Origin of the sequence: Micromonospora sp. NPDC000089, assembly GCF_042899365.1 — a bacterium.
In the GTDB taxonomy this organism is placed as follows: domain Bacteria; phylum Actinomycetota; class Actinomycetes; order Mycobacteriales; family Micromonosporaceae; genus Micromonospora.
On the sequence record NZ_JBIAZT010000010.1, the window covers coordinates 55,395 to 167,680 of the forward strand.

Consider the following 112,286-nt stretch of genomic DNA (forward strand, 5'->3'; position numbering starts at 1 on the left):
GGCGCCGGCCCAGGACACCTCCGTGCCGCCCATCGTCATGCTGCTGCGCTGCCGTTGCAGGTGGGTGTTGTGCGCGAAGACCAGGGTGGGCCCGCGGTGCGCCTCTACCGACCGGATGGCCAGTAGGTTTTCCGCCATCAGCGCGTCCCGGACGGCGGCCAGCCGGGCGAAGCGCTCCGGCGGCGCCAGCGGCGCGGCGGCCGCCGCGTGGTAGCGCAGCACCGCGACCGCGGAGGTGGCCCACACGTACGCCGCCGGCCAGCCCTCGGCGCGGCCGGGCGCCCGCAGGTACAGCTCGGTCAGCAGGTCGTCGGCGAGCACCCGCAGCCGCTGCGCGTCGGCCGATTCCCCGACCGACCGGCCGGGCTCCCAGATCGCGGCCGAGTCGCTCCATCGCGCCTCGTCGCCGACCAGGTCGTCGATCTCCGCCGACCGGTCCAGGCCGAGGAAGTCGCAGACCCGCAGCAGGTACCGCCGGGGGCTCGGGGCACCCTCGATCTCCAGCGGGGCGTCGAAGCCGTGGAACGTCAGCCGCTCGGGCGCCGGCCGCCCGGCGTTCCACTCCCGCATCCGCAGCAGCAGGTCCCGGTTGGCCGGGGAGGCGCCCCACCCGTGGCTGAACCCCTCGCCGAGCGCGCGGTCGAGGGTGACGGCGGTGCAGCCCTGGACGAACTCGTCGGCGAGCAGCCCGGCGGCGCGGTCGCTCTCCACCGCGATCGACCGGTAGCCGTGTTCGGCCAGCGACAGGAGGGTGTCGTTGCGGAGCTGGAGGAAGGCGGATTCGCCGTGCGTGGGCTCGCCGAGCGCGAGCAGGGTGGGCGACCCGGCGAGCAGGTCGAGAACGGTCGTCATTGCATCAACCGTATCGTTGAACCTGCGATTGAGACTTTGCCGCTAGGGAGCACGGTGAGCACTGCGAAACCCTCAAACCCGGGGGTACGCCGGCCGGTCGACCTCGCGCGCCGGCACGGCCTCTCCGCGCAGGCCGTACGCAACTACGAGCGGGCCGGCGTGCTGCCGCCGGCCGACCGCAGCCCGACCGGCTACCGCCGGTTCACCGAGGCGCACGCCACCGCGCTGAGCGCCTACCTCGCGCTGGTGGCGGCCCACGGCTACCCGGTCGCCACCGAGGTGATGCGGGCGGTCGTCCGGGGCGAGCTCGACGCGGCGCTGCGCGCGATCGACCGAAGCCACGCCCTGCTGCTGCGGGACCGGGAGACCCTGGACGCGGTGCAGGAGGCGGTCGCCGTGCTCACCGCCGCGCCGCCACCGGCACCGAGCGGGACGCCGCTGTCGATCGGCGCGCTGGCGCACCGACTCGGCGTACGCCCGGCGACCCTGCGCAAGTGGGAGCGGGCCGGGATCCTGCGACCGGTGCGTGACCCGACGACCCGTTACCGCGTCTACTCCCCGCACGACGTCCGGGACGCCGAGCTCGCCCACCTGCTGCGCCGCGGCGGATACCGGCTCGACCACATCGCTGGCGTGCTGCGTCGGGTACGCGAGGCCGGCGGCGCCGACGCGCTCGCCGCGTCCCTGCGTCAGTGGCGGGACCGGCTCACCGCCCGCGGCCGGGCCATGCTCACCGGGGCGGCCCGGCTCACCGAGCACCTCGACGCCGACCCCACCGGACGACCGCGCTGAGGGCCGCGGGTGGGAACGCGAAGGGCCCCCTCCCGACCACGCTGTCGGAAGGGGACCCGGTCCCGCGACGGACCGCCTCAGCGGCGGGTCACTGCTTGACGTACGCGTTGACGAACGACGGGTAGCCGAACACGCTGGAGATGAAGACCCCGCCGGCCTTCGAGCCGTGCACGTGGTAAGCGACGTCGACGAAGAGCGGCACCACCGGGGCGTGCTCGGTCATGATCCGCTTGTCGAGCTTGGCCCACTCCGGGCCCTGGTCGGCCGCCGGCAGGGCCTGGATGCGGTCCATCTCGGCGTTGATCGCCGGGTCGTTGAAGTACGACTGGTTGCTGTTGCCCGTCGCCTTGATGGTGCGGCCGTCGTAGAGCACGGGCAGGATGGACGCCCCGCTCGGCCAGTCCGCCGCCCAGTTGCCGATGTAGAGGTCCCAGGGGTTGTCCCGCTTCTTGATCTCGTCGAGCTTCGCGTCGTCCGAGATGTTGCGCAGGGTGATCTTGAAGCCGGCCCGCTCCAGGTTCGCCTTGAGCTGGGCGCCCTGCTGCTGCTCGGTCGAGTTGTCCGCGACGCCGAGGACCAGCGCGGGGGTCTGCCCGCCGAGCAGCTCCTTGGCCTTGTCCGGGTTGCCGTTGGCGCCGGCCGGGTACGCGTCGTACGCCTGGTAGCCGATGGTCGACGGCGGCATCAGCGTGGTCATCGGCGCGGCGACGGTCTGCCCGCCCATCGCCTTGATCAGGCCCTCCCGGTCGATGGCGTAGTTGAGCGCCTGCCGGACCTTGAGGTCCTTGACCCGCTGGACGTTGATGACCAGCTGGTTCGCGCTCGGCGTCGGCGAGAGGATCGTGCGGTCCTTCAGCGCGGCGTCCCCGGCGACCTTGGCGACCAGCGAGGCGGGCACGGTGTTGAAGGCCAGCGCGCTCTGGTCGGCGCCGTTGTCGGCGATCACCCGGTTGTTGGCGGCGTCGGCGGTCGGGCCGAAGGTCCACACGAACTGGTCCGGGTACTGGTGGCGGACCGGGTCGGTCTTCGGGTCCCAGTTGGGGTTGCGGTCCAGGGTGAGCTGCACGCCGACCTGGTTCTTGGCGATCTTGTACGGCCCGGAGGAGAACGGCTTGGTGTCCAGGTTGACGCCGGTGTCCTTGGCCGGCGGCAGCGGCGCGGCGGTCGGCAGCGAGGCCGCGAACGGCAGGTCGCAGCGGGGCTTGGCGAACTCGAACCGCAGGGTCTTGGCGTCCGGCGTGGTCAGGCCGGGCGGCAGTGAGGTCTTGTTCTTCTTGAAGTCCCACTTGGTGTCGAACTGCGGGCTGTCGGCCAGCCACTCCTGCAGGTAGGTCGGGCCACCGGACAGGTCGGGGTCGAACGAGCGGGCGATCCCGTACGCGATCTCCTTGGATGTGATCGGGCTGCCGTCCTCGAACTTCACCCCGTCCTTGACGGTGAACTCCCAGACCTTGCAGTCGTTGTTCACGTTCTTGCCCGGCGTCTCGGCCAGGTCGCCGACCAGGACCAGGCCGCCCTTGCCGTCGTCCTTCCAGGTGGTCAGATAGCGGGCGAAGAGCGGGTTGGTCATCAGACCCGCGAACGAGTACGTCCGCTGCGGGTCGAGGTGGGAGATCGGCGACTCGCGGATGATGGTGAAGGTGCCGCCCTTCTGGGCGCCCGCCACCTCGGCCGCCGGACCCTGCGAGTCCTTGGGGTCGGTGGCGATGACCCCGGTCTGCTGCCGCTCGGTGTCGACAGTGGTGCCCTCGCCCGTGTTCTTCGTGCACGCACCCAGCGCCACCACCAGGGCGAGCGCGCCGCCTGCGGCAGCCACCACGCGTGGTCTCATGAAGTACCTCCTCGAATGGTCGGAATGTCGAACGACCCGGCTCAGCGCAGCCGGACCCGCGGATCGATGGCCGCGTAGAGCAGATCCACCAGTACGTTCGCCAGCACCACGAAGACCGCCGCGATCAGCACGGTGGCCATGATCGTCGGCAGGTCGCCGGAACGGACCGCGTCCACCGCGGTACGCCCCAGCCCCTGGATGCCGAAGGTGGTCTCGGTGATCACCGTGCCGCCGAGCGCCCCGCCCACGTCCAGACCCGCGATGGTCACCACCGGGGTGATCGCCGCGCGCAGCGCGTGCCGCCCGTACACCTGGGGTTTGGTCAGGCCCTTGGCCCGTGCGGTGCGGACGAAGTCCTCCGACAGCGTCTCCAGCATCTGCGCCCGGGACAGCCGGGCGTAGATGGCGGAGAACAGGAAGGCCAGCGAGAGCCAGGCCAGCACCAGGCCGGCGGCCCACTTGATCGGATCGTCGAGGAGCGGCGTGTAGCTGGGCACCGGCAGCCAGCGCAGCTGGTAGACGAAGACCAGCAGGAGCACCGCGCCGACGAAGTAGAGCTGCAACGAGGCCCCGGTCAGCGAGAAGCCGATGGCGACCCGGTCCAGCCAGGTGCCCCGGCGCAGCGCGGAGACCATGCCGAGGCCCACCCCGAGCAGCAACCAGAGCACGGCCGCCGGGAGCACGATGCTCAGCGTCACCGGCAGCACCCGGGCGATGGTGTCCGACACCGCCTCGTTGGTCACGTACGACCAGCCCAGGCAGGGCGCGTCGCACCGGCCGCCCTGGGCGCTGCCCAGGTCCCGACCGGCGACGATGCCCTTCATGTAGCCGGCGTACTGGCTGACCAGCGGGTCGTTCAGGCCCAGCTCGTCGCGGATCCGCTCCAGCCGCTCCGGGCTGCAGTTCTTGGGGCAGATGCCGCTGACCGGGTCGCGCGGCAGCGCGAAGAACATCAGGAACGTCAACACGCTCACCGCGAACAGGGTCAGCGCGGCCGAGCAGAACCGTTTGATCAGGAAACGCGCCATGACGGACCCCTACCGGGACGACTTCGGGTCGAGCGCGTCACGCAGCGCGTCGCCGAAGAGGTTGAAGGCGAACACCAACGCGAAGATCGTGATGCCCGGGAAGAACACGTACGCCGGGTCGGTCTGGAGGAAGTCCAGGCTGCGGTAGATCATCCGACCGAAGCTCGGGGTCTCGTCGCTGAGCCCGACGCCGATGAACGACAGCGCCGCCTCGCTGGTGATGAACTGCGGCACCGCCAACGAGAACGAGACCAGGATCGGCGCCCAGATGTTCGGCAGCAGCTCCCGGAAGAGCATGTGCCCCAGACCGGCGCCGCTGGCCCGGGCGGCCTCGACGAACTCGCGCTCGCGCAACGCGATCACCTGCCCGCGCACCAGCCGGGCCGTGCCGGTCCAGCCGAAGACGGCGAAGACGGCGATCAGCACGCCGACCCCGAAGGCGGACGACACCTGCCCCCGCTCGCCGTAGAAGCGCAGGGTGAGGGTCGGGGTCAGGGCCAGCGCGATGATCAGGAACGGCATGGCCAGGGTCAGGTCGGTAATCCAGGTGATCACCGCGTCCAGCCAGCCGCCCAGGTAGCCGGCGAGCGCGCCGAGCACGATGCCGATGGCCGCGGTGATCAGCGCGGCGGCGATCGCGATGAACAGCGAGGTCCGCAGCCCGTAGACCAGCCGGATGAAGATGTCCCGGCCCAGCCCCGGCTCCAGCCCGAACCAGTGGCTCCCGCTGACCCCGCCGGCGTAGCCCAACGGCATGCCGAACCCGTCCAGCAGCTGCTGGAACTGCTCGCGCGGGCCGACGCCGTACGCCAACTCGATCAGCGGCGCGGCGAGCCCGAGCAGCATGAAGAAGACCAGCAGCACGCCGCTGACCGTCGCCGTCCGGTCGCGGCGCAGCCGCAGCCAGGCGAGCTGCCCTGGTGAGCGCCCGACGACACCCCTGCCCGTCGGCCCGTCCGGGTTCGCGCCGGCTTCGATCTCGGCGAGCGCCACCCCCTCGACCGGCGACACGCTCATCCGGACACCTCCTCGACGCTCGCGCCCGGCGCGGCGACGAGCCCGCCGTCCTCCGGGAAGTGGCAGGCCACCGCCTGGGCGCTGCCGTCGCGGGGCACCAGGGCGGGTTCGTCGGTGGCGCAGACCTCGCGGGCCTTCGGGCAGCGGGTCCGGAACCGGCAGCCGGACGGCGGGTCGAGCGGGGTGGGCACGTCGCCGGCCAGCCGGATCCGCGGGCCGCGGCCGGCCAGGTCGGGCACCGCCGACAGCAACGCCCGGGTGTACGGGTGCCGGGGCCGCTCGTAGATGTCGGCCCGGTCGCCGATCTCCACGATCTTCCCGAGGTACATCACCGCGACCCGTTGCGAGAAGTGCCGCACCACGGCCAGGTCGTGGGCGATGAACACGAACGCCAGGTCCAGGTCGCGTTGCAGCCGGCGCAGCAGGTTCACCACCTGCGCCTGGATGGACACGTCCAACGCCGACACCGGCTCGTCCGCGACGATCAACTTCGGTCGCAGGGCCAGGGCGCGGGCGATGCCGATCCGCTGCCGCTGCCCGCCGGAGAACTCGTGTGGATACCGGTTGTAGTGCTCCGGGTTCAACCCGACCAGCTCCAGCAACTCCCGCACCCGGGCCTTCACCCCGCCCGGCGGGTCGATCCCGTTGACCCGCAACGGCATCGCCACGATCCGCCCGACGGTGTGCCGGGGGTTCAACGACGCGTACGGGTCCTGGAAGATGATCTGCAGCTCCTGCCGCAGCGGCCGCAGCTCGCGCCGGCCCAGCCGGGTGATGTCCCGCCCGGCGAACTCGACGCTCCCGGCGGTGGGCTCCAACAGCCGCACCAGCATCCGCCCGGTGGTCGACTTCCCGCAGCCGGACTCCCCCACCAGCCCCAGCGCCTCCCCCGGCCGCACGTCGAAGTCCAGCCCGTCGACCGCCCGCACCAGACCCCCGCTACGGAAGCCGGTGCGCACCGGGAAGTGCTTGCTCAGCCCGCGCACCCGCAGCAGCGGCGTGCTCTCCTCGCTCACCGGACCACCTCCACCTGGGCCGCACCCTCGGCGCGCAGCAGCGTCCGCTGGTCGGCGGAGAGGTGGCAGGCGACCAGGTGACCGGCGGCGCCGGCCGGCCGCAGCTCGGGGACCTCGGTGCGGGAGCGGTCGCCGTTGCGACCGGCGTACCGGCAACGCGGGTGGAACGCGCAGCCCGACGGCAGGTCGATCAGCGACGGCGGGTTGCCGGGCACGGGCACCAGGTCCGCGTCGGCGTCGCCGTGCAGCGACGGCACGCTGGCCAACAACCCCCAGGTGTACGGATGCTGCGGCCGCCGCAGCACCTGCTCCACGCTGCCGCGCTCGACGGCCCGCCCGCCGTACATCACCAGCACGTCGTCGGCCACCTGGGACACCACCCCGAGGTCGTGGGTGATCAGCACGATCGCCGAGCGGAACTCCGCCTGCAGGTCGGCGAGCAGGTCCAGGATCTGCGCCTGCACGGTCACGTCCAGCGCGGTCGTAGGCTCGTCCGCGATCAGCAGGTCCGGGTCGTTGACCAGCGCCATCGCGATCATCACCCGCTGCCGCATCCCGCCGGAGAACTCGTGCGGGTACTGGTCGTACCGCCGCGCCGGCTGCGGGATGCCGACCCGGCCGAGCATGTCCACCGCCCGCCCGCGCGCCTCCCGCCGGCCCGCCTTCGGATGGTGCGCCCGGTACGCCTCGGTGATCTGCCGCCCCACCGTGTAGTACGGGTGCAGCGCGGACAGCGGGTCCTGGAAGATCATCGCCATGTCCCGGCCGCGCAGCCGGCGTACCTCCTCCTCCGGCAGGCCGACCAGCTGGCGGCCGCCGACGGAGATCTCGCCGGTGACGGTGGCGCGCTTCGGGTCGTGCAGGCCGAGGACGGCCAGCGAGGTGACGCTCTTTCCCGAGCCGGACTCGCCCACGATGCCGAGGGTGCGGCCACGCTCCACGGTGAACGAGACGCCGTCGACCGCGCGGACCTCACCGTCCTCGGTCCGGAACCGCACCCGCAGGTCCTCCACCCGCAGGTAAGGCCCGTCGTTCGGACTGTCCACGGCCACCTCCCCTGAGCCGTAGAGAACCTACAACAGAATCAAGGAGGTGAAAATAAGCTACAGCTGCCGGAGCTGCCGCGGCACAGCCTAGCGGCTCGACACCGCCACCGATGCCCGCCCGCCGTCGCCCGGTCGTAACCTCGTCGTCACACCGGGAGTGCGACCATGGCAGTGGCGACCGCGTGAGAATGCCCAGCGACACGAGGTGGAGGTGACCATGAGCGCGGCAGTGTTCGACAGCCACGTCGGCCCGTGGACCGAGGAGGAGTACCTCGCCCTCGGCGAGACGTCCCACCGCGTCGAGCTGTTCGACGGGAGCCTGCACATGACCCCAGCCCCCACCCCACGCCACCAGCGGATCTCCCGCAAACTCGGCAACATCCTGGAAGCGGCGACCGAGCCGGTCGATCTGGAGCTGCTGGAAGGGGTGAACGTCCGGCTCAATCCCGGTCGCATCGCGATTCCCGACCTCGTCGTCACCGAACCGGTGGACCTCGACAAGCTGATGATCGACGCCCCCGCCGTCCGGCTCGCCTGCGAGATCATCTCGCCGAGCAACGCCGCCACGGACAAGGTGCTCAAGATGCACTACTACGCGGCCGCCGGGATCGAGTGGTACCTGCTGGTCGAGCAGGAGACCGGCGCCATGCGGCTGTTCCGCCGGCGAGGCCGGAACTACGCCGAGCACGCGGCCGTGAAGCGCGGTGAGACCCTGGAGTTGACCGAGCCGGTGCGCGCGACGATCCGGCCCGAGGATCTCGTCCCCTGACAGATGTCGGTGGGCTCGCCTAGGGTCGGGCCCATGAGTGACCCCAGGCGAACGACCCGTCACCGTGGACCCGTGCCGGCATGAGCGAGTTCGATGCGGCGTCCGCCGCCGTGCAGGCCGCGCTGGACGCCGGGGCCCGCTACGCCGACGCCCGGGTGATGCACCGCCGCTACGAGTCGATGTCGGCCCGCAACGGGGCGATCGAGGAGCTGACCCAGGACGAGAGCGTCGGGCTGGGCGTCCGGGCGCTGGTCGGGTCGAGCTGGGGCTTCCACGCCGTACCGGAGCTGTCGGACGCCGCGGCCCGCGACGCCGGCCGGCGCGCCGCGGTGATCGCCGCCGCGAGCGCGCGGGTGCCGGGCCCGCCGATCGACCTGGTGCCGTCGGCGCCGACGGTGGCCAGCTGGGCGTCCGGCTGCGAGATCGACCCGCTCGGGGTGGCCCTGTCCGACAAGGGCGACCTGCTGGTCCGGGCCACCGAGACGATCCGGCAGCACGGCGCCGACCTGGCCGAGGGGCTCTACCAGATCTGGGACACCGCCAAGTGGTTCGTCTCCAGCGAGGGGCACCGGATCGACCAGCGGATCCGCGAGTGCGGCGGCGGCATCTCGGCCACCTCGATCGGCGACGGCGAGACCCAGCGCCGGTCCTGGCCCAGCTACCGCGGCCAGTACGGCACCACCGGGTGGGAGCTGGTCGAGTCGCTGGAGCTGACCGAGCACGCGGCCCGGATCGCCGAGGAGTCCCGCGCGCTGCTCACCGCGCCCGAGTGCCCGACCGGCGAGACCGACCTCATCCTGGGCGGCGAGCAGCTGGCCCTGCAGATCCACGAGTCGGTCGGGCACGCCATCGAGCTGGATCGCATCCTCGGCTGGGAGGCCGCCTTCGCCGGCACGTCCTGGCTCGACCTGGCCCAGCTCGGCTCGCTGCGCTACGGCTCGGAGCTGATGAACGTGACCATCGACCCGACCATCCCCGGCGCGCTGGGCAGCTTCGGCTTCGACGACGAGGGGTCCCCGGCGGTCGCCCGGGACGCGGTCCGCGAGGGCCGCTGGGTGGGCGTGCTCGCCGGCCGGGACTCGGCCGCCGTCGCCGGCCTGGACTACGGCGGCAGCGTACGGTCCGACGGCTGGGCCCGGCTACCGATGGTGCGGATGACCAACGTCGGCCTGGAGCCGGGCCCGCACACCCTCGACGAGATCATCGCCGCCACCGACGACGGGGTGCTGATGGACATCAACCGGTCCTGGTCGATCGACGACAAGCGACTGAACTTCCAGTTCGGCTGCGAGATCGGCTGGGAGGTCAAGCGGGGTCGGCGCGGCCGGATGCTGCGCAACCCCACCTACACCGGCATCGGCCCGCTCTTCTGGCGCTCGATGGACATGCTCTCCTCCGAGATCACCCCCTGGGGCACGCCGAACTGCGGCAAGGGCCAGCCCGGCCAGACCGGGCACACCGGCCACCCCGCCGCGCCGGCGCGCTTCCGGGGCGTCCGGGTGGGGGTGCGGGCATGACCGAGCTGGACATCGCCGCGCAGGTGGTGGAGCTGGTGCGCCGGCTCGCCGGGCCGCACGCACAGGCGGAGGTCGAGGCCGTCCGGCACGACCTGGCGCTGACCCGGTTCGCCAACTCGGCCATCCACCAGAACGTCGCCGAGTCCGGCGTCGCGGTGCGGCTGCGGCTGCACGTCGACGGCCGGACCGCGGCGGGCGGCGGCAGCCTGGTCGACCCGGACGGGCTGCGCGCCCTGGTCGAGCGCACCCTGGCCGCCGCCCGGCTCTGCCCACCCGACCCGGCCTGGCCGGGGCTCACCCCGCCCACGCCGGTGCTCTCCAGCGGCGTGCTCGACGAGGCCACCGCGCACGCCGAGCCGGACGCCCGGGCCGAGCGGGTACGCGCCTTCGTGGACGCGGTGGGTGGCCTGGAGGCGGCCGGCTACTGCCGCACGTCGTACCGCTCCGGCGCGTTCGCCAACTCGGCCGGCCACTCGGCGCACGGCCGGGCGGTCGAGGCGGCGATGGACGGGATCGCCCGGGCCGGCGGCGCGGACGGGGTGGCCCGGCTCTGCGCCGACCGGCTGGCCGACCTGGACGGTGTCGCGCTCGGTGCCCGAGCTGCGGCCAAGGCCCGCGCCGCGGCCGAGCCGGTCGAGCTGCCGCCGGGCCGCTACCAGGTGGTGCTGGAGCCGGCCGCCGTCGCCGACCTGCTGCACAACCTCGCCTGGTACGGCTTCAACGGCAAGCGGTACGCCGAGCGGCAGAGCTTCGCCGAGCTCGGCGCCGCCCAGTTCGACCCGGCGGTGACCCTGGTCGACGACCCGCTGCACGGCGCCGTCCTGCCGTACGACCTGGAGGGTGTCCCGCGCCGGGCGCTGACCCTGGTCGAGGCGGGCCGCACCGCGGCGGTGGCGCACGACCGGCGCAGCGGCGCCGAGGCGGGCACCGGCTCCACCGGGCACGGCACGGCGGGCGCCGCCACCTTCGGCCCGATCCCGCAGAACCTGCGCCTCCTCCCCGCCACCGAGGCGAGCACCGGCACCGACCGCCCCACGACCGGCGGCACCGCAGGGCCCGACGCGGCCGGCGGCACGGCCGTCGACGCCGGAGGGCCCGGCGCGGGTGCGGCGGGCGCGGTGGCCGATCCGGACACCGCCGCCCTGGTCGCCGGCGTGGAACGCGGCCTGCTGGTCAGCGACTTCTGGTACACCCGGGTGCTTGATCCGAAGAGCCTGGTCATCACCGGGCTGACCCGCAACGGGGTGTGGCTGGTGGAGGACGGGGTGCCGACCCGGGCGGTGCGGGACTTCCGCTTCACCGAGTCGTACCCCCGGGCAATGGGACCGGGGGCGGTCACGGGCATCGGCCGGCGGGCGGTCCGCCAGCCGGACCGGATGCCCGGCGCCTGGTGGGACGCGCCGCCGCTGCGACTCGCGGCGTGGAACTTCACCGGCGGCGCGTCCGGCTGACCGCCGCCGACGGCCCGACCGGGACCCGTCCACATATTGATCATGGCGGAGGTCTTTCCAACCTGCGGGACACACGGGACACTGCGTTGCGCGGCCCCGGCCGTGGAGATCGGCGTAACGTGTGTCACTTAGCTGCGCCGATCTCTCGGTGCGGTCGTTGGTGCGCACAGACGTGGCAGTGGACCCGTGTCCCCACCGGTCCGCTGGCCGACCGGAACGTGATCCGCCGCCCGCGAGGGCCCCGTCAGGGAGACGACGCGAATGACATCAACGGCAACGAGGCCGCGGGGAGCGCGGGCGCGCGCCGCGATCGCGGCGAAGACGTTGCGGACGGACCGGTGGTGGTTCGCCCCGCTGATCACCGTCATCGGGCTCAGCGCCTGGGTGGCGTACGCGACGGTCCGGGTCTTCATGCACAGGTGGTACTGGGTGGACCAGTACCACTACCTGACGCCGTTCTACTCCCCCTGCGTCACCGAGCGGTGCGTCGAGGGCTCCTCGCACTTCGGCAGCTTCCTGCCCGGCTGGTGGATCATCCCGGACGCGGCCCTGACCCTGCCGTTCCTGCTGCTGTTCCGGCTGACCTGCTACTACTACCGCAAGGCGTACTACCGGTCGTTCTGGCTCTCGCCGCCGGCCTGCGCGGTGCCGGACGGGCACCAGTCCTACAGCGGTGAGACCCGGTTCCCGCTGCTCGGTCAGAACCTGCACCGCTACTTCTTCTACGCCGCCGCGATCATCTCCCTGATCAACACCTGGGACGCGATCTACGCGTTCCACTCGCCGAAGGGCTTCGGCTTCGGGCTGGGCAACATCGTCCTGCTGGTCAACGTGGTGATGCTCTGGGCGTACACCATCTCCTGCCACTCCTGCCGGCACATCATCGGCGGCCGGCTGAAGCACTTCTCGAAGCACCCGATGCGCTACAAGGCGTGGACGGGTGTCTCCTGGCTGAACGTCCGGCACATGCAGCTCGCCTGGATCACCCTCGGCACCCTGGCCCTCACCGACTTCTACGTGATGGCCGTGGCCGCCGGCTGGTTCAACGACCTGCGGTTCATCAACTAGAGGGCGCGGCGGACATGACCACTACCACTCGGATCGAACGACACCACTACGACGTCGTCGTGATCGGGGCCGGCGGCGCCGGCCTGCGCGCGGCGATCGAGGCCCGGCTGGCCGGCAAGAAGACCGCGATCATCTCCAAGTCGCTGTTCGGCAAGGCGCACACGGTGATGGCCGAGGGCGGCGCGGCCGCCGCCATGGGGAACGTGAACAGCCGGGACAACTGGCAGGTGCACTTCCGCGACACCATGCGCGGCGGCAAGTTCCTGAACAACTTCCGGATGGCCGAGCTGCACGCGAAGGAGTCGCCGCAGCGGATCTGGGAGCTGGAGACGTACGGCGCGCTCTTCGACCGGACGAAGGACGGCAAGATCTCGCAGCGCAACTTCGGCGGCCACGAGTACCCGCGGCTCGCGCACGTCGGCGACCGGACCGGCCTGGAGCTGATCCGCACCCTCCAGCAGAAGATCGTCTCCCTCCAGCAGGAGGACAAGCGCGACCTGGGCGACTACGAGGCCCGGATCAAGGTCTTCGCCGAGACCACGATCACCGAGCTGCTGCTCGACGGCGACCGGGTCGCCGGGGCGTTCGGCTACTACCGGGAGTCCGGCGAGTTCGTCCTGTTCGAGGCGCCGGCCGTGGTGCTGGCCACCGGGGGCGTCGGCCGGTCCTACAAGGTCACCTCGAACTCGTGGGAGTACACCGGGGACGGGCACGCGCTGGCGCTGCGCGCCGGGGCGACGCTGATCAACATGGAGTTCCTCCAGTTCCACCCGACCGGCATGGTCTGGCCGCCCTCGGTGAAGGGCATCCTGGTCACCGAGTCGGTCCGGGGCGACGGCGGCGTCCTGAAGAACTCCGACGGCAAGCGGTTCATGTTCGACTACGTCCCCGACGTCTTCCGCAAGCAGTACGCGGAGACCGAGGAGGAGGCGGACCGCTGGTACACCGACCCGGACAACAACCGGCGCCCGCCGGAGCTGCTCCCCCGCGACGAGGTCGCCCGCGCGATCAACAGCGAGGTCAAGGACGGCCGGGGTACGCCCGCCGGCGGCGTCTACCTGGACATCGCCTCGCGCCGTTCGGCCGAGGAGATCCGTCGCCGACTGCCGTCGATGTACCACCAGTTCAAGGAGCTGGCCGACGTCGACATCACCGCCGAGCCGATGGAGGTCGGGCCGACCTGCCACTACGTGATGGGCGGCGTAGAGGTGGACCCGGACTCGGGCGCCGCCTTCGGCCACGTCCGCGGGCTGTTCGCCGCCGGTGAGGTCTCCGGCGGCATGCACGGCTCCAACCGGTTGGGTGGCAACTCGCTGTCCGACCTGCTGGTCTTCGGCAAGCGGGCCGGCGGCCACGCCGCGTCGTACGCCGATCAGTTGACCTCGCGCCCGCGGGTGCCGGTCGACGCGGTGGAGACCGCGGTGGAGACGGCGCTGGCGCCGCTGCAGCGGGACACCGGCGAGAGCCCGTACACCCTCCAGCAGGACCTCCAGGCGGTGATGGGCGACCTGGTCGGCATCATCCGGCGCGAGGGTGAGCTGGTCGACGCGCTGAGCCGGCTGGCCGAGCTGCGCGAGCGGGTGGCCAAGGTGAGCGCGGCCGGCGGTCGGCGCTACAACCCGGGCTGGCACCTGGCGCTGGACCTGCGCAACATGCTGGTGGTCTCGGAGTGCACCGCCAGGGCGGCGCTGGAGCGGCAGGAGTCGCGCGGCGGGCACACCCGGGAGGACCACCCGGCGATGGACCCGAAGTGGCGCCGGGTGAACCTGGTCTGCTCGCTGGACGGCGACACCGTACGCCTGGAGCACAAGCCGCTGCCGAAGATGCGCGCCGAGCTGATCGGGCTGTTCGACCGCGCCGAGCTTTCCAAGTACCTGACCGACGAGGAGCTCGCGGAGTTCGACGCCCTCGCTGAGGAGGCGAGCAACTGATGGGGACCAAACGGGAGTTCCGCGTCTGGCGCGGCGACGAGACCGGCGGCGACCTGCGGGACTACACGGTCGAGGTGAACGAGGGCGAGGTGGTCCTCGACGTGATCCACCGCTTGCAGGCCACCGAGGCCCCGGATCTAGCCTGCCGGTGGAACTGCAAGGCCGGCAAGTGCGGCTCCTGCTCGATGGAGATCAACGGCAAGCCGCGGCTGAGCTGCATGACCCGGATGTCGACCTTCGAGGAGACCGAGACCGTCACGGTCACGCCGCTGCGCACCTTCCCGGTGATCCGGGACCTGGTCACCGACGTCTCGTTCAACTACACCAAGGCCCGGGAGACCCCGGCGTTCGCGCCGCCGCCGGAGCTGGCCCCGGGCGACTACCGGATGCAGCAGGTCGACGTGGAGCGCTCGCAGGAGTTCCGCAAGTGCATCGAGTGCTTCCTGTGCCAGAACGTGTGCCACGTGATCCGCGACCACGAGGAGAACAAGCAGGCGTTCTCCGGCCCGCGGTTCTTCATCCGCGCGGCCGAGCTGGACATGCACCCGCTGGACGTGAAGACCGACCGCAAGGAGTACGCGCAGCAGGAGCAGGGCCTGGGATTCTGCAACATCACCAAGTGCTGCACGGAGGTCTGCCCCGAGCACATCAAGATCACCGACAACGGGATCATCCCCATGAAGGAGCGGGTCGTCGACCGCAGATATGATCCCCTCGTGTGGCTTGGTAACAAGATCTTCCGACGGGGTGACACGCCCCAGAGCACCGCGGGCAGCGCGGGGAAGGAGTCCGTGGTGCACAGCAGCGCTCACAAGGCTGGGAGTCACCCGCACAGCGGCGGTTCGCACAACGTCGCCGCCGAGGTGGAGGTCCAGAAGGGCGTGAACTGGCAGCGCGAGGTGCCGCACCCGACCGCCCCGGCGGTCGACGACAGCGGCAAGCTGCCCCTGACGGAGCTCACCTTCGACCGGGCGGCGGCCCCGTCCCCGTTCGGCGACGACGTCACCTTCCCGATCCCTCCGGAGCACCTGAACTTCGCCCACCCGAGCCAGGACGACCGGCACTGAGCACCACGACGACAACGACGACGGGGGCCGCGGCGAAAGCCGCCGGCCCCCGTCCCGTTTTCGCCTCAGGATCCGGTTCCGCGAACGCGGGTCAGCGCAGCAGTGGGCGCAGCGCGGCGACGATCGGGGCGTCGGCGGGCAGCCAGGTGACCGAGTCCAGCTCCGCTGCGGGCAGCCAGCGCAGCGCCTGGTGCTCCAGGGCGCGCGGCTGGTCGCCGTGCAGCAGCCTGGCGGCGTACACCTTCAGCACCGAGCGGCCGTGGGCCATCCGTACGTCCCGGCCGATCCGGTCGCCGATCTCCACCCGTACGGCGAGCTCCTCGGCGCACTCGCGGATCAGCGCGGCGACCTCGTCCTCGCCCGGCTCGACCTTGCCGCCGGGAAACTCGAACATGCCGGCCACCTCGGGCGGCGCGGACCTGGCGCAGGCCAGCACCCGCCCGCCGGAGATGATGGCCGCGCCGACGACGACCTTCGGGGCACGCCGCTCGGCCTGCCCGCTCTCAGTAACCCGTTCGGTCCGCACGGGCGTCCAGCGTGCCAGATCAATCGTCGGTTCGGGTACCTGACCCGGCCATCAGGTCAGGAAGACCCGGAAGTGTGGGCGTGGACACACAGCCCGTCCGCCGGGAAGACTGTATAACACCACGAGGACACGGGACGGCGACGATTTGGCCACGAGCCGGGAACGACGCCTGGGAGGTGCGGTTATGCGCGTGCTGTTCAGCAGCCGAGCCAAGCACGACTACCTCAGTGACGCGCTCACGCTGCTCACGGGCTGGACCCGCGAGGGCGAGCAGATCCGACGCACCCTGGTCATCGACGACACCCAGCACGCGGCGCTGACCGAGCGGGTCAAGGTGGTCGCGGACGCGCTCCGGCTACGGCCCGAGATCAGCCGCCGCGACTCGGAGACCCAGATCCGGGTCGGCCACGGCCACGGCGAGCCGCTGAGCGACGGCGAGGTGCTGCTGGCCGCCCGCATCGAGGACGCGTACCGCGCGGTCGCTGAGAGCTGAGACCAGCCGCCCGGGCGGGTACGTCGAGCCGTCATCGTCGACCCCCGTCCGTCCGTGCGCGCCGCGTGGCGTCACCCCAGCCTAGGGCCGCGCGTGGCCCGGGACGCTCCCCGGATCGTCCGGTCTCCCCCGGTCCGACCGGTCATGGCACCGGCTCGCCGGTCGGTTCAGCGGACCGGGTCGCCCGGCACGACGGGCAGCCCCAGGGCCCGGCGTACGGCCTGCTCGGTCGCCGGGGTCGGGTGCCGTTGGGCCTGCGTCACCACCGGCAGCACCTGCGCCGGGGCGGTCGCCCGGTCGGCGTCCCGCCAGGCCGGCTCGGACTTCTCCATCTCGCTCACCAGCGCCGCCATCGCCGGTCGTGCCGGCTCCGGCCAGGTTCGGCCGCTCAGCCGCAGCCACATCCGGGTGTGCGCGGCCTCCGTCCGGCGGACCGCCTCCCGCAGGGCCTCCAGCGAGGCGGTCGGCGCCTGGGCGACCAGGGCGTCCCGCTGCGCGACGTACTCCCGAGTGGCGTCGAGGTAGGCGAGCTGCTCGGGGCGCAGCACGGTGGCGTCGGCGCGCAACGGGCGGGTGAGCGGGGTCGCGCCGCCGGTGAAGTAGCAGGTGATCGTCGGTGAGTCGGCCCACCGGAGCCGCGACGGCAGGTACCAGCGCAGCCGCGCCTCGGCCGGCAACGCCAACGGGTCGAGCACGTAACTGGACTGCCGGGGCTGGCACCGGTCGGCCGCCCGCCGGGACAGCTCCGCCGCCCCCGGGTATGCCTCGTCGGCGTACCGGTCGTAGGCCGGGAGGTGGTCGACCAGCTCGCCGTCGTGCGGCTCGGTGCAGGCGACCCGGCTGATCCGCGCGGGCGCGGTCTGCGCGCCGGACGGGTCGCCGCCGCGGAAGCACTCGCCCACCCGCAGCGCGTCGACCCCGGCGTCCGGCTCGGACCGCAGCGCCGGCACGACGAGCGCCAGCACCGCCACCAGCACCCAGACCCCGAACAGCACCAGCCCGGCCACGGCCAACCGCCGACCACGGTCGCCGGTGCGGCGGATCCGACGCAGCGCGACCACCGCGACGGGCGGCGCGAGCAACCCGCCGAGCAGCCCGAGGACGAACGCGGCGAGGGCGGTACGGCTCAGCCGCCCGCGCACCGGCTCCGGGCGGGACCACGGCTCCCATCCCTCGTCGGCGACCTCCAGCAGACCGGCGGCCGGTCGCCGTGGCGCTCGCTCGTCCTCGGCCGGCCGGGAGCCGGCGCCGTCCGTGGTCATCTCTGCCTCCCCCGCGTGCCCGTGCGCCGAGCAGGGTAGCCCACTCGGCTGACACCCGGGGCGTCTCTCCATCGTGACCGGTGGTGGCGACGGCCGCGAGCGGCGGGCCGGTTGGCGCCGCCCACCTACCGTGGACCGCATGACGCAGCCGACGTATGACCGCAAGGAACAGTTCCAGCAGATCCAGAGCGGCCTGCTCGACGGGGAACAGATCATCGCCGTCTACGACGCCGTCGGCACCGGCACCGGTTTCATCGGCCTCACCGACCGGCGGGTCATCATCCAGGACCGCTCCTTCGTCGGAAAGCGGTACGCGATCACCAGCATCCCGTACTCGAAGGTCACCAGCGTGAGCGTGGTCAGCAACAAGTCGTGGGGCGGGTCGTTCTTCTCCACCGGGTCGATCGCGATCCACGTCGGCGCGCACACCTACGAGGTGGAGTTCCGCGGCGCGCAGAAGAGCCACCACGTGCACAACGTGATCCTGCACCACATCTCCTGAGCGGGTAATCCGGTTGCCGGGTCGCCGGTACGCCGGTTGGCTGGCTCGTAGCCGAGCGGAGGGAGCGCCGAGATGCCTCACCCATCGATGTCCATTCAGGTCGGAACCACCATCCACCCCATGGAATCGAGGCACTGTGAGCACGTCGAACACCCCCGCCGGGAAGCGCCCCGGCACTGACCGGTCCGTCCTGGACGACCCCGGCCTGTTCGGCCGGCTCTGGGCGGAGGACTACGACGGGCCGGGCAATCCCGACCCGACCGACGCGGTGGACTTCCTCGCCGAGCGGGCCCGGGGCGGGCCGGTGCTGGAGCTGGCCGTCGGCACCGGGCGGGTGGCGCTGCCGCTGGCGGCGCGTGGCCTGACCGTCGAGGGCGTGGAGGCGTCACCGGAGATGGTGGCGAAGCTGCGGGCCAAGCCCGGCGGCGACCGGATCCGGGTGGCGATCGGTGACATGGCCGACGTGCCGGTCGACGGCCCGTACCGGCTGGCGTACCTGGTCTTCAACACGCTGTTCAACCTGGTCCGGGCGGAGCGGCAGCAGGACTGCTTCCGCAACGTGGCCCGGGTGCTGGCGCCGGGCGGCGAGTTCGTGATCGAGACGTTCGTGCCGGACCCGGCCGACTTCGACCGGAACGAGCAGGTGCAGATGCGGTCGGTGACGGAGGATTCGGCCACCATCCGCCTGCACCAGTACGACCGGGCGGCGCAGACCTTCGTCCGGCAGCTGATCACGTTCGACGCCGAGGGCGTGCACCTCAAGCCCTTCGCGATGCGGTACGCCTGGCCGGAGCAGATCGACGAGATGGCCGCGGCGGCCGGGCTGCGGCTCGTCGACCGGTACGCCGACTGGCACCGGCGGCCGTTCGAGGCGACCAGCCCGTCGCACATCTCGGTCTACCGGAGGTGAGCGGGTGGTCTCCGGCGGCGGGCGACCGCCGCCGGAGACCACCGTCCCGCCGGCGCACCGGGTCGTAGGTCTGCTGGGACGCTGTGGAGCTGATGACGTGAACGATTCAGCGAACGGGTCGACGGGCATGAACCTCCCATGAGACGGATGCGCAGGAGCAGCCTGATTCTCCTCACCGTGGCGGTCGTGCTGCTGGTGGGCGGCGTGGTGCTGAAGGCGACCGGCGACGGCGTCGCCCAGACCATCGGTGGGATCGCGCTCGTCGTGGCCCCGGTCTGCGGCATCGTCGGACGATCCTGAACTCCTTCGAATCCCGCCGCTGACACCCGGTGCTGGGGCAGCGGCGGACGGTACGGGGCACGTAGCCTCGGTGGATGGAGCTGATGCCGCTGATCGCCGCCGAGCGGCGCCGAATGGCCGATCTGGTCGACACGCTGACCCCCGAGCAGCTGGCCGCACCGAGTCTCTGTACGCAGTGGACGGTCCGCGAGGTGATCGGGCACGTGCTCGCACCGCTGGTCACCAGGCCGCTGTCGACCCTGCCGCTGCTGGCGCGCAGCGGCTTCCGACTGCACCGGTTCAACGCGGAGCTGGGCCGCCTGGTCGGCGACCGGCCGCCCGGCGAGCTGGCCGCCGCGCTGCGGGCCCAGGCGGAGAACCCGTTCGCGCCGCCGGTCGTCGGCCACTTCGGTCAGCTCACCGACCTGCAGGTGCACCGACAGGACATCAGGCGTCCGCTCGGCCTGCCGGCCGATCTGCTCCCCGAGCCGCTGAGGGTCTCGCTGGGCTTCGTGATGAGCCGGCGCGCGGTCGGCTTCACCGATCGCCGTCGGGTGGCCGGCCTGCGCTTCGAGGCCGCCGACCTGGACTGGGCGCACGGCACGGGCCCGACGGTGCGCGGCACCGGTGAGGCCCTGCTGATGGCGCTGACCGGCCGGCCCGTCGCGCTGACCGATCTCGGTGGTGACGGGGCGGCCGTCCTCCGGGGCCGGGTGGCCCGCTGACCGTCCCGGCTCGCGGGGATCAGGCGTTCTCCTGCAGCCAGAAGACGGAGACGGCGAGGAACTGGTCGGGCCCGTCGTTGCGGACCTGGTGCGGCACCATGGTCTCGAACGCCGTGACATCGCCGGCGTGCAACACCGCCGTCCGATCCGCGCAGGTGAGGGTGCCGGTCCCGGCGATCACGACCCACACCTCGCGGGACCGGTGGACGTCCAGGTCGTTGGCGGTCCCCGGGGCCACCGCCCAGCGCGCGACCTCGAACGGCGCCGGCGCGCTCGCCGGAAACGGCAGCAGCGCCCGGTGCACCGGACCGCCCTCGGTGAAGTCGTACCAGTGCTCGAACGCCACGCGACCAGTTGTCACAGGTGTCTCGGTAGGCATGCCGTCCAGTTTGCCGGCCGTACCGCCTCGGGTCTGGCGGCCATCGGACCTGGCGTTGTGTCAACGACCCGGGCGGCGGGCGCACGGCCCGTCGTGGTCGGCCGGCAGCGGGCAGCGCCGGCCGTCGGGCATGCGGCGGTCACAGAACGCGCGATGGCGTACGCCCTGCTCGTCCTCGGCCGACACGGTGGTCTCCCCCGGGTCGGCGCAGCCGAGCACGTTCGCCCACCGGGCCACCACCCGGGCCAGGCGCACCGCGCCGGGCAGGTCGGCGGCGAACACCGGCAGGTGCACCACGTACCGCTCCCGGCCGGTCATCAGCGCCGCTCCGCGGCGGCCCGCTCGGCCTGCTCGCTCTGCCACCGGCGCAACGCGTCCCGGATCCGCGCGGCCTCCGCGCGGCTGGCGCGCAGCGCCCGGTAGGCGTCGTCGAGGTCACCGGCCGCCCGGTCCAGGAAGGCGTGCACCTCCGCCGGGTCCAAGCCACGCCGGACCAGCCGGAACCGCCGTTCCCGCAGCTGCCAGGGCAGCAGCGGCACGTACGCCGAGGAGCGGTAGTTGCCCGCCGGGCCGGCAGGCCGGGTCGGTCGCTGGTTGCGGTCGGAACGCCGGAACAGGGCACGCACCGCCTGACCCCCTTCGGGTACGGGTTGGAAGGGGTGGCCGCACCCGCCCGCCGCGCACGGGCCGGCCACCCCGCCCTGCCACCGCAGCTTCCGATCAGCGGTACGACAGCAGGGCCGCGCGGCGCAGTCGAGCGATCCGAGCGTTTCCGCCCGAGCACCGACTGCCACTGCGACGATACGACGAAAGCAACATTGGCACAAGGCCTTATGGCCATATGGCCACGAGGCGTGAGGGCCATCAGGCCACGAATTGTTGAGCCATGACGATCGATCCGCGTTCCCACACGCCCGTCTACGTGCAGCTGGCCGACCTGCTGCGCGGTCGGATCGAGTCCGGTGAGCTCGCGGCGGGCGCGCCGGTCGGGAGCGAGACCCGATTGGTGCAGGAATACGGCATCGGCCGGGACGCAGTCCGGATGGCGATCTCGATCCTGCGCTCGGAAGGACTGGTCACCACCAGTCGCAGCCAGGGCACGAGGGTTCGCGAGACTCCGGAGCGGCGGCAGGTCGAGTTGGCGCCGGGGGCATCGGTGGTGGCGCGGATGCCCAGCGGCACCGAACGACGCACGATGCAGCTCGACGAGGGCGTACCCGTGCTGGAGGTGCGCGACGCGCACGGTGAGGTCGAGGTGCTGCCCGGCGACGAGGTCGAACTGACCCGCCCGCCGGCGTGACCTGACCCGCTAGAGCAGCTTGCGCATCTGCATGCGGGTGACCTCGTAGCCCATCTCCTCGTAGAGGGCGCGGGCGCCGAGGTTGTCGCCGAAGACGGCCAGGCCGATCGACACCACCCCGCGCTCGCGGCAGATCTGCTCGGCGGCCCGCATGATCGTCCGGCCGTACCCCTTGCGGCGCAGCTCGGGGAGCACCTCGAAGTCGTACCCGAAGGCGTGCGGGCCGTCGGACTTCTCCTCGAAGTGCAGCCAGACCATGCCGACCTCGTCGTCACCGTCGTACGCGGTCCACAGCTGGTGGCCCTCGCTGGCCAGGCCGTCCGGCAGCAGCCGCTGGTAGTCCTCGCGGGCCTTGTCCCGCGCCTCCGCCGGCGGCATGCTGCCGGAGTCGGTGAGGTTCTGCGCGTAGTCGGCCTCCGCACTCTCGCGGTAGCGCTGGTACTGCTGCTCGGTCATCGGTACGAGTCTCAGCGTCGACACCGCCTCACCGTACGTCCGGTCGGTCGTCCTGCGCCGCCCCCGCGAGGCGAAACCGGGGCGAACCGGTTGGCGGGCGGCCGGCGCCGACGCCGGGCGGTCGGGGCAGAGCCGGACCGCGCCCAGGGCGTACCGTCGCTGGATGGAGCTGATGCCGCTGATCGCGGCGCTGCGGGCCCAGGCTGAGAACCCGTTCGCTCCCCCGGTCGTCGGCGGCCCTGCTGATGGCGCTCACCGGCCGGCTCGTCGCGCTGACCGACCTCGACGGTGACGGGGCGGCCGTCCTCCGCGAACGCTCGGTCGGCTGACCGCGGACGGTCAGGCCACCCGGCGTCGCGAGCGGAGGGCCGCCACCAGGGCGACGCCGACGACCGCCAGCACGAACTGGACCAGCAGCTCCAGCCAGTCGACACCCTGGGTGTCGCCAATGCCGACCAGGTTGGCCAAAAGCGAGCCCAGCACCATGGCCGCCATCCCGATCAGGGGCGCGGCCCAGATCGGCACGTTCCGACGGCCGGGCACGACGAGGTACGCCAGTCGGGTGACCGGATCAGCGCCGGACCCACCGCCGGGTGTCAGAGCGCGAGCATCGCCTCGGCGACCTCGCCCACCGCCGCATCGGGGATCGACGTGGCGGCATTCTCAAGGACCAGCAGGCGCGCCCCGCGGATCTCACGCGCGATCGCCTCGCCGTTGCCGACCGGGAAGAACCGGTCGCGGCGGCCGTGCACGACGAGGGTGGGGAGGGCGATCTCGGGCAGGCGCTCCCGCCAGCGCGGGGTGCAGTCGAGCCTGGCGAACACCGTGCCCAACTGGTTGGCCAGCTGGACCGGGCCCGCGGTGCCGGGCGTCCGGTCCCAGATGCGCCCGGCGGTGACGCGCGCGGCGGCGGGATCGTCGCCGCGGATCTCCGCGCCGGCGGCGGCGAACTCGGCGACCGCCGCGCGGTCGGCCCAGTCGGGCATCGGGCGCGCGAACAGCCGAGCCATCGTCGCCCCGTCGTGGTCGGGGAGGTCGTCGTCGGGCGGGCCGGGGGCGATCGGGCGGGTGCCGACCAGGGTCAGCGCGGAGAACGAACCCGGGTGGTCGAGCGCGGCGACCTGGGCGACCATGCCGCCGACGCCGATGCCCGCGAGGTGCGCGGGCACGCCGCCGAGGGCGTCGGCGAGGGCCGCCGCATCGGCGGCGAGGCTGCGCAGGGTGTACGAGGGTGCCTCCGGATCGGTCATCGTCGACTCCCCGCTGTCGCGCAGGTCGTAGCGCACCACCCGGCGCCCACCGGCGGCGAGGCGCGCGCAGAGCGCGTCGGGCCAGGAGAGCATCGTCGTGCCGCCCACGAGCAGGACCAGTGGCGCGGTGTCGGCACCGAACGACTCGACGCCCAGGGCGATTCCATTGATCCTGACAGTGCTCACCGGACCACCGCCGAACGTCGTGGGTCAGGTGCGTCGGTGTCGGGGTTGATTCGCGTCATGCCGGGCAGACCCGATCCACCGCCCGGACTCATCGCTCGGTTCCGCCGAAAGCGCGCGGGCGATTCCGCGGCTAGGCTGCTCAGCCATGGGTGATCTTGGCGGCACCGTGGCGACCGCGGTCGGCCTCTTCGCCGGCACCAACGTCGACGACATCATCGTGCTGACGGTGCTCTTCCTCTCCGCCCGGGCCGCGGGGCGCCCGCGTCCGTGGCAGATCTGGGTGGGGCAGTACGCCGGGATCGCCGTGCTCGTGGCGGTCTCCGTGGTCGCCGCCCTCGGGCTGACCGTCGTACCGGATCGCTGGGTGGGTCTCCTCGGCCTGGTGCCGTTCGCCCTCGGCGTGCGTGGCCTGGTCCGCGCCGTTCGGGCCCGCCACGACGCCGAGCCGCCCGCGCCCGCGGTGGCGACCGGCGTCCTGTCGGTCGCCGGGGTGACCGTCGCCAACGGCGCCGACAACCTCTCGGTCTACTCACCGGTGTTCCGCACCATCGGCCCGGCCGGCAGCCTCGCCACCATCGCCGTGTTCGCCGTCGGCGTCGCCGTGTGGTGCCTCGCCGGGGCCTGGCTGGGCTCGCACCGCCGGGTGATCGAGGTGGTCGAGCGCTGGGGGCACTGGATCGTACCCGTGGTCTTCATGACCATCGGCGCCGTGATCGTGGCCGGCGCCGGCCGCTGAGCCGGCGCCGGCCCTGCCGCCCCTGGACCTGACACGGCCGCCCCCGGGCCGGCCGGATGAGGGGCGGCCGCTCACGGCCCGGCCTCGTCATTCGCAGGCGACTCCGTCGCCGTCCCGATCCAGCTTGCGCGAGTAGCCCGGCTCGCCGCGGTGGATCGGGGCGGCGCCGGCCGCCCGTACCGCCGAGCAGTTCGCGTAGTAGACGTCGCCGACCGGCGCGGGGCCGGTGTCACCGTTGCCGCCGGCCGACTCGCAGGCCTCACCGTCGCCGTCCCGATCGAGAGCCGGCCGGAACCCCGGGTCGCCCACGTGCAACGGGGCCTTGCCGGCGGCCCGCACCGCGTCACAGTTGCGGTAGTAGGGCGCCTTCGGCTTCGGCGCGGTGGTGGCCGGCTTCGGCTTCGCGGTGGCCGGCTTCGGCGCGGGCACCGCGGTCGTCGTGGACGGCGCGACCACGACGCTCGGAGCCGCGCTGACCACCGCCGGCGGCTCCGCGATTGAGACCTTGGCGGGTGGCGCGGCCGACGGGCTCGACGATGCGCCGGCCTCGGGCTTGTCGTCTCCGACGAGAGCGCCGAGCCCGGCGAAGCCACAACACGCCAATAGAACGCCACCCACGACGATCGCCGCGATCCCCTTGGGCCCCGGCTTCTTCCTCGCCTGCGTCAGCGGGTAGGTCGGCACCTGCGTCGTGACGGACGGGTCGGGTCGTGATGCGGCCCACGGGTCCTGGGGCGGGACGGCGTTCATGATCGAGAGTCTGCCGAGGCAGTCCCGTGAGCCGTACCGGCTGATCGGAGGATCTTGTGTCGGCAAGCCGACTTCGCAGGTCAGTACCCTTGCGCTGTGTCACGCAATCGGGACACGTGGCGACGAAGCGCCGGAGTCGCGCGGATAATCCGGGTGCTCGGGACGCCCCTCGCCGGCACACTCGGCTGGTCTTCGACTTCGGCGTCTCGGGCGGTCGGCCCGGTGGAGAGGGAGCCACGGTGACTGGTCACGAGTTCCGCGATCGGCAGGTGAGGTCTCCGGACGGCACCCGCCTGGTGGTCCGCCGCACGGGCGCCGGTGACCCGGTGGTGCTGGTGCACGGGTCGGGAGGCGGACTGGATTCCTGGGCCACGGTCGCCCCCCGACTCGCCCCGCACCACGAGGTGTGGATGCCGGCCCGGCGCGGATACGGCCCCAGCGACGTGCCGCCGGGAATCAAGACGTTCGCGGACGAGACGGCCGACCTGACCGCGGTCATCCGAGCGGCGTACGAGTCATCGGGTACGCCGGTGCATCTCGTCGGCGCCTCCTACGGCGCGATCCTGGCGCTGCACACGGCGGTGACGCGGCCGCCCGGCCTGCGCTCCCTCGCCGTCTTCGAGCCCCCGCTCTTCGCCGCCGGATCGGCGACCGTACCCCTGGTCGACCGGTACCGGGCCGCCTTCGAGCGGGACGACGCCCGAGCGATGGCCGCGGTCCTGAACGAGGTGACGCGGGTTCCGGCGGAGATCGTCGCCGCGCTCGCCGCGACGGCAGGCGACCGAACGCCCGACCTGGTCGAGGCCCGGCGCTCGGCGATCGGCTGGCTGCACGACCTCGAAGCGCTCGCCCGGGACGACACGGACGTCGACCGCTGGGCCGCCGTCACCGTGCCGACCCTGCTGATGCAGGGCGCCGACACCTGGGAACCGATGCCGAGCACGATGGACGCCCTCGCGGCGTCACTGCCCGGGGTACGCCGGGTCAGCTGGCAGGGGCAGTCGCACTTCGTCACCATGACGGCCCCCGGCCTGTTCGTGGACGCCCTGCGCGAGTTCTTCGCCGACGTCACGGGGCAGCACGGCCGTTGAGGGACAATCGCCGCTCCCACGTCCTCCGCCAGCCAGGGCGCCGCCGGTGGCCAGGGCGACGCCGGTGGCCAGGGCGGCGCCGGTGGCCAGGGCGGCGCCGACGGCGAGGATGACAGTGGGCTGCCCGTGACTGGCACCGATACCGCGACCGTGGCCGGCGTCGGTGGGGCGCTCCTCCTCCTCGGCGGCGCGGGCTTCCTGATCGGACGCCGACGCCGTTCCCGCTTCCTGGCACAGCTCCCTCGACGCGCCCGACCCGATGCTTCGTCGGTGCCGGGCGCGTTCGGCCCTGTGCTCGGCGAGGTTCGTCGCGGCCCCCACTCGCCGACGCGCTCCGTGCAGGGCGCAGTGTCAGACGTTGAAGCGGAACTCCACCACGTCGCCGTCCTGCATGACGTACTCCTTGCCCTCGATCCGGACCTTGCCGGCGGCCTTGGCCGCCGCCATCGATCCGGCCGCGACCAGGTCGTCGTAGGAGACCACCTCGGCCTTGATGAAGCCGCGCTGGAAGTCGCTGTGGATCACGCCCGCGGCCTCCGGCGCGGTCGCGCCGACCGGGACGGTCCAGGCCCGCGACTCCTTGGGGCCGGCCGTGAGGTACGTCTGGAGGCCGAGGGTGCGGAAGCCGACCCGGACGAGCTGGTTCAGGCCGGGCTCGTTCTGCCCGATCGACTCCAGCAGCTCGCGGGCCTCCTCCTCGGGCAGGTCGACCAGCTCGGATTCGATCTTCGCGTCCATGAAGACCGCCTCGGCGGGGGCGACCAGGGCGCGCAGCTCGTCGAGGAACTCGGCGTTGGCCAGCTCGGCCTCGTCGACGTTGAAGACGTAGAGGAACGGCTTGGTGGTGAGCAGGTGCAGCTCCCGCAGGTGCTCCAGCTCGATCTTGGCGGCGGCCGCCCCGGAGTACAGGGTGGTGCCGCCGTCGAGGACCTCGATCGCCTTCTTCGCGGCCTCCACCGCGGCGGCTCGGTCCTTGCGGAGCTTGGCCTCCTTCTCCAACCGGGGCAGCGCCTTGTCCAGCGTCTGCAGGTCGGCGAGGATCAGCTCGGTGTTGATCGTCTCGATGTCGTCGGACGGCGAGATCTTGCCGTCGACGTGCACCACGTTCGGGTCGGAGAAGGCGCGCACCACCTGGCAGATCGCCGAGGCGTCGCGGATGTTCGCCAGGAACGCGTTGCCCCGGCCCTGCCCCTTGGACGCGCCGCGCACCAGGCCGGCGATGTCGACGAACGACACCGGCGCGGGCAGCACCTTCTGCGAGTCGAAGATCTCGGCCAGCTTGCCCAGCCGGTCGTCCGGCAGCCCGACCACGCCGACGTTGGGCTCGATGGTGGCGAACGGGTAGTTCGCCGCCAGCACGTCGTTCTTGGTCAGCGCGTTGAACAGGGTGCTCTTGCCGACGTTGGGCAGGCCGACGATGCCGATGGTGAGACTCACGACGAGCCAGCTTACGCGCCCCGCCGCCGGCCCCGGGAGGCCGGCCGGGAAAAGCGACATCCGGTACGCCGGGGGCGCCCCTCGGGCCGGTTCAGGCGGGTCGGGCGGCCGGCAGCAGCCGGGGCTCGATCCGGGTTTCCCGGACCGTGCCGTCCTCGGCGCGGCGCACCTCGTACGCCGCCACACCCGGCCGGTCGGCGACCGCCTCGACCAGCTGGGTCCCCCGGTAGACCAGGCCCACCCCGTCGTCGGTGCAGTGGCTGACCGGCAGGGTGCCGTCGCCGACCAACCGGTGCATCAGCGGTCGGCGCTGCTCCTCGCTGTCGTAGTGCACCCCGTTGCCGTACGGCAGCCAGCCCAGCCCGTCGGTGTAGGCGCGCAATGTCGGCCCGAAGCTGTCGGTGGCGCCCCCGGTGTGCCAGCAGATCGACCCGGCGGAGACCCCGCCGAGCACCACGCCGGCCTCCCAGCACTCGCGGAGGATGTCCGTCAGGCCGTGCGCCCGCCACACCGCGCAGAGGTTCGCCACGCTGCCGCCGCCGACCCAGATCACGTCCTGGGCCAGCAGGTGCGCCCGCACGTCGTCGACGTTCGGCATCGGGAACAGCGCCAGGTGCGACGCCCGGAACCGGGTGCCGGCGAACGCGCCGTAGAAGCCGGCCAGCGAGGTGGGTTGGTCGCCGACCGCCTGGTTGAGGTAGCAGATCCGGGGCACGTCGGCCTCCGCCAACTCGGCCATCAGGTCGAACACCGGGCCGGGTCGGGCGTCCCAGGGGCCGTGCCCGCGGGAGAGGAAGCCCATGCTGGTGGCCACGATCGTCGGTTCGCTGGCGGGCACGCCGAGGTCCTCTCGTCGGGTGGTCAGGGCTGCGGCTGCGCCGCGGCGAGGAGCGTACGCCGCGGGCCGCGGCTCAGCCGGCCAGGCGCCAGCCCGACCCGGCCGCCGAGCCGTCGGGCCGCGGCCCGGCCGCCGGGTCATCGGACGGCTTCTCGGCGGGCCCCGCGTCCGCGGGCGGCGCCGGTGGTACGTCGGCGGGCAGCGCGTCGGGGGGCAGGCCGGCGGCGGCGGCCACCGGCAGCGTGAGCCGGCCCGGCGTCCCGGCGCCCACCCGGGCGGACTCGCCGAGCATCCAGCGCACCTCGTCGGCCGTCCAGCCCAGCCCGCCCAGGGCGGCGACCTCCCGCACCAGCCGCAGGCCGACCCGGGTGTCGTCGTCGTAGTGCCGCATCACCCAGTGGTGCGCCCACATGCCCAGGGCGCGCAGCCCGGCCCGGTCGAGGGAGGCGGCCAGCCGGCCGCAGGCGGTGTCGGCGAACGGCCGGGCCGCGTCGTCGGCCCGGTCGCGCTCGAGCGCGCCGAACGCGGCCGGCGCCACCCGCCGCATCCGGTCGTAGAGGCCCTGCGCCACCGCGCGATCGACCCCGGCCCACTCCGCCCGGGAGGCACCTCGCCCCGCCATCGCCGCCACCCCTTCCGCCATTGGGTGCGGACGTTACCCACCACTACCGACACTTTTTCACGTCCGACCGCCCGATCGTCCGGTACGGCCAGGTCCGATTCCCGCGAGCCACCGGCCCTGAGCTGCGGGCATCATCGACGGCGTGGAGTTGGACTTCGAACGGTGCTACCGGGCCGTGGACAGCCGCGACCAGCGCTTCGACGGCTGGTTCTACACCGGCGTCACGTCGACCGGGATCTACTGCCGGCCGTCCTGCCCGGCGATGACGCCGAAGCGGCAGAACGTGCGGTTCTTCCCGTCCGCGGCCGCCGCCCAGGGGGCCGGGTTGCGGGCCTGCCGACGCTGCCGGCCGGACGCCTCGCCGGGCTCGCCGGAGTGGGACGTCCGGGCCGACGTGGTGGGCCGGGCCATGCGGCTGATCGCCGACGGGGTGGTCGACCGGGACGGCGTGCCGGGGCTGGCCATCCGGCTCGGTTACACCGAGCGGCACCTGCACCGGATGCTCCGCGCGGAGCTCGGGGCCGGGCCGTTGGCGCTGGCCCGGGCGCAGCGCGCGCAGACCGCCCGGACGCTGATCGAGACCACCTCGCTGGGGCTGGCCGAGATCGCGTTCGCGGCCGGGTTCGGCAGCGTCCGGCAGTTCAACGACACGGTCCGCGAGGTGTACGGGGTCGCGCCGTCGCAGCTGCGGTCGGCGCGGCGAGCGCCGGCGGCGGGCGGGGCGGGGACGATCACGCTGCGCCTGGCGTACCGGCCGCCGCTGCACGCCGACGCGCTGCTGGACTTCCTGGCGGTGCGCGCGCTGCCCGGCGTGGAGGAGGTGCGCGACGGGACGTACCGCCGGGGGTTGCGGCTGCCGCACGGTGCCGCCGAGGTGGCGCTGACCCCGGCGGACGGCCACGTCAGCGCCACGCTGCGGCTGGCCGACATGCGCGACCTGGCCCCCGCGGTGGCCCGCTGCCGCCGCGTCTTCGACCTGGACGCCGACCCGGAGGCGATCGACCAGACCCTGGCCGAGGATCACGCGCTGGCCCCCCTGGTGGCGAAGGAACCCGGCATTCGCCTCCCCCGAGCGGCCGACGGCTTCGAAACCGCCCTCCGCGCCCTCATCGGCCAACAGATCTCCCTGGCTGCCGCCCGTACCACCCTCACCCACCTCCTCACCGCCGCCACACCCGCAAGAACTGTTGATCAAGGAGTTTGCGTCCGGGAGAGCGCTTCCGCCAGACGCAAACTCCTTGATCAACGACAGCAGCCGGGCGGCGACGCCCCGGCCGGGGGTGGGGGGTTGCGGGGGTTTCCTCGGGCGGAGGAGGTTCTGGGGTTGCCGGATTCGGCGTTTCGGATGCCGGGGGCGCGGCGGGAGGCGGTGCGGGGGGCGGCGCGGGCCGTCGCCGCCGGGGAGGTCGATCTGGAGCCGGGTGGGGATCGGGAGGAGACCGTGCGGCGGCTGGTCGCGCTGCCGGGGGTGGGGACGTGGACGGCTGGTTACGTGGCCATGCGCGCGCTCGGCGACCCGGACGTCCTGCTCGCCACCGACCTCGCGGTCCGCCGGGGCGCCGCCGCGCTCGGCCTGCCCGCCGACCCGAAGACCCTGCACGCGTACGCCGACCGCTGGCGGCCCTGGCGGTCGTACGCGGTGATTCGACTCTGGAGAGCAGCATGAGCATCGACAGCACCCTCGTCGACACCCCCGCCGGCCCGCTGAGCATCCTGGCCGGCCCGGACGGGGCGGTCCGCGCGGCCGGCTTCACCGCCGACCCGAGCAGCCTCCTGCCCCTGATCCACCCCAGCCTGCGCGGCGCGCCGCGACATCGGGCCGACCTCGGGCCGATCACTCTGGCCGTGCGGTCCTACCTCGACGGTGAGCTGGACGCGATCGACGCGGTGCCGGTGACCCAGCACAGCGGCGGCCCGTTCATGAGGCACGCCTGGGCGGTGCTGCGCGAGGTGAAGCCGGGCGAGCCGGTGACGTACACCGGGTTCGCCGGGCTGGCCGGGCGGCCCCTCGCCGTGCGCGCCGCGGCCGCCGCGTGCGCGCGCAACGCCGCCGCCCTCTTCGTGCCCTGTCACCGGGTGCTGCGCACCGACGGCGGTCTCGGCGGGTACCGGTGGGGGCTGCCGGTCAAGACGTGGCTGCTCGATCACGAGCGGCAAGTGACGGCAAGCTGACAGCGGCAGTACTCCCATTTGACGCTACCGTCGGGTAGTGCCTGGGCAGAGCGACGGCGACCCCGCCACACCGGCGAGCGTCCCGCGGCACCCGCTGGGCAATCTGTGGCGGCTGCGGCACTACCTGCGCCCGTACACGGCGGAGTTCTGCTGGCTGTTCCTCGCCGGCTTCGCGGCGACCGCGGCGGGCCTGGCGGTGCCGCTGGTGGCGCAGCGGGTGGTCGACGGGCCGGTCGCCCGGCACGACGCGGGCGGCCTGCTGCGCCTCGGCGGCCTGGCGTTGCTGCTCGGCCTGGCCGAGGGCGTGCTGATCTTCATCCGGCGGTGGACCCAGTCGTCCTCCTCGGTCGCCATGGAGGCGGCCATCCGGGCCGACCTGTACGCCCACCTGCAGGCGCTGCCGGCCGGCTTCCACGATCGCTGGCAGTCCGGCCAGCTGCTCTCCCGGGCCGTCACCGACCTCTCGGCGATCCGCCGGTTCCTCACCTTCGGGCTGTTCTTCCTGGTGCTCAACGTGGTCACCTACCTGGCCGTGGTGGTGCTGCTGATCCGGCTGCACGGGCCGCTGGGGGTGCTCGTCGCGGTCAGCGCCGTGCCGCTGTTCCTGATCAGCCGGCGGTTCGCCCGGCAGTACCATGCGGCCTCCCGGCGGATGCGCGACCAGCAGGGCGACGTGGCGACGCTGGTCGAGGAGACCGCGCAGGGCCTGCGCACCATGAAGGCGTACGGGCGGGGGCCGCAACTGGCCGAGCGGTTCGCCGCCCGGGCGCGGGCGCTGCACGACACCGGGGTGGGCAAGGCGCGGCTGCTGGCCCGCACCTCGGCGCTGTTCGACCTGGTGCCGAACCTGACCCTCGGCGTGGTGCTGGTCTGCGGGGCGACCCTGGTCGCCCGGGACACGCTGACCATCGGCCAACTGGTCGCCTTCGTCAGCCTGCAGCTGATGCTGACCTGGCCGGTGCAGTCGCTCGGCTGGATCATCGCCAACGGCCAGGAGGCGGCCACCGCGGCCGACCGGATCCACGAGGTGCTGGACACTCCGCCGTCCATCGTGGACGCACCGGACGCGGTGTCGCCGGCCCGGGGCAGCGTACGCGGCCGGTTGGGCTTCGAGGGGGTCTCGTTCCGCTACCCCGGCACGGCGGCCCCGGTGCTGCGGGACGTCGAGCTGACCGTCGAGCCGGGCGAGACGCTGGCCCTGGTCGGCGCCACCGGCAGCGGCAAGAGCACGCTGCTGTCGCTGGTGCCCCGGCTGCACGAGGTGACCGCCGGGCGGATCACCCTCGACGGGCGGGACCTGCGGGACCTGCGGCTCGGCTCGCTGCGCCGGCTGGTCGGGGTGGCCTTCGAGGAGCCCACGCTGTTCTCCATGTCGGTCTGGGAGAACCTCACCCTGGGCCGCCCGGAGGCCGACGAGGACGAGGTGCGCGCCGCGCTCGCGCTGGCCCAGGCCGACTTCGCGTACGACCTGCCGTGGGGGCTGGCCACCCGGGTCGGCGAGCAGGGGCTGTCGCTCTCCGGTGGGCAGCGGCAGCGGCTCGCGCTGGCCCGCGCGGTGCTCGGCCGGCCGGCCCTGCTGGTGCTGGACGACCCGCTCTCCGCGCTGGACGTGCACACCGAGGCGCTGGTCGAGGCGGCGCTGCGGCGGGTGCTGCGGGACAGCACCGCGCTGCTGGTGGTGCACCGGCCGTCGACGGTGGCGCTGGCCGACCGGGTGGCGCTGCTCGAGGACGGCCGGATCACCGCCGTCGGGCGGCACTCCGACCTGCTCGCCACCGTGCCCGCGTACCGGGCGGTGCTCTCCGCCGAGCCGGCCAGCCCGGACCGCGGCCTGGTGCGTTCGTGACACCGCGGCTCCCCCGTCCGCGCCGGGCCGCGGGCGGGCAGCCGGACCCGGACGCGCTGCCGAATCTGGCCCGCTGGCGCGGGGTGGCGACCGACCCGGACGCCGACCGGAGCCGGGCCGAGGACACCTCCGCCGAGGCGGTGGCCCGGCTGCGCGGGCGCAGTCGCGCGCTGCTGGCCGACCTGCTGCGCCCGCACCGCCGCCGGCTCGGGCTGGCCGTCGCCCTGCTGCTGGCGCAGAACGCCGCGGCGATGTCCGGGCCGTACCTGGTCATGGTGGGCATCGACCGGGCGATCGGGCCGCTGCGGGCCGGCGACGCCCGGCCGTTGGCGGCCGTCGCCGCCGCCTTCGCCACGGCCGCCACCATCGAGTACGCGACCCGGCGCGGCTTCCTCAACCTCGCCGCCCGGATCGGCCAGGCCGTCCTGCTGGAGCTGCGCCAGCGGGTGTACGGCCACTTCCTCAGCCTGTCGGTCGGCTTCCACGAGCGCTACACCTCCGGTCGGGTGATCTCCCGGCTCACCAGCGACCTGGACTCGATCGCCGAGCTGGTCGACGGCGGCATCGACAGCCTGGTGGTCGCCGCGCTCTCGGTGCTCTCGGTGGCCGGCATCCTGCTCTGGCTGGACCTGCCGCTGGCCGCGGTCACCCTGCTGGCCTTTCCCTTCCTCTACTGGCTGTCCCGCTGGTTCGCCCGGGCCTCGGCCGACGCGTACCGGCGCGGCCGGGAGGCGGTGGCGCTGGTGATCGTCCACTTCGTCGAGTCGCTGCGCGGCATCCGTGCGGTGCAGGCGTTCCGCCGGGAGCGGCGCAACCAGGAGATCTTCGTCGCGGTCAACGACGAGTACCGGCGGGCGAACGTGCGGGCGTTCCGGCTGATCGCCACGTTCTCCCCCGGGATCAAGGTGATCGGCAACGTCACCGTCGCGGTGGTGCTCGGGTACGGCGGCTGGCGGGTGCTCGGCGGCGGGATGGCGGTCGGTGTGCTGGCCGCCTTCCTGCTCTACCTGCGCCGATTCTTCGAGCCGATGCAGGAGCTCAGCCAGTTCTACAACTCGCTGCAGTCCGCGACGGCGGCGCTGGAGAAGCTGGCCGGGGTGCTGGACGAGCCGCCGGGCGTGCCCGAGCCGGCGTCCCCGCAGCCGTTGCCCGCCGGCCCGGGGCACGGCCGGGTGACGTTCCGGTCGGTCTCGTTCGGCTACCGGCCGCAGGCGCCGATCCTCACCGACCTCGACCTGGTGGTGCCGGCCGGGCAGACGGTGGCGCTGATCGGGCCGACCGGCGCCGGCAAGTCCACCGTGGCGAAGCTGCTGGCCCGCTTCCACGACCCGGACTCGGGCGTGGTGGAGCTGGACGGCGTGGATCTGCGCCGCCTCGCGGACGCCGAGCTGCGCCGCGCGGTGGTGCTGGTGACCCAGGAGAACCACCTGTTCAGCGGCACGGTCGCGGAGAACATCCGGTTCGGCCGGCCGGACGCCGACGACGCCGCGGTGCGGGCCGCCGCGCGGGCGATCGGCGCGGACGACTTCATCGCCGCCCTCCCCGACGGGTACGACACCGAGGTGCACCGGCGCGGCGGCCGGCTGTCGGCCGGCCAGCGGCAGCTGGTGGCGTTCGCCCGGGCCTTCCTCGCCGACCCCCGGGTGCTGATCCTGGACGAGGCCACCTCCTCGCTGGACGTGCCGACCGAGCGGCTGGTGCAGCGGGCGCTGGCCACCGTGCTGCGGGACCGCACCGCGCTGGTCATCGCGCACCGGCTCTCCACCGTGGAGACGGCCGACCGGGTGCTGGTCCTCGACGGCGGCCGGGTGGTCGAGGACGGCTCGCCCGCCCGGCTCACCACGACCGGCGGTCGGTACGCCGCCCTGCACCGACAGTGGCGCGACTCGCTGATCTGACTGTCCCCGCCCCGCTCTGCCGCCCTCGACGCGACGCACCCCGCGGCCTGCTCCCTGGTGGCCGGGCTGGCCGCGGGTGGGTAGCCCGCGCGGCAGGGTGCTCCCCGGCGCATCCGACGGCAGCCGGCGGCGCGTCGGGGGCAGCCGGCGGGCGGGTGACGCGGTTAGACTGCCGACCGTCGATCGGCGTCCGCCCGTCGGCCGGCGGTCGCCGGCCGGACGGAGGAGGGGACGGCCGGTCAGGCACAGCCGAACACACGGGGAGGTTACGGCGTGCGGATCAGACGACGGGCTGTCATCGCGGCGGCACTGGCGCTCACCACGGCCGGCGCGGCCACGATCGCGGTCGGGTGGCGGGGCACGGACCGCGCACCGGTGACGGCGCCGGTCGCCGCCGAGTGGTCGGTCGCCGAGGCGGCCGCCCCTGCCGACCCGGCCGCCCCGACGCCCGGCGCGGCCAGCGCCCTGGGCAGCCGCGCCGGCACGCCGTCCGCCTCCGCGTCGGCCACCGCCCGACCGGTGACCGCCGCCGCCCGACCGGCCACCGAGGTGGCGAAGGCCGCGCCGGTCTCGGTCGGCTACCTGGCCGGCCGCTACCGCGTGACGCCGCAGGAGGCGGGCCGCCGGCTCGCCCTGCAGGACCTCTCCGCCCCGCTGGCCGAGAAGCTGGCCGCGCGCTTCCCCGACTCGTACGCCGGCATGTGGCTGGACCAGGACGGCGGCGGCGTGCTGCGGATCGCGGCGACCGACCCGGCGCCGGTGGCCACCGCGCTGGCCGGCGTGCCGGACGCCGCGCACGTGAAGGTCGTCCGGGTGGCCCACTCGCTGCGCGCGCTCAGCACGGCGGCCGGCACGGTGGCCGCGGCGCTGGGCGTGACCGCCGGGGTCGACGTGCTCGCCGACGGGCCCACCAACGAGATCGTGGTGCTGACCGGCGACGCGCTGCGGGCGGACGACTCCCGGCTGGCCGCGGCGCTGGCGTCGGTCGGCGTGCCGACCCGCGCCCAGCCTCGGGAGCGGGCCGGCACCATCCTCAAGGCGTGCGACCCGCGCTACTGCGCCACGGCGCCGATGCGCGGCGGCATCCGGCTGGACGTTCCCCGCGACGACGGCACGGTCGGCGGCTGCACCACCGGCTTCAACCTGCGCGACCGGTCCGGCAGGTACTACGTGCTCACCGCCGGGCACTGCGTGGTGGGCATCCGCCACCAGAAGGTCGACCTGACCTGGCACCAGTACCTCGGGCCGAAGGTGCCGGTGGGCATCGAGTCGACCAGCCCGGTGCTGGCCGAGAACGACGCCCTCCCGAACGACTACGCGGTGCTGCCCTACCAGGACGGCGCGCTGAGCCGGTGGTCGTACCGGGGCGGGTCGGGGCCGAGCCTGGTCAACTACTGGTGCGTGTCGGACAATGCGGCCTGCGCCACCAAGGGCAGCCACGACGTGCCGGTCACCGGCTACACGGCGTACAGCGCGGTGCAGGTCGGCTGGGTGGTCTGCGCGACCGGTTCGGCGTACACCCCGAAGGCCGGCGAGCGGTACGTCGACTCCGGCGCCGGCGCCGGCTACGTGCCCGGAACCCGCTGCGGCACGGTGACCGGCAAGACCGGCGGTGGGATCGACGTGCGGATCTGTGCCCGCCCGGGCGACAGCGGCTCGCCGCTGTTCACCGAGTCCAACGGTCGGGCGCTCGGCATCCTGCACGACGGGGATCCGGGCCTCGGTCCGTGCACGAAGCCGGACGAGAAGAACTACTACGCGCCGGTCTCGTCGATCCTCGACGTGGTGAACGGCCGCACCGGCCTCGGCCTGCAGGTCGCCACCCGCAGCCCGGCCATCGTCGCGGTGGGGGCCAGCCACCGTTGACCGGCAACCCGGTGGAGGCGGCGACCGCGGCTGCCTAGGATCGACGGATGACCGACACGGCGAGGACGGCCCGCACCGGCGTCCCCGAGCGTCCGACCCTGGACGGCCTCGAGGGCAGCTGGGCGCGCCGCTGGCAGGAGGACGGCACGTACGCGTTCGACCGCACGAAGCAGCGGTCGGACGTGTACGCGATCGACACCCCGCCGCCGACCGTATCGGGCGAGCTGCACATGGGGCACGTCTTCTCGTACACGCACACCGACACGGTGGCCCGGTTCCAGCGGATGCGCGGCCGGACGGTCTTCTACCCGATGGGCTGGGACGACAACGGCCTGCCCACCGAGCGCCGGGTGCAGAACGTGTACGGGGTGCGCCCCGATCCGTCCCTGCCGTACGACCCGGCCTGGACGCCGCCCGGCCGCCCGGTGAGCGAGGACGCGCGGAAGAACCCGACCGCGATCTCCCGACGCAACTTCATCGAGCTCTGCGAGCAGCTAACCGTCGAGGACGAGCGGGTGTTCGAGGCGCTGTGGCGGCGGCTCGGGCTGTCGGTCGACTGGTCGCTGACGTACACCACGATCGGGCGGGTGGCCCGGGCGACCAGCCAGCGGGCGTTCCTGCGCAACCTGGCCCGCGGCGAGGCGTACCAGGCGGAGGCGCCGACGCTCTGGGACGTCGGCTTCGCCACCGCGGTCGCCCAGGCCGAGCTGGAGGACCGGGAGCGGCCCGGGGCGTACCACCGGCTGCGGTTCGCCGCCCCGGGCGGGCGCGAGGTGCTGATCGACACCACCCGGCCGGAGCTGCTGCCCGCCTGCGTGGCGCTGGTCTGCCACCCGGACGACGAGCGCTACGCGGACCTGGTGGGCTCGTCGGTGCGTACCCCGGTGTTCGGGGTGGAGGTGCCGGTGCGCGCGCACCCGCTGGCGGACCGGGCCAAGGGCACCGGCGTCGCGATGGTCTGCACGTTCGGTGACCTGACCGACGTGACCTGGTGGCGCGACCTGGAGCTGGACACCCGGGTGGTGATCGGGCGGGACGGCCGGCTGCTGGCCGAGCCGCCGGCCGGCGTGCTGGCCGGGCCGTACGCGGCGCTGGCGGGGCAGACCGTGAACGCCGCCCGGCGGACGCTGGTGCAGCTGCTCGCGGACGCCGGTGACCTGGTCGGCGAGCCGCGCCCGATCACCCACCCGGTGAAGTTCTACGAGAAGGGCGACCGGCCGCTGGAGATCGTCTCCACCCGGCAGTGGTACCTGCGCAACGGCGGTCGCGACGACGACCTGCGGGCGGAGCTGCTGGCCCGGGGGCGGGAGCTGCGCTGGGTGCCGGAGCACATGCGGCACCGCTACGAGCACTGGGTGGGCGGGCTGACCGGCGACTGGCTGGTCAGCCGGCAGCGCTTCTTCGGGGTGCCGGTGCCGGTGTGGTACCGGCTCGACGACGCTGGCGAGCCGGACTTCACCCACCCTCTCACACCGGACGAGGCGATGTTGCCGGTCGATCCGTCCAGCGAGCCCCCGCCCGGGTACGACGAGTCGCGGCGCGGCCGGCCCGGCGGCTTCGTCGGCGACCCGGACGTGCTGGACACCTGGGCCACCTCGTCGCTGACCCCGCAGATCGTCGGCGGCTGGGAGACCGACCCGGACTTGTTCGCCCGGGTCTTCCCGATGGACCTGCGCCCGCAGGGGCAGGAGATCATCCGGACCTGGCTCTTCGCCTCGGTCGTCCGCGCCCACCAGGAGCACGGCACGCTGCCCTGGCGGGACGCGGTGCTCTCCGGCTGGATCCTCGACCCGGACCGCAAGAAGATGTCCAAGTCCAAGGGGAACGTGGTCACCCCGATGGGGCTGCTGGAGCAGCACGGCTCGGACGCGGTGCGCTACTGGGCGGCCAACGGCAAGCCGGGCATGGACCTGGCCTTCGACCCGGCGCAGATCAAGGTGGGCCGCCGGCTGGCCACCAAGCTGCTCAACGCGTCCCGGTTCGCCCTCGGCCTGGGCGCCGCCGACGCGTTGCGCGCGCCGGCCACCGCGCCGCTGGACACCGCCATGCTCGCCGAACTGTCCGGCGTGGTCGCCACCGCGACCGCCGCCTTCGACGGGTACGACCACACCGCCGCCCTGATGGCGACGGAGGCGTTCTTCTGGCGGTTCTGCGACGACTACATCGAGCTGGTGAAGGACCGCGCCTACGGCACCGGGCCGGCGGCCGACTCCGCCCGGGCGGCGCTGGCCACCGCCCTGTCGGTGCAGCTGCGGCTGTTCGCGCCGGTGCTGCCGTACGTGACCGAGGAGGTCTGGTCCTGGTGGCGGTACGGCTCGGTGCACCGCGCCACCTGGCCCACCACGTACGAGGTGGACCGCGCGATCCAGGCGCCTGGTGCCCCGGAGCTGCTGCGGCTGGCCTCGGACGCGCTGGGTCAGGTGCGCCGGGCCAAGTCGGAGCGAAAGCTGTCGATGAAGGCGGACGTCCCGCTGGCCGAGGCGCTCGGCCCCGCCGCCCTGCTCGACCAGCTCACCCTGATCGCCGACGATGTGCGGGCGGCCGGCCGCATCACCAAGCTAGACCTCCTCCCCGACCGCACCCCCGAGCTCGTCATCGCCTGCGCCTTCTGACCCTGCGCGCACTTTCACGGAAAAGAGTGGCCTCCCGCACCCGGGAGGCCACTCTTTCCGTGAATCAGCGGGGTCGGGTCAGCTGGTTTCGCCGGCTACCGAGAAGGAGCGGAGGCGGTCGATGGCGAGGATGGTGAAGCCGATGCTGACCAGGGCCGTCAGCACGGCGGCCACCGGGACCGAGACGGTGGTGGAGAGCAGGCTGGTCGGGGCGATCCGGTCGGCGATGGCGATCACCCACTGCTGGACCGAGAGCACCTTGGTGCCCTTGACGAAGTTCCCGAGCAGCCCCTCCCAGATCAGCACGTACGCCAAGCCGAGCAGCACCGGCCGCTTCGTGAGCAGGCTGAGCGCCAGGAACAGCGCCGAGTACGCCAGCGCGCCCAGCGCCGACGCGACGGCGAGCGCGAGACCGAGGCGTACGGAATGGGCGAGCACGCCCGCGACGTAGAGCGGGACGGCGACGGTGACCGCCGTGACCCCGGTGGCGACCGCGAGCTTCGGCAGCACGATCTGCCAGCGCGGCAGCGGCTTGGTGAGGATGTGCACCACCGTGCCGTCGTCGATCTCGGCGCCGAGCACGCCGGTGCCGACGATCAGCGCGACCACCGGCAGCACCACGGCCAGGCCCAGGCCGACCAGCACGGCCGGCCCCCACTGGCTCGGGTCGACCCCCACCGACCGGCAGAGCACCGCGAGCCCGACCAGCACGAGCGGCAACGGCAGCAGCATCAGGAACCGGCGGCGGCCGAACAGCCCGCGCGCGGTGATCCAGGAAACGGTGGACATGTCAGCCTCTTTCGTTCGCGACTGCGGGGCTCACTCGCTGCGCTCGTTCACTCCTCGCGCGCACGGTCATGCCTCCACGAGGTAGGAGAAGACGCTCTCCAGCGACTCGTCCTCCGGCAACAGCTGCCGGACCCGGATGCCCTTGGCCAGCGCGATCCGCGGCAGCGCCCGGGTGAAGGCGCCGTAGTCGCCGGCCCGGACGGTCAGGCCGGTGCGGTCCAGCTCGACGCCGCCGACCGACTCCTCGGCCATCAGCGCCACCGCGAGCGCCCGGTCGTCGGTGGAGCGGACGGTGAACACGTGCGGCCGGTTGGTCATCAGCCGGCGGATGGTGCGGAAGTCGCCGGAGGCGGCCAGCCGGCCGGCCACCATCACCTGGACGGTGCCGGAGACCTGCTCGACCTCCTCCAGGATGTGCGAGCTGAACAGGATGGTCCGGCCGGCGTCGCCGAGGCCGTGCAGCAGCGACATCATGTGCAGCCGCTGGCGCGGGTCCATGCCGTTGAACGGCTCGTCCAGCAGCAGCACCTGCGGTTCGTGCACCAGCGCCGCGGCCACCCGGGTGCGCTGCCGCATGCCCTTGGAGTACGTGCCGATCCGGCGGTCCTGCGCGTCGGCCATCTCGACCAGGTCGATCGCCCGGCGGGCCGCCGCCTCCGGATCGGGCAGCCGGTGCAGCTTGGCGCTGGCCAGCACGAACTCGTACGCGGTGAGGAAGGCGTGCACCGCCTCCCGTTCGCTGACCAGCCCCAGCCGGCGGTAGACGTCCGGGTGGCGCCAGGTCGGCTCGCCGTCCAGGGTCACCGTGCCCCGGGACGGGGCGAGGAATCCGGCCATCATGTGCAGCAGGGTGGTCTTGCCGGCGCCGTTCGGGCCGAGCAGGCCGGTCACCCCGGCCCCGAGCCGCATGGTGATGTCGTTGACCGCCACCACGTTGCCGTACCAGCGGGACACGCCGGTCAGGTCGAGGGTGCTGGTCGCGGTGGCCGGCGGGGCGCCGGCGTCGAGCGTGGTCATCGGGCGGCCACCTTCCGGTATCGCAGCAGCAGCAGGGTGACGCAGGTGGCGACCAGCAGCACGGCGGCGACCCCGTAGACCGGGCCGAAGTCGCCGATCGGGATGCCGCCGACCCGGCCGTCGGGGACCAGCAGGTCACCCAGCGCCCAGGTGCCGACGGCGCCCACCAGCGTGGAGGGCGAGGCGAGGAAGGCCAGTTCGTTGACCGTCCGGGACGGCATGATCGACAGCACGCCGACGATCGGCGCGGTCATCAGGAACACCGCCACGATGCCGCCGGCGGCGAACGCCCGCTTGCCGGTCAGCGAGGCGATCAGCAGCCCGATCGAGGCGAAGACCACCGCCCACAGCGCGGCGTAGAGCAGGCCGGGCAGCAGGTCGAGCAGCTCGTCCCAGACGCCGCTCATCCCCTTGTCGGTGGTGAACGCCGCGCCGAGGAACATCACCAGCTGCGGGCCGCCCAGCAGCAGCCAGAGCGCGGTCATCAGGCTGAGCAGCTTGGCGATCGCGTAGTCGCCGCGCGGCAGCGGCCGGGAGAAGTACAGCGGCAGCACGCCGCTGCGCAGGTCCCGGGAGACCAGCTCGGGCGCGGCCACCGCGACGAAGAAGATGACCAGCCAGCTCATCCCGTCGGCGAACTGGGCGTACGTCCACACCACCTGGCCGATCTGGCTGCGTACCGCGGTGATCCCGGCGGCCACCACGGTGACGATGCCGACCACCAGCCAGGGGAAGATCTTCGCCTTGGCGCTGCGCCCCAGCCCGAAGGCGGTCCGCAGGCCGTGGCCGTAGAGCGCGCCGAAGACGTGCCAGCGACCCAACCGGGGGCCGGTGTAGCGCTGGTAGCCGATGTCGTGGATGACACCGGTCGGCTCAGACATGGCTCGGCTCCCTCGTGGCGAAGAGTTCGGCCACCCGGTGCCGGCGCTGGTCGAGCCGGTGCAGTGGCAGGTCCAGCTCGGCAACAGCGCCGAGGATCTGGTCGTACGTGGCGTCGTCGGCGAGCGGGACGAGCAGCATCCGGCCGTCCCTTGTGACCGGCAGGGCGAGCGCGGCGAGCCGGGCGGCCAGCTCCTCGGTGCCCTCGCTGACCTCGACCGCCAGCACGTCGGTGGCGGAGGTCATCGCGGAGATCCGGTCGGCGCGCAGCAGTCGGCCGCCGTCGATCGCCACCAGGGTGTCGCAGATCCGTTCCACCTCGCCGAGCAGGTGCGAGCAGACCACCACGGAGATGCCGAACTCGGTGCCGATCCGGTGGATCAGGGCGAGCATGGCGTCCCGGCCGGCCGGGTCGAGGCCGTTGGTCGGCTCGTCCAGCAGCAGCAGGTCCGGGTCGTGCACCAGCGCCTGGGCCAGCTTCACCCGCTGCTTCATGCCGGTCGAGTAGCCGCCGACGGCGCGGTGCCGCTCCTCGTGCAGGCCGACGTGGCGCAGCGCCTCGGAGGCGCGTTCCCGGGCCACGGTGCGCGGCAGCCCGCTGATCCGCCCGAGGTGGGTGACCAGCTCGGCGGCGGACAGGTCGGGCGGGAGCGCGTCGTGCTCCGGCATGTAACCCACCCGGGCGCGCACCGCGGCCGAGTCGGTGGTGGGGTCGAGGCCGAGCACGGAGACCCGCCCGCTGGTCGGGGCGAGCAGCCCCAGCAGGATCTTGATCAGGGTGGACTTGCCGGCGCCGTTCGCGCCGACCAGGCCGATGATCCCCGGCTCCACCGCGACGGTCAGGTCGGCCAGCGCGGTGACCCGACCCCCGTACGTCTTGGTCAGCGACTCGGTCGCGATCAGTGTCACAGCGGTCAGCCTAGGCTCGTCGCGCACGTCCAGGTATCAGGCACGCCCCTGAGCCGGCCAGTAGGGGTAAGGAAGTCGTAAGCCGGCGCTTGCTGACCGGACCGGGTCGGGCGATGAGACTGGGTGAGTGATCTCCCGCCTGCTGCGCGCCCCGCTGACCTGGCTCGTCATCGCCGTCCTCGGCGTCGGCGTCGCCCTCGGGCTGTACTGGTTCCAACCCTGGAAGCTCGTCACCGACAACCGGGTGGACGAGGAACTGTCCGCCGTGGCGGCGCCGACGACGACCCCGGCCGCCCCGGTCGGCACCGCCGGGCCGACGGCCGCGCCCGGGCCGACCGTGACCGGGCCGAGCCTGGTCCGCCGAGGGGAGTTCGTCAGCCACGAGCACGACACCGCCGGCACCGCCCGGATCGTCCGGGGCGCCGACGGCGGGTACCGGCTGGAGCTGGTCGGGCTGGCCACCTCCAACGGGCCGGACCTGCGGGTCTGGCTGACCGACCAACCCGTCCGTGCCGGCCGGGCCAGCTGGGACGTCTTCGACGACGGCCGCTGGGTCGAGGTGGGGCGACTCAAGGGCAACCGGGGCGACCAGGCGTACCCGATCCCCGCCGGGGTCGACCTGGCCGGGCTGACCAGTGTGGCGATCTGGTGCAAGCGGTTCGGCGTCTCGTTCGGCGCAGCCCCGCTGACCCCCGCCAGCTGACCCGCCGGACCCGCCCGTACGCCTACGGTGGAGTGGCGCTCTCGACCGATCGGCGGTCGGCTGCGAAACTGTGTGCCGGTCGGCGAGTGAGGGGTACGGATGAGCAACGGGTGGGTGCTTCCCGACGAGATGCTTCGGGACGCGCCGGCGTACACGCCGCGCCCGGGGGAGCTGGCCGATCTGGAGCTGTTGCTGAGCGGGGCGTACACCCCGCTGGCCGGCTTCATGACCCGGGCCGACCTGGCCTCGCTGCAGCGTCGCGGGCGGCTCGCCGACGGCACGCCGTGGCCGGTGTCGGTGACCCTCCAGGTGCCGACCGCCCTGGTCGAGGGGCTCGACCCGGGCGACCCGGAGCGGCGTGCGCTGCTGCTCACGGACGGCGAGGGTGCCCCGGTGGCCGCGCTGGAACTGACCGACGTGTGGGCCGTCCGGGACGGGGTGGCCGGCGTGGGCGGCCCGGTACGCCGGCTCGGCGACGGCGGGCACGGCCCGTTCCAGCGGCTGCGGCGCAGCCCGGAGGAGGTGCGCGCGCTGCTGCCCCCGGGTCGGGTGCTCGGGGTGATCGCCGACCGGCCGCTGCACCGCCCGCAGCTGGCCCAGATCGCGCACGCCGCCCGTACCCTGGCCGCCCACCTGTTGGTGATGATCCCGGTCGGGCCGGACGGCGCCGGCGGTCTGCCGCCGGAGGCGCTGGTCCGCACGGTCTTCGCGGCGCGGGACCGGATGCCCCCGGCGACCATGGTCGCGGTGTCGATGCCGCGCGGCCGGGACGAGATCGGCGACGCGCTGCTGCGGGCCCGGATCTCCGCCGCGTACGGGGTGACCCACCTGCTGTCCACCGACGGGATGCTCTCCGGCGCCGGGCTGCGGGTGCTGCTCCCCCGCGAGCTGGCCTACGACAACCGGGACGGCCAGTGGCGCGGGCGGGACGACATCCCGCCGCGCAACCGGCGGCTGGCGCTGCGCCAGGAGGAGATCGACGACCTGCTCGACCGGGGCTTCCCGCTGCCCGAGTGGCACACCCCGCCGGCGGTGGCCCGGGAGTTGAGCCGGGCCCGCCCGGCGCGCCGGTTCCGCGGGCTGGTGGTCTTCCTGACCGGCCTCTCCGGCTCGGGCAAGTCAACCATCGCCCGGGGCCTGGCGGACGCGCTGCGCGAGCAGGGCGACCGGACGGTGACCCTGCTCGACGGCGACCTGGTGCGCCGGGGGCTCTCCGCCGGGCTGGGCTTCAGCAAGGCCGACCGGGACGCGAACGTGCGCCGGATCGGCTGGGTGGCGGCCGAGATCGCCCGGCACCGGGGGGTGGGCATCTGCTGCCCGATCGCCCCGTACGCGGCGGCCCGGGCCACCGCCCGGGAGATGGCCGTCGCGGCCGGCGCGGGCTTCCTGCTGGTGCACGTGGCCACCCCGCTGGAGGTGTGCGAGCAGCGCGACCGCAAGGGCCTGTACGCCAGGGCCCGGGCCGGCCTGCTCACCGGGATGACCGGCATCGATGACCCGTACGAGGCGCCGACCGACGCCGACCTCGTGATCGACACCACCGACCTGACCGTCGAGGAGGCGGTGCAGGCGGTGATGCACCAGCTGACCGAGACCGGCTGGGTCGAGCCGCGCCTGCAGTCCGCCTGATTCCCCGGCTGCGCCTTCCGTCGGTGCCGCCTGCGCGCTAGTGTTCGGATCTGTTGGATTACGTGTGAGCGCGTGGGGCCTGGAGGTGGGTGGATGCTGGCGCGGCAGCGGCAGGCGGCCATCCTGGACCGGGTCCGGGTCTCCGGCGGGGTCCGGGTGACCGAGCTGGCGGCCGAGTTCGGCGTCTCCGACATGACCATCCGGCGCGACCTTGAGACGCTGCACGACCAGGGGCTGCTGGCCAAGGTGCACGGCGGCGCGACCACGGCCGGTCCCGGCTCCACCGACGAGCCCGGCTTCCGCGCCAAGTCCGTCCGGCAGGCCGCCGAGAAGGCCGCCATCGCGGCCAGGGCCGCCGAACTGGTACGCCCCGGCGCGGCGATCGCCCTCTCCGCCGGCACCACCACCGCCGAGCTGGCCCGCCGGCTGGTCGACGTGGCCGGCCTGACCGTGGTGACGAACTCGCTGCCGGTCGCCGAGATCCTGCACACCGCCGGCCGCCCCGACCAGACCGTGGTGCTCACCGGCGGGGTGCGCACCCCGTCCGACGCGCTGGTCGGGCCGCTGGCCGTGGCGGCGATCCGCACGCTGCACCTGGACCTGCTCTTCCTCGGCGTGCACGGGATCACCGAGCGGGCCGGCTTCACCACCCCCAACCTGATGGAGGCGGAGACCGACCGGGCCCTGGTGGCCGCCGCGGACGGGCTGGTGGTGCTGGCCGACCACACCAAGTGGGGCACCGTGGGCATCTCGTCCATCGTCGGGCTGGACGCCGCGGACACGCTGATCACCGACGGCCGGTTGACGTCGGACGCACGACGGGTACTCGACGAGAAGGTGGGCCGACTGGTGATCGTGCCGGCCAGCGAGGAGGCGCAGTGAAGCGTACGCGGATCGAGCTGGCGGACGGTCGCGAGCTGATCTACTTCGACGAGCACGACGACGCCGTACGGGACCAGCCGGACCGGCGCGACCTGCCGCCGCCCCCGCCCGCGTCCCAGCTGCGCTACGACCCGCTCACCGACGAGTGGGTGGCGGTCGCGGTGCACCGGCAGACCCGCACCTTCCTCCCGCCGGCCGACCAGTGCCCGCTCTGCCCGTCCCGGGAGGGCCGGCTCAGCGAGATCCCGGCGCCCGACTACGACGTGGCCGTCTTCGAGAACCGGTTCCCCTCGCTGAGCCAGCGGATCGCCGAGGAGCCGGCCGAGATCACCCCGTTCACGCCGGTCCGGCCCGGGCAGGGGCGGTGCGAGGTGGTCTGCTTCACCGACGACCACGACGCCTCCTTCGCCAGCCTCTCCCCGCAGCGGGTCCGGCTGGTGGTCGAGGCGCTCGCCGACCGCACCGCGGCACTGTCCGAGCTGCCCGGCGTCGAGCAGGTGTTCCCGTTCGAGAACCGGGGCGTGGAGATCGGGGTGACCCTGAACCACCCGCACGGCCAGATCTACGCGTACCCGTTCGTCACGCCGCGGACCCGGTCGCTGCTGGCCGCCGCCCGCCGGCACGCCGAGCGGACCGGCGGCGGCAACCTGTACGCCGACGTGCTGGCCGCCGAGCGGGCCACCGGCGACCGGGTGGTCGCCGGCAACGAGCACTGGACCGCGTACGTCCCGGCGGCCGCCCGCTGGCCGTTCGAGGTGCACCTGGCCCCGCACCGGCCGGTGCCGGACATCCCGGCGCTGTCGGACGAGGAGCGGGACGCCTTCGGGCCGCTCTACCTGGACGTGCTGCGCCGCTTCGACGGGCTGTTCGACCTGCCGATGCCGTACATCGCGGCGTGGCACCAGACACCGGTGCGGATCGACCGGGAGCTGGGCCACCTGCACCTGCAGCTGTTCAGCATCCGCCGGGCGAAGGACAAGCTGAAGTACCTCGCCGGCTCCGAGTCGGGGATGGGCGTCTTCATCAACGACATCGCGCCCGAGCGCGCCGCCCAACTGCTGCGCGAGGCCTGAGCCGCCGTCGCGGCGCCCGCCGGACAACAGGGCGCGGGGGGCCCGGGACTGGGCCCCCCGCAGGGAAGGGACGGCTGGACGAGACTGGCATCGCGTCCACCCCGTCCAACGACCGACCACCCTCTCCGGTGACGCCCCAGCCGCCCCGACCGCGCCGACCGCGCCGACCGCGCCGACCGCGCCGACCGCGAGATCGTGCTCGATCCTGGATGTAGTGGCCTCCAGGGCGCGGTGAGGCCACTACATCCAGGAAACAGGGCGGTCCGCCGGGGCGCGAGCCGGCTCCGGGTACGACGGAGCCCGCCGGCGGGGCCGGCGGGCTCGTCGGTGGTGCGGGGGTACGGGATCAGGCGGAGAGCTTGCGCGCCAGGTTCTCGTCGAGCGCGTTCATGAACTCGTCGGTGGTCAGCCACGGGGCGTCGCGCGAGATGAGCAGCGCGAGGTCCTTGGTCATCTGGCCGCCCTCGACGGTGTCGACGATGACCTGCTCCAGGGTGTTGGCGAACTCGGTGACCGCCGGGGTGCCGTCCAGCTTGCCCCGGTGGGCCAGGCCCCGGGTCCAGGCGTAGATCGAGGCGATCGGGTTGGTCGAGGTCTTCTCGCCCTTCTGGTACTGCCGGTAGTGCCGGGTGACCGTGCCGTGCGCGGCCTCGGCCTCGACGGTGCGGCCGTCGGGCGAGAGCAGCACGGAGGTCATCAGGCCGAGCGAGCCGAAGCCCTGCGCGACGGTGTCGGACTGCACGTCACCGTCGTAGTTCTTGCAGGCCCAGACGTAGCCGCCCTCCCACTTGAGCGCGGCGGCGACCATGTCGTCGATCAGCCGGTGCTCGTAGGTGATGCCGGCGGCGGCGAAGTCGGCCTTGAACTCGGCCTCGAAGACCTCGGCGAAGAGGTCCTTGAACCGGCCGTCGTACGCCTTGAGGATGGTGTTCTTGGTGGACAGGTAGACCGGGTACTTGCGGTCCAGCCCGTACCGGAACGAGGCGCGGGCGAAGTCCCGGATCGACTCGTCGTAGTTGTACATGCCCATGGCGATGCCGCCGCCGGGGAAGTTGGCGACCTCCATCTCCATCGGGGCGCCGCCGTCGGCCGGGGTGTAGGTGATGGTCACCTTGCCCGGGCCGGGGACCACGAAGTCGGTGGCCTTGTACTGGTCGCCGTGGGCGTGCCGGCCGATCACGATCGGCTTCGTCCAGCCCGGCACCAGCCGCGGCACGTTGGACATGATGATCGGCTCACGGAAGACGACGCCGCCGAGGATGTTGCGGATGGTGCCGTTCGGCGACCGCCACATCTTCTTCAGGCCGAACTCCTCGACCCGGGCCTCGTCCGGGGTGATGGTGGCGCACTTGACGCCGACGCCGTGCTCCTTGATCGCGTTGGCGGCGTCGATCGTGACCTGGTCGTCGGTCGCGTCGCGGTTCTCGATCGACAGGTCGTAGTAGTGCAGGTCGACGTCGAGGTAGGGCAGGATCAGCTGCTCCCGGATCTGCTTCCAGATGATCCGGGTCATCTCGTCGCCGTCGAGCTCCACGACCGGGTTGTTTACCTTGATCTTCGCCATCGACCGGCGCTCCTCTCGGGGTGACTCGTGCTCAACAGTACGAGCGTACTGGAAACCGGCCGGGGGTGCCCGGCCGGCCTCCAGATGCCACGCCGCGAGCCGACGCCGACCATGCCAGGTAGGCGTCGGCCGGTCAGCCGACCTCGGCCGGGGCGTGCACCCACTGCACGAACTGGTAGATCACCCCGTTCGGGTCGGTGATCTGGAAGAAGCGCTCCCCCCAGGGCTCGGTCTGGATCTCGGTGGTCACCGGCACGTCGGCGCCCTGGATCCGGGCGTACTCGGCGTCGATGTCGTCGACCTCGAAGACGACCAGGATCCCCTGCGCCCGCTGGCGCTTGAGGATTTCCGGCTGGAGGGTCTCCAGCCCGGTGCGCAGGAAGATCAGGTTGAACGCGACCCCGTCGCGGGCGAGCGACACGAACCCGTCGGCGGACATCTCCTCCCGGAAACCGAAGTGCTGCTGGGCGAAGGCGGCCGCCGCCGGGACGTCGTCGACGTTGAGCGAGATGGCCGTCTTGGTGATCTGCACGGGTACCTCCGAGTGAGCCGGGCAACTATCCCGTACATTGTACAACGTACGGCGTACGGAATAGGGGGTGACAGTATGGCGTCCGTGCCCACGTACCGCAGCGGCGCCGGCGACCCGGTCCGCACCCTGGAACTTCTCTGGCCCCGGCCGGACGACGGCCCACGCAAGGGCCCGCGCCCCGGCCGCTCCCTCGACGACATCGTGACCAGGGCGGTCGAGGTGGCGGACGCCGAGGGGCTGGACGCGGTGACCATGCGCCGGGTCGCCCAGGCGGTCGGCGTCGCGCCGATGACCCTCTACAGCTACCTTCCCGGCAAGGCCGAGCTGCTCGACCTGATGGTCGACGGGCTCTACGCGCGGATGCCCCGGCCGGGCCGCGCCGGGCAGCCGTGGCGCGAGCGGGTGGCGGCCGTCGCGCGGGACAACCGCGACCTGTTCACCGCGCACCCGTGGGCGGCCGAGGTGGCGACCGGCCGCCCGCCGCTCGGGCCGGGCCTGATGGCGAAGTACGAGTACGAGCTGCGCGCCTTCGACGACACCGGCCTGGACGACGTGACGCGGGACGCGGCGCTGACGTTCCTGCTGGACTTCGTCCGGGCGGCCGCCCGCTCGGCCGCCGAGGTGCGGATCGCCCGGCAGGAGAGCGCGCAGAGCGAACGGCAGTGGTGGGCGGCGAACGCGGAGCTGCTGGCCCGGGTGCTGGACGAGCGGGCGTACCCCACCGCGGTACGGGTCGGCAGCGCCGCCGGCGCGGCCCACGACGCGGCGTACGACCCGGACCACGCGTACCGGTTCGGGCTGGAGCGGGTGCTGGACGGCCTGGCCGTGCTGGTCGACGCCGCCGGCGCGGCGGCCGACCAAGGAGTCGGGTCAGCCGACGGCCGGGCCGGCACGGCGGGCTGAGCCGCCGGGCACCGCGACGGCCCGGTGAACGCGGAAGCGCCCCGCGGCCTGGCGGTCGCGGGGCGCTCCGACGGAACGGATCACATGCTGGAGATGTCCGCCTGCTTCGCGCGGACGGCCTCGGCGGCCTCCTTGAGGCTGGCCAGCTCGTCGGCGTCCAGGTCGGTCTCGACGACCCGCTTGACGCCCTCCGCGCCGATCTCGGCCTCGACGCCCAGGTAGACGCCGGAGATGCCGTACTCGCCGTCCACCCAGGCGCAGACCGGCATGACGTCGCCGGAGTCCTCCGCGACGGCCTTGGCCATCCGGGCGGCGGCGGCCGACGGGGCGTAGTACGCCGAGCCGGTCTTGAGCAGCGCGACGACCTCGGCCCCACCGTTGCGGGTCTTGACGACCAGCTCCTCGATCTGCTCGGCCGGCATGGCCTCGCGCAGCGGCTTGCCGTTCACCGTGCTCTTCGAGGGCACCGGCACCATGGTGTCGCCGTGCGAGCCGAGGGTCAGCGTCTTCACCGACCTGACCGGCACGTTCAGCGCCTCGGCGACGAAGTTGGTGAACCGGGCGGTGTCCAGCATGCCGGCCTGGCCGAGCACCCGGTTCTTGGGGAACTGGGTGGCGAGCTGGGCCAGCGCGGTCATCTCGTCGAGCGGGTTGGAGACCACGATGACCACGGCGTTCGGGGCGTACTTGGCGACGTTCTCGGCGACCTGGCGGACGATCTTGGCGTTCGTCTCCAGCAGGTCCATCCGGCTCATGCCGGGCTTGCGGGGCAGGCCCGCGGTGATCACCACGACGTCGGAGCCCTCGATGGCCTCGTAGCCCTCGCCGTTGCGGCCGGTGGTGACGCCGACGACCTTGGTCTCGAAGCCCTCGACCGCGCGGGACTGGTTGAGGTCCAGCGCGAGACCCGCCGGCTTGCCCTCCACGATGTCGGTGATGACGACGGTGTCGAAGACGTCGTACTCGGCCAGGCGCTGTGCGGTGGTGGAGCCGTAGAAGCCGGCCCCGACGACAGTGACCTTCTTACCCATGGTCGTCCCACTCCCTGATACCAGTCGGTTTTCCGGACCGTATCAGTCATCCTGGCACCGATCGGGCCAGGGGCGGCGACCATCGCCGGGATGGGGCGCACGTCACCCGCGCCCGATTCAGCCGCGCTCGGCCCGCTCCACCACGTTGGTCAGCAGCATCGCCCGGGTCATCGGGCCGACGCCGCCCGGCATCGGGACCAGCTTGCCGGCCACCTCGACGACCTCCGGGTCGACGTCGCCGGTGTACCGGCCCTTGCCGTCCGCGCCCACCACCCGGGTGATGCCGACGTCCACCACGGTCGCCCCGGGGGTGACCAGGTCGGCGGTGAGCAGGCCGGGGACGCCGGCCGCGACGATCACGATGTCGGCCGCGCGGGTGTGCTCGGCCAGGTCGAGGGTGCCGGTGTGGCAGAGCGTCACGGTGGCGTTCTCGCTGCGCCGGGTGAGCAGCAGGCCGAGCGGTCGACCCACCGTGTTGCCCCGCCCGACCAGGGCCACCTTGGCGCCGCGCAGCGGCACGTCGTGCCGGCGCAGCAGCTCGACGATGCCGCGCGGGGTGCAGGGCAGCGGGCCGTCGTAGCCGAGCACCAGCCGGCCCAGGTTGACCGGGTGCAGGCCGTCGGCGTCCTTGTCCGGGTCGATCATCTCCAGCGCCCGCTGGGTGTCCAGGTGGCCGGGCAGCGGCAGCTGGACGATGTAGCCGTGGCAGGCCGAGTCGGCGTTCAGCTCGGCCAGCACGTCGTCCAGCTGCTGCTGGGTGGCGTCGGCGGGCAGCTCGCGGCGGATCGAGGAGATGCCCACCTCGGCGCAGTCGCGGTGCTTGCCGTTGACGTACGCCTGGGAGCCGGGGTCGGCGCCGACCAGCACGGTGCCGAGGCCGGGGGTGATGCCGCGCTCCGCGAGCGCCTTCACCCGCGCCCGGAGCTCGTCCTTGATCTCCGCCGCGGTCGCCTTGCCGTCCAGGATGGTCGCCGTCACCCCCCGATCGTCTCACGCCGCCGGGCGCGCTCGGTGGTGACGGGCGGCGGTGACGATCCGTTACGTGCGTTAAGTCACGGAGGGTGATCAGTCAGGGGTCGGGCCGTCGGACATCGCACCCCGTCACCGCCGTCGGCGGCACGGAACGGACGGCCGGGAGGATGCGACCCGCCGGGCCGCTCGGGAGGATCGGGAGCCCAGCAGACCACCGAGGAACCGCCCATGCGCAGGGAAAATGCCGTCCCCCGCTAGCACAGCCGGCGGCACCCGGCAAGGGTGGGGTGCGCCATCCGTTACCCCATCGCAACGCTCCCGTTGTCGACGGCCCGACCGCGACTTACCGTTGCGACTCGTTGCGCAGCGTCACCCAGCGCCGGGTCCGACCGCGCAGCGTGAGGAGATGAGGAGACCCCCATGCGTGTTCGCAGGCTCGCTGCCTGGACCGCTCTCCCGCTCGCGGTGACCCTGGGCCTGGCGGCCTGCGGCTCGGGCGGCAGCGGATCCGGCCAGAGCGACCCCAACGCGGCGGTGCGGATCGAGATCGCCGAGCCGCAGCACCTGGTGCCGACCAACACCAACGAGACAAGCGGTTCGCAGGTGCTCAGCGCCCTGTTCAGCCCGCTGGTTGACTACGACAAGGCGAACAAGCCGGTCGAGGTGGCGGCGGAGTCGGTGACGTCGTCGGACAACAAGGTCTGGACGATCAAGCTGAAGGACGGCTACACCTTCCACAACGGCGAGAAAGTCACCGCCCAGAACTACCTCGACGCCTGGAACTACGGCGCGTACGCCCCGAACGGCCAGAACTCCAGCTACTTCTTCGAGAAGATCGCCGGGTACGACGCGCTGCAGGGCGAGAAGCCGACCGCGAAGACGCTGTCCGGCCTCACGAAGGTCGACGACCTGACCTTCACCGTGACGCTGACCGAGCCGTACAGCGAGTTCAAGACGATGCTCGGCTACACGGCCTTCTACCCGCTGCCGAAGGCGGCCTTCTCCGCCCCGGGCGTCCTGGCGGAGGGGTACGAGCAGGCGCCGATCGGTCAGGGCCCGTTCAAGATCAAGGGCTCCTGGCAGCACGACGCCAAGGTCGAGGTGGAGCGGTACGACGCCTTACCGGGCGAGAAGCCGAAGGTCGCCGGCGTCGAGTTCCGGATCTACCAGCAGCCGACGGCCGCGTACGCGGACGTGCTCTCGGACAACCTCGACGTGATCAAGACGATCCCGACCGAGAACCTGTCCACCGCCGCCACCGACCTCGGTGACCGGTTCCAGCAGAGCCCGGCCTCGTCGCTGCAGGTGCTCTCCTTCCCGACGTTCCAGAAGGAGTTCAGCAACCCCGAGGTGCGCAAGGCCATCTCGATGGCGATCGACCGGGACGAGATCACGAAGTCGATCTTCAAGGGCTCGCAGCAGCCGGCGCGCTCCTTCGTCTCGCCGGTCGTGGCCGGCTACCGGGAGAACACCATCGGCGAGGCGGGCACGTTCGACCCGGCCAAGGCCAAGGCGATGTACCAGGCCGCGGGCGGCCCGGCGCGGATCGAGCTGTCGTACAACGGCGACGGCGGCCACAAGGACTGGATCGACGCGACCTGCAACCAGCTCAAGGCCAACCTGGGCGTGGAGTGCGTGGGCACCGCCGAGCCGAAGTTCGCGGACCTGCTGACCAAGCTCAAGGCGAAGCAGCCGGTCGGCCTGTTCCGGATGGGCTGGGTCATGGACTACCCGTCCATGGAGAACTACCTCGGCCCGCTGTACAGCACCAAGGGCTCGTCGAACTACTACGGCTACAGCAACCCCGAGTTCGACAAGCTGCTCGCCGAGGGCGCCAGCGCGCCCAACGAGGAAGCGGCGATCAAGAAGTACCAGGCGGCGGAGGACCTGCTGGCCAAGGACATGCCGGTGATCCCGCTGCGGTTCGGCCAGAACAACTTCGGCCACTCGACCAAGGTCAAGAACGTGGAGATGGATCTCTTCGACCGGGTCAACCTGCTGAAGATCGAGGCCGTCAAGTAACACCCCGGTACGACGGGTCGGGCCATCGGCGGACGGTGGCCCGACCCGCCTACCTATACGCCCCTTTTCAGAGAGACTGCCAAGTATGTTCCGCTTCATTCTGCGGCGTCTGCTCCAGATGGTCCTCGCCTTCTTCGGGACCACCCTGATCGTCTACGCGCTGATGTTCGCCGGCCAGGGCGACCCCATCCAGGCGCTCGCCGGCGAACGCCCGGTCACCGCGGCCCAGCGGGCATACCTCACGCAGAAGTACCACCTGGACGCCACCGGCGTCGGCGGCTTCTTCTACCGCTACTTCGACTACCTCAAGAACCTGCTCCGGGGGGACCTCGGCCAGTCGCTCACCGGCCGCTCGATCGGCGACATCCTGGCCGCCGCCTGGCCGGTGACGGTGAAGCTCGCGCTGATCGCGATGGCGGTGACCATCCTGGTCGGGGTGACCGCGGGCGTGCTCGCCGGCATCCGCCGGGCCAGTATCTTCGACAACTCGACGCTGGTGCTCACCCTGCTGGTGCTCGGCATCCCGACCATCGTGCTGGCCCCGCTGGCGCAGTACTTCCTGGGCGTGAAGTGGCAGCTCTTCCCGCCCACCGCCGGCGCCCAGCCGGACCTGTACGCGCTGCTGCTGCCCGGCATCGTGCTCGGCTCGCTGTCGCTGGCCACCGCGCTGCGGCTGACCCGTACCTCGGTCGCGGAGAACCTGCGCGCCGACTACGTCCGGACGGCCCGGTCGAAGGGGCTGGTCAGGCGGCGGATCGTCAGCGTGCACGTGCTGCGCAACTCGCTCATCCCGGTGGTCACCTTCCTCGGCGTCGAGCTGGGCAACCTGATGAGCGGCGCGATCATCACCGAGGGCGTGTTCAACATCCCCGGTGTCGGCTTCAACCTGTTCCGCGGCATCCGCACCGAGGACGGCCCACTGGTGGTGGGCATCGTCAGCGTGCTGGTCGTGGTCTACCTCGTCGCCAACCTGGTGGTGGACGTCCTGTACGCCGTACTCGACCCGAGGATCCGCTATGAGTGATTTTGAAACTGTGGCGGCGACGGAGAACCAGGCCGCGCGGCGGGGGGTGTCCGGCGAGCCCGGGGCGCCCAACCAGGTCGGGGTGCCGCAGAAGCCGCGCAGCCTGGCCGGCGACGCCTGGCGGGACCTGCGCCGCAAGCCGATCTTCTGGATCAGCCTGGTGCTGGTCCTGCTGGTCACCGCGATGGCCGCCGTGCCCTCGCTGTTCACCGCGAACGACCCGCGCGACTGCGTGCTCTCCCGCCAGCACGCCGGGCCGTCCGGCGGGGCCATCTTCGGGTACGACTTCCAGGGCTGCGACACGTATGCCCGGGCGGTCTACGGCGCCCGGGCCTCGCTGCTGGTCGGCGCCCTCTCCGCGCTGGTCACCGGGATCATCGCGCTGGTGGTCGGGATGCTGGCCGGGTACTTCGGTCGCTGGGTCGACGCGGTGCTGTCCCGGGTGATCGACATCGTGCTCGGCATCCCGCTGCTGCTGGCCGCGATCGTGCTGCTCAAGCGGGTCAGCACCAGCAGCGACAACGTCCGGCTCTTCGCGGTCATCTTCGTGCTGGCGGTGCTCGGCTGGACCACCGCGGCCCGGGTGGTCCGCTCCTCGGTGATCACCGCCAAGGAGCAGGACTACGTGGCCGCGGCCCGGATGCTCGGGGCCGGCAACGGCCGGATCATGTGGCGGCACATCCTGCCGAACGCGCTCGCCCCGGCGATCGTGGTGCTGACCATCGCGCTCGGCTCGTTCATCGCCGCAGAGGCCACGCTGAGCTTCCTCGGCATCGGCCTCAAGGCGCCGACCATCTCCTGGGGCATCGACATCGACGCCGGTCGGGTGCACATGCGCGAGTCGGCGACGCCGCTGGTCGTACCGTCCGCGTTCCTGGCGCTGACCGTGCTGGCCTTCATCATGCTCGGCGACGCGATCCGCGACGCCTTCGACCCGAAGCTGCGGTGACCCTCTCATGCGAGCGCGAGGAGTGAGCGAAGCGAGCCCCGCAGTCGCGAAGCGAAGGGAAGCACAGTGACCCAGTCCGCCGTCCAACCCACGCCGGCCTCCCCCACCCCGCCGGGCGGGCACCTGCTGGAGGTACGGGACCTGCACGTCGAGTTCCGCACCGGCGAGGGGGTGGCCAAGGTGATCAACGGGGTGTCGTACCACCTGGACGCCGGGGAGACCCTGGCGGTGCTCGGTGAATCCGGCTCCGGCAAGTCGGTGACCGCCCAGGCGATCATGGGCATCCTGGACACTCCCCCGGCGTACGTGCGCTCCGGCCAGATCCTCTACCAGGGCCGGGACCTGCTCACCCTGCCCGAGGAGCAGCGCCGGCAGGTGCGCGGCAAGGAGATCGCGATCATCTTCCAGGACGCGCTCTCGGCGTTGAACCCGGTCTTCCCGGTCGGCTGGCAGATCGGCGAGACGCTGCGTCGGCGGGAGGGGATGTCCCGCGCGGCCGCCCGCAACCGGGCGATCGAGCTGATGGACCTGGTGAAGATCCCCGCCGCGGCGCGCCGGATCGGCGACTACCCGCACCAGTTCTCCGGCGGCATGCGGCAGCGCGTCATGATCGCGATGGCGCTGGCGCTGGACCCGAAGGTGCTGATCGCCGACGAGCCGACCACCGCGCTGGACGTCACCGTGCAGGCCCAGATCATGGACCTGCTGGCCGACCTGCGCCGGGACCTGCACATGGCGATGATCCTGATCACCCACGACCTGGGCGTGGTGGCCGGCGTCGCGGACCGGATCGCGGTGATGTACGCCGGCCGGATCGTCGAGCACGCCGACGTCCGCTCGCTGTACCGGGCGCCGGCCCACCCGTACACCAAGGGGTTGCTGGAGTCGATTCCCCGCCTGGACGTGCGCGGCCAGGCGCTCTCCACGATCAAGGGGCTGCCGCCGAACCTGATGCGGATCCCCTCCGGCTGCCCGTTCCACCCCCGGTGCCCGTACGCGCAGCAGGTCTGCGTGGACGCGGTGCCGCACGACCTGGTCCTCGGCGACGGCCGGACCAGCGCGTGCCACTTCGCCCAGGAGGTCCGCGATGACAGCGCCCGCTAGCCCGACCAAGGTCCGCGGCGAGACCATCCTGTCGGTCGACAACCTGGTCAAGCACTTCCCGATCACCCAGGGGGTGGTCTTCCAGCGGCAGACCGGCGCCGTCCGGGCGGTCGACGGGGTCAGCTTCGAGCTGCGCCGCGGCGAGACCCTCGGCATCGTCGGCGAGTCCGGCTGCGGCAAGTCCACGCTGGCCCGGCTGCTGATGCGGCTGGAGACGCCGACCTCCGGCCGGGCCACCCTGAACGGCCGGGACCTGTTCCAGGCCAAGGGCGGTGAGCTGCGCCGGGTACGCCGCAACATGCAGATGGTCATGCAGGACCCGTACACCTCGTTGAACCCGCGGATGACCGTCGGCGACATCATCGGCGAGCCGTTTGAGATCCACCCGGACGCGGCGCCGAAGGGCAGCAAGACCAAGCGGGTGCAGGAGCTGCTGGACGTGGTCGGGCTCAACCCGGAGCACGTCAACCGCTACCCGCACCAGTTCTCCGGCGGGCAGCGGCAGCGCATCGGCATCGCCCGGGCGCTGGCCCTGCGCCCCGAGGTGATCGTCTGCGACGAGCCGGTCTCCGCGCTGGACGTCTCCATCCAGGCGCAGGTGATCAACCTGCTGGAGCAGCTCCAGGACGAGTTCGGGCTGTCGTACATCTTCATCGCGCACGACCTGTCGGTAGTCCGGCACATCTCCGACCGGGTCGCGGTGATGTACCTGGGGCGGATCGTGGAGATCGGCACCGAGGACGAGATCTACGAGCGGGCCACCCACCCGTACACCCAGGCCCTACTCTCGGCCGTGCCGGTCCCCGACCCGGAGGCCCGGGAGAACCGGAACATGATCCGGCTCACCGGAGACGTGCCGAGCCCGGCCGACCCGCCGAGCGGCTGCCACTTCCGCACCCGCTGCTGGAAGGCCCAGGAGATCTGCGCCCGCGAGGCCCCCCCCACCGTCCCCCGCCCCGCGGACCCCCACCCCTCCGCCTGCCACTTCGCCGACCTCCGTCCCCCCGTCTGACCCCCGCCGATCTAGGGCCGATCGTCGTCAGTGGATCTCCAACAACGACACTTGGCCCTAGATCGGCGAGAGCGGGGGGGCGGGGGGCGCCGGGGGGCGCTCCGGGGGCTAGTGGAAGAAGTGGCGGGTGCCGGTGAGGTACATCGTCACGCCGGCCTCCTTGCACGCGGCGATGGTCTCCTCGTCGCGGATCGAGCCGCCGGGCTGGACGATCGCCCGCACGCCGGCGTCGATGAGGATCTTCGGGCCGTCGGCGAACGGGAAGAACGCGTCCGACGCGCAGACCGAGCCGCGGGCCCGGTCGACGCCGGCCCGGTCGACCGCCAGTCGAGCCGAGTCGACCCGGTTGACCTGTCCCATCCCCACCCCGACGGTGGCGCCGTCGCGGGCCAGCAGGATCGCGTTGCTCTTCACCGCGCGCACCGCCCGCCAGGCGAACGCCAGGTCACGCAGGGTCGCCTCGTCGGCCGCCTCCCCGGTGGCCAGCCGCCAGTTGGCCGGGTTGTCGCCCTCGGCGTCGACCCTGTCCCGCAGCTGCACCAGCACGCCGCCGGTGACCTGCCGCCACTCGGCCGGCAGCGGCGCGTACGCGGGGGCGCGCAGCAGCCGGATGTTCTTCTTGGCCTGCAGGATCTCCGCCGCGCCCTGGTCGTAACCGGGGGCGACCACCACCTCGGTGAAGATCTCGGCCACCTGCTCGGCCAGCTCCACGGTCACCGGCCGGTTGACCGCGATCACCCCGCCGAACGCGGAGACCGGGTCGCAGGCGTGCGCCCTGCGGTGCGCGTCGGCCACGTCCGCGCCGACCGCGATCCCGCACGGGTTGGCGTGCTTGATGATCGCCACCGCCGGCTGGTCGGGGAAGTCGTTCGCCGCCCGCCAGGCCGCGTCCGCGTCCACGTAGTTGTTGTAGGACATCTCCTTGCCGTGCAGCTGCTCGGCCTGGGCCAGCCCGGCCGGGCTGGACGGGTCGAGGTAGACGGCCGCGTCCTGGTGCGGGTTTTCGCCGTAGCGCAGCACCGCCTGGCGGCGCAGCGTCAGCCCGGCGAACTCCGGCCACCACTCGTCGGCCGGGGCCAGCTCCTGGGCGCACCACTCGGCCACCGCCACGTCGTACTCGGCGATCACCGCGAACGCGCGGGCCGCGAGCACCTTGCGCTGCGCCAGCGTGAAGCCGCCGTCGCGCAGCGCCGCCAGCAGCATCGGGTACGCGGCCGGGTCGGTCACCACCGCCACCGAGGCGTGGTTCTTCGCGGCGGCCCGGACCATCGCCGGGCCACCGATGTCGATCTGCTCCACGCACTCGTCCTGGCTCGCGCCGGAGGCGACGGTGGCCTGGAACGGGTAGAGATTGGACACCAGCAGGTCGATGCCGGCGATGCCGTGCTCGTCAAGCTGGGCGGCGTGCGAGTCCTTGCGTAGGTCGGCCAGGAGCCCGCCGTGGATCTTCGGGTGCAGGGTCTTCACCCGGCCGTCGAGGATCTCCGGGAAACCGGTCACCTGCTCGACCGCGGTCACCGGCACGCCCGCGCCGGCGATCGTGGACGCGGTGCTGCCGGTCGAGACCAGCTCCACCCCGGCGTCGTGCAGGGCCCGGGCCAGCTCGACCAGCCCGGTCTTGTCGTAGACGCTGACCAGGGCCCGCCTGATCGGGCGGCGTTCGGTCTGGGGCTCGCTCACGGCACGGTGACCTTTCTTCCGGTGATCGTCCAACCGGCACGGACCAGCCGGCCGACCTGCTCGACGAGCTGGCGTCGCTCGGCTTCCTTGATGCGTTCGGTGAGCGTCTCCTCGTCGTCGTCGTCGCGCACCGGCACGGCGACCTGCGCGACGATCGGGCCGGTATCCATGCCGGCGTCGACGAAGAAGAGGGTGGCGCCGGTGACGCGTACCCCGTAGGCGAGGGCGTCACGCGGGCCGTGGATGCCGGGGAACGCCGGCAGCAGGCTGTTGTGCGTGTTCAGGTAGCGGTCGCCGAACGCGGCCAGGAACCGCGGCCCGACCAGCTTCAGGAAGCCGGCGGAGATGACCAGGTCCGGCCGGTGCCGGGCGACCTGGTCGGTGAGCGCCGCGTCCCACTCCTCGCGGGTCGGGTGGTCCTTCACCCGTGCCACGAAGGTCGGCACCCCGGCGGCCGCGGCCCGGTCAAGGCCGGCGATTCCGTCCCGGTCCGCGCCGACCGCGACCACCCGGGCACCGTACGCGGGGTCGGCGGCGGCGTCCAGGAGCGCCTGCAGGTTGCTGCCGGAGCCGGAGACCAGGACGACGAGGCGGGCGGCGGACGCGGGCTCGGTCACCGGGCAACCCTATCGGGCAGGTCGGGACGCCCGGTGGGCGGGCGGCGGCGATTCGGATGATCACGAAGATGGACCGGGCACGATACGCTGCCGGTCGCTCGGCGGCCGGCACGCCCGCCGCGGCGACCCTTCAGCCGAACACCGGCACGCCCCGACAGGGCGTGCGCCTGGACGAGGAGCGACACCCGATGCAGCCCGGTTACCCGAACGCCCCGCAGCCGCAGCCGATCAACAACAACATGACGATGTCCATCGTGGCCATCTTCTTCTTCTGGCCGCTGGCCATCCCGGCCATCATCAACGCCTCCAAGGTCAACCCGCTGATCCAGCAGGGCGACTACGCGGGTGCACAGGCCGCCGCGGCCGAGTCGAAGAAGTGGTCCAAGTGGGCGCTGATCATCGGCATCATCGGCTGGGTGATCTCCCTCGTGTGCTGCCTCGCGGGTGGCCTCGCCGGCATGATGAACTCGAACCCCAGCACCTACTGACGGATCACCGACGCTCAGGAGCATCGCCACATGCAGCCCGGACAACCCGGTCAGGACCCGTACGGCCAGCAGCCCGGCCCGGGGCAGCCCTACGGCCAGCCGCAGGATCCGTACGCCCCGCCGCCGGCACCGTACGGCCAGCAGCCGCCGTACGGGCAGCAGCCGCACGATCCGTACGGCCAGCCACCGCAGGAGCCCTACGGCCAGCAGCCCGGCTACGGCCAGCCGGGCTACGGGCAGCCTGGCCCGGGGCAGCAGCCCTACGGGCAGCCGGGCTACGGGCAGCCGACCTCCGGGCAGCCGTACCCGGGACAGCCCTACGGGCAGCAGCCGGGACAGCCCTACGGGCAGCAGCCGGCCGACCCGTACGGTCAGCAGCCGTACGGCGGGGCGTCCTACCCGGGGGCGGGTTACCCGGGGACGCCGGGCCAGCAGAACACCCTGGGCCTGGTCGCGATGATCCTCGGCATCGCGTCGATCCCGCTGGCCTGCTGCCAGCTGGGCATCCCGCTGGGCATCGCCGCGCTGGTCACCGGCTGGCTGGGCCGGCAGAAGGCGGCCCGCGGCGAGGCCGGCAACGCCGGGCAGGCGCAGACCGGCCTGATCTGCGGCGGAATCGGCCTGCTGCTCGGCATCCTGGTCGTCGTGGCGACCGTCGGGATGAACCTCAACCTGCCGGGAACCTGACCCGCGAGCACCGCACGAAGGGGCGTCCGGCGCGACCGGGCGCCCCTTCGCCGTTCCTGGCGACTCCGCCGCCCGCCCGCTCCCACCTACCCGCCCCGGCCACCGGGGTGCAGCAGCCCTTGATCGGATACGCCTCAGCGGCGCTCCGTCGGCGTGTCGTGCCGCTCAGCCGTAGACGATCATGGCCGGGGTCGGATCAACCACGGCGGGGGTCAGCTCCGGCGGGTCAGCCGCGGGCCGGGCCCGGGTCGGCCGGCGGGCGGGGGCGAGGAGGACGCGCCGCCCGGGCCGGGCCGGCGGTGGCCCGGGCCGCGGCGGCGCCGAGCAGCGCCCCGGTCATCACCACCGCGGTGGAGACCGCGCCGACCTGCCAGGGCACCGGGCCGATCTCGGCCAGCCGGCCGCCGCCGAGCGGGCCACCGGACGCCGCGGCGGCGAGACCGACGAGCAGGCCGACCACCGGGCCGGCGAGCGCGGCCGGCCCGAGCAGCGCCGGCCAGCCGGACTCGGCCCGCTCACCCGCCCCGGGGCGGGCGTGTTCCGGCGAGGTCGGGCGGGACAACCGCCGGGCGAGCAGCCAGCCGGCGGCCATCCCGGCCAGCACCGGCACCGCGAGCAGCGCGGCGCCGAACCCGTCGACCGGGCCGCTGGGCAGGCCGGCGAGCAGCGGTACGGCCGGCAGGGCGCCGACGGAGACCTCGCTGGTGCGTACCGCCGTGCCGGTGCCGACGGCGAACCCCGGCCCGAGCAGGTAGGCGGTCGACCAGACCGTGGCGTTGGGCGCGTAGGCCAGGCTGACCAGGGTGACGCCGGCCTGCCCGGCGACCCCGGTGCGGTAGGCGCCGATCATGTCGGCGGCGTCCCCGCCCCCGGTCGCCACGGCCAGCCCGGCGGCCCCGGCACCGGCGCCGAGCAGCAGCAGAGCGGCGACCAGGCCGGTGCGGACGCCGTCGCGCAGCACCACCGGCGCCCGGGCGGCGAGCAGGCCGGCCACGCCGGTGGTCCGCGCCGCCCCGACCAGCGCCGCCAGCGCGCCGAAGACCGCGCAGGTGAGCCCGGCACGGATCGGCGAGACCCGCAGGCCACCGGTGCCGGCGAGCAGCGCGGCCAGGGCGCCGATCAGCGCGTACGCGATGCCGACCGCGCCCGCGACGGTCAGCGCCTGCCGCGGCGAGCGCCCGCCGCGGGCGCCGATCGCCCGGCTGGCGTGCACGCCGGCCCGGGCCAGCCGCCACAGCGCCAGACCGGACAGGGCCAGCGGCACCAGCCCCAGCGGGCCGGCGGAGGTCCGCAACGGCACTCCGTGGCCGAGCAGCCAGCCGGCCAGGCCGGCGCGCAGCGCGCCGGCCACCGACGCCGAGTCCTCGCTGAACTGCGCCAGCCCGAGCACCACGGCCACCGGCAGGTACGACGTGAGCGCGGCCCAGCCGGCGGCGACAGCGGCGGCCACCGCGAGCGGCGCCCGGGACGGCTCGGGCCGGCGGGGCGGGGGCACCCGGGGACCCGGCGCGGCACGGCCGGGCGGCCGTGCGTCGGCGCGGACGCCGGCGGGACGGCGGGGCTGATCAGGGGTGACCGGGGACATCGCGTCTACTCTGGCACGCCGGGCGGGCGGTGGCTGTCCGCCGGTGCGGCGTGGCACCGGCGAGTTCCGTGATCCACCGACCCGCGGACCCGGATCCGGTTTAGCCTCGGCCCAGGGCGTGACCTCCGTCGCGGCCCCGAGAGCTGGGAGAACGTCGTGAACGCTCCGTACCCGCCACCTCCGCCGCCGCCCGCGGCGGGCCGTGACCGCACCACGCTGTGGGGCGTGCTCGGCATCGTCCTCGGCCTGATCTGCTGCGGCATCCTGGGCATCGTCTTCGGCTACCTGTCGATCCGGGACGCCAAGCGGTACGGCAAGTCACCGGTGCTCGGCTACCTGGCCATCGCCTTCGGCGTGATCAACATCATCGGCACCGCGATCTGGCGGGCCAGCGGCACGTACCCGCTCTGGAACAACAACTGAGGGGACCGACCGTCTCCGGTCGGCCCCCTCAGCAGGTCTGATCAGCGGCGGACAGTGCCGCTCTCCGACCGCTCAGCGGCCGACAGTGCCGCTCCCCGACCGCTCAGCGGCCGGACATGATCTCGCGCATCAGCTTGGCGGTCTCGGTCGGGGTCTTGCCGACCTTGACGCCGACGGCCTCGAGCGCCTCCTTCTTGGCGTCGGCGGTGCCCGCCGAGCCGGAGATGATGGCGCCCGCGTGCCCCATGGTCTTGCCGGGGGGCGCGGTGAAGCCGGCGATGTAGCCGACCACCGGCTTGGTGACGTTGGCCTTGATGAACTCGGCGGCCCGCTCCTCGGCGTCGCCGCCGATCTCACCGATCATCACGATGGCATCGGTCTCCGGGTCGGCCTCGAACGCGGCGAGGGCGTCGATGTGCGTGGTCCCGATGATCGGGTCACCGCCGATGCCCACGCAGGTCGAGAAGCCGATGTCCCGCAGCTCGTACATCATCTGGTAGGTCAGCGTGCCGCTCTTGCTGACCAGGCCGATCCGGCCGGAGCCGGTGATGTCGGCCGGGATGATGCCGGCGTTCGAGGCGCCCGGCGAGGCGATGCCGGGGCAGTTCGGCCCGATGATCCGGGTCTGCTCGCCCTTGGCCACGTTGTACGCCCAGAACGACGCGGTGTCGTGCACCGGCACGCCCTCGGTGATCACCACGGCCAGCGCGATGCCGGCGTCGATCGCCTCGACCACGGCGGCCTTGGTGAACTGCGGCGGCACGAAGATGACCGTGACGTCCGCCCCGGTCTCCTTCATCGCGTCCGCGACGGAGGCGAAGACGGGCAGCTCGGTGCCGTCGAAGTCGACGCTGGTGCCGGCCTTGCGCGGGTTCACGCCGCCGACCACGTTCGTGCCCGCGGCGAGCATCCGTCGGGTGTGCTTCGAACCCTCGGAACCGGTCATCCCCTGCACGATGACCTTGGAGTCCTTGGTCAGCCAGATAGCCATTGTCTACACCCCCGCAGCTGCCAGCTCGGCGGCCCGCTCGGCCGCGCCGTCCATGGTGTCGACCCGCTGGATCAGCGGGTTGTTCGCGCCGTCGAGGATCGCCCGGCCGGCCTCCGCGTTGTTGCCGTCCAGGCGGACGACGAGCGGCTTGGTGGCCTTCTCGCCGCGCTGCTCGAGCAGCGCCAGCGCCTGCACGATGCCGTTGGCGACCGCGTCGCAGGCGGTGATGCCGCCGAAGACGTTCACGAAGACGCTCTTCACCGACGGGTCGGAGAGCACGATCTCCAGGCCGTTCGCCATCACCTCGGCGCTCGCGCCGCCGCCGATGTCGAGGAAGTTGGCCGGCTTGACGTTGCCGTGCCGCTCGCCCGCGTACGCGACCACGTCGAGGGTGGACATGACCAGACCCGCGCCGTTGCCGATGATGCCGACCTCGCCGTCGAGCTTGACGTAGTTGAGGTCCTTGGCCTTGGCGGCCTGCTCCAGCGGGTCCACCGAGGCCTGGTCGACCAGACCCTCGTGGTCCGGGTGCCGGAAGCCGGCGTTCTCGTCCAGGGTGATCTTGGCGTCGAGCAGCAGCAGCTCGCCCTCGCCGGTCTTCGCCAGCGGGTTCACCTCGACCAGCGTGGCGTCCTCGGCCACGAAGGCCTTCCACAGCCCGACCGCCACGTCGACCACCTGGTCGGCGACCTCGGCCGGGAAGCGGGCCGCGGTGACGATCTCGCGGGCCTTCGCCTCATCCACGCCCTTGACGGCGTCGATCGGGGCCTTGACCACCTTGTCGGGGGTCTCCGCGGCGACCTGCTCGATGTCCATGCCGCCGGCGACGCTGGCGATGCAGAGGAAGGTGCGGTTCGCCCGGTCGAGCAGGTACGAGAAGTAGTACTCCTCGGCCACGTCCGCGGTCACGGTGATCATGACCTTGTGGACGGTGTGACCCTTGATGTCCATGCCGAGGATGTCGGTGGCGCGGGCCACCGCCTCATCCGGGCCCTCGGCCAGCTTGACGCCGCCGGCCTTACCGCGGCCACCGACCTTCACCTGCGCCTTGACGACCACCCGACCGCCGAGGCGTTCGGCGATCGCGCGGGCCTCCTCCGGGGTAGTGGCGACGCCGCCGGCCAGCACGGGCAAGCCGTGCCGCTCGAACAGGTCCCGCCCCTGGTACTCGTACAGGTCCACGATTGCGCGTCCCGTCCCGTCTCCGCGGCGCGCCGTCGCGCCGCCACCAGCGTTGTGGAAACTCTCTTGACGCCTGTCATCAGTTGAAACAGGCCGTTGGCCGCAGCCTAGCGACGTGCGTACCGGCGGCAACCGAGCGGGTGCGTCGTGTGCGGTAATGCACAGCGCGCCGGGGCCGACTCGCCGGTGGTACGCGCCGGTCCACAGGTTGTCCCGCGACCGGCGTAACCCCGCCGTGGGGGCGTCGTTGAGTCTGATGTCGGAGCGCTGATTCAGCGCGAGGACGGGAGCGGCCGATGCCCTGTCGGTCGAGGGGTGGCGGCGGGGCATCGTGCATAGAGGGGCCGGGCGTGTGAGGGGTGCGTCCGGCCCTTCCCCCCTGCCCGGATTCGGTTGCGGGTGAGCCCGTTCAGCCGGCAGCCCCGCCCCGTGCAGCGCCGGCGGCGCAGCCCTGAGCCCGACCGTCAGGCGACGGCCTGGGCGACGTTCGCCCGCACCCACTCCACGATCGACTGGGTGGTCGCGCCCGGAGTGAAGATCGTGGCCACACCGAGCTGCTTCAGCTCGGGGATGTCGGCCTCGGGGATGATGCCGCCGCCGAACACCACGATGTCCCGGGCGTCCCGCTCACCGAGCAGCTCCAGCACCCGGCGGAAGAGCGTCATGTGCGCCCCGGAGAGCACGGAGAGGCCGACCGCGTCGGCGTCCTCCTGGATGGCGGTCTCCACGATCTGCTCCGGGGTCTGGTGCAGCCCGGTGTAGATGACCTCCATGCCCGCGTCGCGGAGGGCGCGCGCGACCACCTTGGCACCCCGGTCGTGACCGTCGAGGCCAGGCTTGGCGACGACGACCCGGATACGAGAGCTCATCAGCACACCTTCCACCGGTCACGGGCGACTTCCCACCTGAACGAACGGTAACCCGACCGGGTGGGTGCCGGAAATCCACCCCGCACCCCTACCGTTCCGGCCGACCCCGAGAAAGTCGGACACCTCCGCCGAACGGTCACCGTCCGCGACGAATGGGCAGTACAGGGGACGTCCGTCCGGGGTGCTGAGCTATGACAATGGCGGACGGAAAGGGACAGAAAGCACCACCAGTTCGGCGCTTCAGCTTGTGACCGGGCCGGACCTTGGCTACCGTGTCCACGGTTGTCATCAGGTCCACCGACGGGTGACGACGCGGCCAGCCGAGCCCGACCGGGCAAGGCCGACCGCATCGGATCCCCGACAACGGAGGGTGTGCGTGCGCCAGCGCCTGTCGTCTGAGCCCGATAGATATCGCGGCCGTCGCCGCGTACCCACCCCCCCGCGCAGCCGGTACGCGGCGGTCGTCACGACCGCGTTCGTCGGCGCCGGCGTCGTCGCGCTCGGCGCGGGCGCCCTCCCCGACGCCAAGAGCGTCAGCCCGTCGGTGCTCGACGAGCTCAAGCAGGCCTCGGTCACCAGCCAGGACGCGGCGGCCCGTGCCGACGACGCCGGCCGCGCGACGCGTGCCAACGACCGCTCCGCGGCCGCCGAGTCCACCGAGCAGGACCCGTACCTGCTCCCCCTGCAGGGGTACGACTTCAAGTCCCCGTACGGCATGCGCTGGGGCAAGCTGCACAGCGGCATCGACCTGGTCGCGCCGGAGGGCACCCCGTACGTCGCCATCCACGCGGGCATCGTCACCAAGGCCGGCTGGTTCGGCGGGTACGGCTACGCGGTGATCGTCCAGCACGCCGACGGCAGCGAGGCCATCTACGGCCACTCCTCCTCGGTCAGCGTGCAGGAGGGTCAGCAGGTCAAGGCCGGCGACCAGCTCGGCCTGGTGGGCAACACCGGCCACTCGTACGGTTCGCACCTGCACCTGGAGATCCATGTCAAGGGGCAGCCGCTGGACCCGGTGCCCTGGCTGCAGGACCGCGGAGTGGACATCAAGCTGCAAGTCGAGGCATATTACAGCGAAGCAGCGGGTTCCTGACCCTGCGTAACGCCCGTTGACCGCCCGGATCGATCGATCCGGGCGGTTTCTCGTATCGCGGGGTCTGCTGCGTCACAGCCCAAACTGTGAGCGGTGCCACCTCGCACGGCGGCGACGAGCCGGACACCGCGCACCGGAGCGGGACACACCTCCACGCCCGCGCGGGCAGCGGCCGGACGGACGTCGACACCCGTACCCGTCGACCAGCACTTCCACACCCAGGATGGTTCGGTCTCCCGTCCCCTGAAGTGTGTGAAGGTCCGCCGTGCAGAACGACAGCTCCTCCTGGAACGACCCCACCCCGGACGCCCCGGCCCGGCACCGCCGGCGGCTGCCCCGGCGCGGACGCGCCCTCGTCGTCGGTGCGGTCGCGCTGGTCGGCCTCGGCCTCGCCGGCGCCTCGGTGGTCGCCCTCGACCGCCACGACGCCCCGGGCACCACCGCCGTCGCGCTGGACGCCGAGGCCCGCGCCGGGGCGGCCGCCCGCGCCGACCGCTCCGCCCGCGAGACGCCCAGCCCGTCGGCGACCCCCAGCCCGAGCACCGCCGGCCCCACGGCGAGCCCGACGCCCACCGCGACCCGCAAGGCCACGCCAACGAAGAAGGCCACCCCGACCCGCAAGGCGAGCCCGAAGCCCGCCCCGAAGAAGACGGCCAAGCCGCAGCCCGCCTGGGTGATCCCGATGAAGGGCGCCGAGATCACCTCCTGCTACGGGCAGCGCTGGGGCACCCTGCACGCCGGCATCGACTTCGCGATGCCCGCCGGCACCCCGATCCACGCCGCGGCGGCCGGCACCGTGGTCAAGGCCGGCGACGCCGGCGACGGGTACGGCAACTCGGTCTTCATCGACCACGGCAACGGCTACCTCACCCACTACGCCCACCAGAGCAGCCTGAAGGTCTCTGTGGGCGAGAAGGTCGCCGCCGGCGAGGTGATCGGCTACGAGGGCGCCACCGGTGACGCCACCGGCCCGCACCTGCACTTCGAGGTGCACCAGGGACAGATGTGGAACCAGATCGACCCGGCGCCGTTCCTGCGCGCCCGGGGCATCGACGTGGCCTGCTGACTCACCCGCACGTGCCCGAAGGGCCCGGTCCGGCGGTTCGCCGGGCCGGGCCCTCGTCGCTGAACTCAGAGCTTGTCGATCGGTGCGTGCCGCAGTACCAGCCACATGGTCTGGTCGCCGAAGTCGATCTGCGCCCGGGCGCCCGGGCCGTGCCCCTCGACCGCGACCACCCGACCCAGGCCGTACCGCTGGTGGTTGACCCGGTCCCCGGCCGACACCTTGGGGCCCTGCGGCAGCTCGCTGGCGGTGGCCAGCCGGCTGCCGTCCACGCCGAGCCGCTTGGCCAGCTGCGCCGCCTTGGGCGTACCCCCGGTGAAGCCGGAGCGCCCGCCGGGCGCGCGGTCCGCGCGGCCGCCGACGCCGCCGCCCCCGCCGGCCCACGAGGTGTACGACCCCTCGGTGCGCTCCCAGCGCACCAGCTCGGGCGGAAGCTCCTCCAGGAAGCGCGACGGCGGGTTGTAGGCGGGCTGCCCCCAGGCCGAGCGGGTGACCGCCCGGGACAGGTAGAGCCGCTGCCGGGCCCGGGTGATGCCCACGTACGCCAGCCGGCGCTCCTCCTCCAGCTCCCGGGTGTCGCCCAGCGAGCGCAGGTGCGGGAAGACGCCGTCCTCCAGGCCGGTCAGGAAGACCACCGGGAACTCCAGGCCCTTGGCGGTGTGCAGGGTCATCAGGGTGACCACGCCCTGATGGGGCGCGGCGTCGTCTGCCTCGGCACCGTCAGGTGACGAGCCGGGCTGCGCAGGGATCTGGTCGGCGTCGGCGACCAGCGCCACCTGCTCCAGGAAGCCGGCCAGGGTGGCCCGCTCCCCCTCGGCGCCCAGCGCCTCGACCCGCTCGGTGTACTCCCGGGCGACGCTGACCAGCTCCTGGAGGTTGTCCACCCGGCCGGCATCCTGCGGGTCGAGGCTCTCCTCCAGCTCGGTGAGGTAGCCCGAGCGGGTCAGCAACGCCTCCAGGACCTCCTCCGGGGTGCCGGTCTCGGCCAGCTCGCGGGCGCCGTCGAGCAGCGCGACGAAGTCGGCGATGCCGTTGGCGGCCCGGGTGGAGATGCCCGGCGCGTCCTTCGCCCGGCGCAGCGCCGCGCCGAAGGAGATCCGATCCCGGCTGGAGAGCGCCTCGACGCAGGCCTCCGCCCGGTCGCCGATGCCCCGGCGTGGGGTGTTCATGATCCGGCGCAGGCTGACCGTGTCGTCGTCGTTGACCACCGCGCGCAGGTAGGCCAGCGCGTCGCGGACCTCCTTGCGCTCGTAGAAGCGCACCCCGCCGACCACCTTGTACGGCAGGCCGACCCGGATGAAGACCTCCTCGAAGACCCGGGACTGGGCGTTGGTGCGGTAGAAGACCGCCACGTCGCCCGGGCGGGTGTCGCCCTCGTCGACCAGCCGGTCGATCTCCCGGCCCACCCAGTCCGCCTCGGCGTGCTCGGTGTCGGCGACGTACCCGACGATCTGCTCGCCGTGGCCGGCGTCGCTCCACAGCCGCTTGGGCTTGCGGGAGGTGTTCCGGTCGATCACCGCGTTGGCCGCGTTGAGGATGGTCTGGGTGGAGCGGTAGTTCTGCTCCAGCAGGATCGTCCGGGCGTCGGTGAAGTCCCGCTCGAACTCCAGGATGTTGCGGATCGTCGCGCCGCGAAACGCGTAGATCGACTGGTCGGCGTCGCCGACCACGCAGAGCTCGGCGGGCTCGATCCCCTCGGTGCCGGCGACCAGCTCCTTGATCAGGGTGTACTGGGCGTGGTTGGTGTCCTGGTACTCGTCCACCAGGACGTGCCGGAACCGGCGGCGGTAGCTCTCCGCCACGTGCGGGTGCGACTGGAGCAGGTGCACCGTCGTCATGATCAGGTCGTCGAAGTCCAGCGCGTGCGCCTCGCGCAGCCGCCGCTGGTAGAGCGTGTACGCCTCGGCGAGCGCCCGCTCGTTCGGCCCCTTCGCGCCGGCGGCGAAGGTCTCCGGGTCGGTCAGCTCGTTCTTCAGGTTGGAGACCTGGGCGGCCAGCCCCCGGGCCGGGTAGCGCTTCGGGTCGAGGTCGAGCTCGCGGGCGACCAGCTGCATCAGCCGGCGGGAGTCGTCCGCGTCGTAGATCGAGAAGGTGGACTTCAGCCCGGCGTGCTCGTGCTCGGCACGCAGGATGCGCACGCAGGCTGAGTGGAAGGTGGAGACCCACATCAGCCGGGCGCGCGGGCCGACCAGGTGGGCGACCCGCTCCTTCATCTCACCGGCGGCCTTGTTGGTGAAGGTGATCGCGATGATCTCGCCCGGGTGGACGTCCCGCGCGGCGAGCAGGTAGGCGATCCGGTGGGTGAGCACCCGGGTCTTGCCGGAGCCGGCACCGGCCACGATCAGCAGCGGTGAACCGGAGTGGGTCACCGCGTCGCGCTGGGGGCCGTTGAGGCCCTCGACGAGCTGCTGCGGGTCGAGCCGGCGGTGCCCGCCGGGCCCGCGCGGCGGGGTGCGGGCCGGCTCGGGCGCGGGCGGGGACGCGGGGATGTCGAAGAGAGGATGCATCGCACGGCGAGTCTATGCCGCCGGTCGGACACTTCCCCCGTCCGCACGCCCGGGCCACCATCGGTCGCGGCCCGCGGCGGTACGACACGTGCCGTGTCCCACCCGTCGGCCGGAATCCTTGCGCGCCCCCGCCGCCGGTCGGCATACTCGACCACGTGATCGCAGCGCGCTTCTACTTTTACTACGGCACCGGGAGTCCGGCAGCCGTGGGTCGCGCCTGATCGACAGACCTACGAAACGCCCCGGGCTCTCGGAGCCCGGGGCGTTTTCGTCCCGGGATCCGGGCACCGGGCCCGAACCCCGAGGGGTACGACGATGATGACAGACGTGGTGGAGTCCAGCGGCGGCCCCGCTCCCGACGACAGCGGCGACACCCGCCCGGGCGGGACGCGCACCGGCACCGAGGACACGGTGGCGGCCGAGCGAATCGTGGCGATCCGCGAGCGGATCGACGAGATCGATCGCACCATGATCGCGCTCTGGCAGGAGCGGGCCGCGCTGTCCCAGCAGGTCGGGGCGACCCGGATGGCCTCCGGCGGCACCCGGCTGGTGCTGTCCCGGGAGCGGGAGATCCTGGAGCGGTTCCGGCAGGCGCTGGGCGCCGACGGCACCCAGCTCGCCCTGCTGCTGCTGCGCGCCGGCCGGGGGCCGCTGTAGGCCCGGCGCGGTCGACCAGGCCTGGAAAAGCGAGAACCGCCTGCCGGCGTCGGGTGACACCGGCAGGCGGTTCGGGAACGATCACGCGGTGGGGACGATCTCCCGCTTCTCGGCGAAGTGGCAGGCGCTCGGGTGGTCCGAGCCCGACCGGATCTCCAGCAGCGGCACCTGCTCGGCGCAGACGTCCTGCGCCTTCCAGCAGCGGGTCCGGAACCGGCAGCCCGAGGGCGGGCTCACCGGCGAGGGGACGTCACCGGTGAGCCGGATGATCGCCTTGTTGTCCCGCAGCGTCGGATCCGGCACCGGCACCGCCGACAGCAGCGCCTGGGTGTACGGGTGGGTCGGCCGCTCGTAGATCTCGTCCTCGGTGCCGATCTCCACGATCTTGCCGAGGTACATCACCGCGACCCGGTCGGAGAGGTGCCGCACCACCGACAGGTCGTGCGCGATGAACACGTACGACAGGCCCAGGTCCGTCTGGAGGCTCTCCAGCAGGTTCATCACCTGGGCCTGGATCGACACGTCCAGGGCCGAGACCGGCTCGTCGCAGATGATGATCTCCGGCCGCAGGGCGAGTGCCCGGGCGATGCCGATGCGCTGCCGCTGACCGCCGGAGAACTGGTGCGGGTAGCGGTTGAGGTGCTCCGGGTTGAGGCCGACCAGGTCGAGCAGCTCCCGGACCTTGGCCCGGCGGCTGCCCTTCGGCGCCACCTCCGGGTGGATCTCGAACGGCTCGCCGATCAGGTCACCGACCGTCATTCGCGGGTTGAGCGAGGTGTACGGGTCCTGCATGACCAGCTGGATCTGCCGGCGCAGCCGGCGCAGCGCGCCACCGGAGAGCTTGGAGATGTCCTGGCCCTTGTAGTGCACGCTGCCGGCGGTCGGCTTCTCCAGGTTCATCAGGACCCGGCTCAGCGTCGACTTGCCACAGCCCGACTCGCCCACCACGCCCAGCGTCTCGCCGGCCTTCAGCTCGAGCGAGACACCGTCCACGGCCTTGACCTGGCCGATGGTCTTCTTGAACACGATCCCCTGGGTGACGGGGTAGTGCTTGACCAGGTCACGGACCTCAAGGATGTTCTCAGTCACGGTTCACCAGCTCCTCGGCGAAGTGGCAGGCGCTGGCCCGGCTGGCGCCGATCTGCAGCAGCGGCGGCCGCTGCTCACGGCACACCGGCTGCGCCATCGGGCAGCGCGGGTTGAACGGGCAGCCCGGCGGGATGTTCATCAGGTTCGGCGGGAGACCCTTGATGGTCCGCAGCTGCTGACCCTTCTCGTCCAGCCGCGGGATCGACTCGAGCAGGCCGAGCGTGTACGGGTGCGCCGGCTTGGCGTACAGGTCGTACACGTTGGCTTCCTCGACGATCCGGCCCGCGTACATGACCGCGATCCGGTCCGCGACGTCGGCGACCACGCCGAGGTCGTGGGTGATCAGGATCATGCCCATCCGCCGCTCCCGCTGGAGCTCACCGAGCAGGTCCATGATCTGGGCCTGGACGGTCACGTCGAGCGCGGTGGTCGGCTCGTCCGCGATCAGCACCTCGGGGTCGAGCGCCAGCGACATCGCGATCATCGCGCGCTGGCGCATGCCGCCGGAGAACTGGTGCGGGTAGTTGCTGTACCGACCGGCGGCGTTCGGGATCTTGACCTGGTCGAGCATCTCGATCGCGCGCTTCTTGGCGTCCGCGCGGCTCATGCCGCGCCGGATCCGGAACTGCTCGGCGATCTGGAACCCGACGGTGAAGACCGGGTTCAGCGCGGAGAGCGAGTCCTGGAAGATCATCGCGATGCCCTCGCCGCGGATGCGACGGCGCTCCTCGTTGGACATGGTGAGCATGTCCTTGCCGTGGAACCGCACCTGACCGCCGGTGATGTGCCCAGGCGGCATGTCCAGGATGCCCATGACGGTCTGCGCCGTGACGCTCTTGCCGGAGCCGGACTCGCCGAGCACGGCGAGGGTCTCCCCCGCGTCGACGTGGTACGTGACGCCGTTGATGACCTTGGCGACGCCGTCCCGGGTACGGAACTCGACCCGCAGGTCTTCGACCTCGAGCAGCCGGCCGCTCGGGCGGCCGGGTCCGTCGGCGCCGGGAGCGGACTGCTCGGAAACGAGAATGTCGGACAACTCAGTTCCCCTATCGGAGCTTCGGGTCGAGGGCCTCGCGGACGGCCTCACCGAGCATGACGAAGCTCAGCACGGCGGTGACGAGGAACGCGGCGGGGAAGAAGAGCAGGTAGGGCGCGACTCGGATGTAGTTCTGCGCCTCACTGATCATGATGCCCCAGGACACGACCGGGCTCTTCAGGCCGACACCCAGGAAGGAGAGCGTGGCCTCGGCGCCGATGAAGGAGCCGACCAGGATCGTGCCGTACACCAGCAGCGGAGCCAGGCAGTTCGGCAGCAGGTGCTTGAGGATGATCCGTCCGGTTCCCGCGCCCAGCGCCCGGGCCGCCATGATGTAGTCGGCCTCCTTGGTGGACAGCACCGAGGAGCGCATCAGCCGCATCACGACCGGCCAGCTCAGCACCACCAGCGAGGCGATCACCAGGCCCATGATCTTCCACTTGCTGTTGCTCGTGCCGGACCCGTTGAACGTGGTCAGGATGACGATCGCACCGAGCACGAACGGCAGGCCGAAGAACACGTCGGCGATCCGGGACAGCAGCGAGTCCACCCAGCCACCGCGGTAGCCGGAGATGATGCCCATCATGCCGCCGAACAACAGCGTGCCGGCCACCGAGAGCAGCGCGACCACGATCGAGGCGCGGGCGCCGTAGATCGTCCTGGCGTAGACGTCCCGGCCCTGCAGGTCATAGCCGAACCAGGCGTTCGACGACGGCTTGCCCAGGCTGTTGGTCAGGCTACCGTTCACCGCGTCGCCGGAGGTGAACAGCGACGGGACGGCCGCCATCACCACGAACAGCAGGATGAAGAAGGCGGAGATCCAGAACAGCGGCTTGCGGCGCAGGTCGCGCCAGGCGTCGCCGAGCAGGCCGCGGGGCTTCTCGCCGGCGGCGGGCAGCCCGGCACCGGCCGGGGTCGCGGTCTCGCGTGGCTCCTCGGGGCGGGGGGTGCTGACGGTGGAGGCGGTGGAGGGGTCACTCATAGCGGATCCTCGGGTCCAGGGCGGCGTAGAGCAGGTCGACCAGCAGGTTCATCAGCAGGTAGACCAGCACCAGCACCACCACGATGGAGACAACGGTAGCGCTCTCCTTGGTGACGATCGACCGGTAGACCTGCCGGCCGATGCCGTTGATGCCGAAGATGCCCTCGGTGACGATCGCACCGCCCATCAGGGCGCCGAGGTCGGTGCCGAGCAGGGTGACCACCGGGATCAGCGAGTTGCGCAGCAGGTGCACCCCGACCACCCGGCGCATCGGCAGACCCTTGGCGATCGCGGTACGCACGTAGTCGGCCCGCCGGTTCTCGGCGATGCTGGTGCGCGCCACCCGGGCGATGTACGCCGTCGATGCGCTGCCCAGCACGAAGCCGGGGACGATCAGCTCGGAGAGCCGCATCTCGCTGGAGACGGTCGGCTTGACGATGCCCCACTGCACGCCGAGCAGCCACTGCAGCACGAAGCCGACCACGAAGACCGGCAGCGCGATCAGGAACAGCGTGGAGACCAGCACCAGGTTGTCCAGGAAGCCGTTGCGGCGCAGGCCGGTCAGCACACCGGCGGTGAGGCCGATGACGGCCTCGATGATCAGCGCCACCAAGGCGAGCTTCAGCGTGTTGGGGTACGCCGTGGCGATGATGTCGTTGATCGACCGACCGTTGTACGTCTGCCCGAAGTCCCCCTGGAAGAGGTTCTGCATGTAGATCGCGTACTGGACGAAGACGTTCTCGTCGAGGTGGTACTTGGCAGTCAGGAAGTCGATGTAGGCGGGCGGACAGGCACGCTCACCACACTTGCCGGCGAACGGGTCGCCCGGCACCGACCAGACCAGCCAGTAGATCAGGAACGTGGTGCCGATGAAGACCGGCACGAGTTGGAGCAGCCGTCTCACGAGATAACGGCCCATGGGGTGGTCCTCCTGACAGGGGGCGCGTCGGACGGCCGACACGGTGGTGACGATGTGCGAGGCGGATGTTTGTAACACCCGCTCGCGGAACTGCCCCGAGTCGGGCCCGCCGGATGTGGCGAGCCCGACCCGGGGTCAGCGCGATCGGATCAGAGCTCGACCGAGGAGAGGTCCAGCTCACCGACGTTGTTGACCTCAGACTTCTTGATCTTCTCCGAGTGGCCGGACTGCACGCCGTAGAAGTAGATCGGGATGGTGGGAACGTCGGCGTCGACCAGCTTGAGCACCTCGGCGAACTTCTCGTGCGAGGCGTCCAGGCTCGCGGCGCCGCTGGCGGCCTTGGCACCGGCGTCGACCGCCGGGTTGCTGTACAGGCCGTCGTTGGAGGAGCCACCCTTGACGAAGAGCGGGTTCACCCAGTTCTCGATGTCCGGGTAGTCCTGCTGCCAGGCGGCGCGGTACGGGCCCTTCATCTTGTGGGCGTTGATGTTCTGGCGGAACACCGCGAAGGTCGGGATGCCCTCGGCGCGAGCGTTGATGCCGAGGTTGGTCTTGACCTGCTGGGCGACGGCCTCCATCCACTCCTTGTGGCTGGAGTCACCGTTGTAGTAGAAGACCATCTCGCCCTGGAAGCCGCCGGCCTCGGTCAGCAGCTGCTTCGCCTGGGCGACGTCGAACTTGCAGGAGGTGCAGTTGCCGGCCGGGGCGCCCGGGGTGAGCGGGTTGGCCCAGCTGTCGGCCGGCTTGCGGGTGCCGAAGAAGATCTTGTCCGAGATCTCCTGCCGGTTGATCGACAGCGACACGGCCTTGCGCAGCTTCGCGTTCTGGAAGCGCTTGTCGTAGATCGGGAACGCGATGAACGCGGTCGACGGGATGACCGTGCTCGCGGCCCGGTCGCCCAGGTCGGTCTTGTACTTGTCGCCGGCCAGCGCGGCGGTCGGGATCGACTCCAGGAAGTCCAGGTTGTTCGAGACCAGGTCCGCGTAGGCGGCGTTCTCGTCCTGGTACAGCTTGACGTTGACGTCCTTGATCTTGACCTTGTCGCGCAGGTTGTAGTCGTCGAAGCGGGTCAGCTTGATCGAGACGTTGTCCTCCCAGGAAACGAACTTCACCGGGCCGTTACCGATCGGCTTCTTGCCGAAGTCTTCCGGCTTCTGGGTGAAGAACACGTCCGGCAGCGGCATGAACGCGCTGTAGCCGAGCTTGGTCGGGAAGACCGCGGTCGGCGCGGACAGGGTGACCTCGAAGGTCTGGTCGTCGATGACCTTCAGGCCGGACATCTCCTTGGCCTTCGGCTCCGGCGCCTTCTGCGGGCCGTCGTCGTCCGGGTCCACCGAGGTGACCTGGTCGTAGCCGGCGATGTCCGAGAAGAAGCTGCCGTTCGCGGCGCCACTCGGGGTGTAGGCGGCCCAGTTCCAGGCCTTGACGAAGTTCGCCGCCTTCACCTCGGTACCGTCGTGGAACTTGGTACCCTTCTTGATCTTGATGGTGAAGACCTTCGAGTCCTTGGTGTCGATGGACTCGGCCAGCGCGTTGCGCGGGGCGCCACCGTCGTTCGGGTACTCGACCAGACCGGTCCACAGGTCGTCGACGATCTTGCCGCCACCGGTCTCGGTGGTGTTCGCCGGAACCAGCGGGTTCTCCGGCTGCACGCCGTGGATGGTGATCGCGCCATCCGCGGTCGCGGCCGAGTCGCTCTCGCCACCGCTGTCGCTGCTGGAGCAACCGGTGGCGACCAGCGCGGCGGCCATGCCGACCGCGATCGCGCCGGTTGCCCGCTTCGAGACTCTCATTCCGAGGGGCCTCCTCTTTCTAGCCAGTTCCGTCGTGGGTTTCACGCACGTATGGGGGTGACGCCGCCAGCGACCCCGATGTCGCAGGTCACCGGTTTACCGCAGAGAAATCGGGACACCCCCAGGGGGACCGATCCGCCGGGCCACCACACCTCTCGCGGTCGGCGCCACGCAGGCTCGACGGCCACGAACCGCGGGTTGACCAGCGGTGCCGTGGACGGCTGACGTACGGGGTGCCTCGCGCCAGGGGTGAGGTGCTGCAACTGTGACACCAACCGGCCCATTACGTGAAGGTGCCGTTATCAAGCCGTTAGTTGGCTGGCACGTTGCCGATACTTGAGAAAAGATCATGATGTGTCCCCCGTGCACCCTCGCTGAGCAGGTGGGACATCTCGGCACGCCCGCGCTGGCCGGGCCCTAGGCTGAGTTCCCGTGAGCTTCCCGCCCTCCGCGATCCCGCTCCCGGACGTCCACCGGACGCTGGCCGTTTTCGCCCATCCGGACGATGCGGACTTCGGCTGTGCGGGCACTGTCGCCGGCTGGGTGGCCGAGGGTGTCGAGGTCGGCTACCTCATCGTGACCCGCGGCGACGCCGGCGGGTTCGACGACACCGAGCGGGCCCGGATGCCGCTGCTGCGGGAGGCGGAGCAGCGCGCCGCGGCCGCCGAGGTCGGGGTGCGCGAGGTGCGCTTCCTCGACGGCTACCCGGACGGGATCCTGACCCCCACCGTCGGGCTGCGGCGGGACATCACCGCCGCGATCCGCCGGTTCCGGCCCGACCGGGTGCTCACCACCTCGCCGCTGCGCCGCTGGGAGCAGCTCACCGGGCCGGGCCACCCGGACCACCTCGCCGTCGGCGAGGCAACCACCTGCGCCGTCTACCCGGACGCCCGCAACCCCTTCGCCCACCCCGACCTGCTCGCCGAGGGGCTCGAGCCGTGGCTGGTCCGGGAGATCTGGTACGTCGGCGGCCCCGCCCCCGACCACGTCGTCGACGTCACCCGGCACGTCGAGCAGCGGATCGCCGCCATGCGGGCCCACCGCTCGCAGACCGGCCACCTCGACCTGGACGCTTGGGTGCGCGACCGGCTGAGCGCCGTCGCCGACGCCGCCGGACTGCCCCCGGGCCGGCTGGCCGAGGCGTTCACCGTGCTGCGTACCGAGTGACCCGCTCAGACCAGGCGGCGGTCCGCCGCCCAGCGGGACAGCTCGTACCGGTTGGACATCTGCAGCTTGCGCAGCACGTTCGACACGTGCGTCTCGACCGTCTTGATCGAGATGAACAGCTCCTTGGCGATCTCCTTGTACGCGTACCCCCGGGCCAGCAAACGCAGCACCTCGCGCTCGCGGTTGGTGAGCTGGTCCAGCTCGGGGTCGGCGACCGGCGCGTCGGGCCGGGCCGCGAAGGCGTCCAGCACGAAGCCGGCCAGCCGCGGGCTGAACACCGCGTCGCCGTCGGCCACCCGGCGGATCGCCGCGGTCAGCTCGTTCGGCGAGATGGTCTTGGTGACGTACCCTCGGGCGCCGGCCCGGATCAGCCCGATCACGTCCTCGGCGGCGTCCGAGACGCTCAGCGCCAGGAACTTCACCTGGGGATGGCTGCGCCGCATCGCCTCCAGCACGGCGCGACCGCCGCCGTCGGGCATGTGCACGTCGAGCAGCACCACGTCCGGCCCGGTCGCGGCGATCCGGGTGACCGCCTCGGCCACGGTGCTGGCCTCCCCGACCACCTCGACGTGCCCGCCCAGCTCGGCCCGGACGCCGGCCCGGAACATGGCGTGGTCGTCGACCAGGAACACCCGCAGCCGCTGCTCGCGGGCGCCCGCCTCCGCCACCGGTTCCATCGACTGCTCCGCCATGTCAGCTGTCCCTTTCCGCCGTGGAGCCGTTGCCGCTGATCGGCAGGATCAGCCGGACCTCGGTCCCCTCACCCGGCTCGGACCGGATCTCCGCCCGGCCGCCGTGCCGCTTCATCCGCCCGACGATCGATCCCCGGACGCCGTGCCGGTGGTCCTCCACGGTAGCCGGGTCGAAACCCTTGCCCCGGTCGCGGACGAACACGCTCACCTGCTCGGGCTCGACCTCCGCGTAGAGCGAGACGGTCTGCACCCCGGCGTGCCGGGCCGCGTTGACCAGGGCCTCCCGGGCCGCCGCGACCAGCGCGCCGACCCGCTCGTCGGTCTCCCGGTCACCGACCACCACCGCCTCAACGGTGATCGCGAAGGTGTCCTCCACCTCGGCGGCGGCCTGCTCCAGCGCGGCGGCGAACCGCTCGCTGGGCGAGCCGGTCGGCTTGTAGAGCCAGCTGCGCAGCGAGCGCTCCTGGCCGCGGGCCAGCCGCTGGACGGTCTTGACGTCGGTGGCGTTGCGCTGGATCAGCGCGAGCGTGTGCAGCACCTGGTCGTGCACCATGGCGGCCAGCTCGGCGCGTTCCTGCTCGCGGATGCGTCCCTCCCGCTCCGAGCGGAGCTGGTTCCACGTGCGCCACAGCACCGGGGCCGCCACCACGCCGACGCCGGCCAGCCCGACCAGCGCGAAGATCACCCCGTTGACCACCGCGTCGACGTTCTGCACCGGCGAGTAGACCGCCACCACGCCGATGATCCCGACCGCGACCAGCACCCCACCGCCGACGAAGCGGAGCACGAAGGCCCGCCGGTCGCTCTCCTCCACCACCGCGCCGAGCCAGGGCAGGGGCAGCGTCTCGCCCCACTGCCGGCGTCGCTCCGGGGCGGACTGGTGCCAGATCACCCCGGCGCCGACCGCGATGATCGCCACCAGCCAGCCGGCGGTGCCGGCCGCGCCGACCGAGTCGAAGACCAGCACCTGCACCGTCAGCACGCCCAGCCCGATCGCCACGAACGGCAGCAGCTGGCCGAGCTCGCGCCGGGGCGGGGTGGCGGTGTCACCGGGACGCAGCGGCACCACCGCCCAGAACGCGGCGTACAGCAGCAGACCCAGCCCGCTGAGGCCGAGCAGCACCATGAACGCCACCCGGACCCGCAGCACCGGGATGCCGAGGTGGTCGGCGATGCCGGCCGCCACCCCGGCGGCCATCCGGTGCTGGGGCGCCCGGTAGAGGCGGGGCGGCTGGCTCACGGCGCTGATCGGAGGCTCCCTGGTCACGGTGGGTACGGCGGGGACGCCGGTCGGTTCCGGCACCGGATCGATCGTTCCACGCGGACGGGCCCGCGGACCACGGGGACGCCCCGGACATCCGGCCCGCCGGGATATCAGGGTGGCGTCAGGGTCAGCTCCTGAGGTCGCTCGGGCCCCCGGCGCAGCAGGATCGGGACATGACCGAGGAAGCTGCCCCGTCGCCCCGCCCCGGGCCGACCGAGCCGGGCGGGGCGCCCACCGCGCCACCCACCGCGACCGGCCCGACCTGGTCGGCGCCCGCGTCGCCCACGGGGGGCGACGACGCGCCACCGCCACCCGGCGGGTACCCCCCGCCGCCGTCCGGCGGCGCCAGCTTCACCTCGCGGTACGGCCTGGTCCGCCCCCGCGAGGGCCGCTACCTGGCCGGCGTCTGCGCGGCGATCGGCCGGGCCACCAACACCGACCCGGTGCTGTGGCGGGTCATCCTGGCGGTGCTGGGCTTCTTCGGCGGCGTCGGCATCCTGGTCTACGTCGCCGCCTGGCTGATCATCCCCGGCGAGGGGGACAGCGCCTCCCCGCTGGAGTCGGTGCTCGGTCGGGGCCGGTCCAGCATGTCCCCGGTCACCGTGATCGTGCTCAGCATCCTGGTCGCGGTGAGCTTCGGCTACATCGTCACCGACGCCTTCCGGGCGGTGCTGCTCGGCGCGGCCATCCTGATCGGCGGCGCGCTGCTGCTGAATCGGGACAGCCACGCGTCGGCGCCGCCCGGGCAGCCGTACCCGGCGCCGCCGGCCGCGCCACCGGGGCCGGTGCCACCGGTGAGCTGGCCGGCGCCCGACCCGTTCGCGCCGGGACCGCCCGCGGCGGCGGGAGCGGGGGCGGGAGTGCCCCTCGCGGGTGACCTGGCACGCCAGCCGGCCGAGCCCCGCACGGACGAGCTGCCGACCTGGTCGGCCCCCGTGGGCGAGCCGCGCGCCGGAGACCTGCCCGGCCCGGCGCCGGCGGGAACCGGGACGCGTACCGAAGAACTGCCCGCCTGGCCGGTGGCGGGGACCGAACCGCGTACCGACGAACTGCCGGCCTGGTCGCCGGCGGGCGAACCGCGTACCGGTGAACCGCCGGCCTGGCCGGCCGGCGGGGCGAGCCCCGGTGAGCTGCCCGGGTGGTCAACGGCTCCCGGCGGGCAGCCGGGGGCCGGGGCCGCGCCGCTGACCGTGCCGCCGGTACCGCCCGGCTACCGGGCGCCGTTCGCGCCGCGCGGCCCGTACGCCGGGACCACCCCGCCGCCGCCCGCGGCGCCCAGGCCGGTCCGGCCGCCGAAGCGACCGCGCGAGCGGTCCGCGCTGGGCCCGGCCACCTTCTCGCTCATCTTCCTCGCCCTCGGCGTGGTGGCCCTGCTGGACCTGCTCGACGTCTTCCCGGTCGGCGCGGCCGGTTACTTCGCGGCGGCGCTGGCCACCATCGGGCTCGGCCTGCTGGTCGGTGCCTGGTTCGGGCGGGCCCGCTGGCTGATCGCGCTGGGCCTGCTGACCGCCGTGGCCCTGTCCATCGCCACGGTCGCGGAGTCCTACGACCGGGTCCGCGGCATGGACGACCGGGTCACCTGGTCCCCCGCCAGCCACCGCGACCTGGCCACCCGGTACGAGAACAGCTTCGGCGACGCCACGCTCGACCTGCGCGCGGTGGACTTCACCGAACGGGACACCGAGGTCACCGTGGTGGTGAACTTCGGCGCGGCGACCGTGGTGGTGCCGCCGAACGTGGACGTGACCGCGGTGACCGACGTACGGGCCGGGGACGCGACGGTGTTCGGCCAGCACTCGGCCGGGGTGGAGCAGCGCAACCGGGAGGTCACCGACCTCGGCCCGGACGGCGCCGGCGGCGGCAAGCTGAGGCTGTACGTTCACGTCAACGCCGGCAACCTGGAGGTGACCCGGTGAGGGCGCACCGCACGGATCTCGTCTCGCTCGCCTTCGGGCTGCTCTTCCTCGGGCTCTCCGCCTGGTGGCTGCTCGCCCAGATCCTCGGGCTCGCCCTGCCGCCGGTGGGCTGGTTCCTGGCCGGCGCGTTGCTGCTGGTCGGGGTGCTCGGTCTGCTGGGGGCGCTGCGCTCGGCCCGGCACGCCGACCCGGGCGTCCCACCCGACGCGCCGGCACCCGCCCCGACCACCGTCGGAACCGGGCCGCGCGGTGTGGCCGACGACCGGCCGGCCGCCGGGCGACCCGACGACCGGGAGGAGCCGGGCGGAGCGGCGGACGAGTGGCCCACCGCGGCGGTCACCGACCGGGCGGTCGACGCGGTGCCGGACCGCCCCGCCGACACCCCCGACGAACGGCCGCCCGCCTGACCGCGGCGGCGCGCCGGCCGGCGCGCGGCTCGTATGCTGGCGTGGAGATCCCCGCCTCCGCCGACCCGCCGTCCGCCGGGCGCGGCCGACCTGCCGTCGACCCGTCCGCCGCCCCGCCGGCGAAGCGGTGGCCGGCCCCGCGTACCGCCCGTCCTACCTCGTCAGGAGCCCGCCCGACATGACCCAGTCCCCCGCCGTACGTACGCCCGGCCCGTCCGGCCCGGTCCGCGTCGGCGAGCGCGCCGCCCGTACCCTCGTCACCGAGCTGGCCCGGCGCAACGACCCGAAGACCGCCCTGCTGGTCGGCGCGGCCGCGGAGTCCGCGGTGCTGGCCGCGGCCGTCGACGCGCTGCTGCCCGGCGACACGCTGACCGTGGTGGCGGCCGGGACGACCGACGCCGCCACGCTGCGCGAGCACATGACGGCCCAGGGCCGCTGGGTGGCCGACCGGGTACGCGTCGTCGACTCGCTCGCCGAGGCGGACGCCGCCGAGGTGGTGATCGCGGCCGAGCCGTTCACCGGGACCGCCGAGGAGGCGCGGACGGTCGTCGACGGCCTGGCCAAGTACCTCACCGACGGCGCGGTGCTCAGCGTCGCCGCGCCGGTGTTCCGGACCGCCGGCGCCGCCGCCGAGCTGGACCGCCAGGGCGTGCTGCACGGGGTGGGCAACGACCTGGTGCTGCGCAACAGCCCGCCGGTGCGGGTGCACCACCTGCGCTACACCCCGGCCGACCCGGCGCTGGCCGCCCGGCTGGCCCCGGCGCACCGGCCGTCCAGCGTGCCGCTGACCCGCGGCATGCACCTCGACTCCAACGGCGTCGCCGCCGCCGGGATCACCCTCGGGCTGGCCGCGCTCGCCCGGGTGGCCCGGCCCAAGTCGAAGCTCTGGCTGCTGCCGGCGCTGGCCGCCGCCCCGGTTGCCGCCTTCTTCCGCGATCCGCAGCGGGACGTCCCGGAGGATCCGTCGGCGGTGGTCGCCTCCGCCGACGGCCGGGTGCTCTCGGTGCAGCGGCTGCGCGACGAGCGCTTCGGCGACGGCGAGTTCCTCCGGGTGGCGGTCTTCCTGTCGGTGCTGGACGTGCACGTCAACCGCTCGCCGGTGGCCGGCAAGGTGGTCGACTACTTCGTCGCCGACGGCGGCTTCGTCAACGCGATGAAGCCGGACGCCGAGCACAACGTCGCGGCGTACACGGTGCTCGACACCGACCACGGCACGGTCGTGGTGGCGCAGCGTACCGGCCTGATCGCCCGGCGGATCGTGCAGCGGGCACCGGTCGGCGCGCTGCTGGCCCGGGGCGAGCGGTTCGGCCTCATCCGGTTCGGCTCGCGCACCGACGTCTACCTGCCGGCGGACGCCGCGGAGCCGCTGGTCGGCCCCGGTGACAAGGTGCTCGGCGGGTCGACCGTGATCGCCCGCTGGCACTGAGCAGAGACACGACGAGGGGCGCCGCTCGCGCGGCGCCCCTCGTGGTACGTACGTGCCGGGGTCAGACGGCCCGGCGCTGGTGCAGCCAAAGCAGCGGGCCGCTGACCAGGTAACCCACCACCACGAGGGCGAAGGTCAGCCGGATGTCGACCAGCGCGCCCACCACCGGGGCCAGCCAGAGCCACGGGGGCAGCTTCACCAGCCGGGCGAGCTTCACGTAGGGGAAGCTGGAGACCATGGCGAAGGCGAGCAGCGCCACGCCGGCGATCTGCACGACGCCCGGCAGCGGCAGCCCGATGGCGACCGTCAGGGCGAGCACCGCGGCGGCCATCGTGGTCGGCACGCCGCAGAAGAAGCGGCCGTCCTTGGGCGAGACGTTGAACCGGGCGAGCCGGATCGCGGCGCAGGCCGCCACCAGGGCCGCGGCCACCGCGGCGGCGGCCGCCGGGGCCGAGCCGGCGAGCGAGGCGTAGACCACCACCGGTGCGGCGAGGCCGAACGAGCACATGTCGGCCAGGGAGTCCATCTGGGCGCCGAACGGGCTGGCCACCCCCAGCTTGCGGGCGAGCGCGCCGTCCAGGCCGTCGAAGACCACGCAGGCGATCAGGAACAGCGCGGCGATCCGGGCGTGCCCGTTCATCGCGACGAAGATGGCGTTGATGCCGAGCATCAGGCTGGCCAGGGTGCAGGCGTTGACCAGCGCGAACTTCATCCGGCGGGCCGGGGTGCGGGCACCGGGCAGCAGCGGGATCGACATCGCCGAGGGGTCGTCCACCGGGGTGGACGGGGCGAGCGCGGGGCTCACCGGCATGATCGCCTCGAGCTCGGCGCGCTCCATCGGCACCCGGTCGAACCGGTCGACGCCGTACCGACGACGCTGCCGGTCGACGAGCCGCTCGGGGAGCACCACGTCGGTGCCGGCCCGCAGGTCGCCGTCGCGGCGCCCCACCCGGACCAGCAGCACCTGCCGGGCGAACGTGCTGCTGCGGCGCAACCGGCCCGCCCAGCGACGCCCTGCGGGGCGCGGACTGTCAGTCGTACGACGCCGGCGCCATGGGGCTCTCGGCACGTTTCCTCCATCACCGGATCGGCTGGCCGCCTGGTCGGCGGGTGTCCGGCTGTCTCGTGCCGGACCGCTCAGGCCCGGCAGCCCGTCTCAAGCGGAGTACACCATTGCACAGGAAGTGGCGGATGGCGATAGCTGCCGGCGGTACTTATATCTCCCTTAAACCGCGCGAACCGCTCGTTCATTCCCATGTCGGGCCTCATCGCCCGATTTTCCTCGCCGGCCTCAACTGACGACTGTACCGGAGGGGGCCACCCGCGGCCCGTCGAGCGGGCGCTATCGCCCCGCGCGTCCGATTGCCGACGCGGCGACCTCGGTCAGCCGCAGGCCCGTGAGCTGGGCAGATGTGAACCACGCGGCGCGCTGCGTCGATCCGCCGGCCTGCTCGGTCACCACCGCGTCCGTGGGCCGGTCCACCCGCACCCGGTAGACCACCCGGACGCCGTGCCAGTCCAGCGGTCGGCCCTCCGGCCCAAGGGCGGCCGGGCTGTGCAGATTGTCGACCATCAACAGGTCGAGCACCCGGCCGAGCTGCCCGGACTCCTCCACCAGCTCCCGGATCAGCCCGGTGGCCGGCTGCTCGCCGTGATCCGTGCCACCCCCGGGCAGGTGCCACTGCCCCGCGCCCGGATAGCCGGGCGCGATCATCGTCAGCAGCACCCGACCGGCCGGGTCGGTGACCAGCCCGTACGCGGCGAACCGGCGGCGCCGGTCCAGATGCGGCGGGGCGGCCGGCGGCGTCGCCCGGGGCAAGCCCGCCGGCAGCGGGGTGACCGGCAGGCCGAGCAGCTCCGCGGTGAACGGCAGCAGCGGCAGCCCGGCCGCCTCGGCCAGGGTGAACCAACGCGCCTCGGCCCCGGCCGGCTCGACGTCGCCGCCGGCCGGAGTGGCGTGGCCCGCCGGCGGGGCCGGGTCCGCCGCGGCCGCGCCGTCGGCCGCCGAGGCCGGGTCGTCCGCCGCCGAGGCCGGGTCGTCCGCCGCCGAGGCCGGGTCGTCGCGGGTGGCGGGGGCGACGTCGAAGACCAGTCGGTCGGTGTGCAGGGCGACGCCCGGCTCACCGAAGGTCACCACGTCGGCCACCGCGGCGCGCAACCCGGTCACCTCGACCCGCAGCCCGGTCTGCGCGACGTACTCGCGGACCACCGCGTGCTCCGGGTGCTCGGCGTGCGCCAGCTCGCCGCCCGGCAGCTGCCATACCCCGGGGTACGGGCTCACCGCCACGCCGCGGACGAGCAGCACCCGCCCGTCGGCGCCCCGGCACAGCCCGTACGCCCCGATGCCGCGCTGCTGTTCCATCCCCGCGCTCCCCCCGACCCGGCGCCGCTCCACGTCGATCATGAGGTTAGCCCGGGAGGGTGCGGCGTGCCGCACCCCGCGACGGTTCAGCCCAGGCGGGCGGCCTGCACCGCCTCGGCGGTCACCTCGGTGAGCCGGTCGGTGGGCAGCGCGTCCAGCTCCTCCCGGGCGAACCAGCGGGCCTCGCAGGTCGAGCCGCCGACGTCGCCGACGACGGGCGGCGCCGGCCGGTCGACCACCACCCGGTAGAAGGCGCGCACCCCGTGCCAGTCGATCGGGTAACCCTCGGGGCCGAGCGAGGCGGCGTCCCGATGGCTGGCCACCCCGAGCAGCTCGACCAGCCGGCCGGTCTGGCCGGTCTCCTCGACCAGCTCGCGAATCAGCGCGGCGCCGGGCTGCTCGCCGTAGTCGGTGCCGCCGCCGGGCAGGTGCCAGCGGCCGGCCCCGGGGTAGCCGTCGGAGATCCGGGTGAGCAGGACCCGACCCTCCGGATCGGTGACCACCGCGTACGCGGCGAAGCGCTGCGCGCGGTGCAGGCCGTCCGGGCCGGGCACGGCGTAGAAGGAGGGGAACTCCGGCGCCTCCCGCGGGACGACGTCCGCCGAGGAGGGCGGCAGCCCCAGCGCCCGCGCGGTGAACGCCCGCAACGGCAGCTCGCGGGCCTCGTCGAGGGTGAACCAGCGGGCCAGGTCGGTGGGCCGGTCCACCCGGTCGGCGAGCGTGCCACCGCGCACCGAGACCCGGTAGAGCAGCCGGTCGGTGTGGATGGTGATGCCCCGCTCGGGCAGCGACCGCATGTCGGCGAGGACGTCGTCCAGCCCGGAGACGGAGACCGAGAGCCCGGTCTCGGCGGCGGTCTCCCGGACGACGGTGTGGTGCGGATCCTCGCCGTGGTCGACCGCGCCGCCCGGCAACGACCACGTGCCGGGGGTGCCGGAGCGCTCGGAGGCGCGGACCAGCAAAACCCGGCCGGACGAATCAGCACAGACTGCGTATGCCGCGATCCTGCGGAGCGGCTCCAGCAAGGTGGTCACGGAGCCCAATTCTCCCCGTCGCGGGTTAACGCCATCGATCAGAGTCGGATTCCTGACTCTTCGCTGGCACGTCAGGGATCGATCAGGGTAGGGATCGGGGCGGTCACCGAGGTCGGCCGGGCCACCGGGGCGCACCGTGGAGGCATGACCTCGACAACCGCACCCCAGGCCCCGTACAAGCAGCTGCGCCGACCGACCACGGACCGGATGGTGGCCGGCGTCGCCAGCGGCCTCGGCCGCTACCTCGCCGTCGACCCCACCCTGGTCCGGGTGGTCTTCGCGGTGGCGACCCTGCTCACCGGCGGCGTCGCCGCGCTGGCGTACCCGATCATGTGGTTCCTGATGCCGGAGGAGCCGGCGGGCGCGCCCGCCTGGCCGCACCCGACGGGTGCCGCGCCCCAGGGCGGGCCGGCCGGCTGGCCCCACCCCGCCCCGCCGCGGCACGGGCCGACGGGCTGGGCGCCGCCCACCGGGCCGGTCCCGGCCACCGCGCCGGCACCCACCGCGCCGGATGCGGTCACCACGCCGATCGCCACCGTGCCGCCCACCCCGGAGCCGGCACCACGGCCGGCGCCCGAGCCGCCGACCGCCTGAGTCACTCCCACTCGATGGTGCCCGGCGGCTTGCTGGTCACGTCCAGGACCACCCGGTTGACCTCGGCGACCTCGTTGGTGATCCGGGTGGAGATCCGGGCGATCACCTCGTAGGGCAGCCGGGACCAGTCGGCGGTCATCGCGTCCTCGCTGGAGACCGGGCGCAGCACCACGGGATGCCCGTAGCTGCGCCCGTCACCCTGCACGCCGACGCTGCGCACGTCGGCCAGCAGCACCACCGGGAACTGCCAGACACCACGGTCCAGGCCGGCCGCGGTCAGCTCCTCGCGGGCGATCAGGTCGGCCCGGCGCAGCAGCTCCAGCCGTTCCCGGTCGACCGCGCCGATGATCCGGATGGCCAGGCCGGGACCCGGGAACGGGTGCCGCCAGACCATCGCCTCGGGCAGGCCCAACTGGAGGCCCAGCGCCCGGACCTCGTCCTTGAAGAGCGTGCGCAGCGGCTCGACCAGAGCGAACTTCAGGTCCTCCGGCAGGCCGCCGACGTTGTGGTGGCTCTTGATGTTGGCGGTGCCGGTGCCGCCACCGGACTCGACCACGTCCGGGTAGAGGGTGCCCTGCACCAGGAACTCGACGTCGCCGTGCGCGGCGACCTCCCGGGCGGCGGCCTCGAAGACCCGGATGAACTCGCGACCGATGATCTTGCGCTTCTGCTCCGGATCGGAGACCCCGGCCAGCGCGCCGAGGAACCGATCGGCCGCGTCGACCACCTTCAGCTTGATGCCGGTGGCCGCCACGTAGTCCTTCTCCACCTGCTCGGCCTCGCCGGCGCGCAGCAGGCCGTGGTCGACGAAGACGCAGGTGAGCTGGTCGCCGACGGCCTTGTGCACCAGCGCGGCGGCGACCGCCGAGTCGACGCCGCCGCTCAGGCCGCAGATGACCTCCTTGTCGCCCACCTGCTCCCGGATCCGGGCGACCTGCTCGTCGATGATGTTCTCGGGCGTCCAGGTCGGCGCGATGCCGGCGATGTCATAGAGGAACCGGGCGAGCATCTCCTGGCCGTGCGCGGTGTGCCCGACCTCCGGGTGGAACTGCACGCCGGCCCGGCGCCCGGCCAGATCCTCGAACGCGGCCACCGGGGCGCCGGCGGACTCGGCGGTCACCGTGAAGCCGGACGGCGCCTGGGTCACCGCGTCGCCGTGGCTCATCCACACCGGCAGGTCCGGCGGCAGGTCGCGCAGCAGCACACCCGGCTCGGTGAGGCGCGGACGCAGCGGGGTGCCGCCGTACTCGCGGTTGCCGGTCTTCGCGACCGTGCCGCCGAGCGCCTGGGCCATCGCCTGGAAGCCGTAGCAGATGCCGAAGACCGGCACGTCGGCGTCGAACATCCCGGCGTCGATCTGCGGGGCGTCGGGCGCGTAGACGCTGGACGGGCCGCCGGAGAGGATGATCGCGGCCGGATTCTTCGCCAGCATCTCGGCGACCGGCATGGAGTGCGGGACGACCTCCGAGTAGACCTTCGCCTCGCGCACCCGACGCGCGATGAGCTGGGCGTACTGGGCTCCGAAGTCCACCACGAGGACGGGGCGAGGCGTGCTCATGTGCACAAAGCCTACCGACAGTCACCCCCACCCCGCCCCGCGCCCCACGCACCCGACCCCACTTTCCGCGATCTTGCACCTACCGCCTCGACAAGGCGGACAAAAGCCGCGTAGCAGGGGCCGGATGTGCAAGATCGCGGGGCTCCGCGAGTGGGGTTGCGGCGGTAGCGTCACGGGGGTGGCCGAGGTGGTGATCCGGGGGTTCCTTCCGGAGGACGGCGAGGCGTTGTCGGCGCTGGTGGTGCGGTGCCTGCGCGAGGTGAACAGCCGCGACTATCCGGCCGAGCTGATCGAGCGGATGTGCGCCCACTTCACCGCCGACCGGTTCCGGGAGCTCGCCGGCGAGCGCCGGATCTACGTCGCCGAGCGGGACGGACGACCGGTCGGCACCGTGTCCCGCGACGGCAACAAGGTCTACACCATGTTCGTCGACCCGGACGCGCACGGCCGCGGCATCGGCCGCCTGTTGATGCGGCACGTCGAGGAGGCGGCCCGGGCCGAGGGGCACGAGTTCATGGAGACCGGCGCCAGCCTCACCGGGCACGGCTTCTACCAGCGGCTCGGCTACACCGACGTACGGGTCAGCGACACCGTGTTCGGGATCAACCACATTCTCCGCCGGCCGCTGTCAGGGGCGTAGCGCGGCCGGGGCGTCCGCCGGCACCGCCGGCTGCCGGGGCGGCACGGCGTCGAGCCGGCGGTACGGCTCGCCCAGTGGGGGGCGGGGGTCCTCGTCGCCCTTGTTGGGCCAGAAGGACATCGCGCGTTCGGCCTGGGCGGTGATGGTCAGGGACGGGTTGACGCCGAGGTTGGCCGAGACCGCGGAGCCGTCCACCACGTGCAGGCCGGGGTGGCCGTACACCCGGTGCCAGGGGTCGATCACGCCGTCGGCGGGGGTGGCGCCGATCACCGCGCCGCCCAGGATGTGCGCGGTCATCGGGATGTCGAACGCCTCGGTCACCGCGCCGCCCGGCGTACCGCCGATCTCCTCGGCGAGCAGCCGGACCGCCTGGTTGCCAGCCGGAATCCAGGTCGGGTTGGGCGCGCCGTGGCCCGGCCCGGAGACCAGTCGCCGGCCGAACGGGCCGCGCCGCCAGCGGGTGGTCAGCGAGTTGTCGGCGGACTGCATCACCAGCGCGATCACCGTCCGCTCGGACCAGCCCCGGACCGACAGCATGCCGGCGGCCAGCCGGGGCTGCCGGACGATGCTGCCCAACCAGCGCCGCACCCGGTGCGGGCCGCCGTCGACCAGCAGCGACTGGAGCAGCCCCATCGCGTTGGAGCCGCGGCCGTAGCGGACCGGCTCGACGTGCGTCTGCGGGTCGGGGTGGAACGAGCTGGTGATCGCCACCCCCTCGGTGAAGTCGGTCCGCTGCGCCCGGGCCCGCTGGCGGGGAATGGACGCGCCGAGGATCGCCTCGGAGTTCGTCCGGGTCAGCTCGCCCAGCCGGTCGGACAGGCGCGGCAGCGCGCCGGTGGCCTTCATCTCGTGCAGCAGCCGCTGGGTGCCGAGCGCCCCGGCGGCGAAGACCACCTGGTCGGCGTGGATCACCTGCCGGCGGCGCGGCCACGCCCCGGTGCGGACGGTGTGCACCGCGTATCCGCCCTCGGCGGCCGGGCGGACGGCGGTGACCGTGGTCAGCGGGTGGACCGTGGCACCCAGCCGCTCGGCCAGCCAGAGGTAGTTCTTCACCAGGGTGTTCTTCGCGCCGTGCCGGCAGCCGGTCATGCACGAGCCGCAGTGCAGGCAGCCGGTGCGGTCCGGCCCCGCGCCGCCGAAGTACGGGTCGGCCACCCGCTGCCCGGGCCGGCCGATGTGCACGCCCACCGGGGTGGCGTGGAAGGTGTGCGCCACCCCCATCCGCTCGGCGACCGCCCGCATCGCCCGGTCCGCGCCGGTGTGGATCGGGTACGTGGTGACGCCGAGCATCCGCTTGGCCTGGTCGTAGTGGCGGGCCAGCTCGTCCCGCCAGTCGGTGACGTCCCGCCACTGCGGGTCGGCGTAGAAGGCGTCCAGCGGCTCGTAGAGGGTGTTGGCGTAGACCAGCGACCCGCCACCCACCCCGGCCCCGGAGAGCACCATGACGCCGCCGCCTGCACGCCGGTCGGCCGGCCGGAGCAGGGTGATCCGCTGCAGGCCGTAACAGCCGAGCGCGGGTGCCCACAGGAAGCGCCGCAGCGACCAGGAGGTCTTCGGGAACTCGTCGTCGGCGAACCGCCGGCCGGCCTCCAGCACGCCGACGGAGTACCCCTTCTCGGCCAGCCGGAGCGCGGTGACGCCGCCGCCGAAGCCGGAACCGATGACGACCACGTCGTACCGCATGGACGCATCATTACCGCCCGGTAGCCATCGCGCCAGTGCCCGGTTTCGCGCGATCATGCACAGCGTCCGCCGATCAGGCCGCAACCCGGGGCCCCCGACGGAGCGTTGTGCAGACGGGGGTAACGAGAATGACTCAGCAGAACGGGGCGGCCCGCCCTCGGTGGGTGCTGGTCGCGGCCGCGGTCGCCGCGGTCGTCCTGGTGGCCGTGGCGGCGCTGGTGATCAGCCGGCTCAACCGGGACGACGAGCGGACCCGGGCCACCGGCGCGGTCGCCGCGACCGACACCCCGAGCCCGAGCCCGAGCGCCACGCCCAGCCCCACCGCCGCGCCGGGCGCCGGCATCACCGGCCCGCTCAACCTGCTGCTGGTCGGGGTGGACACCCGGATCAGCGTGCCGGGCTGGGAGCCGCACGGCGACGCGGTGCTGATCGCGCACGTGCCGGCCGGACTGGACCGGGCGTACCTCTTCTCGCTCCCCCGCGACCTGCTGGTCGACATTCCGGCGTTCCCGAAGTCGGGGTACCAGGGTGGCCGGACCAAGCTCACCCACGCGATGAGCTACGGCAGCCGGGTGCCCGGCAAGCCGAAGAATCCGAGCGCCGCCCAGGGGTACGAGCTGCTGCGCAGCACGGTCACCGGTTACACCGGGCTGCGCTTCGACGCCGGCGCGGTGATCAACTTCCAGGGCTTCGACAAGCTGGTCAACCTGCTCGGCGGGGTGGACATCTACGTCGACGAGAAGGTCACCTCCATCCACCGCAAGCCGGACGGGAAGCACCGGGACGCGGCGCCCTCCGGCGGCGGCTATGTCGGGCCGCAGATGGTCTATCAGGTGGGCGAGCGGCACCTCAACGGCTGGCAGGCGCTGGACTACGCCCGGCAGCGCTACATCGCGGGCGGCGACTACGCCCGGCAGCGCCACCAGCAACAGCTGATCAAGGCGATGACCACCAAGATCCTGGCCGAGGACCTGGCCCGGCAACCGGCCCGGGTCGAGCAGATCACCGGCGCGCTCGGGGACACCCTGGTCTACGCGGGCGGCCCGCGGATCGTCGACCTGGCGTACGCCCTCGGCGGCCTGGACCCGGCCCGGTTCACCCTGGTCGCCCTGCCCGGCGACGGGGTGGGCACCGGCAACGCCTACCGGGGCGAGCAGCTCAAGCCGCTCGGCCGGCAGTTCCTCACCGCGCTCAAGGCGGGCGACGAGGAGCAGTTCCTCGCCGCCCACCCCGAGCTGCGGGTGACGAGATGACCGCTCACGGCAGGCCGGGGGCGGCGCCGCCGACCAGCCAGGCGTCGAAGAGGGAGCGCAGCGACCGGCCGGCGACCTGCTCGGCGTACGCCTCGAAGTCGGCGGTGGTGGCGTTGCCGTCCTTACGGGCCGCCGTCCAGCCGCGCAGGATCCGGAAGAAGGTCTCGTCACCGACGGTACGGCGCAGCGCGTGCACCGCCAGCGCCCCGCGCTGGTAGACGGCGTCGCCGAACATCGCCGCCCGGCCCGGGTCGACCGACGGCTTGGACCAGTCGGTGACCGCGTACCGCTGCTCGAAGGCCTGCTGGGCGGTCCGGCCGCCGGTGTGTTCGGTCCAGAGCCACTCGGCGTACGTGGCGAAGCCCTCGTTCAGCCAGATGTCGCTCCACCGGGCCACCGAGACGCTGTCACCGAACCACTGGTGGGCGAGCTCGTGCGCGACGACCGCCTCGTCGGGCCGCCCCGAGCGGAAGAAGCCGGGCCCGTAGACCGGCCGGGACTGGGTCTCCAGCGCGTACCCGACCCGGTCGTCGGCGATCGCCACCCCGCCGTACGCGTCGAACGGGTACGGCCCGAAGCGGCTGGCCAGGAAGTCCACGATCTCCCCGGTGCGGGCGATCGACCGGGCGGCCGGACCGTCCGCGGGCAGCCCGGCCGCTACCGCGTTGACCAGCGGCTTGCCGGCGTGGGTGCCGGTGGTGACCCGGTAGTCGCCGATCACCAGGGTGCTCAGGTAGCTGGCCATCGGGGACGACTCGGTCCACCGCCAGGTGGTCCAGCCGGCGGCGGTGCTGCGCGGCCCGGGCACCCCGTTGGAGATCGCGGCGAGTCCCGCCGGGACGGTGGCCTCGACCTGGTAGGTCGCCTTGTCCGACGGGTGGTCGTTGACCGGGAACCAGGTGGCCGCCGAGTCCGGCTGGCCGAGCGCGATCGCACCGTCGGCGGTGTGCAGCCACCCGCCGCTGCCCAGCACCGGGTCCCGGACGGTGGCCGGCACGCCGGCGTAGTCGACGTCGACGGTGAAGGCGGTGCCGGCCGCCAGCCGGTGCGGTGGAGTGACCATCAGTTCGTCGCCGTCGCGGCGGTGCTCGGCGGCGGCCCCGGCGACGGCGACCCGGGAGACGTCCAGCCCGACCAGATCCAGGTTGAACCGGGTGAGCGCGGCGGTGGCGGTGGCGGTCACGGTGGCCTGGCCGGTGAGCCGGTCGGTGGCCGGGTCGTAGCGCACCCGCAGCCGGTACGCCGAGACGTCGTACCCGCCGTTGCCGTGGCCGGGCACGTACGGGTCGCCCACGTCGGCGGCGCCGGGCCGGTAGCCGTCGTCGTCCCGGGTGCAGCCGGCGGAGCCGGCCCCGACCAGGCAGCACAGCGCCACGGCGACCGCCACGCCCCGGCGACCGGTCCGCGTTCGTCCGGTCCGGACCATCCACTCCTCCTCGGCTCGGTCCGAGCCTAGCCAGCCGGCGCGAGGGGCAGACCGGATCCGGTCCACCGGCACACTTTCGTTGATAAGTGGAAAAGTTTGCGTTGTTCGATACTTTCTTTTGCCTGCCACCGCCGTTAGTGTCGGACATCACGATGTAACGCACTCGGAACAGCTCGGACCGGTCGCGTTACGTCGGCGGGCGCTCGGCGGGCGCCCCACGACGCACCTCTGCTGATCGTGATCGACGGCCCTCGCCGTCGCGGAAGGTGGAACCCATGTCAGACCACATCCGACCCGACGCCCCCGGCCGGCTCAGCCGCCGAAACCTGCTCGCCGCGTCGGCCGGCGCCGCCGCCGCGCTCGGCGCGGCCGGGCTGCCGGTGCTCGCCACCGGCACCCCCGCGCTCGCCGACCCGAAGGACAAGAGCCGTAGCAAGCTGCGGGTGGAGCCGCTGATCCCGGCGAAGAACCGCGGCATCATCCTGTACAGCGTCCGCGACCGGATCACCGCGCCGCCGGACGACAGCGGCGTGCCGTACGGCTTCGAGCGGGTGCTCGCCCGGCTGGCCGAGATCGGCTACAAGGAGATCGAGTTCGCCGGCTACAACCAGAGCACCGAGATCCTCGGCCGGCAGATCACCCCGCGCGAGATCCGCAAGATCCTCGACGACAACGGGCTGGTCGCCAACGGCACCCACACCTCGATCCAGCCGGACACCTTCCAGCAACAGCTGGACATCGCCCAGGAGCTGGGCATGAAGAACATCGGCACCGGCTCCGACCCGACCAGCAGCGCGTACAAGGCGGACTGGGACGCCGCCGCCGACATCTGGAACGAGCTGGGCCGGCAGGCCAAGGCCCGGGGGATGCGGCTCTACACGCACAACCACGACGCGGCGTACAGCTTCCTGATCGACCGCGGCCCGCGCGACGCGCAGGGCCGACAGACCCGCTCCTCGGGCGTGCGCCGGCTGGAGTACTTCTTCGGCATCACCGACCCGCGCTTCGTCTTCTTCGAGCTGGACATCTACTGGGCCTACGTGGCCCGCTACAAGCACCAGAAGTACGTCGACACGTACGGCCGCGAGGTCACCGACCTGTTCGACCCGATCCTCAACGTGGCCGACCGGACCACCCGGTTCCCGCTCTTCCACGCCAAGGACGGCGACCGGGACACCTCGGTGCCCAACGGCTACCAGATGACCCCGCTGGGCGAGGGCGACCTCAACTTCCAGCAGTTCTTCCAGACCATCGGCGAGCGGAACTTCCACCACGCCAACTGGGAGATGGACACCGCGCCGGGCGGGCCGGACAAGAAGTCCCAGTCGCTGGACTTCGCGGCGCTCAGCTACCGCAACATGTCCGAGCTGACCATCTACGAGAAGAAGTAACACCCGGTACGACGGAGGCCGGCACCCGCGACGTGCGGGGCCGGCCTCCGTCGTACGGGCGGGTCAGCGGTCGAGGACCAGGCCGACCTTCTGGAACTCCTTGAGGTCGCGGTAGCCGCACTTGGCCATCGCCCGGCGCAGCCCGCCGAAGAGGTTGAGCTGGCCGTCCGGCTCGTCGGCCGGGCCGAACAGCAGCTGCTCCATCGAGCCGATCGGCTCGCCGGACACCTCGAACGCGCCGCGCGGCAGCGACGGGTGGCTGGCCGCCGAGTGCCACCAGGCGCCACCGGCCGGCGCCTCCTCGCACAGCGACAGCGGCTCGCCGAGCATCACCGCGTCCGCGCCGCAACCGAGCGCCTTGGCGATGTCGCCGGAGGTCTGGATGTCGCCGTCGGCGATCAGGTGGACGTACCGGCCGCCGGTCTCGTCCAGGTAGTCCCGGCGGGCCGCGGCGGCGTCGGCGATCGCGGTGGCCATCGGCACCCGGATGCCGAGCACCGACTCGGTGGTCGACCAGTCGTCGCCACCGATGCCGACGATCACGCCGGCCGCGCCGGTGCGCATCAGGTGCAGCGCCGTCTTGTAGTCGGTGCAGCCGCCGACGACCACCGGCAGGTCGAGGTCGGCGATGAACTCCTTGAGGTTCAGCGGCTCGTCGGTGGTCGAGACGTGCTCGGCCGAGACGATGGTGCCCTGGATGACCAGGATGTCCACCCCGGCGTCCAGGATCACCGGGGCCAGCGCCAGGGTGTGCTGCGGGGAGACCCGGACGGCCACCGTGCCGCCGCCGGCCCGCAGCTCGCGGACCCGCTCGGCGATCAGGTCGGGGCGGATCGGCTCGGCGTAGACCTCCTGCAGGCGCTTGGTCGCGCGGGCGTCCTCGCCCAGCCCGGCCAGCTCCTCCAGGATCTTGGTCGGGTTCTCGTACCGGGTCCACAGGCCCTCGACGTTGAGCACGCCGAGGCCGCCGAGCTCGCCCAGCCGGACGGCCGAGGCGGGGCTCATGGTGGCGTCCGACGGGTGCCCGACGCACGGGATGCCGAACTGGTACGCGTCGAGCTGCCAGCCGGTGGAGACGTCGTCGACGTCCCTGGTCCGGCGGCTCGGCACGATGGCGATGTCGTCCAGGTGGTAGCCGCGCTGCGCGGTCTTGCCCAGCCCGATCTCGACCACGTCACGCATGGGGACTCCAGGTGGTTTGGGGGTGGTGGGTCAGCGGGAGTGGTAGTTCGGCGCCTCGACGGTCATCTGGATGTCGTGCGGGTGGCTCTCCTTGAGCCCGGCCGCGGTGATCCGGATGAGCTGGCCCCGGCGGTGCAGCTCGGGGATGCTCTCCGCGCCGACGTACCCCATCGCGGCGCGCAGCCCGCCGGTCAGCTGGTGGGCGACCGCGGCGAGCGGGCCCCGGTAGGGCACCTGGCCCTCCACGCCCTCCGGGACCAGCTTGTCCTCGGCCAGCACGTCCTGCTGGAAGTAGCGGTCCTTGGAGTACGACTTGGCCTGGCCGCGGGACTGCATCGCGCCGAGCGAGCCCATCCCCCGGTACGCCTTGTACTGCTTGCCGTTGATGAAGATCAGCTCGCCGGGGCTCTCCTCGCAGCCGGCCAGCAGGCTGCCCAGCATCACCGTGTCGGCGCCGGCCACCAGCGCCTTGGCGATGTCGCCCGAATATTGGATGCCGCCGTCGCCGATCACCGGCACGCCGGCCGGCCGGGCGGCCCGGGCCGCCTCCATGATCGCGGTGATCTGCGGCACGCCGACCCCGGCGACGATCCGGGTGGTGCAGATGGCACCCGGGCCGACGCCCACCTTGATGCCGTCCGCGCCGGCGTCGACCAGCGCCTTGGCGCCGGCGTACGTGGCGACGTTGCCGCCCACGATGTCGATCGTGACGTCCTTCTTGAGCCGGCGGACCATGTCCAGCACCGCCCGCTGGTGGCCGTGCGCGGTGTCCACGATCAGCACGTCGACGCCCGCGTCGACCAGGGTGCGGGCCCGCTTGTACGCGTCCTCGCCCACCCCGATGGCGGCGGCCACCCGCAGCCGGCCGGCGTCGTCCTTGCTGGCGTCCGGGTACTGCTCGCTCTTGGTGAAGTCCTTCACGGTGATCAGCCCGCGCAGCCGGCCCGAGTCATCCACGATCGGCAGCTTCTCGACCTTGTGCCGGCGCAGCAGCTCCAGCGCGTCGTCCTTGCTGACCCCGACCGGGGCGGTTACCAGCGGCGTCCGGGTCATGATCTCGTGGACCGGGGTGTCCGGCTCGCTGACGAACCGCATGTCGCGGTTGGTGACGATGCCGACCAGCTGGCCGTCCGCGTCCACCACCGGGACGCCGGAGATGCGGTACCGGCCGCACAGCTCGTCGACCTCGCGCAGGGTGTCGTTCGGGCTGGCCGTCACCGGGTTGGTGATCATGCCGGACTCGGAGCGCTTGACCAGGTCGACCTGGAGCGCCTGGTCCTCCAGCGACAGGTTGCGGTGCAGCACGCCGATGCCACCCTGCCGGGCCATCGCGATCGCCATCCGCGCCTCGGTGACGGTGTCCATCGCGCTGGACAGCAGCGGGATGGTCAGCTCGACGTTGCGGGTGAGCTTCGTGCGGGTGTTGACCCGGCTGGGCACCACGTCCGACTCGCCCGGCTGCAGCAGCACGTCGTCGAAGGTCAGCCCGAGCGGCACCACCCGGGCCGAGCCGGCGGGCAGCTCCGGCAGGTGGCCGCCCAGCTCGCCGTGGTCGGCGCCGGCCGGCTGATCGGTGCGGGGCGAATTCTCCACGATTGCTCTCCTGAGCTGCTCGAACGGGCGTGAGCGCGGCGGCACGCGGGCACCGGGCGGGCCGGGGCGACGGCGCGTCGTCCCATCGTACCCACTGAGCTGGGTGGCCCCGGGCGGTGCCGCGTGGGCGTACGCGGCACCACAGGGGGTCGTCGGGGGACGCGGGGCCCGGGGGTTGGGTCTACGGTGAGGGGGTGCACGACGAGCCCATCGACCCGTTCAACGGCGACCCGGCCGATCCGGCCGCGGGGCTGGACGATCCGGGCGAGGACGCCCCGCTCGACCCGCTGACCGAGGTCGAGCGGCAGGACGTGCTGGAGGACCTGGCCGACCTGGAGATCTACCAGGCCCTGCTGGCCCCGATCGGGGTGCGCGGGCTGGTCATCGAGTGCGAGGACTGCCGCGAGCCGCACTACTTCGACTGGGACCTGCTCCGCGGCAACCTGCGTCACCTGCTCAGCTCCGGCCGGCCGCGGGTGCACGAGCCGGCCTACGACCCTGATCCGGACCACTACGTGACCTGGGACTACGCCCGCGGCTACGCCGACGGGGTGCACGACACGCTGACCGAGACCGCCGGGGACGACTCCGCCGACGAGTGACCGGGCGGTCGCCACTCAGGCCATCGGGCGGCGGTCGCCGCTCAGGCCATCGGGCGGCGGTCGCCGCTCAGGCCACCAGGCCGGCCCGGAAGCCGGCGGCCACCGCGTGCGCCCGGTCCCGGGCGCCGAGCTTGCGGAACAGCCGCCGGGCGTGCGTCTTGACGGTGTCCTCCGAGACGAACAACTCCCGGCCGATCTCCGCGTTGCTCTTGCCCTCGGCCATGCCGAGCAGCACCTGCAGCTCGCGCTCGGTCAGCCCGACCGGGGAGCGACCACCCCGGCTGGCGGGCGCCGGGCGCTGACCGGCGGGCGGCGCGGGCTCGTCGCCGCCGTCCGGCTCGACCTCGTCGTCGCCGCGCTGCACCGGCACCACCGAGGGCGCGCCGCCGGGGCCCTCGCCCGGCGCGCCGGGCCGGGCCGGGCCGGTGGTACGGCCGGTCGGTCGGGGCGGCGCGCCGACGGCCGCGGTGTCCCGGGCCGGGTCGGTGACCCGGCTGCGGGCGGCCGTCCGGCCCGGCGTGCCGAGCAGCAGCAGGGCCTTGGCCACCGCCGTGGTCAGGTCGTTGTCGGCGCCCTGGATCAGACCGCGGGCGCCGGCGCTGATGCTGGCCGCCGCGGCTTCGGACTCCTCGGCGCCGAGCAGCAGCACGGCGGCCTGCGGCGCCCGGGCGAGCACCCGGCGGACGAAGCCGGCGCTGTCCGGCCGGGTCAGGGCGGTGTCGGCGAGCACCACGTCGACCGGGCGCTCAGCCAGGCGCAACATCGCCTCGGGATCGGAGACGGCGGTCCGCACGACCGCGGCCAGCCCCAGCCGGGCCGCCGCGGAGGTCAACTGCTGCGCCGCGATGGGTGTTCGGACGCACACGAGAACGTTACGCACTGTGGTCTCCTCTCCGCAGAGAGCAGACCATGGCGGGGTGCGCCGGGGAGACCGTTCCGGGCAATCCTCCGAACTTTTCCGACATCTGGGGCATATGCCGCGAGTTGTCCGAGCTTTTCGATCACAGACGTGTGAGTGACCGAAAGCCCGGGTACCGAGGGCCCAGGCCGGAAACGGTGCGCCTCAGCGGACCGCCGCCGGACGCCGGTAGAACGAGATCTCCGCGGTGCCGCGCGGGAGGAGGGGTGCTGATGTCGAACGTACGCAGACTGCCCGGACCCATCGTCGACCTCTGGGACTGGCAGCGGCTCGGCGCCTGCCGGGGCCGCGACAGCGCCCAGTTCTTCCACCCGGACGGCGAGCGCGGCTCGTCCCGGCTGCGCCGCGAGTCCGGCGCCAAGGCCGTCTGCGGGGCCTGCCCGGTGCGCGCCGAGTGCGCCGCGCACGCCCTCGCCGTCCGCGAGCCGTACGGCGTCTGGGGCGGCCTCAGCGAGTCGGAGCGGCTGCGGCTGCTCGCGCTCGGCTGGGAGGACCTGGCCGACCGGCGGCAGACCCGGGTGGACATCGCCCGGCTCGAGGCCCGCCTCGGCGCCCCGCACAAGACGGTTCCGGCGCAGCGCAAGGTCGCCTGACCCGGCGCCCACCCCCCATCGACGTCACCGACGCCGCGCCCTGCCCGGGGCGCGGCGTCGTCGTGCCGCGCACCCGCACCCCGGCCCGCGCTGAGGACCGGACGGCGGGCCCGGGTGGCGGGTAGGGCCAGGCATACCCGGGAAACGGGTTCCAGCGGGCTGGGCCGGCACCCGGGGCGGCGCATAGCGTCGGCGGCATGACCGAGGATCGACCCGCACACCTGGCCGCGGCCCTGCGCCGGCCCGGCTACCCGCTCTCCGGCTGGCCCTGGCGCGCGCTGGCCTACCTGGCCACCTCCGTACCGATCGCCGGGGTGCTCGGCGTCGGCCCGCTCGCCGTCGTGGCGCCGCTGGTGGCCGCCGTGAACGGGGTACGCCAGCGCAGCAACCCCGTCTCGCCGGCGCTGGTGGCGTTCCTCGTCGTCGGCGCCCTGCTGGTGCTGGGCCTGGCGCCGATCGTCGGCGCGCCGGTGGCCGCGCTCGAACGGTGGCGGCTCGGCCTGGTCGACGACCGGCCGCTGCCCGGCCAGCCGTGGTCGGGGCTGGCCGCCCGCTACGGCAGCGCCGCCGCCTGGCGGGAGGCCGGGTACGCGTTCTTCCTGGGCGGCGTGGTGCCGGTGGCCTACTGGATCGTCGCGCTGGTGGTGGCCCTCGACCTGATGCTGGTGGCCGGCCCCTGGCTGGCCAGCGACGCCAACGAGATCGTGCTGGTCTGGACCACGGTCGACCGACCCGCCGAGGCGGTCCCGTACGCGATCGTGGGCGTGCTGCTGCTCCCGGTCCTCTGGTACGGCCTGGGCGCGCTCGCCGCCGGCCAGGCCGCGGTGGCCCGGTGGCTGCTCGGCTGGCCCGCTGACGCGGCGGCCCTGCGGGAGGTCACCCGGTCGCGCAGCCGGCTGGCCAACGCGTACGAGGCGGAGCGGCGGCGGATCGAGCGCGACGTGCACGACGGCGTGCAGCCCCGACTGACCAGCCTCACCCTCCAGCTCGGGATGGCCCGGCTGGACGTTCCCGAGGACTCCCCCGCCGCCCGCCCGCTCGCCGCCGCGCACGGCCAGGCCACCGAGCTGATGGGCGTGCTCCGGCAGGTGGTCTCCGGGATCCGTCCGCAGAGCCTGACCGACCTCGGCCTGGCCGGGGCCGTCCGGGAGCTCGCCGCCGAGTGCGCCGTCCCGGTCACCGTGCACGCCGAGCTCACCCGGCCGCTGCCGGACATCGTGGAGACCACCGCCTGGTACGTGGTCTCGGAGTGCCTGGGCAACGTGGCCCGGCACGCGGCGGCCACCCGGGCCGACATCCGGCTGCGGGATTCCGGCGGCCGGCTGGTGGTGGAGGTGTCCGACGACGGCCGGGGCGGCGCCGACCCGGCCCGGGGCACCGGGCTGACCGGCCTGGCCGACCGGGTCGCCGCGGCCGACGGCCGACTACTGCTGGCCAGCCCGGCCGGCGGCCCCACGCTCGTCCGGGTGGAGCTGTCGTGCCGGCCGTGACCCGGGTGGTCCTGGCCGAGGACCAGGTGCTGCTGCGGGAGGGTCTGGTCGGCCTGTTGGCGAGGTTCGGCTTCCAGGTGCTCGCCGCCGTCGGTTCCGCGCCCGAACTGCTGGCCGCCGTGCGGGAGCACGAGCCGGACCTGGTGGTGACGGACATCCGGATGCCGCCGGGGCACCGCGACGACGGGCTGCGGGCCGCCGTCGCGCTGCGCGCCGAGCGGCCCACCCTGGCGGTGGTGGTGCTCAGTCAGTACGTGCAGACCGAGTACGCCGCCGCGCTGCTGGACAGCGGCGACGGTCGCCGGCTCGGCTACCTGCTCAAGGACCGGGTCGCCGAGATCGCCGAGTTCGTCGGCACCCTCCGCGCGGTCGCCGCCGGCGGCACGGTGGTCGACCCCGAGGTGGTACGCCGGCTGCTGCACCGCCCGCGCGACCCGCTCGCCGCGCTGTCCCCCCGCGAGCGGGAGGTGCTGGTGCTGATCGCCGAGGGCCGGTCCAACGCGGCCATCGCCGGCCGACTGCACGTCACCGAGGCGGCGGTCGGCAAGCACGTCGGCAACATCCTCACCAAGCTCGGCCTGCTGCCCAGCGACGACACCAACCGACGGGTGCTGGCGGTGCTCGCCTACCTGCGCGCCGGCCCCGCCGACCCCGGGCCGGAGCCGCTCACCCGACGGTGACCTTGACGGTGTGCCAGCCGGTCGCGCCGTCCGGGGCCACCGGTGCCGGTTGGGGGGTCTGGGTGTCGCCCGCGCGGTCGGTCGCCCGCACCTGGAGGGTGTGCTCGCCCGGGGTCGCCGGCCACCGCCACGACCACTGCACCCAGGTGTCCACCGACGCCGCCGGGGCCAGCGTCGCCTGCTGCCAGGGGCCGCCGTCGACGCGTACCTCGACCCGGCTGATCCCCCGGTGCTGGGCCCAGGCCACCCCGGCCACCGTGACCGGGCCGGCGGCGAGCTTGTTGCGCGGGCGGGGCGTGTCGATCCGGGACTGGGTCTTGATCGGCCCCTGCGCCGACCAGCCGCGCGGCACCCAGTACGCGTCGAAGTCGGCGAAGCTGGTCAGCTCCAGCTCGGTCACCCACTTGCAGGCCGACACGTAGCCGTAGAGGCCGGGCACCACCATCCGGACCGGGAAGCCGTGCTCGACCGGCAGCGGCTCGCCGTTCATCCCCACCGCCAGCAGGGCGTCCCGCCCGTCACGCAGCACCGCGGTCGGGGTGCCGCAGGTCCAGCCGTCGACCGAGCGGCCGACCACCTGGTCGGCGCCCTCCTCCGGCTGCGCCTCGTCGAGCAGCTCCTTGATCGGTACGCCCAGCCAGCGGGCGTTGCCGATCAGGTCCCCGCCCACCTCGTTGGAGACGCAGGCCAGGGTGACGTACCGCTCGACCATCGGGCGGGCCAGCAGGTCGGCGAAGCTCAGCTCGATCGGATTGCGCACCCGCCCGTGGATCCGCAGCCGCCAGCTGTCCGGGTCCACCTGCGGCACCACCAGCGCGGTGTCGATGCGGTAGAAGTCGCTGTTCGAGGTCGTGTACGACGCCAGCTGCGGCACCGCCAGGTCCGCGCCGGCCGGCAGCGACGGCGCCACGGCCGACGGGGTGGGCAGCGCGACCGCCTGCCGGGCCGCGGAGACGCCGCGCCGGCCGGCCAGCCAGTGCCCGGCCAGCCCGACCACGGCGGCTGCGCCGGCGAGCGTGCCGACCCCGCGCAGGAACCGCCGCCGCGACTCCGGGTCGGCGTTCCCGCCGGGCCGCCCGGGGCCGGCCGAGGTGGTCGCCGGGACGGGCGGCGCGGCGGCGCCGGGACGACCCGGGGCCGGGCCGACGCCGGGAGCGGACCGGTCGGCGGCAGCGGCGGGCTGGTCGGCAGCGGCGGGCGGGCCAGCTGGCGTGGCGGGCGCCGGGGTGGGCGGGGTCCAGGGCCACGGGTCGAGCTGGAGCGGGCCGGCGAGGAACGCCCAGAGCGCCAGCCCGCCCAGCCCCACCCCGACCAGCGACGGGAGCGCGTCGGCGGCGTTCGCGCCGGCCCGGGTCAGCGCGGCGGCCACCCCCAGGACGCCGAACGCGGCGATGCCGGCCAGCCCGACCCAGAGCCGGCGGGCCGCGAGCATCCCGAGCAGCGCGGCGAACCCGGCCAGCAGCACCGCCGTGCCGATCAGCAGGGCGGTCTTGTCATGGACGCCGAAGAGCGAGATGGCGAACTGCTTGGCCGGCTCCGGCACCAGGTCGACGACCAGCCCACCCACCGCGATCAGCGGCGCGGAGCGCGGCCCGGTGAGGACGGCCACCGGCTCGGCGGCGCCGATCGCCACGACGGCGGCGGTGACGCCGGCGAGCGCGGCGAGGTTGCGCGGGGTGCTCATCGGTCCAGTCTGGTCGACCACCCGCACCGGCCGCCAACCGCGTCAGGGTTCCGTAATCAGCCGCCCAGACGCGTCGGGGCGCGCCGTCCGTGGACGACGCGCCCCGAGCTGGGCGTACGGTCGGGTCAGAAGCCCGGGCCGTGCTGGTGGCCGTGGCCGTGCGAGTGGCCGTGGCCACCGGCGGCGGCCGGCTCCGGCTCGGCCGGCTTCTCCACCACGAGGCTCTCCGTGGTGAGCAACAGGCCGGCGATCGAGGCGGCGTTGGTGACCGCGTTACGGGTCACCTTCACCGGGTCGATGATGCCGGCCTTGACCAGGTCGACGTACTCGCCGCGGGCGGCGTCGAGGCCGTTGCCCCACTCCTGCTCGGCGACCTTCTGGGTCACCACGTAGCCGTCGTGGCCGGCGTTCTGGGCGATCCAGCGCAGCGGCTCGACCAGCGCCTTGCGGACGATCGACACACCGGTCTTCTCGTCCCCGGTCAGGCCCAGGTCGTCGGCGAGCACCGGCAGGATCTGCGCCAGCGCGGCGCCACCACCGGGCACCGTGCCCTCCTCGACGGCGGCCTTGGTGGCGGCGATCGCGTCCTCGATGCGGTGCTTGCGCTCCTTCATCTCGACCTCGGTCGCCGCGCCCACCTTGATGACCGCGATGCCGCCGGAGAGCTTCGCCAGCCGCTCGGCCAGCTTCTCCCGGTCCCACTCGGAGTCCGAGGCCTCGATCTCCTTGCGGATCTGGGCGACCCGGTCGGCGACCTCGGCGGACTGGCCGCCGCCGTCGACCACGGTGGTGTTCTCCTTGTCGACCACGACCCGCCGGGCGGTGCCGAGCACCTCCAGGCCGACCTGGTCGAGCTTGTAGCCCAGCTCCGGGGCGACCAGCTCGGCGCCGGTCAGGATCGCCATGTCCTGCAGCATCGCCTTGCGGCGGTCGCCGAAGCCGGGGGCCTTGACCGCGCAGACCTTGAGGGTCTTGCGGATCGAGTTGACCACCAGGGTCGACAGCGCCTGGCCGTCGACGTCCTCGGCGACGATCAGCAGCGGCTTGCTGTTCTGCAGGACCTTCTCCAGCAGCGGCAGCAGCTCCTCGATCGCGGAGATCTTCTGCGTGGTGATGAGGATGTACGGGTCCTCCAGGACCGACTCCTGCGACTCCAGGTCGGTCACGAAGTTCGGCGAGATGAAGCCCTTGTCGAACTGCAGACCCTCGGTCACCTCCAGCTCGGTGGTGAGCGCGGAGCCCTCCTCGACGGTGATGACACCGTCGCGGCCGACCTTCTCCATCGCCTCGGCGATCAGCTCGCCGATCGTGGCGTCCTGCGCGGAGATGGTCGCGACGTGCGCGATCGACTCCTTGCCGGTCACGTCCACGGCCCGGTCCAGCAGCGCCTCGGAGACCTTGGTGGCCGCCGCGTCAATGCCGCGCTTGAGGCCGGACGGGTTCGCCCCGGCGGCCACGTTGCGCAGGCCCTCGCGGACCATCGCCTGGGCCAGCACGGTCGCGGTGGTGGTCCCGTCGCCGGCGACGTCGTTGGTCTTGGTCGCCACCTCCTTGACCAGTTGCGCGCCGAGGTTCTCGTACGGGTTGGTGAGCTCGATCTCCTTGGCGATGGTCACGCCGTCGTTGGTGATCGTGGGCGCACCGAATTTCTTGTCCAGGACGACGTTGCGCCCGCGCGGGCCGAGGGTGACCTTGACCGTGTCCGCGAGGGCGTTGACACCGTGCTCGAGCAGGTGTCGGGCGTCGTCCGAGAAGCTCAGGATCTTCGCCATCTGTATCCCTTCGAAGCGACGTTGCCCCGGCCCGGCGAGCCGGACCGGGGCAACGACACTGATCGGTTGCTTACTTCTCGATGACCGCGAGGACGTCGCGGGCGGAGAGCACCAGGTACTCCTCGCCGGCGTACTTGATCTCGGTGCCGCCGTACTTCGAGTACAGAACGGTGTCGCCGACCTTGACGTCGAGCGGCACGCGGTTGCCCTTGTCGTCGATCCGGCCCGGGCCGACAGCGAGGACGGTGCCCTCCTGCGGCTTCTCCTTGGCGGTGTCGGGGATCACGATGCCCGAGGCCGTGGTGGTCTCAGCCTCGTTCGCCTGGACCACGATGCGGTCCTCGAGCGGCTTGATCGCAACCTTGGTCGCGGTAGTCACGGGCATACCCTCCTGGGGTACTTGGTTTCGTTGCCGATCGAGATTCCGACCAGCGTCAATCTGCCACATGCCACCGGGCGGGGCCGTCGTCGCGGGTGCCGGTCCGCCTGGCGTTTCGCGCCCGCGCCGGATGGCCCGGGAGCTGGCACCCTCAGGGTGAGAGTGCTAATCGCAGGTTATTCCTCGGCTAGCACTCCGTCAAGGAGAGTGCCAGCCCGGCGCCCGGCGAGTCGGGGCGTACCGCGAGAATGTCGGGATGGATCTCGACCAGCTGGCGGCGTTGCGTACCCCCGCGGGGTCGGCCGCGCTCGCCGCGGCGGCCGAGGTGGCCGGCGGCGACCCGCTGGCCGCGGCCGCCGGGCTACGCGCCGCCGGGCTGCCCGCCGACCTGGCCGCGGCGGCGCTCACCCAGGCCGAGCTGCGCCGGCGGGCGGTCGGCAAGTTCGGCCCGGCCGCCGCCGGGATGTTCCTCACCCGGGCCGGGCTGGAGCAGGCCACCCGGCGGGTGGTCGCCGACCGGCGGGCCGCGCGGCTGCGCGCCGCCGGGGTACGCACGCTGGCCGACCTGGGTTGCGGCCTCGGCGCCGACGCGCTCGCCGCGGCCCGCGCCGGCATCCGGGTGTACGGCGTGGAGGCCGACCCGGTGACCGCCGCGATGGCTGCCGCGAACGCCGAGGCGGCCGGGCTGGCAGACCTGTTCACGGTCGAGTGCGGGGACGCGACGGCGTTCGACGTGGGCCGGGTCGACGGGGTCTTCTGCGATCCCGCGCGTCGGCGGGCCGGCACCGGGCGGCGGATCTTCGACCCGAACGCCTACTCCCCGCCGTGGGACTTCGTCACCGGGCTGGCCGAGCGGGTCCCGCACACCGTGGTGAAGGTGGCCCCCGGCATCGACCACGCGCTGGTTCCGGCCGGCGCCGAGGCCGAGTGGGTGAGCGTGGACGGGGACCTGGTGGAGGCCGCGCTGTGGTGCGGCGAGCTGGCGGACGTCCCCCGCCGCGCCACCCTGCTGCGGGAGCGGGCCCGGCCCGACGCGTCCGGCGGAGGCGCCACCTACCAGCTCACCGGCACCGGAACGGTGGACGCCGCGGTGGGCCCGGTCGGGCGGTTCCTCTACGACCCGGACTCGGCCGTGGTGCGCGCCCACCTGGTCGCCGAACTGGCCACCGACCTCGACGCCACGCTGGCCGACCCGTCGATCGCCTACCTCTACGCGGACGCGCCCCGGCCCACCCCGTTCGCCCGCTGCCTGGAGATCACCGACGTGCTGCCGTTCTCGCTGAAGCGGCTGCGCGCGCTGCTGCGTGAGCGCCGGACCGGCCGGGTGGAGATCCTCAAGCGCGGCTCGGCGCTGGAGCCGGAGAAGCTGCGCCGCGACCTGCGGCTGGCCGGCGATGCGGCGGCGAGCCTGGTGCTCACCCGGGTCGCCGGGGCGCCGACCGTGCTGGTGTGCCGACCCGTCGCGGGCTGATCCCCACCCGGCCGGCTAGCGTGACGGGCATGGCGGGACAGGGCACCCCGGCGACGGCACTGCTGGCGAAGCGGAAGATCGCGCACCGCACCCACCCGTACGACGTGTCGCCGGACGCGCCGAACTACGGGGCGCTGGTCGCCGCGGCGCTCGGGGTGCCGCCGGAGCGGGTGTTCAAGTCGCTGGTCACCGAGGTCGACGGCGGGTTGACCGTGGCGGTCGTCCCGGTCACCGGCGAGCTGGACCTCAAGGCGCTCGCCGCGGCGGTCGGTGGCAAGCGGGCCGCGCTGGCCGACCGGGCGGTGGCCGAGCGGGCCACCGGGTACGTGCGCGGCGGGATCAGCCCGCTGGGCCAGCGCCGCCGGCTGCCTACGGTGCTCGACTCCTCGACGCTCGAGCACGACACCGTCTACGTGTCGGCGGGCCGCCGGGGCCTGCAGCTGGAGCTGGCCCCGGCCGACCTGGTGGCGCTGACCGACGCCACCACCGCCCCGGTCGCGGCGCGCTGACCGCCCGGGAGCAGACTGACCGGGATCGACAATTTCCGCGCCGGCTCGTCCGCGTTACGGGATTGTTACTGCCCTTTCCCGAACTGACGACTCCCCCGGTCTTGCGCGGGTCGGACCGGGAGCAATACGTTGCCGCTCACAACAAACGGGCCGCCACCACCGGAGAAAGGACCCGTGCAGATGCGCAAGGGCCTGCTCGCCCTCACCGCCGTCGGCCTGCTGGCCACCGGCGGCACGGCCGGTTGTGACCAGTCCGCCAGCGGCAGCCAGGCCGGCGGCCGGAGCCCGAAGATCGGCGTGATCCTGCCGGACAGCAAGACCTCCGCCCGCTGGGAGGGCGCGGACCGTCGATTCCTCAAGGAGGCGTTCGACGCCGCCGGCATCAGATCCGACATCCAGAACGCCCAGGGCGACAAGTCGCAGTTCTCCAACATCGCCGAACAAATGATCACCAATGGCGCCACGGTTCTGATGATCGTCAATCTGGATAGCGGCACCGGCAAGGCGGTGCTGGAGAAGGCGCGGTCCCAGGGCGTCGCCACCATCGACTACGACCGGCTCACCCTGGACGGCTCCGCCCAGTACTACGTCAGCTTCGACAACCAGGCGGTGGGCAAGCTGCAGGGCGAGGGCCTGGCCCGGTGCCTGGCCGAGCGCCCGGGCGACCGGCGGACGGGCGCGCCGGTGGTGGCCTTCCTGCACGGCTCACCGACGGACAACAACGCCACCATGTTCAAGGACGGCTACGACTCGGTGCTCGCCCCGAAGTTCGCCGCCGGGGATCTCGTCCGGGGCCCCGAGCAGTGGGTGCCGGACTGGGACAACGCGCAGGCCGGCGTGCTCTTCGAGCAGATGCTCACCCGTACCCAGGGGCGGATAGACGGCGTCCTCGCGGCCAACGACGGCCTGGGCAACGCGGCGATCTCGGTGCTCAAGAAGAACAAGCTCAACGGCCGGATCCCGGTGACCGGGCAGGACGCCGACGTGCAGGGGCTGCGCAACATCCTCGCCGGCGACCAGTGCATGACCGTCTACAAGGACATCAAGGAGGAGGCGCGGGCGGCCGCCGGTCTCGCCATCGCGCTGGCCCGGGGGGAACGCAAGGAGACCGCCCAGACCGTCCGCGACCCGAAGAACGGCCGGGACGTGCCGGCCATCCTGCTCACCCCGAAGGTCGTCTACGCCGACGACGTCAAGGACGTGATCGCCGACGGCTTCGTCGACCGGGACAAGGTGTGCGCCGGGGCGTACGCCAGACTCTGCGCCGACGCCGCCATCCGCTGACCGCACCCCCACCGACCGACGCCGCCGCCCGCGGCAACCGCCCGGCGGGACCGACCCGAAGCGCGAAGGAGCCTCCCGTGTCCGGAACCCCCCTGCTGGAAGTCCGCGGGATCGACAAGAGCTTCGGTCCCGTCCAGGTGCTGCGCGACGTCGGCCTCTCCGTGCATCCGGGCGAGGTGACGGCGCTGGTGGGCGACAACGGGGCCGGCAAGTCGACCCTGGTGAAGTGCATCAGCGGCATCCACCCGACCGACTCCGGGCAGTTCCTCTTCGAGGGCCGGCCGGTCACCGTCACCAGCCCCCGGGACGCCGCCGCGCTCGGCATCGACGTCGTTTACCAGGACCTGGCGCTCTGCGACAACCTGGACATCGTGCAGAACATGTTCCTCGGGCGGGAGCGGCGGCACGGCATCGTGCTCGACGAGCCCACCATGGAGCAGATGGCCGCGGAGACGCTCGCCGGCCTCAACGTGCGCAACGTGCACTCGCTGCGGCAGCACGTCTCCAGCCTCTCCGGCGGCCAGCGGCAGACCGTCGCCATCGCCAAGGCGGTGCTCTGGAACAGCCGGCTGGTCATCCTGGACGAGCCGACCGCGGCGCTCGGCCTGGCGCAGACCGCCCAGGTCCTCGAGATCGTCCGCCGGCTCGCCGACAACGGCCTCGCGGTGGTGCTCATCTCACACAACATGAACGACGTCTTCGCCATCTCCGACCGGATCGCCGCGCTCTACCTCGGCCAGATGGTCGCCCAGCTGCGCACCACCGACGTCACCCACTCCCAGGTGGTCGAGCTGATCACCACCGGGCGGTCGGGCTCGCTCGGCCTGGACGCCGAGCCGGCCTGGCACCTCACCGACGACGGCGACGAGCCGGTCCAGCTGACCCCGGGAGCCCGCCGATGACCGCCACCCTGCCCCGCCAGGAGGGGCCCACCCGGCTCGACCCCACGCCGACCGTCGCGGACCACGTTCGCGACTACCTGGCCCGGGTACGCGGCGGCGACCTCGGCTCGCTGCCGGCCGTGATCGGCCTGACCGTGCTCTGCCTGATCTTCGCGCTGGTGCGGCCGGTCTTCCTCTCGGCGGCCAACTTCGCGAACCTGTTCACCCAGGGCGCCGCGGTCACGGTGATCGCGATGG

Annotated in this window: 102 protein-coding genes and 5 pseudogenes (2 of these 107 cut by a window edge); 55 read left to right on the forward strand and 52 right to left on the reverse strand. The window is 73.0% G+C overall.

The window, feature by feature from the left end; genetic code table 11:
• Positions 1–852, reverse strand: the 5' portion of a protein-coding gene (locus tag ACFY3U_RS19235; RefSeq protein WP_387203186.1) for a DUF6194 family protein. The gene continues 732 nt to the left of window position 1, outside the view; the window shows 852 of its 1,584 coding nt (coding positions 1–852); the start codon lies at positions 850–852; its stop codon lies beyond the left edge, outside the window.
• Positions 853–906: 54 nt separating this feature from the next.
• On the opposite strand from ACFY3U_RS19235, the gene ACFY3U_RS19240 reads away from it, so the two are divergent.
• Complete coding sequence (locus ACFY3U_RS19240) at positions 907–1,644, forward strand: TioE family transcriptional regulator (RefSeq protein ID WP_387203189.1); 738 nt, start codon at positions 907–909, stop codon at positions 1,642–1,644.
• An 88-nt stretch (positions 1,645–1,732) separates the two neighbouring features.
• Here the strand turns inward: ACFY3U_RS19240 and ACFY3U_RS19245 are convergent, their stop codons facing one another.
• The 5 genes from ACFY3U_RS19245 to ACFY3U_RS19265 are packed head-to-tail and all read right to left on the reverse strand — an operon-like array spanning position 1,733 to position 7,588.
• Positions 1,733–3,475: an ABC transporter substrate-binding protein gene (locus ACFY3U_RS19245; RefSeq protein WP_387203192.1), complete on the reverse strand. Its 1,743-nt coding sequence runs from the start codon at positions 3,473–3,475 to the stop codon at positions 1,733–1,735.
• 41 nt (positions 3,476–3,516) lie between these two features.
• Positions 3,517–4,503, reverse strand: coding sequence for an ABC transporter permease (locus tag ACFY3U_RS19250; RefSeq protein WP_387203195.1), 987 nt, complete (start codon positions 4,501–4,503; stop codon positions 3,517–3,519).
• A 9-nt stretch (positions 4,504–4,512) separates the two neighbouring features.
• Positions 4,513–5,520, reverse strand: a complete 1,008-nt coding sequence (locus tag ACFY3U_RS19255) for an ABC transporter permease (RefSeq protein ID WP_387203198.1) — start codon at positions 5,518–5,520, stop codon at positions 4,513–4,515.
• Positions 5,517–6,536, reverse strand: coding sequence for an ABC transporter ATP-binding protein (locus tag ACFY3U_RS19260; RefSeq protein WP_387203201.1), 1,020 nt, complete (start codon positions 6,534–6,536; stop codon positions 5,517–5,519). The genes ACFY3U_RS19255 and ACFY3U_RS19260 overlap by 4 nt, the downstream gene beginning before the upstream one ends.
• Positions 6,533–7,588 (reverse strand): ABC transporter ATP-binding protein, encoded by a 1,056-nt coding sequence (locus ACFY3U_RS19265; RefSeq protein ID WP_387203204.1) that lies wholly within the window; start codon positions 7,586–7,588, stop codon positions 6,533–6,535. The genes ACFY3U_RS19260 and ACFY3U_RS19265 overlap by 4 nt, the downstream gene beginning before the upstream one ends.
• A gap of 211 nt (positions 7,589–7,799) precedes the next feature.
• Here ACFY3U_RS19265 and ACFY3U_RS19270 point away from each other — a divergent pair, with 211 nt between their 5' ends.
• The 6 genes from ACFY3U_RS19270 (at position 7,800) to ACFY3U_RS19295 (ending at position 15,385) form a co-directional block, all read left to right on the forward strand.
• The gene (locus ACFY3U_RS19270; protein ID WP_387203207.1) at positions 7,800–8,351 is read left to right on the forward strand and encodes a Uma2 family endonuclease; all 552 of its coding nucleotides are present in this window, start codon (positions 7,800–7,802) and stop codon (positions 8,349–8,351) included.
• An 80-nt stretch (positions 8,352–8,431) separates the two neighbouring features.
• A complete protein-coding gene (locus tag ACFY3U_RS19275) occupies positions 8,432–9,868 on the forward strand; it encodes a TldD/PmbA family protein (protein ID WP_387203210.1) in 1,437 nt (478 codons plus the stop codon).
• On the forward strand, positions 9,865–11,319 hold the full coding sequence (locus ACFY3U_RS19280) for a TldD/PmbA family protein (protein ID WP_387203213.1): 1,455 nt from the start codon (positions 9,865–9,867) through the stop codon (positions 11,317–11,319). The genes ACFY3U_RS19275 and ACFY3U_RS19280 overlap by 4 nt, the downstream gene beginning before the upstream one ends.
• A gap of 261 nt (positions 11,320–11,580) precedes the next feature.
• Complete coding sequence (locus ACFY3U_RS19285) at positions 11,581–12,387, forward strand: hypothetical protein (RefSeq protein WP_387203215.1); 807 nt, start codon at positions 11,581–11,583, stop codon at positions 12,385–12,387.
• A 14-nt stretch (positions 12,388–12,401) separates the two neighbouring features.
• Complete coding sequence (locus tag ACFY3U_RS19290; RefSeq protein WP_387203218.1) at positions 12,402–14,318, forward strand: fumarate reductase/succinate dehydrogenase flavoprotein subunit; 1,917 nt, start codon at positions 12,402–12,404, stop codon at positions 14,316–14,318.
• Positions 14,318–15,385, forward strand: coding sequence for a succinate dehydrogenase/fumarate reductase iron-sulfur subunit (locus ACFY3U_RS19295; protein ID WP_387203221.1), 1,068 nt, complete (start codon positions 14,318–14,320; stop codon positions 15,383–15,385). The genes ACFY3U_RS19290 and ACFY3U_RS19295 overlap by 1 nt, the downstream gene beginning before the upstream one ends.
• Positions 15,386–15,476: 91 nt before the next feature.
• On the opposite strand, the gene ACFY3U_RS19300 is transcribed toward ACFY3U_RS19295, so the two are convergent.
• Positions 15,477–15,911, reverse strand: coding sequence for a (deoxy)nucleoside triphosphate pyrophosphohydrolase (locus tag ACFY3U_RS19300; protein ID WP_387203224.1), 435 nt, complete (start codon positions 15,909–15,911; stop codon positions 15,477–15,479).
• Between the two features lie 184 nt (positions 15,912–16,095).
• Between ACFY3U_RS19300 and ACFY3U_RS19305 the strand changes: the two genes are divergently transcribed.
• Positions 16,096–16,404, forward strand: coding sequence for a pterin dehydratase (locus tag ACFY3U_RS19305; RefSeq protein WP_387203227.1), 309 nt, complete (start codon positions 16,096–16,098; stop codon positions 16,402–16,404).
• 167 nt (positions 16,405–16,571) lie between these two features.
• Here the strand turns inward: ACFY3U_RS19305 and ACFY3U_RS19310 are convergent, their stop codons facing one another.
• Positions 16,572–17,666: a DUF4190 domain-containing protein gene (locus tag ACFY3U_RS19310; RefSeq protein ID WP_387203230.1), complete on the reverse strand. Its 1,095-nt coding sequence runs from the start codon at positions 17,664–17,666 to the stop codon at positions 16,572–16,574.
• A 139-nt stretch (positions 17,667–17,805) separates the two neighbouring features.
• On the opposite strand from ACFY3U_RS19310, the gene ACFY3U_RS19315 reads away from it, so the two are divergent.
• From ACFY3U_RS19315 to ACFY3U_RS19330, 4 genes are all read left to right on the forward strand, one after another.
• Positions 17,806–18,168 carry a PH domain-containing protein gene (locus ACFY3U_RS19315; RefSeq protein ID WP_387203233.1) on the forward strand — a complete coding sequence of 121 codons (363 nt, stop codon included), beginning with the start codon at positions 17,806–17,808 and terminating at the stop codon, positions 18,166–18,168.
• A gap of 136 nt (positions 18,169–18,304) precedes the next feature.
• Positions 18,305–19,078 (forward strand): class I SAM-dependent methyltransferase, encoded by a 774-nt coding sequence (locus ACFY3U_RS19320; protein ID WP_387203236.1) that lies wholly within the window; start codon positions 18,305–18,307, stop codon positions 19,076–19,078.
• A gap of 147 nt (positions 19,079–19,225) precedes the next feature.
• On the forward strand, positions 19,226–19,378 hold the full coding sequence (locus ACFY3U_RS19325) for a hypothetical protein (RefSeq protein WP_387203239.1): 153 nt from the start codon (positions 19,226–19,228) through the stop codon (positions 19,376–19,378).
• Positions 19,379–19,452: 74 nt separating this feature from the next.
• Positions 19,453–20,082, forward strand: a complete 630-nt coding sequence (locus ACFY3U_RS19330) for a maleylpyruvate isomerase family mycothiol-dependent enzyme (RefSeq protein ID WP_387203242.1) — start codon at positions 19,453–19,455, stop codon at positions 20,080–20,082.
• 19 nt (positions 20,083–20,101) lie between these two features.
• Here ACFY3U_RS19330 and ACFY3U_RS19335 read toward each other — a convergent pair whose 3' ends face one another.
• The 3 genes from ACFY3U_RS19335 to ACFY3U_RS19345 form a co-directional block, all read right to left on the reverse strand.
• On the reverse strand, positions 20,102–20,443 hold the full coding sequence (locus ACFY3U_RS19335; protein ID WP_387203245.1) for a cupin domain-containing protein: 342 nt from the start codon (positions 20,441–20,443) through the stop codon (positions 20,102–20,104).
• 78 nt (positions 20,444–20,521) lie between these two features.
• A complete protein-coding gene (locus ACFY3U_RS19340; RefSeq protein ID WP_387203248.1) occupies positions 20,522–20,779 on the reverse strand; it encodes a hypothetical protein in 258 nt (85 codons plus the stop codon).
• A complete protein-coding gene (locus tag ACFY3U_RS19345; protein WP_387203251.1) occupies positions 20,779–21,087 on the reverse strand; it encodes a DivIVA domain-containing protein in 309 nt (102 codons plus the stop codon). Before ACFY3U_RS19345 ends, ACFY3U_RS19340 begins: the two co-directional genes overlap by 1 nt.
• A gap of 260 nt (positions 21,088–21,347) precedes the next feature.
• Here ACFY3U_RS19345 and ACFY3U_RS19350 point away from each other — a divergent pair, with 260 nt between their 5' ends.
• Complete coding sequence (locus ACFY3U_RS19350) at positions 21,348–21,761, forward strand: GntR family transcriptional regulator (RefSeq protein ID WP_387203254.1); 414 nt, start codon at positions 21,348–21,350, stop codon at positions 21,759–21,761.
• 9 nt (positions 21,762–21,770) lie between these two features.
• On the opposite strand, the gene ACFY3U_RS19355 is transcribed toward ACFY3U_RS19350, so the two are convergent.
• From ACFY3U_RS19355 to ACFY3U_RS19365, 3 genes are all read right to left on the reverse strand, one after another.
• On the reverse strand, positions 21,771–22,241 hold the full coding sequence (locus ACFY3U_RS19355; RefSeq protein ID WP_387203257.1) for a GNAT family N-acetyltransferase: 471 nt from the start codon (positions 22,239–22,241) through the stop codon (positions 21,771–21,773).
• A 315-nt stretch (positions 22,242–22,556) separates the two neighbouring features.
• Complete coding sequence (locus ACFY3U_RS19360; RefSeq protein ID WP_387203260.1) at positions 22,557–22,760, reverse strand: GlsB/YeaQ/YmgE family stress response membrane protein; 204 nt, start codon at positions 22,758–22,760, stop codon at positions 22,557–22,559.
• Between the two features lie 53 nt (positions 22,761–22,813).
• Entirely contained in the window at positions 22,814–23,653 is an 840-nt protein-coding gene (locus ACFY3U_RS19365) for an alpha/beta fold hydrolase (protein WP_387203263.1), read from the reverse strand.
• 145 nt (positions 23,654–23,798) lie between these two features.
• Here ACFY3U_RS19365 and ACFY3U_RS19370 point away from each other — a divergent pair, with 145 nt between their 5' ends.
• Positions 23,799–24,389, forward strand: a complete 591-nt coding sequence (locus ACFY3U_RS19370) for a cadmium resistance transporter (RefSeq protein WP_387203265.1) — start codon at positions 23,799–23,801, stop codon at positions 24,387–24,389.
• 87 nt (positions 24,390–24,476) lie between these two features.
• On the opposite strand, the gene ACFY3U_RS19375 is transcribed toward ACFY3U_RS19370, so the two are convergent.
• The gene (locus ACFY3U_RS19375; protein ID WP_387203268.1) at positions 24,477–25,139 is read right to left on the reverse strand and encodes an excalibur calcium-binding domain-containing protein; all 663 of its coding nucleotides are present in this window, start codon (positions 25,137–25,139) and stop codon (positions 24,477–24,479) included.
• A 239-nt stretch (positions 25,140–25,378) separates the two neighbouring features.
• Between ACFY3U_RS19375 and ACFY3U_RS19380 the strand changes: the two genes are divergently transcribed.
• Complete coding sequence (locus ACFY3U_RS19380) at positions 25,379–26,230, forward strand: alpha/beta fold hydrolase (RefSeq protein ID WP_387203271.1); 852 nt, start codon at positions 25,379–25,381, stop codon at positions 26,228–26,230.
• A 351-nt stretch (positions 26,231–26,581) separates the two neighbouring features.
• On the opposite strand, the gene ychF is transcribed toward ACFY3U_RS19380, so the two are convergent.
• From ychF to ACFY3U_RS19395, 3 genes and pseudogenes are all read right to left on the reverse strand, one after another.
• A complete protein-coding gene (gene ychF / locus ACFY3U_RS19385) occupies positions 26,582–27,667 on the reverse strand; it encodes a redox-regulated ATPase YchF (protein ID WP_387203274.1) in 1,086 nt (361 codons plus the stop codon).
• Between the two features lie 91 nt (positions 27,668–27,758).
• Complete coding sequence (locus ACFY3U_RS19390; RefSeq protein WP_387203277.1) at positions 27,759–28,505, reverse strand: Type 1 glutamine amidotransferase-like domain-containing protein; 747 nt, start codon at positions 28,503–28,505, stop codon at positions 27,759–27,761.
• A gap of 151 nt (positions 28,506–28,656) precedes the next feature.
• Positions 28,657–29,148 (reverse strand): annotated as a pseudogene (locus ACFY3U_RS19395) (hypothetical protein); the annotation flags it as partial.
• Between the two features lie 121 nt (positions 29,149–29,269).
• Between ACFY3U_RS19395 and ACFY3U_RS19400 the strand changes: the two are divergent.
• From ACFY3U_RS19400 to valS, 7 genes and pseudogenes are all read left to right on the forward strand, one after another.
• Positions 29,270–30,293, forward strand: a pseudogene (locus ACFY3U_RS19400) (bifunctional transcriptional activator/DNA repair enzyme AdaA); the annotation flags it as partial.
• Between the two features lie 110 nt (positions 30,294–30,403).
• A pseudogene (locus tag ACFY3U_RS19405) lies at positions 30,404–30,793 on the forward strand (DNA-3-methyladenine glycosylase family protein); the annotation flags it as partial.
• Complete coding sequence (locus ACFY3U_RS19410; protein WP_387203280.1) at positions 30,790–31,299, forward strand: methylated-DNA--[protein]-cysteine S-methyltransferase; 510 nt, start codon at positions 30,790–30,792, stop codon at positions 31,297–31,299. The pseudogene ACFY3U_RS19405 and the gene ACFY3U_RS19410, both read left to right, overlap by 4 nt.
• 37 nt (positions 31,300–31,336) lie before the next feature.
• Positions 31,337–33,145: an ABC transporter ATP-binding protein gene (locus ACFY3U_RS19415; protein WP_387203282.1), complete on the forward strand. Its 1,809-nt coding sequence runs from the start codon at positions 31,337–31,339 to the stop codon at positions 33,143–33,145.
• Positions 33,146–33,201: 56 nt separating this feature from the next.
• Positions 33,202–35,043, forward strand: coding sequence for an ABC transporter ATP-binding protein (locus tag ACFY3U_RS19420; protein WP_387203667.1), 1,842 nt, complete (start codon positions 33,202–33,204; stop codon positions 35,041–35,043).
• Positions 35,044–35,316: 273 nt separating this feature from the next.
• Entirely contained in the window at positions 35,317–36,909 is a 1,593-nt protein-coding gene (locus ACFY3U_RS19425; RefSeq protein ID WP_387203285.1) for a trypsin-like serine protease, read from the forward strand.
• A gap of 47 nt (positions 36,910–36,956) precedes the next feature.
• On the forward strand, positions 36,957–39,521 hold the full coding sequence (gene valS / locus ACFY3U_RS19430; RefSeq protein ID WP_387203288.1) for a valine--tRNA ligase: 2,565 nt from the start codon (positions 36,957–36,959) through the stop codon (positions 39,519–39,521).
• A gap of 78 nt (positions 39,522–39,599) precedes the next feature.
• Here the strand turns inward: valS and ACFY3U_RS19435 are convergent, their stop codons facing one another.
• The 4 genes from ACFY3U_RS19435 to ACFY3U_RS19450 form a co-directional block, all read right to left on the reverse strand.
• A complete protein-coding gene (locus ACFY3U_RS19435; protein ID WP_387203291.1) occupies positions 39,600–40,310 on the reverse strand; it encodes an ABC transporter permease in 711 nt (236 codons plus the stop codon).
• A 66-nt stretch (positions 40,311–40,376) separates the two neighbouring features.
• On the reverse strand, positions 40,377–41,327 hold the full coding sequence (locus ACFY3U_RS19440) for an ABC transporter ATP-binding protein (protein ID WP_387203294.1): 951 nt from the start codon (positions 41,325–41,327) through the stop codon (positions 40,377–40,379).
• Positions 41,324–42,208: an ABC transporter permease gene (locus ACFY3U_RS19445; RefSeq protein WP_387203297.1), complete on the reverse strand. Its 885-nt coding sequence runs from the start codon at positions 42,206–42,208 to the stop codon at positions 41,324–41,326. The genes ACFY3U_RS19440 and ACFY3U_RS19445 overlap by 4 nt, the downstream gene beginning before the upstream one ends.
• Positions 42,201–43,115, reverse strand: coding sequence for an ABC transporter ATP-binding protein (locus tag ACFY3U_RS19450; RefSeq protein ID WP_387203300.1), 915 nt, complete (start codon positions 43,113–43,115; stop codon positions 42,201–42,203). The genes ACFY3U_RS19445 and ACFY3U_RS19450 overlap by 8 nt, the downstream gene beginning before the upstream one ends.
• Positions 43,116–43,242: 127 nt before the next feature.
• Between ACFY3U_RS19450 and ACFY3U_RS19455 the strand changes: the two genes are divergently transcribed.
• The 4 genes from ACFY3U_RS19455 (at position 43,243) to galT (ending at position 47,402) form a co-directional block, all read left to right on the forward strand.
• On the forward strand, positions 43,243–43,818 hold the full coding sequence (locus ACFY3U_RS19455; protein ID WP_387203303.1) for a DM13 domain-containing protein: 576 nt from the start codon (positions 43,243–43,245) through the stop codon (positions 43,816–43,818).
• Positions 43,819–43,917: 99 nt separating this feature from the next.
• A complete protein-coding gene (gene cysC, locus ACFY3U_RS19460; protein ID WP_387203306.1) occupies positions 43,918–45,447 on the forward strand; it encodes an adenylyl-sulfate kinase in 1,530 nt (509 codons plus the stop codon).
• Positions 45,448–45,540: 93 nt separating this feature from the next.
• A complete protein-coding gene (locus ACFY3U_RS19465; protein WP_387203309.1) occupies positions 45,541–46,329 on the forward strand; it encodes a DeoR/GlpR family DNA-binding transcription regulator in 789 nt (262 codons plus the stop codon).
• Positions 46,326–47,402 (forward strand): galactose-1-phosphate uridylyltransferase, encoded by a 1,077-nt coding sequence (galT, locus tag ACFY3U_RS19470; protein WP_387203312.1) that lies wholly within the window; start codon positions 46,326–46,328, stop codon positions 47,400–47,402. The genes ACFY3U_RS19465 and galT overlap by 4 nt, the downstream gene beginning before the upstream one ends.
• 346 nt (positions 47,403–47,748) lie before the next feature.
• Here galT and ACFY3U_RS19475 read toward each other — a convergent pair whose 3' ends face one another.
• Both ACFY3U_RS19475 and ACFY3U_RS19480 read right to left on the reverse strand, forming a co-directional pair.
• A complete protein-coding gene (locus ACFY3U_RS19475) occupies positions 47,749–48,966 on the reverse strand; it encodes an NADP-dependent isocitrate dehydrogenase (RefSeq protein WP_387203315.1) in 1,218 nt (405 codons plus the stop codon).
• 133 nt (positions 48,967–49,099) lie between these two features.
• Complete coding sequence (locus ACFY3U_RS19480; RefSeq protein ID WP_387203318.1) at positions 49,100–49,498, reverse strand: VOC family protein; 399 nt, start codon at positions 49,496–49,498, stop codon at positions 49,100–49,102.
• Between the two features lie 75 nt (positions 49,499–49,573).
• On the opposite strand from ACFY3U_RS19480, the gene ACFY3U_RS19485 reads away from it, so the two are divergent.
• Complete coding sequence (locus ACFY3U_RS19485) at positions 49,574–50,401, forward strand: TetR/AcrR family transcriptional regulator (protein WP_387203322.1); 828 nt, start codon at positions 49,574–49,576, stop codon at positions 50,399–50,401.
• Positions 50,402–50,481: 80 nt separating this feature from the next.
• On the opposite strand, the gene mdh is transcribed toward ACFY3U_RS19485, so the two are convergent.
• Together mdh and ACFY3U_RS19495 are read right to left on the reverse strand one after the other, a co-directional pair.
• Positions 50,482–51,432 (reverse strand): malate dehydrogenase, encoded by a 951-nt coding sequence (mdh, locus tag ACFY3U_RS19490; RefSeq protein WP_387203325.1) that lies wholly within the window; start codon positions 51,430–51,432, stop codon positions 50,482–50,484.
• Between the two features lie 117 nt (positions 51,433–51,549).
• Positions 51,550–52,410, reverse strand: a complete 861-nt coding sequence (locus ACFY3U_RS19495) for a bifunctional methylenetetrahydrofolate dehydrogenase/methenyltetrahydrofolate cyclohydrolase (protein WP_387203329.1) — start codon at positions 52,408–52,410, stop codon at positions 51,550–51,552.
• A 414-nt stretch (positions 52,411–52,824) separates the two neighbouring features.
• On the opposite strand from ACFY3U_RS19495, the gene ACFY3U_RS19500 reads away from it, so the two are divergent.
• The 5 genes from ACFY3U_RS19500 (at position 52,825) to ACFY3U_RS19520 (ending at position 58,515) form a co-directional block, all read left to right on the forward strand.
• Entirely contained in the window at positions 52,825–54,426 is a 1,602-nt protein-coding gene (locus ACFY3U_RS19500) for an ABC transporter substrate-binding protein (protein WP_387203332.1), read from the forward strand.
• 85 nt (positions 54,427–54,511) lie between these two features.
• On the forward strand, positions 54,512–55,450 hold the full coding sequence (locus ACFY3U_RS19505) for an ABC transporter permease (RefSeq protein WP_387203335.1): 939 nt from the start codon (positions 54,512–54,514) through the stop codon (positions 55,448–55,450).
• Positions 55,443–56,399 carry an ABC transporter permease gene (locus tag ACFY3U_RS19510; protein WP_387203338.1) on the forward strand — a complete coding sequence of 319 codons (957 nt, stop codon included), beginning with the start codon at positions 55,443–55,445 and terminating at the stop codon, positions 56,397–56,399. Before ACFY3U_RS19505 ends, ACFY3U_RS19510 begins: the two co-directional genes overlap by 8 nt.
• A 66-nt stretch (positions 56,400–56,465) precedes the next feature.
• Positions 56,466–57,503 (forward strand): ABC transporter ATP-binding protein, encoded by a 1,038-nt coding sequence (locus tag ACFY3U_RS19515; protein ID WP_387203341.1) that lies wholly within the window; start codon positions 56,466–56,468, stop codon positions 57,501–57,503.
• Positions 57,487–58,515, forward strand: a complete 1,029-nt coding sequence (locus ACFY3U_RS19520; protein WP_387203344.1) for an ABC transporter ATP-binding protein — start codon at positions 57,487–57,489, stop codon at positions 58,513–58,515. Before ACFY3U_RS19515 ends, ACFY3U_RS19520 begins: the two co-directional genes overlap by 17 nt.
• A gap of 108 nt (positions 58,516–58,623) precedes the next feature.
• Here the strand turns inward: ACFY3U_RS19520 and purH are convergent, their stop codons facing one another.
• Together purH and purN are read right to left on the reverse strand one after the other, a co-directional pair.
• The gene (purH, locus tag ACFY3U_RS19525) at positions 58,624–60,195 is read right to left on the reverse strand and encodes a bifunctional phosphoribosylaminoimidazolecarboxamide formyltransferase/IMP cyclohydrolase (protein ID WP_387203347.1); all 1,572 of its coding nucleotides are present in this window, start codon (positions 60,193–60,195) and stop codon (positions 58,624–58,626) included.
• Positions 60,192–60,812, reverse strand: coding sequence for a phosphoribosylglycinamide formyltransferase (purN, locus tag ACFY3U_RS19530; RefSeq protein WP_387203350.1), 621 nt, complete (start codon positions 60,810–60,812; stop codon positions 60,192–60,194). The genes purH and purN overlap by 4 nt, the downstream gene beginning before the upstream one ends.
• Positions 60,813–60,880: 68 nt before the next feature.
• Between purN and ACFY3U_RS19535 the strand changes: the two genes are divergently transcribed.
• Both ACFY3U_RS19535 and ACFY3U_RS19540 read left to right on the forward strand, forming a co-directional pair.
• On the forward strand, positions 60,881–61,300 hold the full coding sequence (locus tag ACFY3U_RS19535) for a CD225/dispanin family protein (protein ID WP_387203353.1): 420 nt from the start codon (positions 60,881–60,883) through the stop codon (positions 61,298–61,300).
• A gap of 30 nt (positions 61,301–61,330) precedes the next feature.
• A complete protein-coding gene (locus ACFY3U_RS19540; protein WP_387203356.1) occupies positions 61,331–61,987 on the forward strand; it encodes a DUF4190 domain-containing protein in 657 nt (218 codons plus the stop codon).
• 226 nt (positions 61,988–62,213) lie between these two features.
• On the opposite strand, the gene ACFY3U_RS19545 is transcribed toward ACFY3U_RS19540, so the two are convergent.
• Positions 62,214–63,572 carry a DUF6350 family protein gene (locus ACFY3U_RS19545; protein WP_387203359.1) on the reverse strand — a complete coding sequence of 453 codons (1,359 nt, stop codon included), beginning with the start codon at positions 63,570–63,572 and terminating at the stop codon, positions 62,214–62,216.
• A gap of 156 nt (positions 63,573–63,728) precedes the next feature.
• On the opposite strand from ACFY3U_RS19545, the gene ACFY3U_RS19550 reads away from it, so the two are divergent.
• Positions 63,729–63,995, forward strand: a complete 267-nt coding sequence (locus tag ACFY3U_RS19550) for a DUF4190 domain-containing protein (protein WP_387203361.1) — start codon at positions 63,729–63,731, stop codon at positions 63,993–63,995.
• Positions 63,996–64,098: 103 nt separating this feature from the next.
• Here the strand turns inward: ACFY3U_RS19550 and sucD are convergent, their stop codons facing one another.
• From sucD to ACFY3U_RS19565, 3 genes are all read right to left on the reverse strand, one after another.
• Positions 64,099–64,986, reverse strand: coding sequence for a succinate--CoA ligase subunit alpha (sucD, locus tag ACFY3U_RS19555; protein WP_387203364.1), 888 nt, complete (start codon positions 64,984–64,986; stop codon positions 64,099–64,101).
• A gap of 3 nt (positions 64,987–64,989) precedes the next feature.
• A complete protein-coding gene (sucC, locus tag ACFY3U_RS19560) occupies positions 64,990–66,168 on the reverse strand; it encodes an ADP-forming succinate--CoA ligase subunit beta (protein ID WP_387203367.1) in 1,179 nt (392 codons plus the stop codon).
• 464 nt (positions 66,169–66,632) lie between these two features.
• The gene (locus ACFY3U_RS19565) at positions 66,633–67,037 is read right to left on the reverse strand and encodes a cobalamin B12-binding domain-containing protein (protein ID WP_387203370.1); all 405 of its coding nucleotides are present in this window, start codon (positions 67,035–67,037) and stop codon (positions 66,633–66,635) included.
• A 376-nt stretch (positions 67,038–67,413) separates the two neighbouring features.
• On the opposite strand from ACFY3U_RS19565, the gene ACFY3U_RS19570 reads away from it, so the two are divergent.
• Both ACFY3U_RS19570 and ACFY3U_RS19575 read left to right on the forward strand, forming a co-directional pair.
• On the forward strand, positions 67,414–68,130 hold the full coding sequence (locus ACFY3U_RS19570) for a M23 family metallopeptidase (protein ID WP_387203373.1): 717 nt from the start codon (positions 67,414–67,416) through the stop codon (positions 68,128–68,130).
• 265 nt (positions 68,131–68,395) lie between these two features.
• Complete coding sequence (locus ACFY3U_RS19575; RefSeq protein ID WP_387203376.1) at positions 68,396–69,196, forward strand: M23 family metallopeptidase; 801 nt, start codon at positions 68,396–68,398, stop codon at positions 69,194–69,196.
• 65 nt (positions 69,197–69,261) lie between these two features.
• On the opposite strand, the gene pcrA is transcribed toward ACFY3U_RS19575, so the two are convergent.
• On the reverse strand, positions 69,262–71,700 hold the full coding sequence (gene pcrA, locus ACFY3U_RS19580) for a DNA helicase PcrA (protein WP_387203379.1): 2,439 nt from the start codon (positions 71,698–71,700) through the stop codon (positions 69,262–69,264).
• Positions 71,701–72,015: 315 nt separating this feature from the next.
• Here pcrA and ACFY3U_RS19585 point away from each other — a divergent pair, with 315 nt between their 5' ends.
• Positions 72,016–72,357, forward strand: a complete 342-nt coding sequence (locus ACFY3U_RS19585; RefSeq protein ID WP_387203382.1) for a chorismate mutase — start codon at positions 72,016–72,018, stop codon at positions 72,355–72,357.
• An 81-nt stretch (positions 72,358–72,438) separates the two neighbouring features.
• Here the strand turns inward: ACFY3U_RS19585 and ACFY3U_RS19590 are convergent, their stop codons facing one another.
• The 5 genes from ACFY3U_RS19590 to ACFY3U_RS19610 form a co-directional block, all read right to left on the reverse strand.
• Positions 72,439–73,446 (reverse strand): ABC transporter ATP-binding protein, encoded by a 1,008-nt coding sequence (locus ACFY3U_RS19590; protein WP_387203385.1) that lies wholly within the window; start codon positions 73,444–73,446, stop codon positions 72,439–72,441.
• Positions 73,439–74,473, reverse strand: coding sequence for an ABC transporter ATP-binding protein (locus ACFY3U_RS19595; RefSeq protein WP_387203670.1), 1,035 nt, complete (start codon positions 74,471–74,473; stop codon positions 73,439–73,441). The genes ACFY3U_RS19590 and ACFY3U_RS19595 overlap by 8 nt, the downstream gene beginning before the upstream one ends.
• 19 nt (positions 74,474–74,492) lie before the next feature.
• Entirely contained in the window at positions 74,493–75,464 is a 972-nt protein-coding gene (locus ACFY3U_RS19600; RefSeq protein WP_387203388.1) for an ABC transporter permease, read from the reverse strand.
• Positions 75,457–76,383, reverse strand: a complete 927-nt coding sequence (locus ACFY3U_RS19605) for an ABC transporter permease (protein ID WP_387203391.1) — start codon at positions 76,381–76,383, stop codon at positions 75,457–75,459. Before ACFY3U_RS19605 ends, ACFY3U_RS19600 begins: the two co-directional genes overlap by 8 nt.
• 149 nt (positions 76,384–76,532) lie before the next feature.
• Positions 76,533–78,176: an ABC transporter substrate-binding protein gene (locus ACFY3U_RS19610; RefSeq protein ID WP_387203394.1), complete on the reverse strand. Its 1,644-nt coding sequence runs from the start codon at positions 78,174–78,176 to the stop codon at positions 76,533–76,535.
• Positions 78,177–78,608: 432 nt separating this feature from the next.
• On the opposite strand from ACFY3U_RS19610, the gene ACFY3U_RS19615 reads away from it, so the two are divergent.
• Entirely contained in the window at positions 78,609–79,343 is a 735-nt protein-coding gene (locus ACFY3U_RS19615) for a PIG-L deacetylase family protein (RefSeq protein ID WP_387203397.1), read from the forward strand.
• 5 nt (positions 79,344–79,348) lie between these two features.
• Here the strand turns inward: ACFY3U_RS19615 and ACFY3U_RS19620 are convergent, their stop codons facing one another.
• Positions 79,349–80,035: a response regulator gene (locus tag ACFY3U_RS19620; RefSeq protein ID WP_387203400.1), complete on the reverse strand. Its 687-nt coding sequence runs from the start codon at positions 80,033–80,035 to the stop codon at positions 79,349–79,351.
• 1 nt (position 80,036) lies between these two features.
• Positions 80,037–81,302 carry a PspC domain-containing protein gene (locus ACFY3U_RS19625; RefSeq protein WP_387203673.1) on the reverse strand — a complete coding sequence of 422 codons (1,266 nt, stop codon included), beginning with the start codon at positions 81,300–81,302 and terminating at the stop codon, positions 80,037–80,039.
• A 170-nt stretch (positions 81,303–81,472) separates the two neighbouring features.
• Between ACFY3U_RS19625 and ACFY3U_RS19630 the strand changes: the two genes are divergently transcribed.
• From ACFY3U_RS19630 to ACFY3U_RS19640, 3 genes and pseudogenes are all read left to right on the forward strand, one after another.
• Complete coding sequence (locus ACFY3U_RS19630; protein ID WP_387203403.1) at positions 81,473–83,215, forward strand: PspC domain-containing protein; 1,743 nt, start codon at positions 81,473–81,475, stop codon at positions 83,213–83,215.
• Positions 83,212–83,481, forward strand: a pseudogene (locus tag ACFY3U_RS19635) (hypothetical protein); the annotation flags it as partial. The gene ACFY3U_RS19630 and the pseudogene ACFY3U_RS19635, both read left to right, overlap by 4 nt.
• Before the next feature lie 319 nt (positions 83,482–83,800).
• The gene (locus ACFY3U_RS19640; RefSeq protein WP_387203405.1) at positions 83,801–85,048 is read left to right on the forward strand and encodes a phosphatidylserine decarboxylase; all 1,248 of its coding nucleotides are present in this window, start codon (positions 83,801–83,803) and stop codon (positions 85,046–85,048) included.
• Between the two features lie 61 nt (positions 85,049–85,109).
• Here ACFY3U_RS19640 and ACFY3U_RS19645 read toward each other — a convergent pair whose 3' ends face one another.
• From ACFY3U_RS19645 to ACFY3U_RS19655, 3 genes are all read right to left on the reverse strand, one after another.
• Entirely contained in the window at positions 85,110–86,042 is a 933-nt protein-coding gene (locus tag ACFY3U_RS19645; RefSeq protein ID WP_387203408.1) for a CDP-alcohol phosphatidyltransferase family protein, read from the reverse strand.
• Between the two features lie 348 nt (positions 86,043–86,390).
• The gene (locus ACFY3U_RS19650) at positions 86,391–87,410 is read right to left on the reverse strand and encodes an NUDIX hydrolase (RefSeq protein WP_387203411.1); all 1,020 of its coding nucleotides are present in this window, start codon (positions 87,408–87,410) and stop codon (positions 86,391–86,393) included.
• 86 nt (positions 87,411–87,496) lie between these two features.
• The gene (locus ACFY3U_RS19655) at positions 87,497–88,444 is read right to left on the reverse strand and encodes an NUDIX hydrolase (RefSeq protein ID WP_387203413.1); all 948 of its coding nucleotides are present in this window, start codon (positions 88,442–88,444) and stop codon (positions 87,497–87,499) included.
• Positions 88,445–88,588: 144 nt separating this feature from the next.
• Between ACFY3U_RS19655 and ACFY3U_RS19660 the strand changes: the two are divergent.
• A pseudogene (locus ACFY3U_RS19660) lies at positions 88,589–88,918 on the forward strand (PspC domain-containing protein); the annotation flags it as partial.
• A 121-nt stretch (positions 88,919–89,039) separates the two neighbouring features.
• Here ACFY3U_RS19660 and guaA read toward each other — a convergent pair.
• Complete coding sequence (gene guaA / locus ACFY3U_RS19665) at positions 89,040–90,596, reverse strand: glutamine-hydrolyzing GMP synthase (RefSeq protein ID WP_387203416.1); 1,557 nt, start codon at positions 90,594–90,596, stop codon at positions 89,040–89,042.
• 178 nt (positions 90,597–90,774) lie between these two features.
• Between guaA and ACFY3U_RS19670 the strand changes: the two genes are divergently transcribed.
• Positions 90,775–91,236, forward strand: coding sequence for a GNAT family N-acetyltransferase (locus ACFY3U_RS19670; RefSeq protein WP_387203418.1), 462 nt, complete (start codon positions 90,775–90,777; stop codon positions 91,234–91,236).
• Here ACFY3U_RS19670 and ACFY3U_RS19675 read toward each other — a convergent pair.
• Positions 91,225–92,919: a GMC oxidoreductase gene (locus tag ACFY3U_RS19675; protein WP_387203421.1), complete on the reverse strand. Its 1,695-nt coding sequence runs from the start codon at positions 92,917–92,919 to the stop codon at positions 91,225–91,227. The genes ACFY3U_RS19670 and ACFY3U_RS19675 overlap by 12 nt on opposite strands.
• Positions 92,920–93,047: 128 nt before the next feature.
• Here ACFY3U_RS19675 and ACFY3U_RS19680 point away from each other — a divergent pair, with 128 nt between their 5' ends.
• Positions 93,048–94,172 (forward strand): LCP family protein, encoded by a 1,125-nt coding sequence (locus ACFY3U_RS19680; protein WP_387203423.1) that lies wholly within the window; start codon positions 93,048–93,050, stop codon positions 94,170–94,172.
• A gap of 4 nt (positions 94,173–94,176) precedes the next feature.
• Here ACFY3U_RS19680 and ACFY3U_RS19685 read toward each other — a convergent pair whose 3' ends face one another.
• Positions 94,177–95,598: a M1 family metallopeptidase gene (locus tag ACFY3U_RS19685; RefSeq protein ID WP_387203426.1), complete on the reverse strand. Its 1,422-nt coding sequence runs from the start codon at positions 95,596–95,598 to the stop codon at positions 94,177–94,179.
• A gap of 275 nt (positions 95,599–95,873) precedes the next feature.
• Between ACFY3U_RS19685 and ACFY3U_RS19690 the strand changes: the two genes are divergently transcribed.
• The gene (locus ACFY3U_RS19690) at positions 95,874–96,989 is read left to right on the forward strand and encodes a sugar phosphate isomerase/epimerase family protein (protein WP_387203429.1); all 1,116 of its coding nucleotides are present in this window, start codon (positions 95,874–95,876) and stop codon (positions 96,987–96,989) included.
• Between the two features lie 63 nt (positions 96,990–97,052).
• On the opposite strand, the gene ACFY3U_RS19695 is transcribed toward ACFY3U_RS19690, so the two are convergent.
• Complete coding sequence (locus ACFY3U_RS19695) at positions 97,053–98,171, reverse strand: GuaB3 family IMP dehydrogenase-related protein (RefSeq protein WP_387203432.1); 1,119 nt, start codon at positions 98,169–98,171, stop codon at positions 97,053–97,055.
• A 30-nt stretch (positions 98,172–98,201) separates the two neighbouring features.
• Positions 98,202–99,764 carry an IMP dehydrogenase gene (guaB, locus tag ACFY3U_RS19700; RefSeq protein ID WP_387203435.1) on the reverse strand — a complete coding sequence of 521 codons (1,563 nt, stop codon included), beginning with the start codon at positions 99,762–99,764 and terminating at the stop codon, positions 98,202–98,204.
• Between the two features lie 194 nt (positions 99,765–99,958).
• On the opposite strand from guaB, the gene ACFY3U_RS19705 reads away from it, so the two are divergent.
• Positions 99,959–100,366 carry a DUF5319 domain-containing protein gene (locus tag ACFY3U_RS19705; protein ID WP_387203438.1) on the forward strand — a complete coding sequence of 136 codons (408 nt, stop codon included), beginning with the start codon at positions 99,959–99,961 and terminating at the stop codon, positions 100,364–100,366.
• A 67-nt stretch (positions 100,367–100,433) separates the two neighbouring features.
• On the opposite strand, the gene ACFY3U_RS19710 is transcribed toward ACFY3U_RS19705, so the two are convergent.
• A complete protein-coding gene (locus ACFY3U_RS19710) occupies positions 100,434–101,246 on the reverse strand; it encodes a LuxR C-terminal-related transcriptional regulator (RefSeq protein WP_387203440.1) in 813 nt (270 codons plus the stop codon).
• Between the two features lie 251 nt (positions 101,247–101,497).
• On the opposite strand from ACFY3U_RS19710, the gene ACFY3U_RS19715 reads away from it, so the two are divergent.
• The 3 genes from ACFY3U_RS19715 (at position 101,498) to ACFY3U_RS19725 (ending at position 104,048) form a co-directional block, all read left to right on the forward strand.
• Positions 101,498–101,878, forward strand: coding sequence for a WhiB family transcriptional regulator (locus ACFY3U_RS19715; protein ID WP_387203443.1), 381 nt, complete (start codon positions 101,498–101,500; stop codon positions 101,876–101,878).
• Positions 101,879–102,075: 197 nt separating this feature from the next.
• Complete coding sequence (locus ACFY3U_RS19720) at positions 102,076–103,368, forward strand: sensor domain-containing protein (RefSeq protein ID WP_387203446.1); 1,293 nt, start codon at positions 102,076–102,078, stop codon at positions 103,366–103,368.
• Positions 103,356–104,048, forward strand: a complete 693-nt coding sequence (locus ACFY3U_RS19725; protein WP_387203449.1) for a response regulator — start codon at positions 103,356–103,358, stop codon at positions 104,046–104,048. Before ACFY3U_RS19720 ends, ACFY3U_RS19725 begins: the two co-directional genes overlap by 13 nt.
• Here ACFY3U_RS19725 and ACFY3U_RS19730 read toward each other — a convergent pair.
• From ACFY3U_RS19730 to groES, 3 genes are all read right to left on the reverse strand, one after another.
• Positions 104,035–105,732 carry a molybdopterin-dependent oxidoreductase gene (locus ACFY3U_RS19730; RefSeq protein WP_387203452.1) on the reverse strand — a complete coding sequence of 566 codons (1,698 nt, stop codon included), beginning with the start codon at positions 105,730–105,732 and terminating at the stop codon, positions 104,035–104,037. The genes ACFY3U_RS19725 and ACFY3U_RS19730 overlap by 14 nt on opposite strands.
• Positions 105,733–105,857: 125 nt before the next feature.
• The gene (gene groL / locus ACFY3U_RS19735) at positions 105,858–107,504 is read right to left on the reverse strand and encodes a chaperonin GroEL (protein ID WP_387203455.1); all 1,647 of its coding nucleotides are present in this window, start codon (positions 107,502–107,504) and stop codon (positions 105,858–105,860) included.
• 70 nt (positions 107,505–107,574) lie between these two features.
• The gene (groES, locus tag ACFY3U_RS19740; RefSeq protein WP_084261531.1) at positions 107,575–107,889 is read right to left on the reverse strand and encodes a co-chaperone GroES; all 315 of its coding nucleotides are present in this window, start codon (positions 107,887–107,889) and stop codon (positions 107,575–107,577) included.
• Positions 107,890–108,139: 250 nt separating this feature from the next.
• On the opposite strand from groES, the gene ACFY3U_RS19745 reads away from it, so the two are divergent.
• The 5 genes from ACFY3U_RS19745 to ACFY3U_RS19765 form a co-directional block, all read left to right on the forward strand.
• On the forward strand, positions 108,140–109,354 hold the full coding sequence (locus tag ACFY3U_RS19745; RefSeq protein ID WP_387203459.1) for a methyltransferase domain-containing protein: 1,215 nt from the start codon (positions 108,140–108,142) through the stop codon (positions 109,352–109,354).
• Positions 109,355–109,383: 29 nt separating this feature from the next.
• Positions 109,384–109,863: a Cys-tRNA(Pro) deacylase gene (gene ybaK, locus ACFY3U_RS19750; RefSeq protein WP_387203462.1), complete on the forward strand. Its 480-nt coding sequence runs from the start codon at positions 109,384–109,386 to the stop codon at positions 109,861–109,863.
• Positions 109,864–110,043: 180 nt separating this feature from the next.
• On the forward strand, positions 110,044–111,147 hold the full coding sequence (locus tag ACFY3U_RS19755; RefSeq protein ID WP_387203675.1) for a sugar ABC transporter substrate-binding protein: 1,104 nt from the start codon (positions 110,044–110,046) through the stop codon (positions 111,145–111,147).
• Positions 111,148–111,224: 77 nt separating this feature from the next.
• Positions 111,225–112,049 carry an ATP-binding cassette domain-containing protein gene (locus tag ACFY3U_RS19760; RefSeq protein WP_387203465.1) on the forward strand — a complete coding sequence of 275 codons (825 nt, stop codon included), beginning with the start codon at positions 111,225–111,227 and terminating at the stop codon, positions 112,047–112,049.
• Positions 112,046–112,286 carry the 5' end (the start) of a sugar ABC transporter permease gene (locus ACFY3U_RS19765; RefSeq protein WP_387203467.1) on the forward strand. The gene runs 1,019 nt beyond the window's last position, so 241 of the gene's 1,260 nt are visible here — the first part of the coding sequence; its start codon is at positions 112,046–112,048; its stop codon lies beyond the right edge, outside the window. Before ACFY3U_RS19760 ends, ACFY3U_RS19765 begins: the two co-directional genes overlap by 4 nt.

Excerpts from the sequence above, each read along its gene's own strand:
- ACFY3U_RS19245 (WP_387203192.1), bottom strand. The coding sequence starts at position 3,475 with ATGAGACCACGCGTGGTGGCTGCCGCAGGCGGCGCGCTCGCCCTGGTG.
- ACFY3U_RS19250 (WP_387203195.1), bottom strand. The coding sequence starts at position 4,503 with ATGGCGCGTTTCCTGATCAAACGGTTCTGCTCGGCCGCGCTGACCCTG.
- ACFY3U_RS19255 (WP_387203198.1), bottom strand. The coding sequence starts at position 5,520 with ATGAGCGTGTCGCCGGTCGAGGGGGTGGCGCTCGCCGAGATCGAAGCC.
- ACFY3U_RS19270 (WP_387203207.1), top strand. The coding sequence starts at position 7,800 with ATGAGCGCGGCAGTGTTCGACAGCCACGTCGGCCCGTGGACCGAGGAG.
- ACFY3U_RS19275 (WP_387203210.1), top strand. The coding sequence starts at position 8,432 with ATGAGCGAGTTCGATGCGGCGTCCGCCGCCGTGCAGGCCGCGCTGGAC.
- ACFY3U_RS19280 (WP_387203213.1), top strand. The coding sequence starts at position 9,865 with ATGACCGAGCTGGACATCGCCGCGCAGGTGGTGGAGCTGGTGCGCCGG.
- ACFY3U_RS19285 (WP_387203215.1), top strand. The coding sequence starts at position 11,581 with ATGACATCAACGGCAACGAGGCCGCGGGGAGCGCGGGCGCGCGCCGCG.
- ACFY3U_RS19290 (WP_387203218.1), top strand. The coding sequence starts at position 12,402 with ATGACCACTACCACTCGGATCGAACGACACCACTACGACGTCGTCGTG.
- ACFY3U_RS19295 (WP_387203221.1), top strand. The coding sequence starts at position 14,318 with ATGGGGACCAAACGGGAGTTCCGCGTCTGGCGCGGCGACGAGACCGGC.
- ACFY3U_RS19305 (WP_387203227.1), top strand. The coding sequence starts at position 16,096 with ATGCGCGTGCTGTTCAGCAGCCGAGCCAAGCACGACTACCTCAGTGAC.
- ACFY3U_RS19310 (WP_387203230.1), bottom strand. The coding sequence starts at position 17,666 with ATGACCACGGACGGCGCCGGCTCCCGGCCGGCCGAGGACGAGCGAGCG.
- ACFY3U_RS19315 (WP_387203233.1), top strand. The coding sequence starts at position 17,806 with ATGACGCAGCCGACGTATGACCGCAAGGAACAGTTCCAGCAGATCCAG.
- ACFY3U_RS19325 (WP_387203239.1), top strand. The coding sequence starts at position 19,226 with ATGCGCAGGAGCAGCCTGATTCTCCTCACCGTGGCGGTCGTGCTGCTG.
- ACFY3U_RS19330 (WP_387203242.1), top strand. The coding sequence starts at position 19,453 with ATGGAGCTGATGCCGCTGATCGCCGCCGAGCGGCGCCGAATGGCCGAT.
- ACFY3U_RS19340 (WP_387203248.1), bottom strand. The coding sequence starts at position 20,779 with ATGACCGGCCGGGAGCGGTACGTGGTGCACCTGCCGGTGTTCGCCGCC.
- ACFY3U_RS19350 (WP_387203254.1), top strand. The coding sequence starts at position 21,348 with ATGACGATCGATCCGCGTTCCCACACGCCCGTCTACGTGCAGCTGGCC.
- ACFY3U_RS19370 (WP_387203265.1), top strand. The coding sequence starts at position 23,799 with ATGGGTGATCTTGGCGGCACCGTGGCGACCGCGGTCGGCCTCTTCGCC.
- ACFY3U_RS19375 (WP_387203268.1), bottom strand. The coding sequence starts at position 25,139 with ATGAACGCCGTCCCGCCCCAGGACCCGTGGGCCGCATCACGACCCGAC.
- ACFY3U_RS19410 (WP_387203280.1), top strand. The coding sequence starts at position 30,790 with ATGAGCATCGACAGCACCCTCGTCGACACCCCCGCCGGCCCGCTGAGC.
- valS (WP_387203288.1), top strand. The coding sequence starts at position 36,957 with ATGACCGACACGGCGAGGACGGCCCGCACCGGCGTCCCCGAGCGTCCG.
- ACFY3U_RS19435 (WP_387203291.1), bottom strand. The coding sequence starts at position 40,310 with ATGTCCACCGTTTCCTGGATCACCGCGCGCGGGCTGTTCGGCCGCCGC.
- ACFY3U_RS19440 (WP_387203294.1), bottom strand. The coding sequence starts at position 41,327 with ATGACCACGCTCGACGCCGGCGCCCCGCCGGCCACCGCGACCAGCACC.
- ACFY3U_RS19445 (WP_387203297.1), bottom strand. The coding sequence starts at position 42,208 with ATGTCTGAGCCGACCGGTGTCATCCACGACATCGGCTACCAGCGCTAC.
- cysC (WP_387203306.1), top strand. The coding sequence starts at position 43,918 with ATGAGCAACGGGTGGGTGCTTCCCGACGAGATGCTTCGGGACGCGCCG.
- ACFY3U_RS19465 (WP_387203309.1), top strand. The coding sequence starts at position 45,541 with ATGCTGGCGCGGCAGCGGCAGGCGGCCATCCTGGACCGGGTCCGGGTC.
- ACFY3U_RS19475 (WP_387203315.1), bottom strand. The coding sequence starts at position 48,966 with ATGGCGAAGATCAAGGTAAACAACCCGGTCGTGGAGCTCGACGGCGAC.
- ACFY3U_RS19485 (WP_387203322.1), top strand. The coding sequence starts at position 49,574 with ATGGCGTCCGTGCCCACGTACCGCAGCGGCGCCGGCGACCCGGTCCGC.
- mdh (WP_387203325.1), bottom strand. The coding sequence starts at position 51,432 with ATGGGTAAGAAGGTCACTGTCGTCGGGGCCGGCTTCTACGGCTCCACC.
- ACFY3U_RS19500 (WP_387203332.1), top strand. The coding sequence starts at position 52,825 with ATGCGTGTTCGCAGGCTCGCTGCCTGGACCGCTCTCCCGCTCGCGGTG.
- ACFY3U_RS19505 (WP_387203335.1), top strand. The coding sequence starts at position 54,512 with ATGTTCCGCTTCATTCTGCGGCGTCTGCTCCAGATGGTCCTCGCCTTC.
- ACFY3U_RS19510 (WP_387203338.1), top strand. The coding sequence starts at position 55,443 with ATGAGTGATTTTGAAACTGTGGCGGCGACGGAGAACCAGGCCGCGCGG.
- ACFY3U_RS19520 (WP_387203344.1), top strand. The coding sequence starts at position 57,487 with ATGACAGCGCCCGCTAGCCCGACCAAGGTCCGCGGCGAGACCATCCTG.
- ACFY3U_RS19535 (WP_387203353.1), top strand. The coding sequence starts at position 60,881 with ATGGACCGGGCACGATACGCTGCCGGTCGCTCGGCGGCCGGCACGCCC.
- ACFY3U_RS19540 (WP_387203356.1), top strand. The coding sequence starts at position 61,331 with ATGCAGCCCGGACAACCCGGTCAGGACCCGTACGGCCAGCAGCCCGGC.
- ACFY3U_RS19545 (WP_387203359.1), bottom strand. The coding sequence starts at position 63,572 with ATGTCCCCGGTCACCCCTGATCAGCCCCGCCGTCCCGCCGGCGTCCGC.
- sucD (WP_387203364.1), bottom strand. The coding sequence starts at position 64,986 with ATGGCTATCTGGCTGACCAAGGACTCCAAGGTCATCGTGCAGGGGATG.
- ACFY3U_RS19565 (WP_387203370.1), bottom strand. The coding sequence starts at position 67,037 with ATGAGCTCTCGTATCCGGGTCGTCGTCGCCAAGCCTGGCCTCGACGGT.
- pcrA (WP_387203379.1), bottom strand. The coding sequence starts at position 71,700 with ATGCATCCTCTCTTCGACATCCCCGCGTCCCCGCCCGCGCCCGAGCCG.
- ACFY3U_RS19585 (WP_387203382.1), top strand. The coding sequence starts at position 72,016 with ATGATGACAGACGTGGTGGAGTCCAGCGGCGGCCCCGCTCCCGACGAC.
- ACFY3U_RS19600 (WP_387203388.1), bottom strand. The coding sequence starts at position 75,464 with ATGAGTGACCCCTCCACCGCCTCCACCGTCAGCACCCCCCGCCCCGAG.
- ACFY3U_RS19605 (WP_387203391.1), bottom strand. The coding sequence starts at position 76,383 with ATGGGCCGTTATCTCGTGAGACGGCTGCTCCAACTCGTGCCGGTCTTC.
- ACFY3U_RS19610 (WP_387203394.1), bottom strand. The coding sequence starts at position 78,176 with ATGAGAGTCTCGAAGCGGGCAACCGGCGCGATCGCGGTCGGCATGGCC.
- ACFY3U_RS19620 (WP_387203400.1), bottom strand. The coding sequence starts at position 80,035 with ATGGCGGAGCAGTCGATGGAACCGGTGGCGGAGGCGGGCGCCCGCGAG.
- ACFY3U_RS19630 (WP_387203403.1), top strand. The coding sequence starts at position 81,473 with ATGACCGAGGAAGCTGCCCCGTCGCCCCGCCCCGGGCCGACCGAGCCG.
- ACFY3U_RS19640 (WP_387203405.1), top strand. The coding sequence starts at position 83,801 with ATGACCCAGTCCCCCGCCGTACGTACGCCCGGCCCGTCCGGCCCGGTC.
- ACFY3U_RS19650 (WP_387203411.1), bottom strand. The coding sequence starts at position 87,410 with ATGGAACAGCAGCGCGGCATCGGGGCGTACGGGCTGTGCCGGGGCGCC.
- guaA (WP_387203416.1), bottom strand. The coding sequence starts at position 90,596 with ATGAGCACGCCTCGCCCCGTCCTCGTGGTGGACTTCGGAGCCCAGTAC.
- ACFY3U_RS19675 (WP_387203421.1), bottom strand. The coding sequence starts at position 92,919 with ATGCGGTACGACGTGGTCGTCATCGGTTCCGGCTTCGGCGGCGGCGTC.
- ACFY3U_RS19680 (WP_387203423.1), top strand. The coding sequence starts at position 93,048 with ATGACTCAGCAGAACGGGGCGGCCCGCCCTCGGTGGGTGCTGGTCGCG.
- ACFY3U_RS19685 (WP_387203426.1), bottom strand. The coding sequence starts at position 95,598 with ATGGTCCGGACCGGACGAACGCGGACCGGTCGCCGGGGCGTGGCGGTC.
- ACFY3U_RS19690 (WP_387203429.1), top strand. The coding sequence starts at position 95,874 with ATGTCAGACCACATCCGACCCGACGCCCCCGGCCGGCTCAGCCGCCGA.
- ACFY3U_RS19695 (WP_387203432.1), bottom strand. The coding sequence starts at position 98,171 with ATGCGTGACGTGGTCGAGATCGGGCTGGGCAAGACCGCGCAGCGCGGC.
- ACFY3U_RS19715 (WP_387203443.1), top strand. The coding sequence starts at position 101,498 with ATGTCGAACGTACGCAGACTGCCCGGACCCATCGTCGACCTCTGGGAC.
- ACFY3U_RS19720 (WP_387203446.1), top strand. The coding sequence starts at position 102,076 with ATGACCGAGGATCGACCCGCACACCTGGCCGCGGCCCTGCGCCGGCCC.
- ACFY3U_RS19730 (WP_387203452.1), bottom strand. The coding sequence starts at position 105,732 with ATGAGCACCCCGCGCAACCTCGCCGCGCTCGCCGGCGTCACCGCCGCC.
- groL (WP_387203455.1), bottom strand. The coding sequence starts at position 107,504 with ATGGCGAAGATCCTGAGCTTCTCGGACGACGCCCGACACCTGCTCGAG.
- groES (WP_084261531.1), bottom strand. The coding sequence starts at position 107,889 with ATGCCCGTGACTACCGCGACCAAGGTTGCGATCAAGCCGCTCGAGGAC.
- ACFY3U_RS19745 (WP_387203459.1), top strand. The coding sequence starts at position 108,140 with ATGGATCTCGACCAGCTGGCGGCGTTGCGTACCCCCGCGGGGTCGGCC.
- ybaK (WP_387203462.1), top strand. The coding sequence starts at position 109,384 with ATGGCGGGACAGGGCACCCCGGCGACGGCACTGCTGGCGAAGCGGAAG.
- ACFY3U_RS19755 (WP_387203675.1), top strand. The coding sequence starts at position 110,044 with ATGCGCAAGGGCCTGCTCGCCCTCACCGCCGTCGGCCTGCTGGCCACC.